This window comes from Pseudomonas sp. B6001, from assembly GCF_013386015.1.
In the GTDB taxonomy this organism is placed as follows: Bacteria; Pseudomonadota; Gammaproteobacteria; order Pseudomonadales; family Pseudomonadaceae; genus Aquipseudomonas.
Window position 1 is genome coordinate 55556 of sequence record NZ_JACAOX010000020.1, and the last position, 115343, is coordinate 170898.

At 61.9% G+C, this 115343-nt stretch carries 95 protein-coding genes and 1 pseudogene (1 of these 96 cut by a window edge); 56 read left to right on the forward strand and 40 right to left on the reverse strand.

The annotated features are described in order from the left end of the window. The first annotated feature begins 143 nt into the window (after positions 1–143). From HX821_RS22270 to HX821_RS22330, 13 genes and pseudogenes are all read left to right on the forward strand, one after another. Positions 144–1814: a PleD family two-component system response regulator gene (locus HX821_RS22270; RefSeq protein ID WP_008439016.1), complete on the forward strand. Its 1671-nt coding sequence runs from the start codon at positions 144–146 to the stop codon at positions 1812–1814. 1519 nt (positions 1815–3333) lie between these two features. Next, positions 3334–3828: pseudogene (locus HX821_RS32055) on the forward strand (methyl-accepting chemotaxis protein); the annotation flags it as partial. A gap of 264 nt (positions 3829–4092) precedes the next feature. After that, positions 4093–4548: a type II 3-dehydroquinate dehydratase gene (gene aroQ / locus HX821_RS22280; protein ID WP_003217307.1), complete on the forward strand. Its 456-nt coding sequence runs from the start codon at positions 4093–4095 to the stop codon at positions 4546–4548. Positions 4549–4573: 25 nt separating this feature from the next. After that, positions 4574–5035, forward strand: coding sequence for an acetyl-CoA carboxylase biotin carboxyl carrier protein (gene accB / locus HX821_RS22285; protein ID WP_003217309.1), 462 nt, complete (start codon positions 4574–4576; stop codon positions 5033–5035). Positions 5036–5052: 17 nt separating this feature from the next. Then, positions 5053–6414: an acetyl-CoA carboxylase biotin carboxylase subunit gene (gene accC / locus HX821_RS22290; protein ID WP_003217312.1), complete on the forward strand. Its 1362-nt coding sequence runs from the start codon at positions 5053–5055 to the stop codon at positions 6412–6414. Positions 6415–6702: 288 nt separating this feature from the next. Continuing rightward, a complete protein-coding gene (prmA, locus tag HX821_RS22295; protein WP_003217316.1) occupies positions 6703–7581 on the forward strand; it encodes a 50S ribosomal protein L11 methyltransferase in 879 nt (292 codons plus the stop codon). 30 nt (positions 7582–7611) lie between these two features. After that, positions 7612–8874: a DUF3426 domain-containing protein gene (locus HX821_RS22300; RefSeq protein ID WP_177028628.1), complete on the forward strand. Its 1263-nt coding sequence runs from the start codon at positions 7612–7614 to the stop codon at positions 8872–8874. Between the two features lie 185 nt (positions 8875–9059). Further along, entirely contained in the window at positions 9060–10073 is a 1014-nt protein-coding gene (dusB, locus tag HX821_RS22305; protein ID WP_003217321.1) for a tRNA dihydrouridine synthase DusB, read from the forward strand. Continuing rightward, positions 10070–10390 carry a DNA-binding transcriptional regulator Fis gene (fis, locus tag HX821_RS22310; protein ID WP_003186237.1) on the forward strand — a complete coding sequence of 107 codons (321 nt, stop codon included), beginning with the start codon at positions 10070–10072 and terminating at the stop codon, positions 10388–10390. Before dusB ends, fis begins: the two co-directional genes overlap by 4 nt. 81 nt (positions 10391–10471) lie before the next feature. After that, positions 10472–12079, forward strand: coding sequence for a bifunctional phosphoribosylaminoimidazolecarboxamide formyltransferase/IMP cyclohydrolase (gene purH / locus HX821_RS22315; protein ID WP_003217323.1), 1608 nt, complete (start codon positions 10472–10474; stop codon positions 12077–12079). A 138-nt stretch (positions 12080–12217) separates the two neighbouring features. Continuing rightward, a complete protein-coding gene (gene purD, locus HX821_RS22320; RefSeq protein WP_003217326.1) occupies positions 12218–13510 on the forward strand; it encodes a phosphoribosylamine--glycine ligase in 1293 nt (430 codons plus the stop codon). Between the two features lie 102 nt (positions 13511–13612). Next, positions 13613–16387, forward strand: a complete 2775-nt coding sequence (locus HX821_RS22325; protein WP_003217328.1) for a hybrid sensor histidine kinase/response regulator — start codon at positions 13613–13615, stop codon at positions 16385–16387. Positions 16388–16590: 203 nt separating this feature from the next. Further along, positions 16591–17187, forward strand: coding sequence for a MarC family protein (locus tag HX821_RS22330; RefSeq protein ID WP_003217330.1), 597 nt, complete (start codon positions 16591–16593; stop codon positions 17185–17187). 1 nt (position 17188) lies between these two features. On the opposite strand, the gene HX821_RS22335 is transcribed toward HX821_RS22330, so the two are convergent. The 5 genes from HX821_RS22335 to cobG form a co-directional block, all read right to left on the reverse strand. Further along, entirely contained in the window at positions 17189–17980 is a 792-nt protein-coding gene (locus HX821_RS22335; RefSeq protein WP_102606174.1) for a hypothetical protein, read from the reverse strand. Between the two features lie 302 nt (positions 17981–18282). Further along, positions 18283–19923, reverse strand: coding sequence for a precorrin-3B C(17)-methyltransferase (gene cobJ, locus HX821_RS22340; RefSeq protein WP_177036410.1), 1641 nt, complete (start codon positions 19921–19923; stop codon positions 18283–18285). Continuing rightward, entirely contained in the window at positions 19923–20654 is a 732-nt protein-coding gene (locus HX821_RS22345) for a precorrin-2 C(20)-methyltransferase (protein WP_003217336.1), read from the reverse strand. Before HX821_RS22345 ends, cobJ begins: the two co-directional genes overlap by 1 nt. Next, on the reverse strand, positions 20654–21280 hold the full coding sequence (locus tag HX821_RS22350; protein WP_003217338.1) for a precorrin-8X methylmutase: 627 nt from the start codon (positions 21278–21280) through the stop codon (positions 20654–20656). Before HX821_RS22350 ends, HX821_RS22345 begins: the two co-directional genes overlap by 1 nt. After that, positions 21273–22574: a precorrin-3B synthase gene (gene cobG, locus HX821_RS22355; RefSeq protein WP_371316173.1), complete on the reverse strand. Its 1302-nt coding sequence runs from the start codon at positions 22572–22574 to the stop codon at positions 21273–21275. The genes HX821_RS22350 and cobG overlap by 8 nt, the downstream gene beginning before the upstream one ends. 95 nt (positions 22575–22669) lie before the next feature. Here cobG and cbiE point away from each other — a divergent pair, with 95 nt between their 5' ends. From cbiE to HX821_RS22375, 4 genes are all read left to right on the forward strand, one after another. Further along, positions 22670–23875: a precorrin-6y C5,15-methyltransferase (decarboxylating) subunit CbiE gene (gene cbiE / locus HX821_RS22360; RefSeq protein ID WP_177022473.1), complete on the forward strand. Its 1206-nt coding sequence runs from the start codon at positions 22670–22672 to the stop codon at positions 23873–23875. Continuing rightward, entirely contained in the window at positions 23872–24597 is a 726-nt protein-coding gene (locus HX821_RS22365) for a cobalt-precorrin-6A reductase (protein WP_177022474.1), read from the forward strand. Before cbiE ends, HX821_RS22365 begins: the two co-directional genes overlap by 4 nt. A gap of 125 nt (positions 24598–24722) precedes the next feature. Beyond that, positions 24723–25001: a hypothetical protein gene (locus HX821_RS22370; RefSeq protein ID WP_177036411.1), complete on the forward strand. Its 279-nt coding sequence runs from the start codon at positions 24723–24725 to the stop codon at positions 24999–25001. Then, entirely contained in the window at positions 24998–25486 is a 489-nt protein-coding gene (locus tag HX821_RS22375) for a PIN domain-containing protein (RefSeq protein ID WP_003217347.1), read from the forward strand. The genes HX821_RS22370 and HX821_RS22375 overlap by 4 nt, the downstream gene beginning before the upstream one ends. 58 nt (positions 25487–25544) lie before the next feature. Here the strand turns inward: HX821_RS22375 and HX821_RS22380 are convergent, their stop codons facing one another. Beyond that, entirely contained in the window at positions 25545–25784 is a 240-nt protein-coding gene (locus HX821_RS22380) for a DUF6124 family protein (RefSeq protein WP_003217349.1), read from the reverse strand. A gap of 644 nt (positions 25785–26428) precedes the next feature. Between HX821_RS22380 and HX821_RS22390 the strand changes: the two genes are divergently transcribed. The 11 genes from HX821_RS22390 (at position 26429) to HX821_RS22440 (ending at position 37282) form a co-directional block, all read left to right on the forward strand. Continuing rightward, a complete protein-coding gene (locus HX821_RS22390; protein ID WP_008439032.1) occupies positions 26429–26731 on the forward strand; it encodes a type II toxin-antitoxin system RelE/ParE family toxin in 303 nt (100 codons plus the stop codon). Positions 26732–26734: 3 nt separating this feature from the next. After that, complete coding sequence (locus tag HX821_RS22395) at positions 26735–27022, forward strand: addiction module antidote protein (protein WP_008439033.1); 288 nt, start codon at positions 26735–26737, stop codon at positions 27020–27022. 97 nt (positions 27023–27119) lie between these two features. Further along, positions 27120–27515 (forward strand): DUF2946 domain-containing protein, encoded by a 396-nt coding sequence (locus HX821_RS22400; RefSeq protein WP_177036412.1) that lies wholly within the window; start codon positions 27120–27122, stop codon positions 27513–27515. Positions 27516–27561: 46 nt separating this feature from the next. Continuing rightward, positions 27562–28044 (forward strand): copper chaperone PCu(A)C, encoded by a 483-nt coding sequence (locus tag HX821_RS22405; RefSeq protein ID WP_177036413.1) that lies wholly within the window; start codon positions 27562–27564, stop codon positions 28042–28044. A gap of 64 nt (positions 28045–28108) precedes the next feature. Next, positions 28109–28480, forward strand: coding sequence for a DUF2946 domain-containing protein (locus tag HX821_RS22410; protein ID WP_003217356.1), 372 nt, complete (start codon positions 28109–28111; stop codon positions 28478–28480). Positions 28481–28573: 93 nt separating this feature from the next. Continuing rightward, on the forward strand, positions 28574–30646 hold the full coding sequence (locus HX821_RS22415) for a TonB-dependent copper receptor (RefSeq protein ID WP_177036414.1): 2073 nt from the start codon (positions 28574–28576) through the stop codon (positions 30644–30646). Between the two features lie 116 nt (positions 30647–30762). Then, positions 30763–32145: a PepSY domain-containing protein gene (locus HX821_RS22420; RefSeq protein ID WP_177036415.1), complete on the forward strand. Its 1383-nt coding sequence runs from the start codon at positions 30763–30765 to the stop codon at positions 32143–32145. 152 nt (positions 32146–32297) lie between these two features. Then, positions 32298–34403, forward strand: a complete 2106-nt coding sequence (locus HX821_RS22425) for a TonB-dependent siderophore receptor (protein WP_177036416.1) — start codon at positions 32298–32300, stop codon at positions 34401–34403. A gap of 139 nt (positions 34404–34542) precedes the next feature. Beyond that, positions 34543–35331 carry an ABC transporter ATP-binding protein gene (locus HX821_RS22430; RefSeq protein WP_003217364.1) on the forward strand — a complete coding sequence of 263 codons (789 nt, stop codon included), beginning with the start codon at positions 34543–34545 and terminating at the stop codon, positions 35329–35331. Further along, the gene (locus HX821_RS22435) at positions 35328–36275 is read left to right on the forward strand and encodes an ABC transporter substrate-binding protein (RefSeq protein ID WP_008439045.1); all 948 of its coding nucleotides are present in this window, start codon (positions 35328–35330) and stop codon (positions 36273–36275) included. The genes HX821_RS22430 and HX821_RS22435 overlap by 4 nt, the downstream gene beginning before the upstream one ends. Then, positions 36272–37282 (forward strand): iron ABC transporter permease, encoded by a 1011-nt coding sequence (locus HX821_RS22440; RefSeq protein ID WP_003217368.1) that lies wholly within the window; start codon positions 36272–36274, stop codon positions 37280–37282. Before HX821_RS22435 ends, HX821_RS22440 begins: the two co-directional genes overlap by 4 nt. Here the strand turns inward: HX821_RS22440 and HX821_RS22445 are convergent. Then, positions 37279–43200: a hypothetical protein gene (locus tag HX821_RS22445; RefSeq protein ID WP_177036417.1), complete on the reverse strand. Its 5922-nt coding sequence runs from the start codon at positions 43198–43200 to the stop codon at positions 37279–37281. The genes HX821_RS22440 and HX821_RS22445 overlap by 4 nt on opposite strands. A 297-nt stretch (positions 43201–43497) precedes the next feature. Here HX821_RS22445 and urtA point away from each other — a divergent pair, with 297 nt between their 5' ends. From urtA to ureC, 11 genes are all read left to right on the forward strand, one after another. After that, positions 43498–44763, forward strand: coding sequence for an urea ABC transporter substrate-binding protein (gene urtA / locus HX821_RS22450; protein ID WP_003217372.1), 1266 nt, complete (start codon positions 43498–43500; stop codon positions 44761–44763). Positions 44764–44897: 134 nt separating this feature from the next. Next, positions 44898–46400 (forward strand): urea ABC transporter permease subunit UrtB, encoded by a 1503-nt coding sequence (gene urtB / locus HX821_RS22455; RefSeq protein WP_003217374.1) that lies wholly within the window; start codon positions 44898–44900, stop codon positions 46398–46400. Then, positions 46400–47479 carry an urea ABC transporter permease subunit UrtC gene (urtC, locus tag HX821_RS22460; RefSeq protein WP_008439056.1) on the forward strand — a complete coding sequence of 360 codons (1080 nt, stop codon included), beginning with the start codon at positions 46400–46402 and terminating at the stop codon, positions 47477–47479. The genes urtB and urtC overlap by 1 nt, the downstream gene beginning before the upstream one ends. Further along, positions 47476–48336 carry an urea ABC transporter ATP-binding protein UrtD gene (gene urtD / locus HX821_RS22465; protein ID WP_003217378.1) on the forward strand — a complete coding sequence of 287 codons (861 nt, stop codon included), beginning with the start codon at positions 47476–47478 and terminating at the stop codon, positions 48334–48336. Before urtC ends, urtD begins: the two co-directional genes overlap by 4 nt. A gap of 52 nt (positions 48337–48388) precedes the next feature. Further along, a complete protein-coding gene (urtE, locus tag HX821_RS22470; protein ID WP_003217380.1) occupies positions 48389–49087 on the forward strand; it encodes an urea ABC transporter ATP-binding subunit UrtE in 699 nt (232 codons plus the stop codon). Between the two features lie 30 nt (positions 49088–49117). Then, complete coding sequence (locus HX821_RS22475) at positions 49118–49957, forward strand: urease accessory protein UreD (RefSeq protein ID WP_177036418.1); 840 nt, start codon at positions 49118–49120, stop codon at positions 49955–49957. Between the two features lie 148 nt (positions 49958–50105). Then, on the forward strand, positions 50106–50408 hold the full coding sequence (ureA, locus tag HX821_RS22480) for an urease subunit gamma (RefSeq protein WP_003217383.1): 303 nt from the start codon (positions 50106–50108) through the stop codon (positions 50406–50408). 9 nt (positions 50409–50417) lie between these two features. After that, positions 50418–50939: a GNAT family N-acetyltransferase gene (locus HX821_RS22485; RefSeq protein ID WP_177022484.1), complete on the forward strand. Its 522-nt coding sequence runs from the start codon at positions 50418–50420 to the stop codon at positions 50937–50939. Positions 50940–50944: 5 nt separating this feature from the next. Then, positions 50945–51475: a GNAT family N-acetyltransferase gene (locus HX821_RS22490; protein WP_177036419.1), complete on the forward strand. Its 531-nt coding sequence runs from the start codon at positions 50945–50947 to the stop codon at positions 51473–51475. Beyond that, complete coding sequence (locus HX821_RS22495) at positions 51472–51780, forward strand: urease subunit beta (RefSeq protein ID WP_003217389.1); 309 nt, start codon at positions 51472–51474, stop codon at positions 51778–51780. The genes HX821_RS22490 and HX821_RS22495 overlap by 4 nt, the downstream gene beginning before the upstream one ends. 128 nt (positions 51781–51908) lie before the next feature. Further along, on the forward strand, positions 51909–53609 hold the full coding sequence (ureC, locus tag HX821_RS22500; RefSeq protein ID WP_003217391.1) for an urease subunit alpha: 1701 nt from the start codon (positions 51909–51911) through the stop codon (positions 53607–53609). Here the strand turns inward: ureC and HX821_RS22505 are convergent. Then, positions 53606–58765: a dermonecrotic toxin domain-containing protein gene (locus HX821_RS22505; RefSeq protein WP_177036420.1), complete on the reverse strand. Its 5160-nt coding sequence runs from the start codon at positions 58763–58765 to the stop codon at positions 53606–53608. The genes ureC and HX821_RS22505 overlap by 4 nt on opposite strands. 284 nt (positions 58766–59049) lie before the next feature. Here HX821_RS22505 and HX821_RS22510 point away from each other — a divergent pair, with 284 nt between their 5' ends. Then, the gene (locus tag HX821_RS22510) at positions 59050–64965 is read left to right on the forward strand and encodes an NEL-type E3 ubiquitin ligase domain-containing protein (RefSeq protein WP_177036421.1); all 5916 of its coding nucleotides are present in this window, start codon (positions 59050–59052) and stop codon (positions 64963–64965) included. Between the two features lie 5 nt (positions 64966–64970). Here the strand turns inward: HX821_RS22510 and HX821_RS22515 are convergent, their stop codons facing one another. Together HX821_RS22515 and HX821_RS22520 are read right to left on the reverse strand one after the other, a co-directional pair. Continuing rightward, on the reverse strand, positions 64971–65279 hold the full coding sequence (locus HX821_RS22515) for a chaperone modulator CbpM (protein WP_003217397.1): 309 nt from the start codon (positions 65277–65279) through the stop codon (positions 64971–64973). Between the two features lie 2 nt (positions 65280–65281). Further along, positions 65282–66229, reverse strand: a complete 948-nt coding sequence (locus HX821_RS22520; protein ID WP_008439071.1) for a DnaJ C-terminal domain-containing protein — start codon at positions 66227–66229, stop codon at positions 65282–65284. 288 nt (positions 66230–66517) lie between these two features. Here HX821_RS22520 and HX821_RS22525 point away from each other — a divergent pair, with 288 nt between their 5' ends. Beyond that, positions 66518–67786 (forward strand): Hsp70 family protein, encoded by a 1269-nt coding sequence (locus tag HX821_RS22525; protein WP_102605727.1) that lies wholly within the window; start codon positions 66518–66520, stop codon positions 67784–67786. A 135-nt stretch (positions 67787–67921) separates the two neighbouring features. Here the strand turns inward: HX821_RS22525 and HX821_RS22530 are convergent, their stop codons facing one another. The 3 genes from HX821_RS22530 to HX821_RS22540 all read right to left on the reverse strand — a co-directional run bounded on the left by HX821_RS22530 (position 67922) and on the right by HX821_RS22540 (position 70294). After that, the gene (locus HX821_RS22530) at positions 67922–68935 is read right to left on the reverse strand and encodes an AI-2E family transporter (protein ID WP_003217402.1); all 1014 of its coding nucleotides are present in this window, start codon (positions 68933–68935) and stop codon (positions 67922–67924) included. Between the two features lie 186 nt (positions 68936–69121). Then, entirely contained in the window at positions 69122–69436 is a 315-nt protein-coding gene (locus HX821_RS22535) for a PsiF family protein (protein ID WP_003217404.1), read from the reverse strand. 63 nt (positions 69437–69499) lie between these two features. Then, positions 69500–70294, reverse strand: a complete 795-nt coding sequence (locus tag HX821_RS22540) for a helix-turn-helix transcriptional regulator (RefSeq protein WP_003217407.1) — start codon at positions 70292–70294, stop codon at positions 69500–69502. Between the two features lie 97 nt (positions 70295–70391). Here HX821_RS22540 and HX821_RS22545 point away from each other — a divergent pair, with 97 nt between their 5' ends. Next, the gene (locus HX821_RS22545; RefSeq protein ID WP_177028640.1) at positions 70392–71288 is read left to right on the forward strand and encodes a DMT family transporter; all 897 of its coding nucleotides are present in this window, start codon (positions 70392–70394) and stop codon (positions 71286–71288) included. Here HX821_RS22545 and HX821_RS22550 read toward each other — a convergent pair. Then, a complete protein-coding gene (locus HX821_RS22550; RefSeq protein ID WP_102367994.1) occupies positions 71281–71586 on the reverse strand; it encodes a multidrug efflux SMR transporter in 306 nt (101 codons plus the stop codon). The genes HX821_RS22545 and HX821_RS22550 overlap by 8 nt on opposite strands. Before the next feature lies 1 nt (position 71587). Further along, entirely contained in the window at positions 71588–72229 is a 642-nt protein-coding gene (locus HX821_RS22555) for an FMN-dependent NADH-azoreductase (RefSeq protein WP_087693121.1), read from the reverse strand. 124 nt (positions 72230–72353) lie between these two features. Here HX821_RS22555 and HX821_RS22560 point away from each other — a divergent pair, with 124 nt between their 5' ends. Both HX821_RS22560 and HX821_RS22565 read left to right on the forward strand, forming a co-directional pair. Beyond that, positions 72354–73265, forward strand: coding sequence for a LysR substrate-binding domain-containing protein (locus tag HX821_RS22560; RefSeq protein ID WP_085984661.1), 912 nt, complete (start codon positions 72354–72356; stop codon positions 73263–73265). A 98-nt stretch (positions 73266–73363) separates the two neighbouring features. Next, complete coding sequence (locus tag HX821_RS22565) at positions 73364–73894, forward strand: bacterioferritin (protein WP_003217418.1); 531 nt, start codon at positions 73364–73366, stop codon at positions 73892–73894. A 137-nt stretch (positions 73895–74031) separates the two neighbouring features. On the opposite strand, the gene HX821_RS22570 is transcribed toward HX821_RS22565, so the two are convergent. After that, a complete protein-coding gene (locus HX821_RS22570; RefSeq protein WP_003217419.1) occupies positions 74032–76101 on the reverse strand; it encodes an AsmA family protein in 2070 nt (689 codons plus the stop codon). 368 nt (positions 76102–76469) lie between these two features. Between HX821_RS22570 and HX821_RS22575 the strand changes: the two genes are divergently transcribed. Further along, positions 76470–76919, forward strand: coding sequence for a hypothetical protein (locus tag HX821_RS22575; protein ID WP_003217421.1), 450 nt, complete (start codon positions 76470–76472; stop codon positions 76917–76919). A gap of 151 nt (positions 76920–77070) precedes the next feature. Further along, positions 77071–77703, forward strand: coding sequence for a TetR family transcriptional regulator (locus HX821_RS22580; RefSeq protein WP_003217423.1), 633 nt, complete (start codon positions 77071–77073; stop codon positions 77701–77703). A 1-nt stretch (position 77704) separates the two neighbouring features. On the opposite strand, the gene HX821_RS22585 is transcribed toward HX821_RS22580, so the two are convergent. Further along, the gene (locus tag HX821_RS22585) at positions 77705–78193 is read right to left on the reverse strand and encodes a C40 family peptidase (RefSeq protein ID WP_003217425.1); all 489 of its coding nucleotides are present in this window, start codon (positions 78191–78193) and stop codon (positions 77705–77707) included. 337 nt (positions 78194–78530) lie between these two features. On the opposite strand from HX821_RS22585, the gene ureE reads away from it, so the two are divergent. The 5 genes from ureE to HX821_RS22610 all read left to right on the forward strand — a co-directional run bounded on the left by ureE (position 78531) and on the right by HX821_RS22610 (position 82250). After that, positions 78531–79031: an urease accessory protein UreE gene (gene ureE / locus HX821_RS22590; RefSeq protein ID WP_177036422.1), complete on the forward strand. Its 501-nt coding sequence runs from the start codon at positions 78531–78533 to the stop codon at positions 79029–79031. After that, on the forward strand, positions 79028–79702 hold the full coding sequence (locus HX821_RS22595) for an urease accessory protein UreF (RefSeq protein ID WP_177036423.1): 675 nt from the start codon (positions 79028–79030) through the stop codon (positions 79700–79702). The genes ureE and HX821_RS22595 overlap by 4 nt, the downstream gene beginning before the upstream one ends. Before the next feature lie 23 nt (positions 79703–79725). After that, complete coding sequence (gene ureG / locus HX821_RS22600; protein WP_003217431.1) at positions 79726–80340, forward strand: urease accessory protein UreG; 615 nt, start codon at positions 79726–79728, stop codon at positions 80338–80340. A 24-nt stretch (positions 80341–80364) separates the two neighbouring features. Continuing rightward, positions 80365–80937 carry a HupE/UreJ family protein gene (locus HX821_RS22605; RefSeq protein WP_087692463.1) on the forward strand — a complete coding sequence of 191 codons (573 nt, stop codon included), beginning with the start codon at positions 80365–80367 and terminating at the stop codon, positions 80935–80937. Between the two features lie 182 nt (positions 80938–81119). Then, positions 81120–82250, forward strand: coding sequence for an AGE family epimerase/isomerase (locus HX821_RS22610; protein WP_177036424.1), 1131 nt, complete (start codon positions 81120–81122; stop codon positions 82248–82250). Here HX821_RS22610 and HX821_RS22615 read toward each other — a convergent pair. The 9 genes from HX821_RS22615 to HX821_RS22655 all read right to left on the reverse strand — a co-directional run bounded on the left by HX821_RS22615 (position 82222) and on the right by HX821_RS22655 (position 93334). After that, complete coding sequence (locus HX821_RS22615) at positions 82222–83127, reverse strand: cation transporter (protein WP_177036425.1); 906 nt, start codon at positions 83125–83127, stop codon at positions 82222–82224. The genes HX821_RS22610 and HX821_RS22615 overlap by 29 nt on opposite strands. A gap of 158 nt (positions 83128–83285) precedes the next feature. Then, positions 83286–84053, reverse strand: a complete 768-nt coding sequence (locus tag HX821_RS22620) for an SDR family oxidoreductase (protein ID WP_003217437.1) — start codon at positions 84051–84053, stop codon at positions 83286–83288. A 790-nt stretch (positions 84054–84843) separates the two neighbouring features. Next, on the reverse strand, positions 84844–85560 hold the full coding sequence (locus tag HX821_RS22625) for an ABC transporter ATP-binding protein (protein ID WP_003217439.1): 717 nt from the start codon (positions 85558–85560) through the stop codon (positions 84844–84846). After that, positions 85557–86432, reverse strand: a complete 876-nt coding sequence (locus HX821_RS22630; protein ID WP_003217442.1) for an ABC transporter ATP-binding protein — start codon at positions 86430–86432, stop codon at positions 85557–85559. Before HX821_RS22630 ends, HX821_RS22625 begins: the two co-directional genes overlap by 4 nt. Continuing rightward, positions 86429–87706 (reverse strand): high-affinity branched-chain amino acid ABC transporter permease LivM, encoded by a 1278-nt coding sequence (gene livM / locus HX821_RS22635; protein WP_003217445.1) that lies wholly within the window; start codon positions 87704–87706, stop codon positions 86429–86431. The genes HX821_RS22630 and livM overlap by 4 nt, the downstream gene beginning before the upstream one ends. Positions 87707–87708: 2 nt before the next feature. Beyond that, positions 87709–88623: a branched-chain amino acid ABC transporter permease gene (locus tag HX821_RS22640; RefSeq protein ID WP_003217447.1), complete on the reverse strand. Its 915-nt coding sequence runs from the start codon at positions 88621–88623 to the stop codon at positions 87709–87711. 253 nt (positions 88624–88876) lie between these two features. Further along, a complete protein-coding gene (locus HX821_RS22645; protein ID WP_003217449.1) occupies positions 88877–90013 on the reverse strand; it encodes a branched-chain amino acid ABC transporter substrate-binding protein in 1137 nt (378 codons plus the stop codon). Positions 90014–90389: 376 nt separating this feature from the next. After that, positions 90390–91673, reverse strand: coding sequence for an FAD-binding oxidoreductase (locus HX821_RS22650; protein WP_177036426.1), 1284 nt, complete (start codon positions 91671–91673; stop codon positions 90390–90392). A gap of 170 nt (positions 91674–91843) precedes the next feature. Next, positions 91844–93334 carry an aldehyde dehydrogenase family protein gene (locus tag HX821_RS22655; protein ID WP_003217452.1) on the reverse strand — a complete coding sequence of 497 codons (1491 nt, stop codon included), beginning with the start codon at positions 93332–93334 and terminating at the stop codon, positions 91844–91846. A 154-nt stretch (positions 93335–93488) separates the two neighbouring features. Between HX821_RS22655 and HX821_RS22660 the strand changes: the two genes are divergently transcribed. From HX821_RS22660 to nadE, 3 genes are all read left to right on the forward strand, one after another. After that, entirely contained in the window at positions 93489–94385 is an 897-nt protein-coding gene (locus HX821_RS22660) for a LysR family transcriptional regulator (protein WP_003217454.1), read from the forward strand. Positions 94386–94599: 214 nt separating this feature from the next. Then, the gene (gene pncB, locus HX821_RS22665) at positions 94600–95814 is read left to right on the forward strand and encodes a nicotinate phosphoribosyltransferase (RefSeq protein WP_003217456.1); all 1215 of its coding nucleotides are present in this window, start codon (positions 94600–94602) and stop codon (positions 95812–95814) included. 3 nt (positions 95815–95817) lie between these two features. Continuing rightward, positions 95818–96645 (forward strand): ammonia-dependent NAD(+) synthetase, encoded by an 828-nt coding sequence (nadE, locus tag HX821_RS22670; RefSeq protein WP_003217462.1) that lies wholly within the window; start codon positions 95818–95820, stop codon positions 96643–96645. 232 nt (positions 96646–96877) lie between these two features. On the opposite strand, the gene azu is transcribed toward nadE, so the two are convergent. Beyond that, on the reverse strand, positions 96878–97324 hold the full coding sequence (gene azu / locus HX821_RS22675; RefSeq protein ID WP_008439083.1) for an azurin: 447 nt from the start codon (positions 97322–97324) through the stop codon (positions 96878–96880). 337 nt (positions 97325–97661) lie between these two features. On the opposite strand from azu, the gene HX821_RS22680 reads away from it, so the two are divergent. Together HX821_RS22680 and HX821_RS22685 are read left to right on the forward strand one after the other, a co-directional pair. Beyond that, complete coding sequence (locus tag HX821_RS22680) at positions 97662–98249, forward strand: TIGR00730 family Rossman fold protein (RefSeq protein WP_003217468.1); 588 nt, start codon at positions 97662–97664, stop codon at positions 98247–98249. A 68-nt stretch (positions 98250–98317) separates the two neighbouring features. After that, on the forward strand, positions 98318–98497 hold the full coding sequence (locus HX821_RS22685; RefSeq protein ID WP_017478355.1) for a hypothetical protein: 180 nt from the start codon (positions 98318–98320) through the stop codon (positions 98495–98497). Positions 98498–98627: 130 nt separating this feature from the next. On the opposite strand, the gene HX821_RS22690 is transcribed toward HX821_RS22685, so the two are convergent. From HX821_RS22690 to rnr, 13 genes are all read right to left on the reverse strand, one after another. Next, the gene (locus HX821_RS22690) at positions 98628–99518 is read right to left on the reverse strand and encodes a transglutaminase family protein (protein WP_003217471.1); all 891 of its coding nucleotides are present in this window, start codon (positions 99516–99518) and stop codon (positions 98628–98630) included. Then, positions 99518–102004, reverse strand: coding sequence for a circularly permuted type 2 ATP-grasp protein (locus HX821_RS22695; protein ID WP_177036427.1), 2487 nt, complete (start codon positions 102002–102004; stop codon positions 99518–99520). Before HX821_RS22695 ends, HX821_RS22690 begins: the two co-directional genes overlap by 1 nt. 175 nt (positions 102005–102179) lie before the next feature. After that, positions 102180–105470, reverse strand: a complete 3291-nt coding sequence (locus tag HX821_RS22700) for a DUF2126 domain-containing protein (RefSeq protein WP_102367984.1) — start codon at positions 105468–105470, stop codon at positions 102180–102182. Positions 105471–105657: 187 nt separating this feature from the next. Then, positions 105658–106107, reverse strand: coding sequence for a hypothetical protein (locus HX821_RS22705; RefSeq protein ID WP_177036428.1), 450 nt, complete (start codon positions 106105–106107; stop codon positions 105658–105660). Beyond that, positions 106104–107024, reverse strand: coding sequence for an NAD synthetase (locus tag HX821_RS22710; RefSeq protein WP_102604267.1), 921 nt, complete (start codon positions 107022–107024; stop codon positions 106104–106106). Before HX821_RS22710 ends, HX821_RS22705 begins: the two co-directional genes overlap by 4 nt. A 221-nt stretch (positions 107025–107245) precedes the next feature. Continuing rightward, on the reverse strand, positions 107246–109549 hold the full coding sequence (locus HX821_RS22715) for a YgiQ family radical SAM protein (RefSeq protein ID WP_008439091.1): 2304 nt from the start codon (positions 109547–109549) through the stop codon (positions 107246–107248). Between the two features lie 99 nt (positions 109550–109648). Continuing rightward, the gene (dnaB, locus tag HX821_RS22720) at positions 109649–111043 is read right to left on the reverse strand and encodes a replicative DNA helicase (protein WP_003217484.1); all 1395 of its coding nucleotides are present in this window, start codon (positions 111041–111043) and stop codon (positions 109649–109651) included. A 120-nt stretch (positions 111044–111163) separates the two neighbouring features. Next, complete coding sequence (gene rplI / locus HX821_RS22725) at positions 111164–111610, reverse strand: 50S ribosomal protein L9 (RefSeq protein WP_003171376.1); 447 nt, start codon at positions 111608–111610, stop codon at positions 111164–111166. Between the two features lie 18 nt (positions 111611–111628). Next, entirely contained in the window at positions 111629–112516 is an 888-nt protein-coding gene (locus HX821_RS22730) for a hypothetical protein (RefSeq protein ID WP_003217488.1), read from the reverse strand. A 36-nt stretch (positions 112517–112552) separates the two neighbouring features. Continuing rightward, positions 112553–112783 (reverse strand): 30S ribosomal protein S18, encoded by a 231-nt coding sequence (gene rpsR / locus HX821_RS22735; RefSeq protein WP_002551829.1) that lies wholly within the window; start codon positions 112781–112783, stop codon positions 112553–112555. A 28-nt stretch (positions 112784–112811) separates the two neighbouring features. Next, positions 112812–113234 carry a 30S ribosomal protein S6 gene (gene rpsF, locus HX821_RS22740; RefSeq protein ID WP_003217491.1) on the reverse strand — a complete coding sequence of 141 codons (423 nt, stop codon included), beginning with the start codon at positions 113232–113234 and terminating at the stop codon, positions 112812–112814. A gap of 307 nt (positions 113235–113541) precedes the next feature. Then, positions 113542–114297 (reverse strand): 23S rRNA (guanosine(2251)-2'-O)-methyltransferase RlmB, encoded by a 756-nt coding sequence (gene rlmB, locus HX821_RS22745; protein ID WP_003217493.1) that lies wholly within the window; start codon positions 114295–114297, stop codon positions 113542–113544. After that, positions 114294–115343 carry the final stretch of a ribonuclease R gene (gene rnr, locus HX821_RS22750; protein ID WP_003217496.1) on the reverse strand. 1584 nt of this gene lie beyond the right edge of the window, so only the last 1050 of its 2634 coding nucleotides appear in the window; its start codon lies beyond the right edge, outside the window; it ends in the stop codon at positions 114294–114296. Before rnr ends, rlmB begins: the two co-directional genes overlap by 4 nt.

Sequence of the window (115343 nt, forward strand, 5' to 3'; positions counted from 1 at the left end):
ACGCCCGCGCGACTGCATGGTCGATAAATGAATCTCTGCGACCTTGCAGTTAATTGACGTATGACACTCGTGCAACGGAAAAGAGGTGCTAGCATAGAGCCATCAGTTCGACCTCAGCATGCAGCCTAACTAGTAGTCAGGATATGACCGAGCCAGAAGACCCCAGCCGTGAGCGTCTCAAGCACCATTTTGCCCAGCGGGTAATTCATCAGGCACGTCAAATTCTTGAGATCTGGCAGCGCCTGCAACGCAGCGAATGGTCGACCACTGACTTGTCCGAGCTCAGTGAGGCCAACCTGCGCCTGCTGCGCTTTGCCGAGCGCTTCGAGCAGCCGGAACACGGCCAGTTGGCGCACCAGATCGGCGCATCACTCAAGGCGGTGGACGACAACCGCGGCCGCCTGAGCAGCCACCTGATCACCGAACTCAACCGTTTGATGCAGCGCCTGTCGCGCACCGGGCTGCGCCAGGGCGACCAGCTGGAACAAACCCTGCTGCCGCCGATGCGCAAGCCGATCTACGTGATGTTGGCCGATCACGACCGCGCCGACCGCCTGGCCAAGCAGCTGGAATTTTTCGGCTTGAGCGCCCAGTCCCTCGACAGCGTGGCGGCGTTTCGCTCATCCATGGCCGAGCGCTTGCCGGCGGCCATTGTGATGGATGTGGATTTCTGCGGCGCCGGCCTCGGCCTGAAGCTCGCCGCCGAAGCCCAGGAAGGCCTGGAGCAAAAGCTGCCACTGCTGTTTTTCAGCCTGCACGAAACCGACACCCCAACCCGCCTGGCCGCCGTGCGCGCCGGCGGCCAGGAGTTCCTCACCGGCACCCTGGAGGCGTCGAGCCTGCTGGAAAAAATCGAAGTGCTGACCTGCGTCGCCCAGTACGAACCTTATAAAGTGTTGATCATCGACGACTCGCGGGCCCAGGCCATGCACACCGAGCGCCTGCTCAACAGTGCCGGTATCGTTACCCGCACCCTGATCGAACCGATCCAGGCCATGGCCGAGCTGGCGGACTTCCAGCCCGACCTGATTATCCTCGACATGTATATGCCGGCCTGCACCGGTACCGAGCTGGCCAAGGTGATCCGTCACAATGACCGCTACGTCAGCGTGCCGATCATCTACCTCTCGGCCGAAGACGACCTGGACAAGCAACTGGACGCCATGAGCGAAGGCGGCGACGACTTCCTCACCAAGCCGATCAAGCCCCGGCACCTGATCACCACCGTACGCAACCGCGCCGCGCGGGCACGCAACCTCAAGGCGCGGATGGTGCGCGACAGCCTCACCGGGCTGTACAACCACACCCACATCCTGCAACTGCTCGAAGACTGCAGCTTCCGCGCGCGACGCGAGAGCAAGCCACTGAGCTTTGCGATGCTCGACATCGACCACTTCAAGCGGGTCAACGACAGCCACGGCCACCCCATGGGCGACCGGGTGATCAAGAGCCTCGCGCTGTTTCTCAAGCAGCGCCTGCGCAAGACCGACTATATAGGCCGTTACGGCGGCGAAGAATTTGCCATCGTGATGCCCGACACCGACCTCGACAGGGCTTGCCAAGTACTTGACGAGATTCGCGGGCGCTTTGCCGAGATTCACTATCCCGCCCAGCCCCAGGATTTGTGGTGCACCTTCAGTGCCGGCGTGGTGGAGCTCTGCGACGGCTCCGACAGCCTGATGATGGCGGCCCAGGCCGACGAGGCGCTGTACCGCGCCAAGGATGCCGGGCGTAACCGGGTGATGTCGGCGCGCGCATCAAAGCAAAGTGCCACCTTTTCACCGGAATCCACCGAATCCGTCATAACTCTGTAATGGAAACGCAATAACTTCAGGCACTTACTTCTGCTGTCGGTTGAAACCACGCATGCGCCTGAAGCTGCTGACGAATCTGAACACCCTCCTTCTGGTCGCCGTTTGCCTGGCCCTGGGCGCTACGCTCTGGTGGTCGCAACGTGCCCTGGAACGGCCTTACCTGCTGATGGAGCGCTACCTTGGCCTGTCGCAGACATTCCAGAACCAGGCCGCGCGCAATATCGACGATTACCTCGCCAGCGGCGACGCCCTGCGCCTGAGCGGCGCCAGCCAGAGCCTGGAAAACCTGTTGCAGCAGCTGGATGAGTTACCCGCAGAGCTGGCGCAAAACCTGCGTCCCAGCCTTGCCGACCTGGACACCTTCGGCAAGACCGACCTGCTGGCCGCCGGTAAGCTGGCCGGCGACCCGCAAGCCCTGTTGCTGCAAGCCGAACGCGAACTCGGTGCCAACCTGGAGCAACTGAACCAGTACGCCAGCGGCGTCAGTACGCCCGAGGCGGCGCGCTATCTGCCGCCGTTGCTCGCTGCGTCCCAGCACCTGGCGAAACTCTCCCTGACCCGGGACAAGCTGGTGAGCAGCGGGCGCAGCGAACTGGCTGACGATGTGGAGCGCGAAGTCAGTAATATCCGCAGCCAGGCTGACGTGCTGGGGCAGCTGCCATTACTGGGAGTGACCGCCAGCAGCGAGTCCAGTACCGACGATTTCTCGGCCATGATGGGCCTGGAAAACACTGAAAAAACCGTGGCCCAGGACACCGGCGTCGACCTCAAGCGCGAACTCAACAGCCTGCTGACCCGCTACCCCGCCGAGCTGAAACGCACCCGCGAGCAAATCCAGCAACGCACCGAACTGGCCACCGCCACCCACCTGAAAATCAACGCCGTGCAGCAAGCCATCGCCGGGCTGGAGCCCGTGGTGCGCGCCCAGCACGCGCAGATCCAGGGCGAAGTGCGGCTGATGCAAGGCGTGATGATCGGCCTGATTCTGCTGATCGCCCTCTTGATCGACACCTTGCAGCGGCGCCTGGCGCGGGTACTGACCAACCTGGCGCCGGCTTTGTCCACCTGGGCCGAAGGTGACTTCAGCCAACACATTGCCCTGGGCAAGACCAACCGCGAACTGCACGATATCGAAGAGTCCCTGAACCGCCTGCGCGCCTACCTGGTGGACCTGGTGGGCACCATCAGAGGCAACGCCGAGCAAGTGGCCGGCAGCAGCAGCGCGCTGGCGGAGTTGAGCAGCGGCATGCACGACGGGGCCGAGCGCCAGGCCGGTGATACCGCGCAGATTCGCGATTCCCTGGGCGAACTGGAAGCGACTATCCAGCAGGTTGCCGGAGACGCCAGCCAGGCTGCCGAGGCCAGCCGCAGCGCGGGCCAGGCCGTCGAGCAGGGCCAACGGGTGATCGGCCTGAGCCTGACCGGGTTGCACGCATTGGTCGGCGAAGTGCAGATAAATGCGCAGATGATCGAGAAACTCGCCGAAGAGTCCGCGACCATCGGCGGCGTACTCACGGTGATTCGCTCGATTGCCGACCAGACCAACCTGCTGGCGCTGAACGCCGCCATCGAAGCCGCCCGGGCCGGTGAAGCCGGGCGCGGGTTCGCCGTGGTGGCCGATGAGGTGCGCTCCCTGGCCCAGCGCACCGCTGGCGCCACCGCCGAAATCCAGCACCTGATCGCCGGCCTGCAAACCGCCGCCCGGCAATCGGTGGAAGGCATGCGTGCCCAGGTCGAACACGCCGAGGCCACTGCCGAACAAGCCCAGGCGGCTGACGGCGCGCTGGATGAAATCGTCGGGGCGATCCAGACCATTTCCGACACCGCCGTGCGGATCGCCGATGTGACGGCCCAGCAAAGTGGCGCCGTGAGTGAAATCCGCGATAACAGCGAGCGGATTCACCAGCTGGGCGAGGACAACTTGCTGCGAATTGGCCAGGGACGCCGCCAGGGCGAGCACTTATTGGTACTAGGCGGGCAACTCAACACCGCCGTGCAGGCATTCCGCGTCTGACCGGCTCTCCCGTCTTGTGAAGATCAAAATGTGGGAGCGGGCTTGCTCGCGAAGGCGGCGCACCCGTCAACGCATGTGGCGGCTGAACCACCGCCATCGCAGGCAAGCCAGCTCCCACACTGACCGGATTCAGCCTTGCGGTCACATATTTTGCGCAATCCTCGCTAATCGTGCTGCCTACTGCATAGAACTGGACAGTCACAAAGGCTTTGCGGCATAGTCGCCGGGCTCTACCGTGCCCACATCAATAACAAGGAACAGCCGATGGCGACCTTACTGGTTCTTCACGGACCCAACCTGAACCTGCTCGGCACCCGCGAACCGGGCGTCTACGGGGCAGTGACCCTCGAACAGATCAACCTCGATCTGGAACGACGGGCACGTGATGCCGGCCACCATTTGCTCTACCTGCAAAGCAATGCCGAGTACGAACTGATTGATCGCATCCATGCCGCGCGCAGCGAAGGCGTGGACTTTATCCTGATCAATCCCGCCGCTTTTACGCACACAAGCGTTGCATTACGTGACGCGCTGCTGGCGGTGAGCATCCCATTCATCGAAGTGCATTTATCGAACGTGCACAAACGCGAACCTTTCCGCCATCACTCTTACTTCTCCGACGTTGCGGTAGGAGTGATCTGCGGCCTTGGCGCCAGCGGTTACCGACTGGCCCTGGAGGCCGCCCTGGAACAGCTTGAAGACACGGCCAAGCGCCCCTGACCGACCCTTTGGGAGTTGATGATTCATGGATATCCGTAAAGTTAAGAAACTGATCGAACTGCTGGAAGAATCCGGTATCGACGAGCTGGAGATCAAGGAAGGCGAGGAATCCGTACGGATCAGCCGTCACAGCAAGACCCCGGCCCAACAGTTCTACGCACCACAGATGCAAGCGCCGGCTCCGGCCGCTGCACCCGTGGCGGCTGCTCCGGTCGCGGCTGCTGCCGAAGCTCCGGCTGCTCCAAAACTGAACGGTTTCGTGGTCAAGTCGCCAATGGTCGGTACCTTCTACCGCACCCCGGCACCGACCTCGCCAGCCTTCGTTGAAGTCGGCGCAACCGTGAAAGTGGGCGACACCATCTGCATCGTTGAAGCGATGAAGATGATGAACCACATCACGGCGGAAAAAGCCGGCGTCATCGAATCCATCCTGGTAGAAAACGGTCAGCCGGTTGAGTACGACCAGCCGCTGTTCACCATCGTTTGAACCGCGGAGCGCCTTCGATGTTGAAACCTGCGAAGAAACTGCAAAAAGTCCTGATCGCCAACCGCGGCGAGATCGCGCTGCGTATCCTGCGCGCCTGTAAGGAAGAGGGCATCAAGACCGTCGCTGTTTACTCGACGGCCGATACCGAATTGATGCACGTGAAACTGGCGGACGAAAGCATCTGCATCGGCCCGCCACTGGCCACGAACTCGTACCTGAAAGTCTCGAACATCATCGCCGCCGCTGAAGTGACCGGCGCTGATGGCATCCACCCCGGCTACGGCTTCCTCGCGGAAAACGCCGATTTCGCCGAACAGGTGGAGAAATCCGGGTTTGCCTTCATCGGCCCGAAAGCCGAAACCATTCGCCTGATGGGCGACAAGGTATCGGCCAAGGACGCCATGATCGCGGCCGGCGTACCTACCGTTCCAGGTTCCGACGGCCCGCTGCCTGAAGACGAGGCAACCGCCCTGCGCATTGGTCGCGAAGTCGGTTACCCGGTGATCATCAAGGCCGCCGGTGGCGGTGGTGGTCGCGGCATGCGCGTGGTGCACAAGGAAGAAGAACTGATCGAAGCCGCCAAGCAGACTCGCTCGGAAGCTGCCGCCTGGTTCGGCAACCCGATGGTCTACCTGGAAAAGTACCTGACCAACCCACGTCACGTGGAAGTGCAGGTACTGTCCGACGGCCAGGGCCACGCCATCCATCTGGGCGACCGCGATTGCTCGCTGCAACGCCGTCACCAGAAGGTACTGGAAGAGGCGCCGGCACCGGGCCTGGACGAAACAGCTCGCCAGGAAGTACTGGCTCGCTGCGTCAAGGCGTGCATCGACATCAACTACCGTGGCGCGGGCACTTTCGAGTTCCTGTACGAGAACGGCCGTTTCTACTTCATCGAGATGAATACTCGTGTGCAGGTAGAGCATCCGGTTTCGGAGATGGTCACCGGTATCGACATCGTCAAGGAGATGCTGAGCATCGCCGCTGGCAACAAGCTGTCGTTTACCCAGGATGATGTGAAGATCCACGGCCACTCCCTGGAGTGCCGGATCAACGCCGAAGACCCGAAAACCTTTATCCCAAGCCCTGGCCTGGTCAAGCATTTCCACGCGCCCGGCGGCAACGGCGTACGTGTGGATTCGCACCTGTACAGCGGCTACAAGGTTCCGTCCAACTACGACTCGCTGATCGGCAAGCTGATCACCTGGGGCGCCACCCGCGACGAGGCCATGGCCCGTATGCGTAATGCCCTGGACGAAATCGTGGTAGACGGCATCAAGACCAACATCCCGCTGCATCGGGACCTGGTTCGCGATGAAGGCTTCTGCGAAGGTGGTGTGAACATTCACTACCTGGAACACAAGCTGGCTAATCAGTAAGCGAAGTGCTCCACCCAACAAAGCCGCCTTCGGGCGGTTTTGTTGTTTCTGCCCACCCGATTTTTCTGGATGGATACATTCCCCTTGTGGGAGCGGGCTTGCTCGCGAATGCGGTGTGCCAGTCAACACATCCATTACTGACACACCGCATTCGCGAGCAAGCCCGCTCCCACATTTTGTTCTGTGTACACCAGCAGTACAGTCGTCTTCTGCTGTTCGCTCGCGTAAACTTGCGCGTCTTTCGCAGCCCTACCCCGCTGCACACTCATTTTTTCAAAGGTGCCCGCCATGCCTTGGCTGCAAGTCCGTCTCGCCATCAGCCCAGAACAAGCCGAAACCTACGAAGACGCGTTCCTCGAAGTGGGCGCCGTGTCGGTGACCTTCATGGACGCCGAAGACCAGCCGATCTTCGAACCCGAGCTCAACACCACCCCGCTGTGGTCCCACACCCATCTGCTGGCCCTGTTCGAAGACGGCACCGATGCCGCCAGCGTCCTGGCCCACATGGAACTGCTCACCGGCGGCCCGCTGCCGGAGCATCACAGCGAAATCATCGAAGACCAGGACTGGGAACGCAGCTGGATGGACAACTTCCAGCCAATGCGTTTTGGCCAGCGCCTGTGGATCGTGCCGAGCTGGCACGCCGCCCCCGAGCCTGACGCCGTGAACCTGCTGCTGGACCCGGGCCTGGCGTTCGGCACCGGCACCCACCCCACCACCGCGCTGTGCCTGGAATGGCTCGATGGCCAGGACCTGAAAGACTGCAACGTGCTGGACTTCGGCTGTGGCTCGGGGATCCTGGCGATCGCTGCCCTGCTGCTGGGCGCCAAGGAAGCGGTCGGTACCGATATCGACGTGCAAGCCCTGGAAGCCTCCCGCGATAACGCCGGGCGCAATAACATCGCTGAAGAGAAATTCCCGCTGTACCTGCCGGAGCAATTGCCCCAGGTGCAAGCCGACGTGCTGGTGGCCAATATCCTTGCCGGGCCGCTGGTTTCCCTGGCGCCGCAGCTGTCGAGCCTGGTCAAGCCGGGCGGCCGCCTGGCGCTGTCGGGCATCCTCGCCGAACAGGGCGAAGACGTTGCCGCCGCCTACGCCCAGGATTTTGAGCTGGATCCGATCGCCAACCGCGATGGCTGGGTACGCATCAGTGGTCGTCGGCGCTAGAATGAGCGCCTGCATGAATCGGATGGCCGCATGACCGACAGTTTCGTCACCCAGTGCCCACACTGCCAAGCACGCTTTCGCGTCAACCACGCTCAATTGAGCGTGGCCCGTGGCGTGGTGCGCTGTGGGTCGTGCCTGCAAGTGTTCAATGCCGCTCGCCAACTGCTGGAGCAGCGCGCCAATGCGCCCGCGCCCCAGGCACCACCTGCGGCAGAGCCGCCGGCAGCCGTAGAACCGCCACCCCAAGCGCCGCGAGCCATCAGTCAGAAGCAATGGACCGCCGAAGAGCTGGACCTGGATAACCTGGACCTCGACGTAGAACTGGCCAAGCTGGAACGCCGCGAGATCCAGCACACCCAACCCGTGGGTGCCGACCGTCGCCAGCCCGGCGCCGATCGTCGGCAAAAGGAAGATGCCCTCAGCGCCAGCCGTGATACGGCCAAGGCCGAGGAAGAGCAATGGGCCTCCAGCCTGTTCAGCGAACCCCGGGATGAACGGGCCCAAGCCCCGCAAACGGTCGACGAGGAACCGCAACCGGCCAAGGCAAGCCCAGGCAAACCCAAGCGCACCGAACCGTCGATGTCGTTTGAAGCGGTCGAGCCGGACGACGAACCACCGCTGCACACAAGCCCCACCGATGACGAACTCGACCCACCGGTAACCGCCGTAGCAGACGAGCCGGAACCCGAACAACCGGAACGCCCGCAGCCCAAACGCAAGCGCCCTCGCCCCGAGGCTGGCGCCCACGACGACCTGCTTTCGGACCTGGAAGACGACCCGCTGCACCTGTATTCCCAGAAGCGTTCCTCCGGCTGGGGCCGCCGCCTGTTCTGGGGCTTGCTGGTGCTGCTGGCCGCCGCCGGCCTGGCGGGACAATACGTCGCCTACCAATTCGACGACCTGGCACGCCAGGACGCCTACCGCCCATGGTTCCAGGAACTGTGCCCGAAACTGGGCTGCACCGTGCCATCCCGGGTCGATATCGCCCACATCAAGAGCAGCAACCTGGTGGTGCGCAGCCACCCGGAGTTTGCCGGTGCCCTGGTGGTGGACGCGATCATCTATAACCGCGCGACATTCTCCCAACCGTTCCCGCTGCTGGAGCTACGCTTTGCCGACATGAACGGGAATATGATCGCCAGTCGTCGCTTCAAACCCGCCGAATACCTCAGCGGCGAGTTGGCAGGCGTGACCGAGATGCCCTCCCAGACGCCGATCCACATTGCCCTGGACATCCTCGACCCGGGCAACAAAGCGGTGAATTACAGCCTGAGCTTCCACTCCCCCGAGTGAAACGGCTGCCTGGCCGGTGCTTGACGGCAGATTATTGACTGCATCGCCTTTGACCAAACCTGCGGCGATAAGAAAATAACTGCTCAGATTTTATCCAATTCAGCCTTTATCCAGTCATCGAGAGCGGGTATCATGCCAACCCTTTTTCGAACTCTAATGATCCGGCCCCACAACAGGGAAGTCCTATGTCGGCGGTACGCATCGGCCCATACACATTGCACAACGGCTTGATCCTCGCCCCGATGGCGGGCGTCACCGACCAGCCCTTTCGTCAGCTTTGCAAGCGTTTGGGCGCAGGGCTTGTAGTCTCGGAAATGGTCACCAGCGACATGAGCCTTTGGAACACCCGCAAATCGCGGATGCGCATGATCCACGAAGGTGATCCCGAGCCCCGCTCGGTACAGATCGCCGGCGGTGATGCGCAGATGCTGGCGGATGCGGCCCGGGCCAACGTGGAGTTGGGGGCGCAGATTATTGATATCAACATGGGTTGCCCGGCCAAGAAGGTCTGCAACAAGGCCGCAGGTTCTGCCCTGTTGAAGGATGAGCAGTTGGTGAGCGAGATCCTGCATGCCGTTGTCGCTGCAGTGGATGTGCCGGTCACCCTGAAGATCCGCACCGGTTGGGACCGGGACAACAAGAATGGCCTGACGGTGGCGAAGATCGCCGAGCAGGCGGGCATTACAGCGCTGGCGGTGCATGGCCGCACCCGCGCCGACCTTTACACCGGTGAAGCCGAGTACGACACCATTGCCGCGATCAAGCAGGCGGTGTCGATTCCCGTCTTTGCCAACGGCGACATCGACTCAGCCGAGAAAGCCCGGCGCGTGCTGCACGCGACCGGCGCCGATGGCCTGTTGATTGGCCGGGCTGCCCAGGGGCGGCCGTGGATTTTTCGTGAGATCGAGCATTTTCTGCGTACCGGCGAAACCTTGCCGGCACCGGAGCTGATCGAGGTGGAACGTATTCTGCTAGAGCATCTGGCCGCCCTGCACGCCTTCTACGGAGACGTGATGGGAGTACGCATTGCTCGCAAGCATGTGGGCTGGTATCTCGCAACCTTGCCGGGCGCCAGGGAGTTTCGCGCCCACTTCAATCGTTTGGATGATACGGAAGCACAGTGCGCCAACGTTCGTGAGTTCTTCTCCGAGCGTTACAAGAGCCTGGTGACAGGGGACGGAGAAGGGGTGGCCGCATGACGATGATGACCGAGACTTTAGTGAGTGGAACAACACCCGTGAGCGACAACGTCAATTTGAAACAGCACCTCAACACGCCGAGCGAAGAAGGCCAGACCCTTCGCGGGAGTGTCGAGAAGGCGCTGCACAATTATTTCGCCCACCTTGAGGGCGCTGCCGTCACGGACGTGTACAACCTGGTGCTCTCCGAAGTCGAAGCGCCGTTGCTCGAAAGCGTGATGAACTACGTCAAGGGCAACCAGACCAAGGCCAGTGAGCTGCTCGGTCTGAACCGTGGCACGCTGCGCAAGAAACTCAAGCAGTACGATTTGCTGTAAGCATTCAATCAAACCAGAAAGGCGCCCGCGTAAAAACGGACGCCTTTTTTGCTGACTCCTTTGCTTTTGATGGAAATTGAAATGACCGACCAGACTACCCGCCTGCCGATCCGCCGTGCCTTGATCAGTGTCTCCGACAAGACCGGGATCCTCGAATTTGCCCGGGAGCTGGAAGCCCTGGGCGTGGAGATTCTCTCCACCGGCGGGACCTTCAAACTGCTGCAGGACAACGGCGTGGCCGCAGTGGAAGTGGCGGACTACACCGGTTTCGCAGAAATGATGGACGGTCGGGTCAAGACCCTGCACCCGAAAATCCACGGCGGGATCCTCGGTCGTCGCGGTATCGACGACGCCATCATGAGCGAGCACGGCATCAAGCCGATCGACCTGGTGGCCGTTAACCTGTACCCGTTCGAAGCCACCATCAACAAGCCAGGCTGCGACCTGCCGACCGCCATCGAAAACATCGATATCGGCGGCCCGACCATGGTTCGCTCGGCAGCCAAGAACCACAAAGACGTGGCCATCGTGGTGAACGCCAGCGACTACGCCAACGTACTGGAAAGCCTGAAAGCCGGCGGCCTGACCTACGCCCAGCGCTTCGACCTGATGCTCAAGGCCTTCGAACACACCGCTGCCTACGACGGCATGATCGCCAACTACATGGGCACCGTGAACCAGGCCGCTGAAACCCTCAGCACAGAAGGTCGCAGCCAGTTTCCGCGCACCTTCAACAGCCAGTTCATCAAGGCCCAGGAAATGCGCTACGGCGAGAACCCGCACCAGAGCGCGGCGTTCTACGTTGAGGCCAAGCCTGCTGAAGTCGGCATCGCCACCGCGACCCAACTGCAAGGCAAAGAGCTGTCGTACAACAACGTGGCCGACACCGACGCCGCGCTGGAATGTGTGAAGAGCTTCGTCAAGCCAGCCTGCGTGATCGTCAAGCATGCCAACCCGTGCGGCGTGGCCGTGAGCCCGGACGCTGAAGGCGGTATCCGCCAGGCCTACGAACTGGCCTACGCCACCGACACCGAGTCGGCCTTCGGCGGCATCATCGCCTTCAACCGTGAGCTGGACGCCGAGACCGCCAAGGCGATCGTCGAGCGTCAGTTCGTTGAAGTGATCATCGCGCCATCCGTCAGTGAAGAGGCTCGCGCCATCGTTGCCGCCAAGGCCAATGTGCGCCTGCTGGCGTGCGGCGAGTGGTCGGCCGAGCGTGCCGCTGCCTGGGACTACAAGCGCGTCAACGGCGGCTTGCTGGTACAGAGCCGCGACATCGGCATGATCGGCAGCGCCGATTTGAAAGTGGTGACCAAGCGCGCCCCGACCGAACAGGAAATCAACGACCTGATCTTCGCCTGGAAAGTCGCCAAGTACGTTAAATCCAACGCCATCGTCTACGCCAAGAACCGCCAGACCATCGGTGTCGGCGCCGGCCAGATGAGCCGCGTGAATTCGGCACGCATCGCTGCGATCAAGGCGGAACATGCCGGCTTGCAGGTGCAGGGTTCGGTGATGGCGTCCGACGCATTCTTCCCGTTCCGTGATGGCCTGGACAACGCCGCGAAAGCCGGTGTTACCGCCGTGATCCAACCGGGCGGCTCGATGCGTGACGCAGAAGTGATTGCAGCGGCTGATGAAGCCGGCATTGCCATGGTCTTCACCGGCATGCGCCACTTCCGTCACTGATTGCTCGTTCCCACGCTCTGCGTGGGAATGCAGCCCGGGACGCTCCGCGTCCCAAAGCGTGACGCAGAGCGTCACAAGAGGCATTCCCACGCAGAGCGTGGGAACGGTCAGAATTCAGCGTCATCCGAGGTTTTTGAAATGAATGTTTTGATCATTGGCAGCGGTGGCCGTGAACACGCCCTGGCCTGGAAAGTTGCCCAGGACCCACGTGTCCAGAAAGTTTTCGTCGCCCCCGGCAACGCCGGTACCGCCATTGAAGCCAAGTGCGAAAACGTCGCCATCGACGTGTTGGCCCTTGAGCAACTGGCGGACTTTGCCGAGAAAAACGTTTCCCTGACCATCGTCGGCCCGGAAGTGCCCTTGGTAGCTGGCGTTGTGGACCTGTTCCGCAGCCGCGGCCTGGACTGCTTCGGCCCAACCGCCGGCGCTGCCCAACTGGAAGGCTCGAAAGCCTTCACCAAGGATTTCCTGGCGCGCCACAAGATCCCGACCGCCGACTACCAGAACTTCACCGAGATCGAGCCGGCCCTGGCCTACCTGCGTGAAGTCGGTGCACCGATCGTGATCAAGGCCGACGGCCTGGCCGCCGGTAAAGGCGTGATCGTCGCAATGACCCTGGCTGAAGCCGAAGACGCCGTGCGCGACATGCTCGCCGGCAACGCTTTCGGTGAAGCCGGTTCGCGCGTGGTGATCGAAGAGTTCCTCGACGGCGAAGAAGCCAGCTTCATCGTGATGGTCGACGGCAAGAACGTACTGCCGATGGCCACCAGCCAGGACCACAAACGTGTGGGTGACGGCGACAGCGGCCCGAACACCGGCGGCATGGGCGCTTACTCCCCTGCTCCGGTAGTGACTGCCGAAGTGCACAAGCGCGTGATGGACCTGGTCATCTGGCCAACCGTGCGCGGCATGGCCGACGAAGGCAATGTGTACACCGGTTTCCTGTACGCCGGCTTGATGATCGACAAGGCCGGCAATCCGAAAGTCATCGAGTTCAACTGCCGCTTCGGCGACCCGGAAACCCAACCGGTGATGCTGCGCCTGCAATCGAGCCTGGTGCTGTTGGTTGAAGCTGCGCTGGCCCAGGCCCTGGACAAGGTCGAAGCCCAGTGGGACCCGCGCCCGAGCGTCGGCATCGTGCTGGCCGCCGGCGGCTACCCGGCCGACTACGCCAAGGGCGATGTGATTGAAGGTCTGGACGCGGCTGCTACGCTGGAAGGCAAGGTGTTCCACGCGGGCACCGCGCTCAAGGATGGCAAGGTCGTCACCGCCGGTGGTCGCGTACTGTGCGCAACCGCCATGGGTAGCAGCGTAGATGCCGCCCAGCAACAGGCTTACAAGCTGGCGGCGAAGATCGACTGGAAAGGCTGCTTCTACCGCACCGACATTGGCTACCGCGCCATTGCCCGTGAGCGTGGCGAAAGTCAGTAAACAGCTATCCGTTCGGTTAGGCAGGGGCCTCTGGCCCTTGCCCTACGCTTGTGGCCCCGCGCATAGTTATACCCATGCATCAACCTACGAAGGGATTTCGCCGTGCGCTGGCTCAGGATCGCCATAGGTTTCACTGTCAGTCTGCTGACCTTGCTCTGCTTGCTCCCGGCCCAGGCCGCCGCACAAGGCAGTGGCTGGGCAGTATTGCTTGACGAACAGGCCGATCTGCAACTGAGCGACATCCGCTCGCCCCGCTACATCAATCAATTCAGCCCCATCGAACTGGACCGGATTACCGCCGCGCAACCGGACGGTGCGTTGTGGGTACGCTTCAGGCTGCAACCCGGCAAACACGAGCAAGTGCTGCGGGTATTCGCCCCTGACCTGTCACACCTGAACCTGTATGTACTCGACGGCGACACCCTGGTGGAGCAGGAAGCTACCGGCACCCGCCAGCCCCAGGCCGAGCGCCCGCTGCCCAGCAGCGACTTCATGCTGCCGATGCCGCAAAGCCAGAAGCCGCTGGACGTGTACCTGCGCATGGTCTCGGAACACGAGCTGCGCCCCTACATCACCCTTGAGCCGGCCGTGCTGGCTGCGGCCAACCAGAACCAGACGCTGATCTACGGGCTGCTGTTCGGTTGCCTGGTGATGCTGATCCTGCACAACCTCACCCGCTACGCCTACCATCGCTCCCGCAGCAGCCTGTGGCTCGCCGCCTGCGAATTGCTGTTGCTGCTCAGCCTTGCGCTGCTGCTCAACGTGCTGGGCCCGTGGTTGCCGAACTGGCACGCGGTACAAACCCCCGGTGCCTACCTCGCCCTGCTGCTGACCGCGCCGTGCGGGCTGATGTTTGCCTACCGCTTCTTTGCGCCACTGGGCCCGCATCCGCTGAACAAGCTGTTGATGGCCGACATCCTGCTGATCGTCCTGACCGGCCTGTTGCTGCTGTTCGTCAACACCTTGCCCCTGAACATCATCACCTACGCCCTGGTGGCGCTGGCCGGCCTGAGCATGTTGTTCGTCTCGGCCTATCACTGGCAAAAGGGCTACCGCCCGGCGCGCCTGTTCATGCTGGCGATGGTGATCTTCAACATCGGCACGCTGATTATTCTCCCGGCCTTGCTGGGCCTGACGCTGGTGCCGCCACAAGGCTTGATCATCACCCTGCTCGGCTTTATCTGCCTCAGTGGCCTGTTGATGAGCCTGGCCCTGGGCGAACGCCAGCGCGCCATCACCGAAGACAACTTCAGCCTCAGCCGCGACCTGGCGGCCAGCAACGCCGAAATCGCCGCCAAGGCCGAATTCCTGGCGAAGATCAGCCACGAAATCCGCACCCCCATGAACGGCGTGCTGGGCATGACCGAACTGCTGCTGGGCACCCCGCTTTCAGTCAAGCAACGCGACTACGTGCAAACCATCCACAGCGCCGGCAACGAACTGCTCACCCTGATCAACGAGATTCTCGACATCTCCAAGCTGGAATCCGGGCAGATCGAATTGGACGATGTGCAGTTCGACCTCAACGCGCTGATCGAAGACTGCCTGAGTATTTTCCGCGCCAAGGCCGAGCAGCAGAACGTCGAGCTGATCAGCTTTATCCAGCCCCAGGTACCCCGGGTGATCAGCGGCGACCCGACGCGGCTGCGCCAGGCACTGTTGAGCCTGCTGGAAAATGCCCTGCAAAAAACCGATGAAGGCGAAGTACTGATCGTCGTCGCACTGGACGAGCGCAGCAGCAAACCGCGCCTGCGCATTGCCGTGCAAGACAGCGGCCTGCCGATGGAACCCGCCGAGCGCGACGCCCTGCTGCACAGCGAGTTGCACAGCAAAAACTTCCTCTCTGCCACCCGCCTGAGCGGCCATCTGGGCCTGGTCATTGCCCGCCAGCTGATCCTGTTGATGAACGGCGAATTCGGCATCAAAAGTGGCAGCCAGCAAGGCAGCACCCTGTGGCTGACCTTGCCGCTGGACCCGGAACGCCTGGAGCACCCGACCTCCGACCTCGACGGCCCGCTCAAGGGCGCGCGCGTGCTGGTGGTGGACGACAACGACACTTGCCGCAAAGTGCTGGTGCAGCAATGCACGGCCTGGGGCCTGAACGTGAGTGCCGTGCCTTCGGGCAAGGAAGCCCTGGCGCTGCTGCGCACCAAGGCGCACCTGCGGGACTATTTCGACGTGGTGCTGCTGGACCAGAACATGCCCGGCATGACCGGCATGCAACTGGCGGCGAAGATCAAGGAAGACCCGAGCCTGAACCACGACATCCTGCTGATCATGCTCACCGGCATCAGCAATGCGCCGAGCAAGATCATCGCGCGCAACTGCGGGATCAAGCGCATCCTCGCCAAACCCGTGGCCGGCTATACCCTCAAGACCACCCTTGCCGATGAATTGACCCAGCGCAGCAAGGGCTCCGTGCAACCACGCCAGCCGGCGATCAGCGCGCCGGCCCCGGTGACCGTGCCGAGTGATTTCCGGATCCTGGTGGCGGAGGACAACAGCATCTCCACCAAGGTGATTCGCGGCATGCTCGGCAAGCTCAACCTGCAGCCGGACACCGCCAGCAACGGCGAAGAAGCCCTGCAGGCAATGAAGGCCCAGCGCTACGACCTGGTGTTGATGGACTGTGAAATGCCGATCCTCGACGGCTTCTCCGCGACCCAGCAACTGCGCGCGTGGGAGGTCAGCAACCAGCGGATTCGTACGCCAATCGTGGCACTCACCGCGCACATTCTTTCGGAACATAAAGAGCGTGCACGCCAGGCCGGGATGGACGGGCACATGGCCAAGCCGGTGGAGTTGTCGCAATTGCGCGAGCTGGTGGAGTACTGGGTGGCACAGCGCCAACAGCGCCCTGAGCACGCTCCCACCTGACCCATGCATGACGCAAATCAAAATGTGGGAGCGGCGGTGCGACTTGCTCGCGAAAGCGGTGTGTCAGTCAAACATGTATTGGCTGACACACCGCTTTCGCGAGCAAGCCCGCTCCCACATTGGATTGTTGTCGCTTCACAGATAGCGCTCAGCCACAGGCCTGATAAACTCCCGCTCGCCCTCCTTCGCTGCGAGCTCCCACCATGCTCCACGTGCTATTCAGCGTTTACCTGAAGATGCTGGTGCTCTACAGCCCCTTCTTCGTGCTCTCCTGCTTTATCAGCCTGACTCGCGGTTACTCCAGCAAGGAGCGGCGGCGCCTGGCCTGGAAAGTGGCCCTCGCCACCCTGGTATCGAGCGTGTTGCTCTACCTGTTCGGCCGGGTGATTTTCAGTGTGTTCGGCATCACCGTCGACGCCTTCCGCATCGGCGCAGGCAGTGTGCTGTTCATCTCGGCCCTGGGCATGGCCCAGGGCAAGTCAGCGGTGCAGACCGACAACGTGCAGCAGGACGTGACCATCGTGCCGCTGACCATTCCCCTGACCGTCGGCCCCGGCACCATCGGTGCGCTGCTGGTGATGGGCGTCAGCCAGCCGCACTGGGACGACAAGATCACCGCGATCCTCAGTATCGCCCTGGCCAGCCTGACGGTGGGCGTGGTGCTGTACCTGTCCAACCGTATCGAACGCATCCTCGGCGACCAGGGCTTGCAGATTGTCAGCCGGTTGATGGGGCTGTTCGTGTGCGCCCTGGCCGCACAAATCATCTTCACCGGTGTACGCGGTTACCTGGTGCCGTAGATCAAATCCTGTAGTTGGCGATAGCCAGGCGGACCTTGTCCCCTGCGCTGTCCCGCAGCAGTTGAATCGTGTCTTCGTTGACCACCGAGCTGTTCAGCACCAGGCACGTGCGGCCACTGAAGGCCTCGACGGATGCACTGTCCCACTCCAGAAACGGTATGCCCAGTTGCTTGCTGACGCCGTGGGAGCTGTACGTCACCAGCACCATCGAAACTTCCCCGGCGATTTCCGAGCAGGACGCCAAGCCGAAATCGCCACCGTCACGCGTGGTGGTATTTCGCTTGAATAACTCAAATGAGGCCGGGAGCTGCTTCAAGGCTTCAACCGCCTCCGCCACCCGTTTGGGCAATACACTGATCAGCGGCCCCGATAGAAACGTCGAGGCCACGGTGGCCGCCATCAGGTTCAGCGCCGCCAGCTGTACCGACAGCCCCTTGCGAGAGGTGTACACCCGCTCGAAACTGCTCCTGACCGGCATCCAGCCGAGGCTGCTCATGACCTTGATGAATTCGTTGTACCAGGCCTCTGTGCCCCGGGCGACCCGCAGCACATCGCTGACGTAGCTGCTCGCCAGCAAATAGCTTTTGCGGGTGTACTCCTTGTTGAGGCTGGTCATGCCTTGCACAAACGACATGACGCTGTTGTTCACCACCGCCGCGTCCAGCTCATCATCCGCCTCGGGCTTCACCGGCGCGCTCAACCCCGACGCCAGGCCGGGCGCGCCCGGAAGCCGGTAAGCGGCAATCAGCTTCCTCCTTTTTGCGCTGTTGATCCGTTTGTTGTTTCGCTCCATAGCCATTTCTCCATAACCCCCAACATGGGGCTCAACGCCAACACTAGTCGACTTGCCGGGGATTTTGAGCTGCTGGAAATTGACCACGGGACGCGCCACGACCCGCAGGAAAAATCACTGCAGGCGGCGCAGCTGAGTAAACGCTGGGGATGAGGCGGCGGCACACAAAAGCGCCGTGCTTTTCTTCAAGCCGTAGAGAAAGGTATGACTTGAGCCGATGCAAAAAAACCTCGGCAAGCAGACCTTTCCGGCATCAATGACTGACGTTTCAAGGCGGCCCCATGGCGGGGCCGCCGTTGTTTTCAGGAGGCGGGTTTCTCGCCGTACCAACGTGGCGTGTAGACCCACTCGCCACCACCTGCCCGCGCAAAGACGCAGGTGGTGGACGAACCGATCAGCACCATGGTGCGCATGTCCACCTGCTCCGGCGTCAGTTGCCCCAGGGTGGTGACTCGCAGGGTCTGGCCCGGGCGACCGATGTCACGGCCCAATACCACCGGTGTTTCAGGCGTGCGGTGCTGCGCGACGATTTCCAGGGCGCGTCCCAACTGCCAGGGCCGCGCACGGGAAATCGGGTTATAGAACGCCAGCGCCAGGTCGGCCTGGGACGCCAGGTCCAGGCGCTTCTCGATGATCGACCAGGGTTTGAGGTTGTCCGACAGTGACATCACACAGAAGTCATGCCCCAGCGGTGCACCTGCCTGGGCCGCCGTGGCGAGGGATGCCGACACGCCCGGCAAAATCTCCAGGTCGACCTGATGCCAGGCCGGGTCGCCGGACTCGTGCAAGGCTTCGATCACCGCAGCGGCCATGGCAAATACACCGGGGTCACCCGAAGACACCACCACCACCGAACGCCCCTGCGCCGCCAGCTCAAAGGCATGACGCGCGCGCTGCATCTCTTCGCGATTGTCGGTGCAATGCTGGATCTGGTCCGCGCGGAACGGCCCGGCCATGCGCACATAGGTTTCGTAACCCAGCACGTCGGTGCAGCGGGCCAGCTCGGCTTTTACTGCCGGTACCATCAGTTCGGCAGCGCCGGGGCCCAGACCGATCACCGCGAGGCGGCCACGGGGACGACCGATCAGGGACGGGTCCAGAGGAGCCTCGGCCACCGTGATCGCGATGTCCGCCTGAGGCGCCAGATCGGCGAAGCGCAATGGCACGCCCAGCTCCAACGCCGCTTCGTGCAATGACGAATCGGCCATCTCCGTTTCAGCCGCCAGCAGGCAAGCCAGGGACTGCACGGCGAGCCCGGCATCCTGCAACGCCGCACGAATTCGCCCGGCCAGTTGCGGCCCCGGCTGGCAGGTAACCAGCACCGTCTTCGGATAAATCAGCAACTCATTGGCCGCAGGTGTGCGCTCGGCACTGCCGACGTGAATCGCCAGGCGCGCCTGTTGATCCTGGGGCAAGTTGGCCTGATCCAGCCACGGCGCCGCGCCTTCAATGCGTACTGATTCGCCAGCCAGCAAATCCGAGACAAAGCGTTTGCCCAGTTCCAGATCCCCCAGCTGATAACCATGGGGCGGGTTAAGCAGGCAGGTACCAAAACGCAGCTCGCCACTGGTGGTGATCGCGGCGGCAACGTCCAGGGCAGCGGCGATTTCCCGCGCCATCACGTTTACACCACCGAGGCCACCGAGCAACGGCACCACCGCGCTGCCGTCTTCGGCAACCGCCAGCACAGCAGGCTCGACGCCCTTCTCCAGCAGCAGCGGCGCCAGGGTGCGGATCACAATCCCGGCGGCGCACAGCGCGATGATCGGCGTGCCCTGTTGATACAACTGGCGCACGCTGGCGCCGAATTCGTTATAGGCCTGATCTGCGCCCTCGACCCGCCCGGCCAGGCCGTGGATCAGTGCGTCGGGATACACCTGCTGGATAGCGCGGGCCGTGGCGAGGCTGCCCTGCCCCAGGATGACAATCGCGGGAGCCGTCATCAGCCTTGCCACCTTTCACCGGGAACGATGATCAACGAGAAATACGGCGAGGACGTCGGATCGACCTGATCCAGGGCGACGATTTTCTGATTGGCCATGGTCGCGCGCTCGACGTACAACGCCCGGCTCGCCAATCCCAATTCTTCCAGTACCTGACGCACCTTGGTGAAGTTGCGCCCCAGCTTCATGATCACCGCCGCGTCGGCATCCGCCAGGCGACGCTTGAGTTCGTCATGGGGCAGCACGCCGGAAAGCACCGACAGGCTCTGGTTGCGATACACCAACGGTGCGCCCAGTACAGAGGCGCCACCGAGCATCGAGCACACACCCGGGATCACCTGGGCTTCGTAGCGCTCGGCCAGGCGGTCGTGCAAATACATGTAGGAGCCGTAGAAGAACGGGTCGCCTTCACAGATCACCGCCACATCGCGCCCCGCGTCCAGGTGTGCCGCAACGTCGACACTGGCGGTGTCGTAGAAATCGCTGATCACTTGCTCGTAGGACAGCGGCGCCGGCAACACTTCAGTGGTGACCGGGTACACCAGCGGCATCAGGGTTTGCTGGGGCACCAAATGGTCTTCGATGATGCCGAAAGCGTTGCCCTTCTTGCCCTTGGCCACGAAGTACGCCACCACCGGCGATTCGCGCAGCAGGCGCAGAGCTTTGAGGGTAATCAGTTCCGGATCGCCGGGGCCTACGCCCAGGCCGATCAAACGTCCGCGTGCCGGCATTATTCGACCTCCGTGGCCAAGGCGTTGACCGCGGCGGCGGCCATCGCACTGCCGCCCAGGCGGCCCTGCATGATCACGAACGGTACGCCGCGGCTGTCTGCCGCCAGCATCGCCTTGGATTCGGCGGCGCCGACAAAACCCACCGGGAACCCGAGGATCAGTGCAGGTTTTGGCGCGCCGGCGTCGAGCATTTCCAGCAGGTAAAACAGCGCTGTCGGCGCATTGCCGATCACCACCACACTGCCTTCCAGGTGCGGGCGCCACAGCTCCAGGGCGGCGGCGGAACGGGTGTTGCCCAGCTCGCGGGCCAACTCCGGCACGCTGTCGTCGCGCAGGGTGCAGATCACCTGATTGTTGGCCGGCAGGCGCGTACGGGTCACGCCTTCGGAGACCATCCGCGCATCACACAGGATCGGCGCGCCAGCGGCCAGGGCTTCGCGCCCGGCCTTGCCGGCACCTTCGGAAAATTGCAGGCCGTCGATGGCGTCGACCATGCCGCAGGCATGAATCACCCGCACCGCGAGTTTTTCCAGGTCGGCAGGGATGCGATCAAGCCGGGCTTCTGCGCGAATGATCGCGAAGGAGTTGCGATAGATCTCCTGACCGTCGCGGATGTAATCAATCATCGGTGTTGCTCCGTGGGTGAGCGCGCAACAAGGCGCCCGCCGCTTCAATAGAAAGAGTGCGCGCGTGCAGGCGGCCGAAACCGGGTAGGCCTGCGTCGCGAAAATAGAGGTCGTAGTGGCCGGGACTTACCGCCAGCAGGGTGACCGGCGCGGTGTGTGCGGCCGCGCAGGAACGCGGGCAGCCGGACAGGTGCACGCTGTGGCCGGGCGCAAGCGCGGCCAGTTGCACGGCGTCGGCCTTGGTGTCGGACAGGCCTTTGGCGCAACCGCCGGCGCCGGTGCAGGCGATCATCCGTGCGAGGGGTTGGTCCACCGAACACAAAAAGCCAAGCTGTTCGAGGCGTTCGGTGACAGCCGCCGCGTCACGGATATTGGGCAGCAGCAGGCCCTGCCATGGCGTGACACGCAGGGTGGCGTCGCCATGGTCAACGGCCAGTTGCGCGGCGCCCCTGAGCATCGCCGAATCCAGGCGGCCCAAGGGTGCGACGGCGGCGACGTAGACCTGGTTTTTTTTGCGCTGTGGATAACTTCCCAGGTGCAGCGGCGCGGGGTTGGAATGGCGTGAAAAGCCGTCAACCGGCTGCAAGGGCAGGTTTAGCCGCCCGAGAAAGTTATCCACAGCCGTTTCAACCAGCAGGTGGCGCATGCGGGTTTGATCGGGCCGGGCCAGTTCAAGGAACAGCTCCAGAACCGCCACCACCAGTGCATGCCCTTGCGCCAGAGGCACGGCGGCCAATGGCGCGTCCTGCGCCGGGCAACCTGCCAGGCCGAACGCCAACAGCGTCTCGCCGTTGGCGTCGAATGCCGACAGCCACAGGTCGTGATGATGCTCGAGCATCGCCAGCCCTTCACCGCCGTCCAGTTGCACGGCGAACTTGGCCGACAGTTCATGGAAGCGCGGGTGGGTTTCCAGGGTGGCGAGGATTTCGTCAGCCAGCGGCCGTGTGTCGAACAGCATCTCGCGGTCGATGCCCGCGCTGGGGCTGAGCATCAGGTTGCGCACATCGTCACCGGCGGCGCTCCTGGGGCCTAGGTCAGCCGCCAGCAAGGCAGCGATCAATCCATCCTGTTCGGCACCTATCCCGCGAATTTGCAGGTTGGCGCGGTTGGTTGCCTCGATCACCCCGCCGGCATGGGCCTGAGCGGCGTCGGCCACGGCAAACGCCTGCTCGGCACGGATCGAACCGCCCGCCAGTTTGATCCGGCAAATCCCGCCATCCAACGCCTGGACAATACGCAGCAACCCCGGACAGGCCGAGGGGCGCAAGGTATTGGACGGTGGTATTGGTTTCACGGGGCTACCGGTTCACGGGTAAAGGCGCGGTATTATGCCTGCTTTGTCCGGCGGCATGAAAAGCCTGCCCGTCGGATGTCGTTCAAGGAATTCATATGTCGCCCTGGCTGACGGTAGTAGGCATCGGTGAAGACGGCTTCAAGGGCCTGGGCAGAAACGCCCGGCACGCCCTGTTGCGCGCCTCGCGCATTATTGGCGGGCAACGCCAGCTGGACTTGTTGCCGGTGTGCATCCGTGGCGAACGCCAGGTGTGGCCCAGCCCGTTTTCCCTGGAGCCGGTGCTGGCCAGGCGTGGTGAAGCGGTGTGCGTGCTGGCCAGCGGCGACCCGATGTTCTATGGCGTGGGTGCGAGCCTGGCGCGGCAGGTGCCCGCCAATGAGCTGCTGATCCTGCCGGCGCCCTCTTCCGTGTCCCTGGCGGCGGCGCGTCTGGGCTGGCCGTTGCAAGAGGTAGTGACGCTATCGGTGGTTGCCCGGCCGATGGCGGCGCTGAATGCGCATCTGGCCAGCGGCGTGCGTTTGCTGGTGCTGAGCAATGACGGCCAGAGCCCGGCGGCGATTGCCACACAATTGGCCGAGCGCGGGTTTGGCGCAAGTCGCCTGAGTGTGTTTGAACACCTCGGCGGGCCGGATGAGCGGCGCATCGACGGCATCGCCCGGGATTGGCCTGGCGAACCGATTGCCGCGTTGAATCTGCTGGCCATCGACTGCGTGGCCGACGCCAACACAGCGCGCCTGTCACGCCTGGCAGGGCTGCCGGACTCGGCCTTCAGGCACGACGGCCAACTGACCAAGCGCGACGTGCGCGCCATGACCCTCGCCCGCCTCGCGCCGATGCCCGGTGAACTGCTGTGGGACGTGGGCGCGGGCAGCGGCTCCATCGGGATCGAATGGATGCGCGCCCACCCCAGCTGCCGCGCCCTGGCCATCGAGGCCGATGAAGGCCGGCAACTGTTGATCGAACATAACCGTGATGCCCTTGGCGTCCCCGGCCTGCAACTGATTCGCGGCACCGCGCCCCACGCCCTGAACGGGCTGGAAGCGCCGGACGCCATCTTCATCGGCGGCGGCGTCACCCGCGACGGCGTGCTCGACACTTGCTGGCAACACCTGCGCCCGGGCGGCCGGCTGGTGGCCAACGCCGTGACCCTGCAAAGTGAAATGACCCTGATGGCCTGGCGCGAACAACACGGCGGCGAGCTGACCCGCATTCATGTGGCCCAGGCCCAGCCACTGGGGGGCTTTGATACCTGGCGCCAGGCGCTGCCGATCACCCTGCTGGAAGTGATCAAGCCGCTATGAAACGCATCCTGCTGTTGGGCGGCGTGACGGAAGCCCTGGCCATCGCCCGCACACTGGGGCCCGAACATATCTACAGCCTGGCGGGTGTTGGCCGCGTTCCCACCGACCTTACGTGCCAGGTGCGCGTCGGTGGCTATGGCGGCGCGGAAGGTTTGGCGCAGTTCATTCGCGATGAAGGTATCGAGCTGGTGCTGGACGCGACCCATCCGTATGCCGCACAGATCAGCGCCAACGCCGCCCGTGCTGCGGGTGTGTGTGGCATTCCCTGCTGGGCCCTGCGCCGCCCGGCGTGGCAGCCACAGGCGGGTGATGACTGGCGCGAAGTCGGTGACTGGGCGGAGTTGATTGAAGCTCTGAAACCCTTCAAGCGACCACTGTTCACGCTGGGCCGTGAACCGTTACAACACCTCGACGAAATCCCCGCCGAGCAGTTCTGGACACTGCGCGCACTGGATGTGTACCCCGGCAATGAACGCTGCGAAGTGATTGGCGCCCGTGGGCCGTTTTTGATCGAGGATGAACGGGCGCTGTTTGAGCGGCGGCAGATTGATGTGCTGATCAGCAAGAACAGCGGCAGCACGGCTACCGAGCCGAAGCTGGAAGTGGCACGGGAGCGGGGGGTGCCGGTGTTGGTGTTGAGGCGGCCGGTGTTGGTGGCGGTGGATCAGGAGCTTTTGTCGCCCGCAGAAACAATCGAGTTATTGGCAGATTTCATTCGATAGATCAGGATCATCGCCCACCTCTATCAACTCTATTTGTGACTAAAGGGACGGCGATGAATCCACAACATGAAGTGCTACACTCCAGAAACAGTTCAAGCCAGACTCAATTCTATTCAGGAGCTGACATGATAGACGTCAAAGAAGCCGTGCAAGTTGCCAAGGCAGCAGCCAATGACTTTCTCGGCCAGGAAACAGTGCTTCAGGACTTGATGCTTGAGGAAGTCGAGTTAAACCCAGGCGACAAAACGTGGGCAATAACACTTGGCTTCAATGTTCCAGCCCCTGATAACTATCAACGATTAGGCGCATCTTTAGCGGGACAAATGTACGCAAGAAAATATAAAACATTCTTCATTGACTCGGAGACTGGCGAGTTCCGCTCCATGAAGATCCGCGAAGTATGATCGAAACATATATCCGGCAATATCGAAGAAAAGGAATCATAGTCGACACTAACCTGCTGCTCTTGGCACTGATCGGAGGCACACCCAGTATTGCAGGCTTCAAAAGAACAAGCGGGTACACCGCCAAAGATTACAAACTTCTGCTTAACGTGATTGATCAATTCGAAAAGCTTATTTCAACTCCTCATATACTTGCGGAAGTCAGCAACCTTACAAACGGGCTTTATGGGAGCAAGCTACACGACTTCTACGCAACATTAAAAAAATCATTATCGACAGTCATTGAGATTCACTGCCCTGCTCTTGATATAAGTTGCGATTATGAGCTGTCGCCCTACGGACTTACCGACGTCGGTATTATCTGTGCAGCCAAAGATAATTATCTAGTTTTGACAGATGACCTAAGAGTCGCTGGATTTGCTCATCAGCACAGCGTAGATGTCGTGAACTTTAATCACATACGGGAAGCAAGCTGGGACGTTTAAAGGCGTCTCACGGGATCATTCCCACACATCAGCGCAGGAACGATCGATCATCGAAGTGTTAAATGCGTTTTCCGCCACCTTCGTGCACCCGATCAGCCAGTAACTCCGCCAGCTCGATCAACTGAGCGACGCCCAACAACTCCTCTCGCTTCGATCCTTCCAGGCTAAACGCCAAGTCGCAACTCAGCGCATTGGCCGAGGCGAGTGTTTCAATGAGGTTGACCAACAGGTCTTCGGTGCTGATTCCGTCGGCTACGGTGAACAGCCGAAAAGGGGGATTGGGGGTAGGTTTAATCATTGTGAAGCTCCGGAGAAGTACAAAGGAGCTACCACTGATCGCCGCGATGCGATGGGGGTGGTAGCTGAACGCGGGTTCGCGGACCGGCTCTCCAGAACACCGGCATACCCGAAGGTATCCCGCGCACAGCCACCATAGCGCCGCACAGTAGACGATAAAAAAGCGCCAACTGAAAGGACACGATGACGCTTTTGCGTCTGAAGAAATCCGGGCCGCGACGCCCGACCACTGAGTTAGCAGTGGTGTTCGGAGACTAGAGATTGAGTTTCCTAGAGACAACCGCCAATCACTGTCGGAAATTTCTGTGGAGGGCCTCCACATTCGAATCGAACACAATCCAAACTGTGGGAGCTGGCTTGCCTGCGATAGCATCACCTCGTTCCAGCAGGAAGACCGAGTCGCCTGTATCGCAAGGTGCAATGACCTCGTAGGAAAGCGCCTCAATCATCGACATCCTTTTGACAACCTCGCTTTAAAAACTGATTCGCCTTACACCCCCCTCCGAACCAGCCGGCTGGTTCAGCCAAAAGCCCTCGCCCTAAGCTCCCCTCCCGCAGTTTTGCACCAGAGTCTGCGATGGGGATGCACTGCTTTTGCGGAGCATCGTGACTTGTCATTCTGTATCCCAAGGAATACGATCCAAGATGATTCACTTCAAGAAATCCAAGCATTTCCTGGAGTGGCTTGATTCGTTAAACAATAAACCGGCCCGTGCACGCGTACTGGCAAGGTTGAATAACGCACAATCAGGCAACTTCGGAGACTGTGAGACAGTAGGAAATGGCGTTTCGGAAATGCGCATCCACTACGGTCCTGGATACCGGGTTTATTTCACTCGTAGAGAGGAGGTGGTTTACCTGTTGTTGATAGGCGGCGATAAATCAACGCAGAAACGCGATATCCAGCGCGCTAAGCAAATTGCAGCAGACTTTGAAAAAAAGGAGTAAGCCATGACTGAATTTACAGACTTCGACATAGCGGAACACCTCAAGACTCCTGAAGATATGGCCGAGTATCTTGAAGCGTGCTTCGAGGAGGATGCCGGTGACGGACTGCTTATTCGTTCAGCCCTCAACAACATCGCCCGCGCCCAAGGCATGACTCAAGTAGCCCGCGACGCAGGCCTCGGACGCGAAAGTTTATATAAAGCCCTCTCCAGCACTGGCAATCCCGAGTTCGCGACTATCATGAAGGTCATGAAAGCGCTCGGCCTGAAGCTGCACGCCACAGCTGGTTGATAGCACTGCGACACCAAACCACACCGCCCCTTTTTACTTATCCTCCCCGATCAGGCTAAATACCCACCTGATCGCTTAACCCTACGGATTGTCCGCCATGGCCCGTCAACGCTTTGCAATTGCCTGGATCGCCTGCCTTGCAGTGCTGTTCAACGCCTTTGCCATGCCGCTGGCGAGTGCGATGCAGCAGGCGGATGACCCGGTCAAGCAACTGCTGTGGGGCAGTTTCTGCTCCTCCAATGCCAACAAGCTGACGGCCATTGCCCTGGGCAAGCTGGAGATTCCGGCGCCGCAGCAAGACGATCACTCCACCATGCAGCATTGCTGGTGCTGCTCGGGCTCGGCGCCATTAGTGGCGCTGCCGGGGCATTCACCAACACTGTATTTCGCAAGATTCGACGCGGTGCAAGACCTGCCGCCGCCGTCATTGCAATCCCCCACCCCGCGCCAGCAATGGCCGAGCCTTAACCCCCGCGCCTCTCCAACGGTCTGATTTCTTCGCAAGTGAACTGCGTTTAGAACCGTTCTGGAGAACTGCCATGCTCAAATCTTCCCTGCTTCTGGCTGCGTTGTTGCTGCCGGTGTGTGCTGCTGCCAATGCCGAAGACTTCAAGGTCGGCGAACTGGTGGTCAGCGAACCCTGGTCTCAGGAACTGCCGCCCAATGCGCCGACCGTCGCGGCGTATTTCGTGATTCATAACCAGGGCGAGCAAGCGGATCGCTTGCTCAGCGTCGACACGCCCGTGGCCGCCAAGGCCGAACTGCATGAGCATGTGATGCAGGGCGATCTGATGAAGATGCAGCAGGTGACCAGCGTCGCGGTGCCGGCCAAAGGTGACCTGACGTTCGCGCCCATGGCCTACCACGTGATGCTGCTGGACCTGAAGGACCGCAGCGTTTTGCGCGACGGCCAGCATTTTCCGCTGACCCTGAACTTTGAAAAGGCCGGGCCAGTGAAGGTGGAAGTGTCAGTGCAGAAGCAGCCGCCCATGGCCGGCCACGAACACATGCACGCCCAATAGATAAACCTCGATGGGCGCCCCACGCGCCAGGTTGTCCCCGCACCGCCGTAAGCCTGTAGGCCTTATGCGCGGCAGCTGGATCAGCCTGTTCGCCATGCTGATGATCTTTATCGGTCCGCTGATTTCCCAAGCGATGCCGATGGATCATCACGCCGGCATGTCGATGGAAATGTCCATGGACGCGCCGAGCTGCCATGGCGCCGCCAAGCCTGCGACCGATCACCACAAAGCACCCGACGAACACCACGTGCTCTGGGAAAAGTGCGGCTATTGCAGCCTGCTCTTCAGTTGCCCGGCGCTGCCTGGCAGCGTGTCGTTTGTCACCCTCGGCAGCCCGCCGCCCGCCAACGCCCTGACCCCCGCCCCACGCCTGGGCCATGCCCGGCAAACCGTGTTCCCCGGCGCCCGCAGCCGCGCCCCGCCCATCATCGCGTAAGCACTTCACACCGTTACTTCACCCCGGCCGACTTTAGACAGACAGCCGCAGGCTGCTGGCCGTGTTGTTTACGAATGAATGATGGAATTTTTCATGTCCAGGTTTTCTGCTGACACCCGTTTGGGATGTACTCCCGTTTTCGCCGTTCTGTGTGGCGCGCTGCTGGTTCCTCAGGTCCACGCCGACGAGCCTGCCGACCAGAACGAACTGAGCCCGACGGTGATCACCGCCATTGCCCCCAGCTCACCACTGACCGTCGTCACCAACCCGAAAGACCCGCGCCAACCGGTGCCCGCCAGCGATGGCGGCGACTACCTCAAGACCATCCCCGGCTTCGCCCTGGTGCGCAACGGCGGCACCAACGGCGACCCGGTGCTGCGGGGCATGTTCGGTTCGCGCCTGAACATCCTCACCAACGGCAGCATGATGCTCGGCGCCTGCCCCGGCCGGATGGACGCGCCCACCTCCTATATCTCACCGGAAACCTACGACAAGCTCACCGTGATCAAAGGCCCGCAAACCGTGCTCTGGGGCCCGGGCGCTTCAGCCGGCACGGTCCTGTTCGAGCGCGAGCCCGAGCAATTCGGCGAGCTGGGCACGCGGGTCAACGCCAGCATCCTGGCGGGCTCCAACGGGCGTTTCGACAAAGTCGTCGACGCAGCAGCCGGCGGGCCGCTGGGTTATGTGCGGGTGATCGGCAACCAGGCCCACGCCGATGACTACAAGGACGGCAACAACGACACCGTCGCCTCGCGCTACGACAAGTGGAACGGCGACGTGGCCGTGGGCTGGACCCCGGACGCCGACACCCTGCTGGAACTCACCGCCGGCCGTGGCGATGGCGAAGCCCGCTACGCCGGGCGTGGCATGGACGGTTCGCAGTTTTTGCGCGAGAGCCTCGGATTGCGCGTCGAGAAATCGAACATCGGCGAGGTGCTGGATAAGGTCGAAGCGCAGGTCTACTACAACTACGCCGACCACGTGATGGACAACTACACCCTGCGCGTCCCGTCGGGCACCGGGATGATGGCCGGTCCCATGGCGGCCAACGTCGACCGCCGCACCCTCGGCGCCCGTATCAAGGCCACGTGGCGCTGGGCCGATGTGCAGTTGATCAGCGGCATTGATGCACAAACCAACGAACACCGCGAACGCAGCGCCATGGGCGTCGACACCTACAAGGACCTGCCCCGCAGCAAGGACGCCAACTTCCACAACTACGGGGTGTTCGGCGAACTGACCTGGTATGCCGCCGACCGCGACCGCCTGATCACCGGCGCCCGCGTCGACCGCGCCTCGGCCAAGGATTTCCGGCAAACCATCATCTCCGGGATGATGAGCAGCCCCAACCCCACCGCCGGTAAAACCCGCGCCGATACGCTGCCGTCGGGCTTTGTGCGCTACGAGCACGATCTGGCGGACAGCCCTGCCACCCTGTACGCAGGGCTTGGGCATTCGGAGCGTTTCCCTGATTACTGGGAGCTGTTTTCTCCCGACACCGGGTCGGTCGGTTCCGTGAATGCCTTCGACGGTGTGAAGCCTGAAAAAACCACCCAGCTGGATTTTGGCCTGCAATACAAATCCGCCGATCTCGATGCCTGGGCCTCGGGCTACGTCGGCCAGGTGCGTGATTTCATCCTGTTCGACTACCAGCCGGGAATGATGGGCACCACCTCCCAGGCGCGCAATGTGGACGCGCGGATCATGGGCGGTGAATTGGGCGCAGCCTACAAGCTGACCGCCAACTGGAAGGCCGATGCCACCTTCGCCTACGCCTGGGGCAAGAACACCAGCGACGGCAAACCGCTGCCGCAGATCCCGCCGCTGGATGCGCGCTTCGGGCTCACCTACAGCCAGGACGACTGGAGCGCCGGCGCCTTGTGGCGGGTGGTCGCGGCGCAAAACCGCATCGACCAGAACAAGGGCAACGTGGTGGGCAAGGACTTCGACAAAAGCTCGGGGTTTGGCGTGTTCTCGCTGAACGCGGCGTATCGCATCAACAAGAATTTCAAGGTCAGCACCGGCGTCGACAACCTGTTCGGCAAGGCGTACGCCGAGCACCTGAACCTGGCCGGCAACGCCGGGTTCGGCTACCCGGCCAATGACCCGCAAGCCATCAAGGAACCGGGGCGCACGCTCTGGACCAAGGTGGACATGAGTTTCTAAGCGCATCGCAGGCAAGCCAGCTCCCACAGTTGCAATGCATTCCCCTGTGGGAGCGGGCTTGCCCGCGATGGCGTCCTCGATAACACAAAAAATCCAAGCCTTTGCGGAGCACCCTGATGAACCCACCGAAGATTTCCTTCTACAACCTGGCCTGGCGCTGGCATTTCTACGCCGGGCTGTTTGTCGCGCCATTCATGGTGCTGCTGGCCCTGACCGGCATCATCTACCTGTTCAAACCTCAACTCGACCCGCTGATGTACGGCAACCTGCTGACCGTGCAAAGCGCCGAACACGCGCTGAGTGCCGACGAGCAACTGCAACGTGCCCAGGCTGCCTATCCACAAGGCAAGATCAGCAAGTACCTGCCACCTGCCGACGCCACCAGCAGCGCGCAATTCGTGATGCACAACGACGGGCGCGAAGTGACTGTATTCGTCGACCCGTATCGCGGCACCGTGCTCGGCGAACAGGACGCCAAGTACAACCTGCAAGCCATCGCCCGCGCGCTGCATGGCGAGTTGATGATCGGCACCGTCGGTGATCGCCTGGTGGAACTGGCCGCCGGCTGGGGCGTGATGCTGGTGATTTCGGGCGTGTATCTGTGGTGGCCGCGAGGCAAGTCGGCGGCGGGCATTCTGTGGCCGCGGCTGGGCAGTCGCGGCCGCTTGTTCTGGCGCGATTTGCACGCGGTTGCCGGTTTCTGGGGCGCGGCGTTCCTGCTGGTGATGCTGCTCAGCGGCATGACCTGGACCGGCTTCTGGGGCAAGCAATACGCCGAGCTGTGGAATAAATTCCCGGCGGCCATGTGGAACAACGTGCCGCAGTCCGACCAGCAGGCCCGCAGCCTCAACACCGCGAGCCAACAAACCGTGCCGTGGGCCATGGAAAACACGCCGATGCCGATGTCTGGCGAGCATGCCGAGCACATGAACCACGCCGGCATGAGCCATGGCCCCGCCGCCCCGGTCATCCGCCTGCAACAGGTGGTCGACCTCGCCAACTCACGCAAGGTCGAGCCCGGCTACAGCATCACCTTCCCCACCACTGCCGAAGGCGTGTTCACCATCGCGGTGTTCGCCAACGACCCGCGCAATGACGCCACCCTGCATGTGGACCAATACTCCGGCAAGGTCCTGGCCGATGTGCGCTGGGAGCACTACAACAGCGTGGCGCGGGTTACCGAATCGGGCGTGATGCTGCACGAAGGCAAGATGTTTGGCGTGGTCAATCAGATCATCGTGCTGCTGATTTGCCTGATGATCCTGCTCAGCGCCGTCAGCGGTGTGGTGATCTGGTGGAAGCGTCGGCCACAGGGCAGCCTGGGGGTTCCACCGTTGCGCCATGACCTGCCGAAATGGAAAACCGCGATGGTGATCATGCTCGGGCTGGCGATTGTCTTTCCGCTGGTGGGCGCCTCGCTGATCGTGGTCTGGGCACTGGATCGCCTGGTGCTTTCACGGTGGTTTGGCCAACGTGAATCTGCCTCAGGTTCAGCGTGAAACAGACGAGATGCCCTACCTAGAGGCGTTATGTAGTCTTACGCGGGCTTTCGCCCACGCCGCACAAAGTGTTATGTTGTAACACTTAATGTGTTCTCCCACTCGCCGCGCCCTGCGGCGAGTACCGTCTCGAAGAAGCGATTTATCGTCCGATGAACAAGTACCTTGCGTCCGGCCTGTGCCTGCTCGCCCTGCAAAACACTGCCCAGGCCCTGACGCTTCCCGCCAGTGCCGTCTCAGCCCCCGCCGTCGACGACGAGCGCGTCGACCTGCAAACCCCGACCACCGCAGGTTCACGCCTGAACCTCACGGCCCTGCAAACCCCGGGCAGCGTTGAAAGCCAGACCGGCGAGCAGATTCGCGCCCGGGGCGATGCCACGGTGCAGGACGCGATTTCCCGGGCCACCGGCATCAGCCGCACCGGCACGCCGGGCGACGGTGGTACCTCGTTGTCGGCACGCGGGTTCACCGGCCAGAGCTCGGTGCTGCAGTTGTACGACGGCGCGCGCATGTTCGATGGCGCGGGCACTTCCACCTTCCCGGTGGACACCTGGTCCGTTGAGCGGGTGGACGTACTGCGCGGCCCGGCCTCGGTGATGTACGGCCAGGGCGCCACCGGCGCGGTGATCAACACAATCCCGAAGAAACCCTTCGAGGGCGAGGTCGAAAACCATATCCGCCTGGGCTACGGTTCTTATGACCGCCAGCAGCAGGCCCTCGACAGCGGCGGCTCGCTGACCGACACCCTGAGCTATCGCCTGAACATCAACCGCCTGCGCAGCAACGGTTTCATCGACCGCGGCGAGTCCGGCAGCGACTTCGTCAGCGGTGCCCTGCGCTGGCAGGCGGCGGATAACCTGAGCTTCACCCTGGCCTCCGACTACGGCGACCAGACCCCGCAAAACGACTACGGCACACCGCTGATCAACGGCCAGTTGCACAAGGGCCTGCGGGACAAGAACTACAACGTCAGCAACGATATCCAGCACTACAACGACCAGTGGACGCGCCTGACCAGCGAGTGGCAGATCAACGACAACGTCACCGCCACCAATGAACTGTCCTACCTGAAAAACCAGCGGCGCTGGCAGAACGCCGAGAGCTACAACTACGTCGACGGCGGCCTGGTGCGCCAGAGCTACCTGGGCATCAAGCACAACCAGGAACAGGTGGGCGACCGCCAGACCTTCACTTTCAAGCACACGCTGTTCGGCCTCGACAGCCAGACGGTGACGGGGGTGGAGTACAACCGCATTCGCTTTCGCCTGGCCAGCAACTCGCCGTTCGATGACCTGACGAACGCCGGCCAACCGGTGGACATCAACCACCCGGTACCGCAGCCGTTTGAAAGCGCCAGCCCCTTCATTCCGCAGTCCGTCAGCACCACCAAACAGCTGGCTGCGTTCGCCGAAAACCGCCTGCAACTGAACGATAAACTGTCGCTGATCACCGGCGTGCGCCGCGATTACCTGCACATCGACAGTGACTCCCTGGTGGATGGCAGCGACTCCAACAAGACCTTTACCGGCAACAACTGGAAAGCCGGCCTGGTCTACGCGATCACCCCGGACACCTCGGTCTACGGCCAATACGCCACCAGCACTGACGGCGTTGGCAGCCTGATCACCCTGAGCCCGAGCCAGCAGCAGTTCGGCCTGTCCACCGCCAAGCAAACCGAGATCGGCCTCAAGCAGGCGTTCTGGGATTCCCGTGGTGAATGGACCCTGGCGGCCTACCACATCGTCAAAAAGAAACTGTTGGTGAGCGTTCCAGGCACCACCCTCAAGGAACAAGTCGGCCAGCAATCCTCCAACGGCCTGGAAGCCAGCCTCGACCTGCAACTGCCCAATGCCTGGCAACTGCAAGCCAACGCTGCGATCGTGCGGGCGCAGTACGACGACTTCTCCGAAGTGGTCAACGGCCAGACCGTGTCCCGCGACGGCAACCGCCCCACCGACGTGCCGCGTCGCACCGCCAACCTGTGGCTGAGCAAGGCCATCACTGACGACGTGCGTGCCGGTGCGGGTGTGCGTTATGTAGACTCGCGTTTCGCCAACACCGCCAACACCAGCGAAGTGCCGAGCTACACCGTGGTCGACGCCAGCGTTTCATGGAAAGCCATGCGCAACACGACATTGGGCCTGCAATTGAATAACCTGTTCGACCGCACTTACGCCGTCAGCCAATACAACGACGGCCAGCAATGGATCCTGGGCGAGCCGCGCTCGTTCTTCGTGACGGCGGACTACACCTTCTAACTGAACGCAACACTGTCCAAATGTGGGAGCGGGCTTGCTCGCGAATGCGGTGTGTCAGGCACTGTATCTGTTACTGATCCACCGCTTTCGCGAGCAAGCCCGCTCCCACATTTGTCCTGTGTTGGACCTGAGAGTAAAGATGACCTCACTCAACCTCACCGCCCTCGCCTGGACCCCACCAGGCCACGAGCACTGTCATCACCAGTTCCAACTGCGTGACGCCAGCCTGCACGTGAACGCCGGTGAGTTCGTCGGGCTGATCGGGCCCAACGGCAGCGGCAAGACCAGCCTGCTGCGCTGCGCCTATCGGTTCAGCAAACCGGCTGACGGTGAGGTGCTGCTGGAACACCAGAACGTCTGGAAGCAATCCTCGAAGTGGTGCGCGCAACGCATTGCCGTGGTGCTCCAGGAGTTTCCCGACGCCTTCGGCCTGCGGGTGGATGAAGTGGTCGCCATGGGCCGCACACCGCACAAGGGCCTGTTCGACAGCGATACGCTTGAAGACCAGAACCTGATCCGCCAGGCCCTCGATAACGTCGGCCTGCTGGGCTTTGAAGACCACGCCTTCGCCACCCTCTCGGGCGGAGAAAAACAGCGGGTGATCCTCGCCCGCGCCCTGGCCCAGCAACCGCAACTGCTGATCCTCGACGAGCCGACCAACCACCTCGACCCACGCTACCAGCTGCAATTGCTGCAACTGGTCAAGCGCCTGAACATCGGCACCCTGGCCAGCATTCACGACCTGAACCTGGCCGCCGCGTTCTGTGATCGGCTGTACGTGATCAACCACGGGCGCATCGTCGCCAGCGGCACACCTCACGAAGTGCTGACCGCCGAATTGCTGCGCGAGGTGTTCGGCGTTGAAGCATTGATCGACACTCACCCCTTGTCCGGCTACCCCCGAATCACCTGGATAACCCAACCATGATCCTGCGCTCCCTGCTGTCTCTCGCGTTGCTGCTCGGCACTTCCCAGGCGTTCGCCGAAGCGACCCATTACCCGCTGAAAATCCAGAGCTGCAACCGCGAAGTGACCTTCGCCGAGGCGCCGAAACACGCTGTCAGCCACGACATCAACATGACCCAGATGATGCTCGCCCTGGGCCTCAAGTCGCACATGGCCGGCTACAGCGGCGTGACCGGCTGGAAGTCGGTCACCCCGGAAATGGCGCAGATTCTCGACGGCCTGCCGGAACTGGCGAGCAAATACCCGTCGGTGGAAACCCTGCTCAACGCCAACGTCGACTTCTTCTTCGCCGGCTGGGACTACGGCATGCGCGTCGGTGGCGACCTCACCCCGCAAACCCTGCAACCGTTGGGCATCAACGTCTACGAGCTGACCGAGTCCTGTGCCTTCGTGATGAAGCGCCCGGCGGCCACCCTGGAAGACACCTATAACGACCTGCGCAACCTGGGCAAGATCTTCGATGTGCAGGACCGCGCCAATGCACTGATCGCGCAGATGCAGGCACAGGTCGCCCAAGTGCAGGAAAACCTGCCGGCCGACAAGCCTCGCGTGTTCCTCTACGACAGCGGCGAAGACCGCGCCATGACCTCCGGCCGCCTGGGCATGCCCCAGGCGCTGATCGACGCCGCCGGTGGGCGCAACATTCTCGATGACGTGGACGCCAGCTGGACCCGGGTCAACTGGGAAACCGTGGTGGAGCGCAACCCGCAGGTCATCGTGATCGTCGACTACAGCGAAATCACCGCCGAGCAAAAAGAGCAGTTCCTGCTGAACAACCCGGCGCTGCAATCGGTGGACGCGATCAAGAACCAGCGCTTTATCGTGATCCCCTACGTGCAAGCCACGCCGGGCATCGACAACGTGCTGGCGGTTGAAACCCTGGCCAAGGGGTTCCACGGCGAATGATCACCCGTCGCTATGCCCTGCTGCTGAGTGCCCTCGGCGCGTTGTTGCTGATCTCGTGCGTGGTCTCGCTGGGATTCGGCTCGGCGCGGGTACCGGTGGACGTGGTGTGGCGGATCCTGCTGCATAAAGCCTTCGGCGTTGGCGAGGTGGACTGGAGCGCGGGGCAGGAACATATCGTGTGGCTGATCCGCGTGCCGCGCATGCTGCTCGGTGCCCTGGTGGGCGCAGGGCTGGCGTTGATCGGTGCGGTGTTGCAGGCCGTCACACGCAACCCGCTGGCGGATCCGCACCTGCTGGGCGTGACTTCCGGCGCCACCCTCGGTGCGGTGATCGTGGTGCTGCATGTGGGTGAAGTGATCGGCTTGCTGACCCTGCCCATCGCGGCGTTCATCGGTGCGTTGCTGAGCATGATCGTGGTGCTGGCGGTGGCCAGTCGCAACGGTCGGCTGGAGAGCGACCGCCTGCTGCTGTGCGGGGTGGCGGTGTCGTTCGTGATGATGGCGGTGGCGAATTTGCTGCTGTTCATGGGCGACCATCGCGCCGCCTCGGCGGTGATGTTCTGGATGCTCGGCGGCCTCGGGTTGGCGCGCTGGGAACTGCTGGCCATTCCCTTCGCCACCGTGTTGCTGGGGCTGGTGTTGCTGCTGGGGATGGCTCGCCCGTTGAACGCGCTGATGGCCGGCGAACAGACCGCCGTGACCCTGGGCCTGAACGCGCGCAATGTGCGGCTCAAGGTGTTCCTGATCGCCTCGCTGATGACCGGCGTGCTGGTGTCCATCAGCGGCTCCATCGGCTTTGTCGGGCTGATGGTGCCGCACATTGCCCGGCGCCTTGTAGGTGCCGAACACCGGCGTTTGCTGCCGGTGTGCGTGCTGTTGGGCAGTGTGTTCCTGGTGTGGGTGGATGTGGCGGCCCGCACGATGATTGCCCCCGAAGACCTGCCCATCGGCGTGGCCACGGCGGCCATTGGCGGGTTGTTTTTTATCGGGCTGATGCGGCGGCGTTAAACCCCCTGGTCGGCCTGCTTGAATGCATGCAACAAGCGCCGCGCCACCTGGCTGCGGGGTTGCCAGAAGCGATCGGTTTCCAGGATGGTCAGCTTGCCCGAGGTCGCCAACCGGCGGATCACCTCGCTGGGCTTGACCTTCACCACACCCGTGTCTTCGTCGATCCAGTCATCGCGCAGCAACTGGCTTTCGTCTGCGTGATAGCTGGGCTCATAGACAATCAACGCGCCGTGCACCGGGGTGAAGTAGTAACGCGCCCCCGCGATCTTGTCCTGGCGCAGCATCTCGATGAACCCGCGGATTTCCTTCTGGGCAATGAAGTTGTGGGCCAGGCCATCTTCGTAGCGATCCGCCAGATGCTGGCGCTCGGTGTCGAGCTTGAACAACTGCTGGACGCCCATCACCTTGTAGCCCTCCGGGTAGCGGGTCGATGTGCCGGGGTAGCCGAGGTTCATGATGCCTTCGAACAATGCCTTGTAGGCCGGTGTGTCCGGCCGCAGTCCCACGGCCACCGAGGGGCCCGGGTCTGCCACCGGTTGCACGGCGATGAAGGTGTCGCTGTCGCCGTTGCCCAGCACCGCTCCCAGCCGCGCCTGGTGCTCCAGCGGCACAACCTGTTGCCATACCTGGCGCGCGGCATCGTCCGGGTGGGCGCACAACGGGCCCAGGGCCATGCGGGTATCGCGCACTGCCAGTGTCGTGGCCAGGCGCTTTATCCGGGGCAACAAGGCATCCCAGAACGGGCTGCTGTCGAGTACCCGCAGCTCGCCGGACTCCACCAGTTTCAACACATGGCTGTCGATGCTGCCACGACTGTTGAGGTGTTTCAGATACGCCGCCTGCCGGCGGCTGGAATCCCAGTCCGGGTCGATCCTCACCGCCTGGTACCGAAACAGTGAGCCGTCGGCACACGACACATGCAACGCCAGGAACCGCTCACTCTGTGCCACCCGCAAAAAGCTCAGCGCCGCCAGCACCACGGCCGGAGCCATCAGTTGCGCGTAGCCTTCGGCCTGGGGCAACTCGGGCGCAGCACGCTGCGGCAGTCTCAGATACAGGCCTTGCAGGCTGTACCCGCTCGGCAACTGCCCGCGCAGGAACGCCCGGTCGAGGGCAAAGCCTAGGTCGTCGCCCTTGACCGGTGCGCAGGCGACAAAATGCCCATTGTCGGAGGACTTGAGAATCACCCCGAAGCTCAGTTCAGTGCGCGCCTGGGCGTATTGATGACCATGGCGTGCCGCGTCGTCGGCATGCTTGAACACCGGGCCCAGCTGCCGATCCGCCACGGCATGGACCGCCGCCAGCGGCGCAACGTAGGCCAGGCCGGGCATCCAGCCCGGCAGCACACGCTGGGCAGAGCCCCACAACGGGCCGCCCTCCAGTACCTGCAAAGTCCCCACCCGCGCCAGCTGATTGACCAGCTCGGTGGGGCTCTTGCGGCCGCTGCGCATCTGCTGCTCGACGGCATTGCTGTAAGGGTCGTGCAACGCCAGGCTGTTGGGGGCCAGGGAGGTTTCCAGGTGGCTGAGCAACTGCGTCGCTTCGTTGCGCTGGGCCGAATCCAGCAAGCTGCGCTCGGCGTCCTGGGTACTGAAACCGATGAGTGAGCCGTCGGGCGTCAGCAGGTATTCGTGGGTCCACAGGTGACCCGACTTCAGGGCGGTCTCCAGTACTTTGGTGGAGAACAGGTTTTGATACACCGCGTTTTCTTCAGAGGGTAACCAGAACTCCAGCACCCGGGCGACACGTGACCGGTAGCGCGCGACCATTTTCCAACCAGGGGCCAGCAGCGCCTGGCTGACGTCCAGGCCCGGCAGGATGACGTTCGGGTCGAAGTCTTCACTCAACACCGGCACCGCCAGGGTCGCGACAAACTTGCCGTTGCGCTGCAACACCAGCCCGCCTTGCAGCGTGTCGCGCTGTGTGCCCAACTGTTGGTGGGCGTAACGCACCGCATCGGCCTGGTTGCTGAACAGCGGGCTCAATGGGCGACGCATAAAGTTGGCGAAGGCGGTCCATGGGGCCTGGCTGACATCCAGCTTACCCGCCAACGCCCAGCATTCGCTCGGCACCAAAACGCTCAACCAGCTCAACTTCGCCACTTCGTTGACAAACCCGACCGCCGAGAGCTGCCCGCTGGCCATCAAGGTCTGCACGTCTTCAAAGACCCCCGACGGCTGGCGGACCGGGTTGAACAGCGTCGATGCCACCGGCGTTTGTACCTGCAGCAGCGCCTGGTCCAGTGTCGAGATAAACACCGGCAAGCCCGTCAGTGCGCCTGTCTCTCGTTGGCGCTTGGCCTCGACGGTGGCACTGGCCAGATCCCCGGCCGAAATAAAATGCTGCGCCAGCCAGTGTTCGGCGGTGGTCAGCCCCTGTGGCATCCAGTTGCGCCGGTAAACCAAGGCGTGCAGTTGATAACCCGCGGGGTAGATGAACTCGCCTTCGTCATCCACGGCAAACACGGCGCTCAAGGCGAACAGCCCGGCCCTATCCCAGGCGGGTACAAGCTCGGAGCAGACAAAGGCGTCCTGATCGCGATGCTTGAGCATGAAACCGAAACCGGTTTGCGTCGGTGCTTCATGGTCCAGGCGCGTGTGCAGTGCCCGAGCCGCGTCAGCGGCACTGGCGCAGACCGGGCCATAGGCAATCTGCTCCGGACGTTCGCGCCGGGGTATCGGCAGGCGTGGCCGCCAGTGTTCGGCGATCAGCCCCGGCGCGCCCCACAACGGGTTGGCCTGCACCACCCGCACGCTGCCGGCCGCCGCCACCTGGCTGATCCACTCCCGCGCCGTCAGCGTGCCGCTGGCCAGGTTGAGGGCCGTTGGGCTGCGATGGGGCAAGGGGTCGAGCGCCTTGAACAGGTTCGCCTGGGCGGCAGAGTCGATCAGGTCATACGCCAGCAAACAATCTTCGGCGCCCGACAGGTAGGCCACGGACACCTGTTGGCGATTGCGGATCAGCGTGTGCACGTCCAGGGCGCTGAACATCTGCGCCTCCAGGCAGGCATCGTCCCGCGACCAGCCCGGGCGCTGCAGGCGCTCGGGTTCCAGCAACGAAACACCGCGGCTGGAACCGTACACGGCCTTCAGCATGTGACCGGGCGGGAGCAGTGAGCGGCCCTTGACGTCCTGGGGGTAGACAACGCCCAGGGCAAAGCGCCCGGCGTCGCTGGCCGGCAATGGCTCAGTGGCCACGTAGAGACCGTCCGGGCGCTGCAGGATATAGCCGCAGTATTCGCCCTCACGCCATCTGCCGATTTGCCCGTGGGCGTAGCGTGCCGCGTCTTCTACCTGGAGAAACCCGCGGCTCAGTTGCGGGCGGGGTGCCAGTGCGTAAGGTCGCCAGGTGTCGGCGACCAGCCCCGCCACATCCCACAACGTGCCCGGTTGCAACACCGACAGCGCCCCGGCAGCGGCGACCTTTTGGATCATCTCGTGGGGCGTCACGGTGGCGGCCCACAGTTCATCCCCCAGCCCGTTGTCCGTCACCCGGCCATCGGGCAGCACCTGGTAGAGCTGGCTTTCCTCGGCCGAGCCGGATGCGTCATAGGCCAGTTGAGCGCCGTCCGCCGTGCTGAGGTAGAAGGCCAGATTGCTCTCGGGGTGGATGCGCAGCGCGGCAATCCCCTGGGCAAAATCCGTGGTGTCGATAAAGCCCTCGTACAACCAGGGTTCGGCGCCGATGCCGGTGGCGTCCGGTGCGCTGCGGCAGTACCAGCCACGCAGGGCGAAGCCTGGCGGCAGGCTGGCATTGCCAAAAACATTCGCCAACACGAAAAGGGTTTCGCCGGCGGGTATCGGTGCGCAAGGCTCGCTGACCACATACTGCTCTGCACTCGAGTGCTTGAGGATGCAACCGACTCGCCGGCCATCCGCCGTTGCCTGCATACGGTCATGGGCATAACGGGCGGCGGTTGCCAGGTCAGTGAAAACCCAGCTCAGCGGCGTATCAATGGGGGCTGCGGCGGCGAAAGGCGTTTCGGGTTCCCAGGTGGCCGGGACCCGGCCCTGGACGTTGTACCAGGTCTCATCCGCCAGCAGCACCGTCAACTCACCGAGTTTTACCAGCTCTTTGATCAGCCCTTCACGCGTGCCGTCAAACCCTTGTACGCGGGCCACACCCTGGCCATCGCGTTCAACTTGTGCCAGGTACTCGCCGAATTCACGCTCGGCCCGAGAGCCCCTGACAGCGTATTTGATCAACGTACCGTTCGTTCCGCTGGTGTAAAGCACCTTGATCTGATCGGAAAAAACCAGCGTCATGTCGATCGCTTGAGTCGACGGTGTACTGATCAGGAACGCCAGCTGTCGCGAGGTTTTTTGAGGATAGTTGGCACGCACCTCGGCCAGGTCGTAGACAGGTCGATTGAACTCGCCAACCATTTGGTGCCCTTCAAGCTCGACCCGCGTCAGAGCGTTGTCGGTGGGCAATGCCCCGCCCCACAACGACAGCCACCTGTCAGGGTCTGACAGCCTGGAGGCCACAAACAGCCCATCGCTGCGCTTGAAGATGTAAGCCTGGAGAAAAGAGCCGTGGGGTGAACCCACCTTGTAATGCAGGTAGCGTGCGACATCATCGGCAGTGACGAAGGCAGGGCTCAGCGACGCATGGACTTTCGCGAAGGCCCTCCATTGCGCTCCTACCACTCCGGCCTTGTCCCATATCCGTCCGGGCTCAACCACCGTCAGCGTGCCCACGGCAGCCACTTGCCGGACAAACTCGGAAGGGCTCAAGGTAGCGTCCTTCAAGCGTCCGTCGAGATCCGCGCCGCGATTGGCGAACAGCTGGGACTGCGCCTGCGAGCCGGTGCAGTGGTACATCAGCAGCGCGCCGTCGTTGGCGCGCAAGTAAAAGTGCACGCCCAGGTCGTCGGTCCCCGCCATCATCACCACGGCAGCCAACGCGGAAGCCGTGAAGAAGTTTTCCGCCAGCCACGACTCTTTCGCCACGGTCGGTTTCGCTTGCGGTGATAGGGAGCAGTAAATACCGAAGGTCAAAAACTCACTGTCCGCCTTGTGCACTTTTGGCAGTGACAACTTGCCACTGGTCAGCGCAAACGCCGCCTTGAGTTCATCCGACGGAAATTCGGCCACGTACTGGTTCGACGCGCTTTTGTACAGGTAGCCAAAGAGACTCTCCTGCCGTGCAAACCCCAGCGGCGGCAAGACTGATCGCACCGCGTCCTGCCACCGGCGGCTGACTTGGCTGGCGAGAGGCGCCAGTGCGTCCTGCCCGATTTGCGACAGGGTTTGATTGAGGGTCCACGGCGCCAGCAGTTGGCCAGGCTTTCCACCCAGCTCGGCGTTGGCAACGATGACCCGCAGGTAGCCGGCCCTGGCCGTCTCATTGATAAAGGCGATGTAGTCGTCGAAATCGGCCGCAGGCTTGGCCGCCATCAACGTGTTCAAGAAGCTGGCCTCAGTCGCAGAGCCGCTGCTTTCATACTGGATGAGCGAGCCATAGAACCCGGACAGGTAGTAACGGGTGCACAGCATGCGCACCTTGATGATGATGCGCAGGATATTGATGGGGAAAAAGCTGCGATCCAGGCGGCGCTGCGCGCCTGTCCAGTGCTGTATCTGCGCGGAGCGTCGGGTGCCATCCTCGCCGCGCGAACTGTACAGGGCGTGAACGCTGTGGCCCTCGTACGCCAGGAAATTCCTGTTGGCATCGACCTTGAGCAGGTCGCTCTGGAAATCGAATGCAGTGGCGGTGCCGGCCACCGGCACGCTTGGCAGGTACATCCCGTCATCACGCTTGAAAACCAGCCCGCCAAATACCGTCTCGCGCCGGTTGCCGATCTGTTGATGCGCCCAATGGGCGGCATCGTGATCGGTAACGAACGCCGGCCCCAGATGGGGAACCGGCCTGCGCGTGCTCGCCGCTTGATCGTCTTGAATGTGAGTACTGTCCATGTTCATCGTCACTTGAGTGAAGTTAAGAAAACTGGCGTTGCCCCTGGGTTGCCGGGGGCACCAGGCAGGCTTCACTTTCAAGGGTTTGGCCGGACGCAGGCATTAGATAGTTAAGGCTCGGGGCGCCAGGCACCATCAGGGTGCGCCTGCACGCACAGCCCGCGCTGATTGGCGCCGCATTGGTGCATCGCCCACCCCCACAGCCCGGTCACGGCTCGCGCGCACCACGATTGCGCGCCCCGGCACAGCCTTTGCAATCACTCCCTCATCACATCATTGAGTCATGGAGATTGCACAATGAAGCGTCGCAGCTTGATCAAGGCTTTCACACTGTCGGCATCCATCGCCGCGATGGGCATGACCTGGACGGTACAGGCCGCCGAGACCATCAAGGTCGGCATCCTGCACTCGCTGTCCGGGACCATGGCGATCTCCGAGACCTCGCTCAAAGACATGGCGCTGATGACCATCGACGAGATCAACGCCAAGGGCGGCGTGAACGGCAAGATGCTCGAACCGGTAGTGGTGGACCCGGCTTCCAACTGGCCGCTGTTCGCTGAAAAGGGCCGCCAGTTGCTGACCCAGGACAAGGTCGCCGTGGTGTTCGGTTGCTGGACCTCGGTGTCGCGCAAATCGGTATTGCCGGTGTTCGAAGAACTCAATGGCCTGCTGTTCTACCCGGTGCAATACGAAGGCGAAGAGATGTCGCCGAACGTGTTCTATACCGGTGCGGCGCCGAACCAGCAGGCGATCCCGGCGGTGGAATACCTGATGAGCGAAGAAGGCGGCGGCGCCAAGCGCTTCTTCCTGCTGGGCACCGACTACGTGTACCCGCGCACCACCAACAAGATTCTGCGTTCGTTCCTGCACTCCAAAGGCGTAGCGGATAAAGACATCGAAGAGGTCTACACCCCGTTCGGCCACAGCGATTACCAGACCATCGTGGCCAACATCAAAAAATTCTCCGCCGGTGGCAAGACCGCAGTGATCTCCACCGTGAACGGCGACTCCAACGTGCCGTTCTACAAAGAGCTGGCCAACCAGGGCCTGAAGGCTACCGACGTACCGGTCGTCGCCTTCTCCGTGGGTGAAGAAGAGCTGCGCGGCATCGACACCAAGCCGCTGGTGGGCAACCTCGCCGCCTGGAACTACTTCCAGTCGGTGGAGAACCCGGTGAACAAGAAATTCGTCGCTGACTGGAAAGCCTACGCCAAGGCCCACAACCTGCCGGGCGCGGATAAAGCCGTGACCAACGACCCGATGGAAGCCACCTACGTGGGCATCCACATGTGGGCGCAGGCGGTGGAGAAAGCCAAGTCCACCGACGTCGACAAAGTACGTGAAGCCATGGCCGGGCAGACCTTTGCCGCGCCGTCCGGCTTCACCCTGACCATGGACAAGACCAACCACCACCTGCACAAGCCGGTGATGATCGGCGAGATCCAGTCTGACGGGCAGTTCTCGGTGGTGTGGCAGACCCAGGAGCCGATTCGTGCCCAGCCGTGGAGCCCGTATATCCCTGGCAATGACAAGAAGCCGGATTACGCCGTCAAGAGCAACTAAGACCGACTCGGTCTAAATGTGGGAGCGGGCTTGCTCGCGAAAGCGGTGTGTCAGTCGACGCATCCGAAACTGAGCCAGCGCTTTCGCGAGCAAGCCCGCTCCCACATTGTCCGTGCATGATCAGGACATTTTGTATGCCCACTGCCCTATACCGCTTCATCCTCGCCGCCCTGCTGTTGCTGCCCCTCGCCGCACACGCCAGCGACGCCGAAGACTTCATCAACGCCAACCCGATGCAACAGGCCAAGCTGCTCCAGGACTGGGCCGCCCAGCCCGACCCGGCGCGCATCGAGCTGGTGGACGCCCTGCAACAAGGCCAGATCAGCGTCAACGGGGAAACCAAGACCGTACGCCTGAACAACCGCCTGCGCGGCCTGATCGACAACGTGCAAGCCAGCCAGGAATTGCTCGCTGCCGACCCCAAGGTGCGCCTTGCCGCCGCCCAGACTCTGCAAAAAAGTGCACAACCTGCGCAGCTGAAATTCCTCGACCAGCAACTCGCCGGCGAAACCAATGATGACGTACACACAGCCCTCAGTCTCGCCCTGGCCAACCTGCAACTGGTAGACCCTGACCCGGCCGTGCGCCTGGCCGCCGTGCGCTTGCTCGGCGGCACCGGCGACCCGCTGGCCCGCACTCGCCTGGAAGCCCTGCTCGCTCCCGGCGTCGAAGCCGACGCCACCGTGCACACCGCCGCCGAGACCAGCCTGGCCCAGGTCAAACGCAAACTGATGGTGGGCGAGATTCTCGGCCAGGCCTTCAGCGGCATGTCCCTGGGCTCGATCCTGCTGCTGGCGGCGCTCGGCCTGGCGATCACCTTCGGCCTGCTCGGGGTGATCAACATGGCCCACGGCGAGATGCTGATGCTCGGCGCCTACTCCACCTATGTGGTGCAGTTGCTGATGCAGCGCTACGTGCCCCAGGCCATCGAGTTCTACCCGCTGATCGCGCTGCCGGTGGCGTTTTTTGTCACCGCCGCCATCGGCATGGCCCTGGAGCGCACGGTGATTCGTCACCTCTACGGCCGCCCGCTGGAAACCCTGCTCGCCACCTGGGGCATCAGCCTGATGCTGATCCAACTGGTGCGCCTGGTGTTCGGTGCGCAGAACGTTGAAGTGGCCAACCCCGAGTGGCTGTCCGGGGGAATCCAGGTGCTGCCCAACCTGGTGCTGCCGTACAACCGCATCGTGATCATCGCCTTCGCGCTGTTCGTGGTGGTGCTGACCTGGCTGCTGCTGAACAAGACGCGCCTGGGCCTCAACGTGCGGGCCGTCACCCAGAACCGCAACATGGCCGCCTGCTGCGGCGTGCCCACCGGACGCGTGGACATGCTCGCCTTTGGCCTCGGCTCCGGCATAGCGGGCCTCGGTGGCGTGGCCCTGAGCCAGATCGGCAACGTCGGCCCGGACCTCGGCCAGAGCTACATCATCGACTCGTTCCTGGTGGTGGTACTCGGCGGTGTCGGCCAGTTGGCCGGTAGCGTCATGGCCGCCTTCGGCCTGGGGATAGCCAACAAGATTCTTGAACCGCAGATCGGTGCCGTGCTCGGCAAGATCCTGATCCTCGCGCTGATCATTCTGTTCATCCAGAAACGCCCGCAAGGACTCTTCGCACTGAAAGGACGGGTGATCGACTGATGAACCAGCCATTGATGCTTACGGCCGCGCAAAAGGCCGGCCCCAAGGTGACCGTCGCGGTCGGTGCAGTGGTGCTGATCCTGCTGCTGGCGCTGCCGTTGTTCTCGCTGTTGTCACCGGAAAATCCGCTGCACGTTTCCGCCTATACCCTGACGTTGGTGGGCAAGATTCTGTGCTACGCCATCGTCGCCCTGGCGCTGGATCTGGTGTGGGGTTATGCCGGGATGTTGTCCCTCGGCCACGGCCTGTTCTTTGCGCTGGGCGGTTATGCCATGGGCATGTACCTGATGCGCCAGGCGTCCGGCGATGAGCTGCCGGCGTTCATGACCTTTTTGTCGTGGACCGAGTTGCCGTGGTACTGGACCGGCACCAGCCACTTCCTCTGGGCGATGTGCCTGGTGGTGTTGGCACCGGGCTTGCTCGCGTTGGTGTTCGGGTTCTTCGCCTTCCGCTCGCGGATCAAGGGCGTGTACTTCTCGATCATGACCCAGGCCCTGACGTTCGCCGGGATGCTGTTGTTCTTCCGCAACGAGACCGGGTTCGGCGGCAATAACGGCTTTACCAATTTCCGCAGCATCCTCGGGTTTGGCATCACCGAGCCGGGCACGCGAGCGGCGCTGTTTGTGGCCACCGTGGTGTTGTTGGTGGCGAGCCTGTTCATCGGCTGGCGCCTGGCCCAGAGCAAGTTCGGCCGGGTGCTGACGGCACTTCGGGATGCGGAAAATCGCCTGATGTTCTGCGGCTACGACCCGCGTGGCTTCAAGCTGTTCGTGTGGGTGTTGAGCGCGGTGCTGTGTGGTTTGGCGGGCGCGTTGTATGTGCCGCAAGTGGGCATCATCAACCCCAGCGAAATGTCGCCGACCAACTCCATCGAGGCCGCTGTGTGGGTGGCCCTCGGCGGGCGTGGAACCTTGATCGGCCCGCTGCTGGGCGCCGGTGTGGTCAACGGCATGAAGAGCTGGTTCACCGTGGCGTTTCCTGAGTATTGGCTGTTCTTCCTCGGTGCGCTGTTCATCATCGTCACCCTGTATTTGCCCAAGGGTGTGATTGGCCTGCTGAAGAAGAGGGGCGACCAATGAGGATCACAGCGACGGCCGAATTTATGCTCGAACCTATCCTTGAACCCAATAAAGACCAAGGCAGCGCCCGCGATGCCATTGGCCTCGGCCAGGCGGCCGGCAAAGGCCTGAACACCCGCCACGGCACGATCCTGACCCTGGAAGACATCAGCGTCAGCTTCGACGGCTTCAAGGCGTTGAACGACTTGAACCTGTACATCGGCGTCGGCGAATTGCGCTGCATCATCGGCCCCAACGGCGCGGGCAAGACCACGCTGATGGACGTGATCACCGGCAAGACCCGGCCCAGCCACGGCAAGGCCTGGTTCGGCGAAACCCTCGACCTGACGAGCATGAGCGAAGTGCAGATCGCCCAGGCCGGCATCGGTCGCAAGTTCCAGAAGCCCACGGTATTCGAAGCCCTCAGCGTGTTTGAAAACCTGGAGCTGGCGCAGAAGACCGACAAATCGGTGTGGGCCAGCCTGCGGGCACGCTTGAGTGGTGAGCAGAAAGATCGCATCAGCGAAGTGCTCGACACAATCCGCCTCACCGCTTCAGTCAATCGCCCGGCCGGCTTGCTGTCCCACGGCCAGAAACAGTTCCTGGAAATCGGCATGTTGCTGATGCAGGACCCGCAACTGTTGCTGCTGGATGAACCGGTGGCGGGCATGACCGATGCCGAAACCGAGTTCACCGCCGAGCTGTTCAAGCGCCTGGCGGGCAAGCATTCGCTGATGGTGGTGGAACACGACATGGGCTTTGTCGGCTCGATTGCCGACCACGTGACGGTGTTGCACCAGGGCAGCGTGCTGGCCGAAGGGTCGCTGGAACAGGTGCAGGAAAATGAGCGGGTGATCGAGGTTTACCTCGGCCGCTGAACCTGATCGTTCCCACGCTCCGCGTGGGAACGATCATTAAGGGGAACTGAACATGCTGCAAGTCGACAAGCTGCACCAGTACTACGGCGGTAGCCACATCCTGCGCGGGCTTTCCTTTGAGGTAAAAGTCGGCGAAGTCACCTGCCTGCTGGGCCGCAACGGCGTGGGCAAGACTACCCTGCTCAAGTGCCTGATGGGTTTACTGCCGGCCAAGGAAGGTGCGGTGAACTGGGAAGGCCGCGCCATTACCGGCTTCAAGCCGCACCAGCGGGTGCACGCCGGTATCGCTTACGTGCCCCAGGGCCGGGAGATTTTTGGCCGCCTGACAGTGGAAGAAAACCTGCTGATGGGCCTGTCACGCTTCCCCGGCTCCGAAGCCAAGGAAGTGCCCGCCTTCATCTACGAGCTGTTCCCGGTGCTGCTGCAAATGAAGCAACGCCGGGGTGGTGACTTGTCCGGCGGCCAGCAACAGCAGCTGGCTATCGGCCGGGCCCTGGCCAGCCGCCCGCGCCTGTTGATCCTCGATGAACCCACCGAAGGCATCCAGCCGTCGGTGATCAAGGAGATCGGCGCGGTGATCAAGAAGCTCGCGGCACGCGGCGACATGGCGATTCTGCTGGTGGAGCAGTTCTATGACTTTGCCGCGGAACTGGCCGACCAGTACCTGGTGATGTCCCGGGGCGAAATCGTCCAGCAGGGGCGTGGAGAAAATATGGAAAGCGAGGGTGTGCGCGGGCTCGTTACGATCTAATCTGTAGCGTCCTAACGATAAGCACTGACCATGACCCTACCTGCCCCCACCGCGCTGTTCACCCCAAGCTGGCACGCCGAGCTGGAACTCGGCTACGCGCGTTTCGGCGACACCACGCGCCCAGTGATGCGCCGCCACCTCGGCCCACTGCGGGTGCAAAAGCATCTGTACGCCGAAGGCCCCGAGGTGTGCCAGCACATCATCGTGCACCCGCCGGGCGGGATTGCCGGCGGTGATCGTCTCGATATCAGCGCCCATGTCGCCGAAGGTGCCTGGGCGCAACTGACCAGCCCCGGCGCGGCCAAGTGGTACCGCGCCGGCGGGCCGGCGTATCAGAAACTGGAGCTGACGATTGAAGCGGGCGCGACGCTGGAATGGCTGCCGCAGGAGACCATCGTGTTCAGCGCCGCCCAGGCCGAACTCACCACCCGCATCGACCTGCAAGGCGATGCCCGGCTGTTTTATTGGGACGTGGTCGCCCTCGGGCGCCCCGCCAGCGGCGAGCGTTTCGACCTCGGGCACTTCCAGTCGCACCTGGATATCCGCCGCGACGGCCAGTTGATTTGGCATGAGCGCCAGCGCATTGTGGGCGCCGACGGTTTGCTCGACTCACCCATCGGGCTGGACGGGCAACCGGTGTTTGCGACCTTGCTGGTGACCGGCGAAATCGACCCTGAACTGCTCGAACAATGTCGCTCCCTGCCCCACCCGGTACGCGGCGACCTGACCCAATTGCCCGGCCTGCTGGTGGCCCGCTGCCTGGCCAGTGAAGCGCTGCTGGCGCGAGCCTGGCTGATCGCACTGTGGCGCCTGCTGCGCCCGGCCGTACTGGGCCGAGAAGCGGTATCACCGAGAATCTGGAGCACATGAAGATTAAAAATGTGGGAGCGGGCTTGCTCGCGAATGCAGTGGGTCAGGCAAAGATGCATTCACTGACACACCGCATTCGCGAGCAAGCCCGCTCCCACATTGGATCTCCGGTGTTTTTACGAATGTATTTCATAGTGGACCTTGAACGATGGACCTGACCCCACGGGAAAAAGACAAACTGCTGATCTTCACCGCCGGCCTGGTAGCCGAGCGACGGTTGGCGCGCGGTGTGAAGCTCAACTACCCGGAAACCATCGCCTACATCTCCGCCGCGTTGATGGAAGGCGCCCGCGATGGCCGCACCGTGGCCGAGCTGATGCACTTCGGCACCACCCTGCTCACCCGCGAACAGGTGATGGAAGGCATCCCGGAAATGATCCCGGACATCCAGGTGGAAGCCACCTTCCCCGACGGCACCAAGCTGGTCACCGTCCACCAACCCATCGCCTGAGGCCCGACCATGTCCTTTTTGATTCGTGATGCGGTGCACGCCGATTTGCCAGGGATTCGCGATATCTACAACGACGCGGTGCTCAACACCACGGCGATCTGGAACGAACAACCGGTAGACCTGGGCAACCGCCAGGCCTGGTTCAGCGCTCGTCAGTCACAGTTTTACCCGGTCCTGGTTGCCGTCGAAGACGAGCAGGTCATCGGCTATGCCTCGTTCGGCGACTGGCGGCCCTTTGAGGGCTTTCGCCACACCGTCGAACACTCGGTGTACGTGCGCAACGACCAGCGCGGCAAAGGCCTCGGCCCACAGTTGATGCAGGTGCTGATCGAGCGGGCGAAAACCTGCGACAAACACGTGATGGTCGCCGCCATCGAAAGCGGCAACCAGGCCTCGATCCGCCTGCATGAGCGCCTGGGTTTCATCACCACCGGGCAGATGCCCCAGGTCGGCACCAAGTTCGGCCGCTGGCTGGACCTGACCTTCATGCAACTGACGCTCAACCCGGGCGCTATGCCGCCCAAGGAGTGACACCGATGAACGCCCAACTGCGTCGAGTCAATGCCGAAAGTTTTGCCCATTACCGCCCGGGTTTGATTGAGCTGTTGCTGGACGCCGTGAAGCACGGCGCATCGGTGGGTTTCATGGCCGACTTCGATGAAGCCCAGGCCGGCACTTATCTCAACGGCGTGCAGGCCAGTCTTAACGATGGCAGCCTGCTGCTGTGGGTGGTGGTGCGTGATGAACACGTCATCGCCAGCGTGCAATTGGCGCTGTGCATGAAAGCCAACGGCCTGAACCGCGCCGAAGTGCAGAAGCTGCTGGTGCACAGCGAGGCCCGGCGCCGTGGCCTTGGCCAGCAACTGATGAACGCCCTGGAACTGAGCGCCCGCCAGTACAAACGCGGGCTGCTGTACCTGGACACCGAAGCCGGCTCCGGCGCCGAAGCCTTCTACCAGTCGCTGCGTTATACCAAGATCGGTGAATTGCCCAACTACTGCCAAAGCCCGGACGGGCGCTACACCCCGACCGCCATCTACTTCAAGACCCTGGGGCAACCTGCATGATTCCTGGCGAATTTCAGATCCAGCCTGGCGACATCGAACTCAACGTGGGCCGGCGCACCGCCACCCTGAGCGTAGCCAACAGCGGCGACCGGCCGATCCAGGTTGGTTCCCACTATCACTTTTTCGAGACCAACGACGCACTGACGTTCGACCGTGCCGCCAGCCGTGGCATGCGCCTGAACATCCCGGCCGGCACCGCCGTGCGCTTTGAGCCGGGGCAGAGTCGTGAAGTGGAACTGGTTGAGCTGAGTGGCAAACGCCGGGTGTTCGGGTTTGCCGGGCGCATCATGGGCGACCTGGATTAATGATCGTTCCCACGCTCTGCGTGGGCATGCATCCTGTGACGCTCCGCGTCACGACCTTCAAGAGCGGACGCAGAGCGTCCAGGGCGACATTCCCACGCAGAGCGTGGGAACGATCAGGAACTAAACACATGAAGATTTCCAGACAAGCCTACGCCGACATGTACGGCCCCACCGTTGGTGACAAGGTCCGCCTGGCCGACACCGAGCTGTTCGTCGAAGTCGAACAGGACTTCACCGTCTACGGCGAAGAAGTGAAATTCGGCGGCGGCAAGGTGATCCGTGATGGCCAGGGCCAGAGCCAATTGCTCGCCCATGAGGTGGTCGACACCCTGATCACCAACGCGCTGATCATCGACCACTGGGGCATCGTCAAGGCTGACGTCGGCCTGAAAAACGGCCGCATCGCCGCCATCGGCAAGGCCGGCAACCCGGACATCCAGCCCGGCGTGACCATCTGTGTCGGCGCCAGCACCGAAGTGATTGCCGGTGAGGGCATGATCCTCACCGCCGGCGGCATCGACACCCACATCCACTTCATTTGCCCGCAGCAAATCGAAGAAGCACTGACCAGCGGCGTCACCACCATGATCGGCGGCGGCACCGGGCCGGCCACCGGCACCAACGCCACCACCTGCACCTCCGGCCCATGGCACCTGGCGCGCATGCTCCAGGCCTCCGACTCGTTCCCGATGAACATCGGCTTCACCGGCAAGGGCAACGCCAGCCTGCCGGAGCCGTTGATCGAACAAGTGAAGGCCGGTGCCATTGGCTTGAAGCTGCACGAGGACTGGGGCACCACGCCGGCGAGCATCGACAACTGCCTGAGCGTCGCCGACGAGTACGACGTGCAGGTGGCGATCCACAGCGACACCCTCAACGAATCCGGCTTTGTCGAAACCACCCTCGCCGCCTTCAAGGGCCGCACCATCCACACCTACCACACCGAAGGTGCCGGTGGCGGTCACGCGCCAGACATCATCAAGGCCTGTGGCTTCCCCAACGTGCTGCCCAGCTCCACCAACCCGACCCGGCCGTTCACCCGCAACACCATCGACGAACACCTGGACATGTTGATGGTCTGCCATCACCTGGACCCGAGCATTGCCGAAGACGTGGCCTTTGCCGAAAGCCGCATCCGCCGCGAAACGATTGCCGCCGAAGACATCCTTCACGACCTCGGCGCGTTCTCGATGATCAGCTCCGACAGCCAGGCCATGGGGCGGGTTGGCGAGGTGATCACACGCACCTGGCAGACCGCCGACAAGATGAAAAAACAGCGCGGGCGATTGCCTGGCGACGGCGAAGGCAATGACAACTTCCGCGCCAAACGCTACATCGCCAAGTACACTATCAACCCGGCGATTACCCACGGCATCAGCCACGAAGTGGGCTCGATTGAAGTGGGCAAGTGGGCCGACCTGGTGCTGTGGCGCCCGGCGTTTTTCGGGATCAAGCCGACGCTGATTCTCAAGGGCGGCGCGATTGCCTCAAGCCTCATGGGCGACGCCAACGCCTCGATCCCGACGCCGCAACCGGTGCACTACCGCCCGATGTTCGCCAGCTTCGGCAGCTCGCTGCACGCCACCAGCCTGACCTTTATCAGCCAGGCGGCGTTGGCGGCAGGCCTGCCGGAGCAGTTGGGGTTGAAGAAGCAGATCGCCGTGGTCAAGGGTTGCCGCGCGGTGCAGAAAACCGACTTGATCCACAACGATTACCTGCCGGATATCGAGGTTGACCCGCAGACCTACCAGGTCAAGGCCGATGGAGTATTGCTGTGGTGTGAGCCTGCGGATGTGTTGCCGATGGCGCAGCGGTACTTCTTGTTCTAAGCCCCAAATACGGCACTGATCGCCTGGTCGGTCAGTGTCGTGTTCAATGAGTTGAGTTCGCTGGTGATGCTGGCAAGCGAAGTGTCGTATTCAGCCCGACTCATGACGGTTCCCGGCAGGCTGTTACCGCGCGGCCGACCGAGGATATCGGCGGTCCTGGCGATGGTGTCGCTCAGGTCCTTCTTGGCCTCGGCAGACAAGCCGCCATCCCTGGCCCATTGCGCTTGCGCGTCCTCGTAGTCGAGCAACGCGTCAGATTTCCGGAAGATTCTCAAGTATTCCACCTTGTGGGCCCGCTCCAGAAACTCCCTCCACATCGGCTGCTCGATCAGGTTGGCGCGCAACTGATCCCCCTGGTCCAGCGCTGTCACCTGCTCGTACGCCGCCTCTACCATGGCCGGCGTCACATACTCTTCGCGGTACAGCATGGTTCTGGCCTGCCACGGCAAGTCCAGGCGGGCGGAAAGCTGCGAGGTGTAGGCCAGGTAGATCTCGACCTCATCAATAGGCGGGATCTCATTGCCTGCGTTGTCGTAATGAGAGACCAACATGCCCTCCTGGTCATACTCCGTATACCTGGCGCCTTGACTGATCAATTCTGCCACGCGCGCATGAGCGATCCGCCCCAACTCCTCCAATCGCCACTTGCCCCTGGCCAACTTGAGCACGCTGCTTCTCACCGCATTCGCGTCTTCATTGGCATAGGCCGAGCGCAACAACACTTCAACCCCCATGGCATTGAACAACTGCGCCCCCGCATCCACGCAAGCCGTGGGGAACTGTGCCATGCGGAACAGCTCCTCTCGCAACTCGGCGTCTTCGCCCATGGCCTCCAGCATGCGCCATACTTTCGCAGTCAGCTCCGGCAGGTAGCGCTTGCCCTCGACTACGGCATCCCCTGATTTGGACAGGTAGCGAATTTCGTTGAAAAAAGCTTCAGAACCGAAGGCATCCTCCAGCCTTTGCCACAATTGCTGCTTGGATTCCCATTCCTCGTCGGTCAATCCCGTTTTCCAGAGTTTGCTATCGGCCCGGCCTTTGGGTGGAAGCTGACGATCCGGATCATTACCGGCTGCCTCGATATATAACCTGAAATCGCTCACGGCTTTAGTACTCAGTAGCTCTCGGGAGAGCGTCGTGCGCGCGATGATCCGGGCGTTATCAGAACCCGGCGCAAATACCGGTACACGGATAAGCGCGTTCTCACGCAAATCCAGAATGAAATGCCGTGGGCGCGGCAGGCGAAACACGCTGGCAGGCCACTCCTCCAAATCTGTTTCAGCCAGCCACAGCTGGCGCAAATCAGGCATGCGACTCACGTCCGGCGCCAGACCCAATGGATTGCTTTCAAGCGACAGCTCCTTGAGCTGTTTCAGTTTGCCCAAGACCATGACGCTCTCCTGACTCAGGACTATTTCATTGCCTCCCAGATACAACTCGGTCAGGTGCGGCATGGCGGCAATGGCCGGCGGCAGCCGCGTCAACCGGCAGGCTTGCACGGACAAGCTGCGCAGGCTGCGAAAGTTGGAAACAAACCCGTCGACGTCGTCACTGGTCAAGGCCATGCTGCGCAGGGTCAGCTTACTGACGTGATCAAAGTCGGCCGGCAATGGCGGCAGGGTGCGCAACTGCTGGCGCAATTCGACCCCATCCCACTTGATGGCCTGGCCGAGGTATCGACCATTGCCGTCGATATCCCGCAGCCCGGTTCTGCGCCAGGCCGCCTCAATGGCCTTGACGATCCGGCCCCTGGCCCGATAAATCCGATCTGCCGCCTGGCCACTGGTCGACGCGCCTGCGCGAGCGCTAATCTGCCAGGTTCGCAACGTCTGAGTCAGGTTGCTGAATTCGCTTTCGAGTTCCTGTACCCAGGTGAGATCGAGTGGGTCGCCAAGAGGTCTCAACTCGGCAATTTCGTTGGCGGTGATGTCCGGGTACAAGTTGCGAATGCGTGCCTGCAGGCTCCGCTCAAACGCCCACCCGCCGCGCCCGCTCAAGGGGTACCCACGCCTGCCGCCCGACAACTGCGATAGCGGTTTGAAGAACGGTTGGGCGGGCTGCATCTGCAGCACCTTGCGCAAGGCACCGCGCGACAGGGCATGTTCCTGGATTTTGCCTCTTAACTCCGGCCCCTGCCCAATGCCTGGCAATCCCAGAGACTGGCGGTGGGTGTCTGGCAGGGCATGTTGCAAGGCGCCGTACAGATTGTCGACGACATGCAGGCTTTGCCCTCGTGCGTCAAACGCCTCGTAGCGTCCATCGCCCCTGTGCACCAATACCTTGCGGTGCGCGGACTCGGGTGGGCCATAGCCGGCACGCAGGCTTCCGGCCAGGGAGCCTTCGCGAACCTCAATGCGCAAGTCGTTTCGCCAGCCAGGAAGGCGCTCCAGCGTGTTGAGCGCCAGCGCTTCGGTGTCGACATTGGCCAACTCGTCCAGATAAAGCCCTTCGTACGCCCGGGCCAGACGCAGATGCCCAAGTTGCCGGCGCGCTTGCTGCGCCAGCTCCAGGGGAATCTTGCGATTGTTGACCAGGCTCGCCCGCTGCGAGGGGCTGGCACCTTCCAGCAGTTCCTCGACCATGACCGGTGGCAGGCTTTTGAAGTCGCGCGCGAACAGTTGCAGTTCGGCGCTGCCAGGCGATGACCGCCCGAGGTAAAGGCTGTCGAACACCCGCCGCAGGGACTGTGTTGCATAGATTCCCAGCCGTTCCTGCAACGCCTGGCTACGCAGCGCGGCCCCGTAGGGCATATGCTGGCCGAGCAGGTTTTTAAGCTGCTCCTCGGGCAAACTCTCGACGATCAACGCCGGCAGCTTGCCACCGAACAGGTCTATGCGGCTGATGCTGATCAGTTCCGTCCCGGGCGCATGAGGTTGGCCATACAGGGCAGCCGTCCTGCTGGTGCCCTGGCCGTCAAATACTTCGATGGTCCTGCCGGGCGGCCAGCCGGTCATTTCCACCATCAACGACGCGGCGTAGCTACCCAGGTCCATCGACATCGACCCCGCAAGGATCTGCCCACTCAAGCTTTCGGCACGCCCGTAAGCCCGCATGCGCACCGCCGTGTCGAGTGTGATGGCCGGAGTGGGCTCGCTTTCCACGTACAGCCGGCGCAGCACGCTTTCATCGGTGTCACTGATCTTGCGCACCTGCTCCAACTGCGTATCGCTCAGGCCTTCCATTACATGGCTCAGTCGCCGCATCAGCGGAGCACCTTGCCACGTCAGGGGCTCATCGGCCTCATGGGTCCAGGCGCCAGAACCGTTGTTGACGATCTGAGGCTCATACGCCTCGGGCCTGCTGGGGTGCTGGACCCGGTACACGCCCGGTTCGTCTTGCGCGGTCACGGCGTAGCGATTGCCGTCCACCGACACGACCTGGCGCCCATTGACGGTATGTAGTCCCGCCTGGTCGGGAACCGAGCCTGCCGGCAGTCGGATGTCCTGCGCATAGGGCGCAAGGTCCGGCTTCCACAAGCGGGCCTTGCCCGACGGCAGCCTGACCGCCTTGAGTCCTTCGATAAACGGCGACAGGCTGATATGCAACGCAGCGCCGCCCACCGCCAGTTGCGCGAGATTTTCCAGCACGTCAGCGATATGCGCCCAGCCGGCCTCGCGGTCACCCTGGCCGAGTTCAACCACGCCCTCCAGTACTTCGTACAGCAGTTGCCCGGCCGTGACCACCGCCATCAGTGCACCCAAGGGCGGAATGAACATCGACACCAGGTTCAAGGTGAACAGGCCGATGTTCATCAGATGCGCCATCCGCCGGTCGTGGCCAGCCGCGTCGGTGTGAGCGGTGGGTATCGCCATGCTCAACCCATCGTCGAGTGCGCGCTTGCGCATGTCGGCGTACAGCTCGTCCCAAGGGTCGACGTCGATCCACAGCCCCTTGATCGGGTGGGCGTTGAGGTTCAGGTTTGGCTGGTCCTGCGGCGTGCGGCTGATATGTCGCGGGGACTTTATGACGGCGTTGATCGCCTGGAGTTCGGTAAGGGATTTTCTTGCGTAGTACTGTCGCCACGCTGGATCAGGGCCCAGGGCCACGCGCCTTTGCGGTTCATCGACGCGTTTCTCGGTGAACCGCCCGTAGTAGTAAGCCAGGTATTTTTTCCCGATGAACCGTGAGAAAAACTGTTGGTGGGCCGTGACCTGAACCCCCCTGCTGTCCCAATAGTCCTCTGGCCTGTAAGCGGTCAGCTCACGGGTCGTTTCCTCTGCATAGTCGGCAAAGGTTTTGTAGCGCTTGATGGGGTGCTCGGGGTGGTCGGGGATGTAGACGATAAGCCAGGTGCCATACCCATGCTCCACGCTCGGGTCGATCATGAGGCAGCCGTGCATTTGCAGTTCCATGATACTGGGCCAGCGGTGCCAGACCTGCTTGCCTTCGTGCTTGATGCGTCGCTCGCCATTGGCGATGCGCAGCAGTAGCGCGTAGTCGTCGCTGCGAATATCACCTTTGAGCAACGCCACGTAGGCGGCGGCTCTGAAGGCGTCCTTTTGCCGGGTGATAAAGCGTTCACGCAGCAGGTTCCTGGACACGGTTTGCACGGGCAGCAGGTAGGTGGTGAGGTGTTCCTGGTACAGCCTGCCCAGGTCCAGGTCGCGGCATAACCGGGCGAAGGTCTCGATCGTCAGGGTCGTGGTATGGCGCTCGAAACGGCCATCCGCGCCGGGAGCGGTGATAAAGCCTGAAGCACTGTCGAAGAACCCGGCGCGGGTCTCGCGCGCTTCAAAATTGTTCAAGGCCGCTTGCAACAGGGACAAAGTCTTGGTCCGGTAGCCTGTCGCTAGACCTTCGACCGGTACATAGAGGCGCAGATGCACCTGGTTGACGTCCAGCTCAAACCCGGCGGCCTTCAACGCGGCTTCAAGCAATGGCCGGGCGAAGGCGTTGACCTCTTGCACCTTGCCGGTCGCTTGCTCCAGTGCAGTGTGAGACTTGATGCTCGCCTCCAACAGGTTTTGCAGCGCAGCCTTCTGTGCCGGGGTGGTGGCCGCATACCAGGCGGGGATCTCTGGCTTGGCCTGCGTGATGGCTGCACGCAGGGCAGGAGATGCGCTGACCAGGCTTTCGGGGATGGCGGCTTTGATCTGTGCATAGTGACGCCCTTCGCCGCCCGGCAGGAGCGAGGTGGAGGCTTGAGGTGCTGGCATAAACGAGTACCGATAGGGAAATTAAGGCAATGACCTTAATCAGTCGCCCCCGGCACTCGGCGGTAGCTATTTGAACGGATTGCCCCCCATGGTCGAACACTCAAAAAGCGCTGGCAGGCTTGATGCACACGGGGGGATTTCCATGGGGTAATTAAGTCGTCGATCCATAGGTAATCCGGGGCCGATGCGTTAACTATTGCGTGCTATCCAGCGGCTTTTCGACTTATTAATCCACAGCGGTTTTCAGTAGCCTTTTTCCTTTGCTTACCCAAAGGAATGCCCCCATGCAGGATGCCCCCTCCGTTACTCCCCTCTCATCTTCCGACGACAACAGTGCGTTCATTCGCCAGGCCATTCCGGACTGGCTGGTACAGGCGCCGGCCCACCGCATAGAAGCGTTGAAACAGGCCAGGCTCGAACAGGTGCACTGGATGGACAGCTTGTCGCCGCTGCAGCGAAGAACCTTGAAGGCGTTCAATGAAACCAGTTTCAAATCCCAACACGCGGTGGATAAACACCTGGCCAACGTCCAGGCACTCAAGCCCTTCGCCATAGGCCTGCTCAACGGCGCGCTGAAAGAACAATTCAACCTCACCGTGGATGTCGAAGGCACCTCTCTTCGTTTGTATGAGCCGCTGAGGCTCGGCACCCTGGGGATCAAGGCCGGCGAATACAAAGTACTGGAGGTGTCGCTGGTGCAGGCTGCCCTGCATAACTTTGAAGCCAGTGAAGGTGAAGACGGCGCATTCGATCCTGCCTCCGGGTTCACCCAATACCCGGACCGGGAAGGCGCCTCTCCCAGGATCAGCCCGGCGCTGACCGTACCCGCCTTTATCAGGCTGTGCCGTACGCTGGACGTGGGTGCCCGCTACCAGGCGCACCTCAAGGAAACATTACTGCCCACCGACGAGACGGCCGCCACCCGGTTGCGCGACGCCGTGATCACCAGCCAGAAGGATGCCCTCAGGGCTGCGGCGTACCTGGCGCTGCTCAAGCAGGACATTCTCCCGGATGACTTCACCATGGTGCTCAAGGTGGTCGACGGCGAACGCAACCCGACGCTGGGCGGCAAGCCGGTGTGGTTCAGTTGCCTGAGCGTGATGGACCGCGCGCTCATGGGGAGCGTGGTGTTTACACCGGTGGAAAAATATCGCTATGCCACCGACTTCATCGTCTACCTGCCCCACGATCCGGAGCACCCGCTCAAGCGCTACAACAGCCTTGATGCGCTGAAAACCGAACTGAACCGCCAGTGGGTGGCGCGCGACAAAGCGCCAAGCGAATCCGGCAATAACAACCGCCCGACGCCCACGAGCTACCAGCATTTTTTCAGCCAGTTTCTCAATGAGCATGACAAGCCGGCGTTCTTCAACCGGTTTACCGAACCCGCTGCGGACTCCACCGCCGCCGTCGACGCAGTAGCGCGTTCGCCGGTGACCCAGACAATGCTGCAACTGGCCTTCCCGGTATTGACTACGACGGTCATGCCCCAGTCGCTTCCGCCCCCGAAAGCCGGCTGCAGGGTGGTGAAGACGGGCGCTCCCGACCTGTACCTGATGGTGGTCTCAAGACAGGGCCTGTGGGCTGACAACGTCGACCTGTGGGCCAACCTGTTTGAGCATGGCCGCGACAAGGCCCTCGGCGATGCGCGCGACCAGGCAGTGCCCACCGCCGATGTCGACGCCCGGGTGCGCGGGCAAAAAATCGCCCGTTGGCTGGAGGCCGGCGCTACCGTGCTCGGCCTGGGACTGGCGTTCGTCCCGGTGCTCGGCGAAATCATGCTGGCCGCCATGGCGGGCCAATTGCTCTACGAAACCTTCGAAGGCGTGATCGACTGGGGCGAAGGCGACCGTGACACGGCCAAGGCTCACTGGTTCGACGTCGCGCAAAACCTGGCCGCCATGGCGCTGCTGGCCGGCGCGGGGAAAGGCCTGCAAAAGCTCGCTGCGCCGCCTACACCCGCGTTGGTACAAGGGCTCAAGCCGGTGCGTTTGCCAGGTGGCGAGCAGCGGCTGTGGAAGCCGGACCTTACGCCTTATCGCAGCCCCGTCGTATTGCCCAAGGACGCCACGTTTGATGACCTGGGCTTGCACAGCCACGACCAGCAGCCGCTGCTGCCCCTCGACGATCAACTGTATGCCGTCAAACCCGAGCCCGACGGCGACACCTATCGCATACAACACCCCACACGCTCCGACGCTTATGCCCCGCAGGTGGCGCATAACGGCGCGGGCGCCTGGCTGCATGAAGGCGAAGAACCACTGACCTGGGACGGCCCGGCGCTGATGCGCCGCCTGGGTTATCGCACACGGGGCTTGAGCGACGCACAACTGGAACAGGCACGCCTGGCCAGTGGCACTCGCGCCGATCAACTGCGCCAACTGCATGTGGACCTGCAACCGCCGCCCGTCCTGTTGAGCGACAGCCTGGCGCGCTTTGGCATCCATCAGCGGATCGAGACGTTTATCGAGAAGATGGGCAGTGACGACCCGCTGGATTATGCGCTGGCCGACCCGGCGATCACCGAGCGCGTGGTGGCGCACCGAGGCTTGACCTATCCGGCGGTCCTCGACCCGACTCCCCGGGTGCTGGACGAACAGACGATGCTGTGGCGCCGCGAAGTTGCCCAGGCTGCCCGGGACAGTCGGACCTCGCTGTTCGACGCGGATTACCGCGCCCATAACCTGACTCGCTCGCCCCCGGTACAGCAGCTCATGGACAGGTTTTCCGGCCTGCCGGCGGAGGTTGCCAGGCAGTTGCTGGAAACCGCCACGGACGCGGATTTAACTGCGCTGAGTGGCCATCAGCAGTTGTCACCAAGGCTCACCGCCCTGGCGCGCGAAAGCCAGCAGCAAGTGCGCATGGCACGGGCCTATGAAGGCTTGTTCCTCGACACCCTGCAGAGCCAGGACAGCCTGCGCTTGGCCCTGCATACCCTGCCCAGCTTGCCGGGTTGGGACCCGAGCCTGCGGGTGGAAATCCGCTTGGGCAGCGAACAGGGGCCACTGATCGACGCCGTCGGTCCAGAGGCCGACGCACCGCCGCTGATGCTGGCGATGGGTGAAGACGGAGCGTTCGGCGCCACCGACCTGTATGGCGCCGTTCTGGCACGCCTTGAACAGGGCCAGCGTCGAGCACTAGGCGAAGCCGCACGGGACGCCGGCACCCTGAAGCAGCGGGTGCGACAAACGCCATTGGCCCGGGACGAGCTGCGCTCGGTACTGCTGGAATACCCGATGCTGCGCAAACCCTTGGCAGGAGACCTGCGCCTGCGGGGCGGCTCCCCGCTGCACAAACTTACTCAATTGCGCAGCACCCATACGCGGGTGCGCAAGCTGTATCCGGGGTTCAGCGACGAGCAGGCCACAGCCTTCATCGAGACCCTCGGGAGCGATGCGCGCACTGAGTTGACGCGCCGGGAAGACCAATACGCCGCCCTCAAACGCGCACTCAAGGACTGGGTGAAACGCAGTGCCCGAGAAGATACGAGCCGGCGTCCATTTGAGGTGAACCCGGGAGGCCGGGAGCAGTCAGTGGCCGATGCGTTAAGAGATTGCTGGCGCCGACAGACCGTGGATCGTGCCGGGGGATACACCGGGCGCCGACTGGAAATCAGCGCCCAGGTGAACCTGCCCAAACTCAACGCCGATTTTGCCCATGTCGAGGAGTTGGTTCTCGACTACGTGAGCTTCACCGACGGCCCCGGGCAGTTCCTTGGCAACTTCCCCAATCTGAAACGTTTGACCCTCAAACAAGTCGGCGGTATCGGACGCCATACGCTGACCGAACTGCCCGAAGCAATCACGGCCATAAAGGCGCTGACGCACCTGGACCTGTCGAAAAATGCCATCCGCCTGAGCGAAATCAGCGCCGGCCAACTGGCCGGCCTGAGCCGCCTGGAAGAACTGTGCCTGAACGACAACCCCTTGGGCACCCTGCCGGATTTCAGCCCGCTGCTACGACTGCGCAAGCTGGAGCTGCGTGACACCCGGATCAATCAGTGGCCCACAGGCCTGCTGGAACTGCCGGAGCTGAGAGAAGTCGACCTGTCCGGCAATCACCTGAGCGCGGTGCCCGACAGCCTGCTCAACCCAGCCCCCGAAAACGTGGAAGCCAGCATCCGTCTCAACCGCATGACCCGCCTGCGTGACAACCCATTCACCCCGCAAGCCAATCAGCAGATGCGGGCGTACATCGCTCGCCTGGCACAAACTCGCCCGGGCTGGCGCAACGGCGGCCAGCCTGGCGCCTTCGAAGTACCCTTGAGCCACACCGACGAAATGCGGCGGATAAGGGACCTGTTTCCCGGCTACAGCGAGGAGGAAAACGAGCAATTCGTATTGCACGCAGGCGACGGGGCGCCGGCTGAACTGACGCGCCTGGAAGGCGAGTGGCAAACCTTGAGCACCCAACTGAACGCCTGGGCCACACAACGGTTCCTGGTGGCTGCCGACAGCGAAAACCTGCGTGCAGGGGATGCCAACCATCGCCAGCAATTCGCTCGAGACCTCAAGGCGTGCTGGCGGCGCATGACTCCCAAAGTGCTGGCCCAAGATGGTTCTCCCGCCGGCTACACCCTTGAAGCACTCGGCTTGAGAGTCGGCGACTTGCCTGCGCTGGAAGCAGATTTCAGCCACGTTGGGTCAATCAAGCTTCAGGACATGCAATCCGTATACGGCCTGGATGAGTTTCTCGGCCACTTCAGTCACACCCGTTGGCTCGACCTGTCGTACGGAGAGTTGCGTTCAATCCCGCCCAGCGTTGCCCGGATGACTCGGCTTACCCGCCTGGACCTCAGGAGCAACCAACTTTCCCTGAGCGAGGCCGACGTGGATCTGCTGGAGGGGCTCACCTCACTCAAGATCATCAATCTGAGCCGCAACCCCCTGGCGCGTACCCCCAACTTCGCAACCCTGCCGAACCTGCGTAGGGTGAATTTGAAAAACACCGGGATCACCGAGTGGCCGCAGGGCTTGGGGCCACATCAGGCGTTGGACATCGTTAACCTGGCGCAGAACCGCATCACGCAGTTGCCCGAGTCCCTGGTCAACCCGCTGCCCGAGGAGGCCGAGGCATTCATCTACGTCAACAACGTCACCTTTATCGACGGCAACCCGCTGAGCACCGAAGCCCGCAGGCAGTTGGTCGAGTATTGGAGCAATGCAACCTTGCTCCACCGCGAGGCAGCAGCGGGCCGGCAGCCCGGCGCGATGCGTTATCGGGCGCCACAGCCCGCTACAGTCGAGGTTCACGCCCCTCAAGAACAGATCGTGGACGACACACCGGAGCCGGCATACCAGCACTGGATGGATGGTCTGTCACCCGAGGAAATCGACGTACGACGCAGCCTGTGGGAGTCGATTGCCGAGAAACCCGGTTCGCAGATCTTCCTCGACATCCTCGACAACCTCAAAGAATCGGCGGAGTACCGCAGCCGCTATACCGACCTGCAATCGCGCCTGTGGCAATTGCTCTATGCGGCCCGGGACGATGGCTTGCGTGAAGAGCTGTTCAACCTGGCGGGTGACCCGCGCTGCGGCGATCGGTCGGCCCTGGTGTTCAGTGACATGGAGACCAAGGTGCTGACGTGGCAAGCCACGCGCTATGCCGCCGATGGCGAGGCGGGACCGGCACTCTACACCTTGGCCAAAGGTCTTTTTCGCCTGGACGAGGTGGAAAAATTAGCCAGCGCAGACATTCGGGTTCGAGAAGGCATGATTCGCACGTCGACCATGACCCCTGAACAAAAAGTCGCCGCCCTGGAAAAACTGGAAGATATTGAAATTCGCCTGGCCTATCGCATGGGCCTGGCCCGCCGCCTCGGCCTGCCCGGTCAGCCCAACGATGCCCGCTACCTCGCAACGGGACAGGTAGCGCCGCAGATCCTGAATAATGCCGCCATCACAATCGAAAAACTGGACAACTCCAAGAAGCTCGTACAGTCGCTGCTGGGCCGCGAATTCTGGCAGGCCTTTATTCGCAACCATTATGACGATGAGTTCAGAGTCCTGAGGGGGCCCCATGACGTGCGCTTGAATGCGTTATCCGAGGAACACGATGCGGGCGCCCTCAGTGATGAGGCATACGCAACCCAGGCTGAAAATGTGCAACTGCAACTGGCCGTGGACGAGGCGCAACTGATTCGCTCGCTGACCCTGCGCGACTGGGTGCCGTGCAAGGCGCGCTGCAGCATCACCTGATGGATTCAGGGCGTTTGCACCAACCGCCCCAGCCGTTGCTTGAGCATCTGGTTCTCGGCCCGCAGTTGCTGGACTTCCTCCAGCAGGTCGAGCGCCAGGGCGACGCCTTCCCATTCCAGCTCCAGGTCCTTTTGCAGCGCCGAGGCGCGCTTGGCCAGGGCCAGTTCGTAATCGGTGAAGCGCCAGGACTCGGGACTGGTCCCCACCGGTTCAACGATGCCGTGCTCGACGATTTCGATCACGTAGGCCACCGACAGGTCGGTGGCCTCACAGAATTCTGCCATGTTCACTTGAACCAAACGGGGACTGCTCATTGTTAGCTACTCCATGATTCTCTTGGATCGAAGGCGGCTTTTTGTGCCAGTTCCTGCCACAACGCCTTGACCTCGTCGTCGGTGTTTTTCGGCATCACCGCCTTGAGTTGCACAAACAGGTAACCGCGCTGCCCGGCCTTGTTCAACAAGCCATGGCCCTTGGCGCGCATGCGCTGGCCGTTCTGGCTGCCGGCCGGCACCTTGAGGTTGATCTTGCCGGTGAGGGTCGGCACCGCCACTTCCGTGCCCAACGCCAGCTCCCACGGGGCCAGTGGCAGGGTGATGATCAGGTTCTCACCTTCCACATCGAATTTAGGGTGTGGCGCGAACTTGATGATCAAGTACAGATCACCATTGGCACCACCGCCAATCCCAGGCGCGCCCTGGCCCTTGAGGCGGATGCGCTCGCCGTCGGCCACACCGGCCGGGATCTTCACGTTCAGGCTCTTGGTGGTGTTGCTGACGTGCTGGCCGGCCGCGTTGTATTGCGGCACCTGGAAGTTGACCTGCTTGGACTCGTTGGACAGGGTCTCTTCGAGGAAGACCGGCAGTTCCATTTCCACATCTTGCCCTCGACGCCCGGCACTGCGGCCCTGGGCACCACCAAAACCATTGCCGCGCGAACCGAAGATCGAGCTGAAGAAGTCCGAGAAGTCGCCGGTGTCCTGGCCACCGCCGCCATAGCCACCACGGCTCTGCCAGCCTGGCGGGCCCTGGAACGGCTGGCCATGCTGGCCGTATTTGCGCAGATCGTCGTATTCGGCGCGCTTGTCGGCACTTTTCAGCGCTTCATAGGCTTCGGACGCGTCCTTGAACTTGGCTTCAGCGTCCTTTTCCTTGCTCACGTCCGGGTGATATTTGCGCGCCAGCTTGCGATAGGCGGCCTTGATCGCCTTGTCGTCAGCGGTGGGTTCTACACCGAGAATCTTGTAATAGTCTTTGAAGTCCATCGGGGGCATCACCATCCATTATCGATATCGCACTGCCAGCGTCACAGCATGCGCCTGTTTGCGGCGTCTGGATTGACCGATCTCAATCTTGTGACCGAAGGGTGCGTCAGAAGTTTATCGGCGCTGCGGGCAGAATCCTGCAGCCACCAACCGTATGGGGAGGATTTGGGGGCAAAGGCCGGGCTTTCAAGGTAACAAGTGCGTTGTATTTAGCGGATAGTCGGCCTACGCATCTGCACGCGGGTGGCATACACTGCGCGGCCGTTTTTCAACCGGAACCCGATTGACATGAAAAACCCATCCCCAGCCCGTGCCTGCGGTATCGACTTCGGCACGTCCAACTCCACCGTCGGCTGGATTCGTCCCGGCATGGAAACGCTTATCGCGCTGGAGGACGACAAGATCACGCTGCCGTCGGTGGTGTTCTTCAACTTCGAAGAGCGCCGCCCGGTGTACGGTCGCCTGGCCCTGCACGAGTACCTGGAAAACTACGAAGGCCGGCTGATGCGCTCGCTCAAGAGCCTGCTGGGTTCCAAGCTGATCAAGCACGACACCAGTGTATTGGGCACGGCCATGCCGTTCACCGACCTGCTGGCGCTGTTTATCGGCCAACTCAAGAGCCGCGCCGAGACCACCGCCGGGCGTGAGTTCGAAGAAGTGGTGCTGGGCCGTCCGGTATTTTTCGTCGACGACGACCCGATGGCCGACCAGGAAGCCGAGAACACCCTGGTGGACGTGGCCCGCAAGATCGGCTTCAAGGACATCTCGTTCCAGTACGAACCGATTGCCGCGGCCTTCGACTACGAGTCCACCATCGAGAAAGAAGAGCTGGTGCTGATTGTCGACATCGGCGGGGGTACCTCCGACTTCTCCCTGGTGCGCCTGTCGCCCGAGCGCCGCCAGATCGACAACCGCCACGACGACATCCTCGCCACCGGCGGTGTGCACATCGGCGGTACCGACTTCGACAAGCAGCTCTCGCTGGCCGGCATGATGCCGCTGTTCGGCTACGGCAGCCGCATGAAGAGCGGCGCCTATATGCCCACCAGCCACCACATGAACCTGGCGACCTGGCACACCATCAACTCGGTGTACTCGCAGAAATCCAAGCTGGCGCTGGGCAGCATGCGCTACGACATCGAGGACACGGGTGGCATCGACCGCCTGTTCAACCTGATCGAGCAGCGCGCCGGGCACTGGTTGGCGATGGAAGTGGAAGAAACCAAGATCCAACTGACCCAACAGGACAGCCGCCATGTGCTGCTGGACCGAGTCGAGCCTGGGTTGAGCGTGGAGTTGAGCCGGGCGTTGTTCGAGTCGGCCATCGATGGCTTGCTGGAGCGGGTGCGCAATGCGGTGACGCAACTGCTCAACGACGCCTCGGTGGACGTGGCCCAGGTGGACACGGTGTTCTTTACCGGGGGTTCCAGCGGGATTCCGGCGCTGCGCCACAGCATCTCGGCGATGCTGCCGAATGCGCAGCATGTGGAAGGGAACATCTTTGGCAGTATTGGCAGTGGTCTGGCGATTGAGGCCAGCAAGCGCTACGGCTACTGAGTTTTAGCTGAAAACCGTGGCGCGCCCTTCGCGAGCAAGCCCGCTCCCACATTCGGCTGCATTCCAAAGTTGGAACTCGGTCAAATGTGGGAGCGGGCTTGCTCGCGAAGGGGCCAGTCCAGGCAACATCAATGCCTAAACCATCCCCGCCAGCTTCAACTCACTCTTCAAGTACGCATAATAAATCGGCCCCGCCACCACCCCCGGCAGGCCGAACGCGGCTTCGAACACCAGCATCGCCAACAACAATTCCCACGACTTGGCACTGATCTGTCCGCCGACGATCCGCGCGTTGAGGAAGTACTCGACCTTGTGGATCACGATCAGGTAGCCCAACGCCGCCACCGCCACCCAGATCGACAGCGACAAGGCCACGATGGTGATCAGGGTGTTGGACATCAGGTTGCCGATCACCGGTAGCAGGCCCAGCAGGAACGTCAGCACGATCAACGTCTTGGTCAACGGCAGGTGGATCCCGCACAACGGCAGCACCACCGCGAGGAAAATCGCGGTGAACGCGGTGTTCAGCGCGGCGATCTTGATCTGCGCGAAAACGATGTTGCGAAAGGCCTGGACCAGCAGGTGCAGGCGATCAAACAGCGCGGCCGCCAGGGGTTTGCGCTTGGTCAGGTCCGGCACCCGTTGCAGGGCGATGATCGCCCCCAGCACCATGCCGATCAACAAGGTCACGAACATGTGCGCGGCGTCTTTGCCCACCAGTTGCAGTTCGCTGAGGTGTTTGCTCAGCCATTCGCCGATGGCCACGCGGAACTCGGCGGCGCTGGCCGGCAGGTAGGCGTCGAGGAACGGCGGCAACTGGCCGCGGGCACGGTCGACCACGCCCATGAACTTATCGAGGGAGGCCCCCGGGTTTTCCGCTTCGTGCAGCAGGAAGCTGATGGCCCCGGCAAAGATCAGGGTCAGGATGCTGACGATCAAGGTTCCCAGCAAGGCTACCGCCAACCAGCGCGCACGCCGGCCTTCGATCAGCCGCTGCAACTGCGGGGTGAGCATGTTGACCAGCTCGTACACCAGCAGCCCGGCCAGCAGGCTCGGCAGCAACTTCAATGGCAAAACCAGCAGCAGCCCGCCAAAAATCAGCACGCAACTGACCAACAACAACACGTGACGCTGAGAAAACGTTGGCATACAGCCTCAAAACGAACGGCGTTAAAGGATGGGCAGTCTGCCAGCGTTGGGTGAATCAAGCGAGAAGTCTAAACGCGGTCCAATGTGGGAGCTGGCTTGCCTGCGATGGCGGTGGGTCAGCCAACAAAGGCATCGACTGTCAGGTCGCAATCTTAGGCAAGCCAGCGCCCACAGAGTTCTGCATCATTATTTCTTCAGGCAGGTGCTCATAAAGGTTTTACGCGCATCGCCGGTCAGCGCCTGGGTTTTCGCGGTGGCGTTGCAATCTTTCATCTTCTGTTGCTGGGGGGTCAGGGTCTTGGCGTCGTTGGCCGCCGGGGCCGCCTTGAGGCAGTTGCTCATGAACGCCTTGCGATCATCACCGGTCTTGCCACTGGTCTTGGCTTCGGCGTTGCAAGTAGTCATTTTTTGTTGCTGAGCCGTCTGTGCGGCAGTCGCGGCAAAGCCTTGGGAACACAGCAGCAGGCCCATCATCAACAGCGGAATACGCAGCATCTTCATGGAGTTTTCTCCCTGTTACCGTGCCGAGGGGCACGGCCTCCCCAGCAGTGTAGTCAAACCCTGTTACACCTTCCTGCCGCGTATATGGGTCCGGCGATACTGCTCCGGCGTGCAGCCGGCCTGGCGCTGGAACATCGCGATAAACGCCGAGGCCGTGCTGTAGCCCAGGTCAAACGCAACTTCCTGGACGCTGCGCGCGCTGTCCAGCGCTTCGATCGACGCCAGGAACCGCAGGCGTTGGCGCCATTCGCCGAAGCTCATCCCCAGCTCACGCACAAATTGCCGCGCCAGGGTGCGCTCACTGACATGCACCTGCTGCGCCCACTGGGCCAGCGCGCGGTTATCGCCAGGGTCGGCCTGCATGCCCTCCAGCACACTGAGCAACCCGGGATGGCTGGCATACGGCAGGAAACAATCGTGCACCGGCGCCTGCCTGAGCTGGTCTACCAGCACCTGGGCCAGGCGCACGTCGGCTTCGTTCTCGGGAATGTTGACATCACGCTCGGCGAAATCACTGAGGATCGCCTTGAGGATATCGCTGATGGTCAGGGTGCACGGCTGCGCCGGCAATTGCTCGCACAAGGCGGGCGCCAGATATACGGAGCGGTAGACGATCGCCTGGGCGTTGTAGGAACTGTGCTGGGTGTTGGGTGGGATCCATACCGCATATTGCGGCGGCGACATAAAGCGACTGCCGGCCACTTCAAAGCGCATCACGCCACGGGCCGAGTAGTCCAGGGAACCCCAGGCATGCTGGTGCGCACTGGCATGGGTGTCAGCCTCGAATTCCGAATAACGGAAATACACCGGGGCCGGCAACTGGTCAAAATCGGGAAGGTTGATGTACTTCTTGAGCATGTTGTCTGGATACAAAGGTCGGATGGCTGGATCGAAGTATAGGCTTCGATCCAGACAAAGGATAATCACCGCTCATAGACGCAATTGGTTCTTTTCGATGCAATACGCTTATCCGTTACTGGCCATTTTTATCTGGGCCGGCAATACCGTGGTCAACAAACTCGCGGTGGGGACGATTTTCCCTGCCGAGATCGGTTTTTACCGCTGGCTGCTGGCCGGCCTGCTGTTTACCCCGTTCATGCTCAAACCCGTCATCGCCAACTGGCCGCTGATTCGTCCCAACCTGGGCAAGGTCTTCATCCTCGGCGTGCTGGGCATGGCGGTGTACCAGAGCCTGGCGTATTACGCCGCGAACCTGACCTCGGCCACCAACATGGGCATCATCCTCTCGCTGATGCCGCTGATGGCCCTCACCGCCGCCATCATCAGCCTTGGCCAACGCCTGACCTTCGGCGCCCTGACCGGTGCCGTGCTGTCGTTCGCCGGCGTGGTAGTGGTGGTTTCCGCCGGCAGTCTCAGCGCCCTGCTGCAACACGGGCTGAATATGGGTGACGCGATGATGCTGGTGGCCACCCTCGCCTACGCGGTCTACAGCACCCTGCTGAAAAAATGGCAGCTGCGCTTGCCGCCACTGGTTTTGCTGTACCTGCAGGTGCTGGTGGCGGTGGTGGTGTTGTTTCCGCTGTTCCTGCTCTCCGACAAGGCCGGCCTTGGCTGGTCGAATATCCCGCTGGTGCTGTACGCCTGCCTGCTGGCCTCGATGCTCGCGCCGCTGGCCTGGATGCATTCGGTGAAGACCCTCGGCCCAAGCCGCACCACGCTGTTTTTCAACCTGCTGCCGCTGATCACCGCGTTGATTGCCGCAGTGGTGTTGAAGGAGCAACTGGCGCTGTATCACCTGGTGGGCGGCTTGCTGACCCTGGGCGGGGTGATTTTGTCGGAGCGCTGGACGACGCCGGTTCGCAGCAATGTCAGCGCGCAGGAAGCTACTTGAGCCCCACCACTCCGGCGACGATCAAGCCCACCGACACCAGCTTGATCAGCGTCAGGCTCTCCCCCAGCAACGCGAACCCGAGAAACACCGTGCCCAGTGAGCCAATGGCGGTCCAGATCGGGTAGGCCACGCTCACCGGCAACTCACGCATGGCCAGGGTCAGGAAGTAGATCCCGCCCACGGCCGCGATGACGGTGACCAGCGACGGCCACAGCCGGGTGAAGCCGTCGGCGTACTTCATGCCCATGGCGAAGGTCACCTCAAAGCCGGCGGCGATCAGCAGGAAAAGCCACGACACTTCAGAAGCTCCCGGCCAGGTCGCGCAGTTGCCCCTCGACTGCATCGCAGGAACGGCGGAAAACGCTCGGGTCGGACTCTTCGCCTTCTGCGGCGATCACCGTGACGTCTTCAATGCCGATGAACCCCAACGCGGTCCGCAGGTGCGGATCGGCGTGGTTCATCGCCTCGTTTTCCCCGCCCGGGCCAAAGCCGCTGCCGCCGCGACTGGTGATGATCAAGGCCTTTTTGCCCAACAATAACGGCTGGTACTGGGCGATACCCTGGCTGTCCTGGGTGATATCCACGGTGTGGCCCATGCGTACGATCTGGTCGATCCAGGCCTTGAGGCCGCTGGGAATCCCGAAGTTGTACATCGGTACGGAAATCACCAGCAGTTCGTGCTCGACCAGCTCGGCTACCAGCTCATTGCTCAGTTGCAAATCGGCGTGCATGGACAACGGCATCGCCTGCGGCTCCGGGTGGAAGCTGGCGGCAATGAACGCCTCGCTGACGTGGGGGATAGACGCCCGGCCCACTTCGCGACGGGTCAACTGCGCGTCGGGATTGGCGGTGTGCCAGGCGGCCAGGAACACCTCGGCAAGGCGCCGGGAGTGGGAACGTTCGCCGCGGGGGCTGGAATGGATCGCAAGCATTTTTTTCATCTGTAGGCCTTCACACGCTAGACTCAGGCAACCTGAATGGCTGCCTCTGTTGCGCATAAATCTAGAGCCGAGCGGCCACCCTCACAAATGAGCAATAGTTGTTTTGGATGAACTGAATTCATTCATGGAGCCTCACATGTTTGCTTCGCTGCCCCTGACCGCCCTGCGCGCCTTTGAATCGGCCTCGCGCCTGTTGAGCTTCAAGGCCGCCGCCCAGGAGTTGTCGGTCACGCCGACGGCGGTATCCCACCAGATTCGCTCCCTGGAAACCTGGCTCGGCGTGCCACTGTTCGAGCGCCTTCCGCGCCAGGTGCGCCTGACGGAACGCGGCGAGCGCCTGTTCCACAGCCTGCACGGCGCCTTGCTGGACGTCGCGCAAAGCGTCGACACCCTGCGCCCGCAACGCAGCGCCGGCAATCTCACGCTCTCCACTACGCCGGCGTTTGCCGCTCTGTGGCTGGTGCCGCGACTCGGGCGCTTCTATGCCGCCCATCCGGATATCAGCCTGCGCCTGGACACCAACTGCGCCGTCGTCGATTTACAGCAGGATGCCAGCGTCGACCTGGTGATCCGCTACAGCATCGACGACTACACGAACCTCTACGGTTTGTGCCTGTTCGACGAATGTTTCGCCGTGTATGGCTCCCCCGAACAAGTCGCCCTGGCGCGCGAGCGCACCCCGACCCTGATCAGCGTGCGCTGGCACAACTCCAGGCTGTACGCCCTGGGCTGGCAGGCCTGGTGCGAAAAGGCCGGGGAAGACTGGTTGCAATCCGCTTCGCCGCTGCGCGAATACGACGAAGAACACTACGCCCTGCAAGCGGCCATCGCCGGCCAGGGCCTGGTGCTGGCGAGCAATATCCTGGTCTCGGAAAGCGTCGCCAGCGGGTTGCTGGTGCCTTACCGGCCACAGGTCCGCGTCAACGGCGCCGGCTACAGCGCCCTGTGCGTACCGGGACGGGAACGGCACCCGCCGGTCCGGGCGTTTTTTGAGTGGTTGCAGGAGGAAGCGCGGCTGTCGGGGCACGCTCTGTAAAATCCGATAAAACTTTTTGCGTTGCCTGGGACTCACAACTTGGAGCGATCACGCCGGCAGAGCGTGGCGCAAAACCGGATTAGTACCAGGAGAATGAGATGACTGACTCACATTTGTCTGACGTAGCCACTTTACGTGACCGCGCCCGCAAGAACGTCGAAAACGGTGCCGTGACCGAAGGTTATGACGCCGACCGCCAGGAAATCCTGCGTCTGCTCAACGAATCGCTGGCCACCGAACTGGTGTGCGTGCTGCGCTACAAGCGCCACTACTTCATGGCCAATGGCGTCAAGGCGCATGTCGCCGCCGAGGAGTTCCTCGAGCACGCCACCCAGGAAGCCGAACACGCCGACAAGTTGGCCGAGCGTATCGTGCAGTTGGGTGGCGAGCCGGAGTTCAACCCCGACCTGCTGTCGAAGAATTCCCACGCGCAGTACGTGGCCGGCAATACGCTGAAGGAGATGGTCTACGAAGACCTGGTGGCCGAGCGCATCGCGGTAGACAGCTATCGCGAAATCATCCAGTACATCGGTGACAAAGACCCGACCACTCGCCGGATCTTCGAAGACATCCTGGCCCAGGAAGAAGAACACGCCGACGACATGGCGGATATTCTGAAGGACCTGTAACTAACACAGCTAACACCGCAAAACCCATGTGGGAGCGGGCTTGCTCGCGAAGGCGGTGGGTCAGTCGGAACATTCTTGACTGATCCACCGCCTTCGCGAGCAAGCCCGCTCCCACATTTGGCTCACGGTTTTGTCAGCTAGCCTTTCACTGTTTTAGGTGCCTTGCCTTCCTTCATCTGTTGCAGCAGCGGCGCACACTGGTTCGGCTCATCGCCGCTCGGTGCCACCAGCGCCAGCAAACCCGCCGCCGGGCCGGCAATCACACCCAAGGCAACCATGCCCGCACCACGCAGCATCAGCGGCACCGCCTTCACGCCAGCATTCGGTTTGATAAACGGCCCGTTGACGTACAACGGCGAGCGCAGGGAGAACAGGCGGAAGCCTTTGGACTCCGGGGTAATGGTCAGGTCAAGCTGCTCGCTGGCCATGTTCGCGGTGCCATCGATGTAGATGATCGCGTTCTCGGTATCGAACACAAACAGGCGAGTCGTCGCCAGGCCCGACTTGATGCCGAAGTCTGCGGCCGCACAGTTTATCTTCACTTCCTTGTCGCCAAACAGGCGGCCGACCACGTAGTTGCCAACGTTGAGCCCGGCGATTTCCATCAGTCCGCGGCTGATGGCGCCGTCGTTGATCAACATCTTCAGATCGCCATTCGACGTGCCAAGCAATGCCGCGACGGAGTTGCCGCGTCCGGAAATGTCCGCGTCGCCGTTGAGCTCACCGAAGCTGGTTTTCATCGGCTCGAAGGTCGGGAACAACTGCTTGAGCTTGAAGTTGCGCGCGGTGAGTCTGGCCTGGCCTTCCATCGGCGTGGTGCGCCCGTTGAGACGAATCTGCGCGTCGAGCTTGCCACCGGCCACGCCGAAACGCAGGGGCTCCAGGCTCAACTGCCCGTCGTTCAGCACCAGGTGAGTGTAGAGATCGGTGAACGGCAATTCGGCACTGTGGACGATGCGTTTGCCGGTGAATTCGACGTCGGCATCCATGTCGCGCCAGCGCTCGGTGCGGAACTCTTCCACCGGCAGCACCTTGGTCGCCGGCTGCTTGCTTTCGCCGCCACGGGCTTTTTGCTTGGCGTTGGAGTCGGCACCGATCAGCGGCGCCAGGTCGGTCATCAACAGCTGGTTGGAGACCAGCGCCCCGGTGAGCTTGGGCCGCGGCTGGCTGGCGACGTAGCCGAGGTTGCCGTGGATGTCGCTGTTGCCGATCTTGCCGTTGAAGTTTTCATACTGGAACGACGCGCCACTGGCCTCATGCAACTTGGCGATCAGGTGGCCGTCGGTGGAATAGGCCGGCGAATCCGGCAAGGTCACGCCGGTCAGCGGGTACAGGTTGCCCAGGCTGCTGCCGGAGAGTTTGAGGCGCAGGTCGAGGGCGCCAAGGTTCATCGGGTCGGTCAGGGTGCCGGCCAGCGCGATGCTGGTGTCGCCGATCCTGGCCTGGGCTTGCAGCGGGAAAGGCTTGGCCGCGTCCTGCAAGGCCAGCAGGCCACCGATCTTGCCGGTGCCATCGAGTTTCTGGCCGTGGTATTGGCCCTTGACCTTGAGGCCGAACGCGTAATCCTGCGGCGCCGAGCCTTTTTCCAGGGCTTTCCTGGCGTCGGCATCGCCGACGATCTCGCCGAAGGGGATCGGCTTGCCGAGCAGGTCGATCACGACGTCGAGCTGGGTCTTGAGAGTCTGGTCGTCGAGGGTCACATGGCCTTTGTCGAAGCCGATGGCGCCGATGTCCACCACCCAGTTGGACGGTTCGGCATTCGGGTCCTTGGGGTCGAACTTGAAGGTCCAGTTGGCGCGGCCATCGGCCAGGCGCTGCAACTGCGCACTCGGTTCGGTGAGGTCGATACGCGGGATCACCACGCGCTGGGCCAGCAACGCCAGGGGCGAGATACGCAACTCCACGCGCTTGAGGGTGACCATCTGCGGGGCTTTCGACCAGTCGGGATTGCCCAGGGTCAGGTCTTCGGCAATCACATGGGGCCACGGAATCCAGGCGCGCCAGCCACCCTCATCGGGCTCGCGCTGCCACACCACTGCCAGGTTGCCATTGATGGCAAACGGTCGATGCAGCTCTTCGGAGACCTTGGCGTTGAGGGGCGGCTTGATCCGGTTCCAGTCAAAGAACACCAGGACCAACACCACAATGGCGATTAACAAAACGAAGCTGGCGCAGCTCCAGGCGAGAATTTTACGAGTGCGCGTCATTGCACAGGACTCCAGGTTACGACTGAGCGGGCGCTTTGCGGCGCGCGTTTTGACTACAGCTTATATGGCTACGACTGACAAACGGCGCGGGGGTTTAACCCCATTGATGAATTCCTCATAAAAACCGCCTTTCCTGACCAACCAGACAGTTTCAATCATCAACGACGCACCGTTGTTACCCACGTTCGTGTCGAAAATACCCACCTCGGTGCAAAAGCGCGGGCTTGAGACCTGCGAGATAGAGCCTTCGCAGGGAACAATCAATTCTGTTGATTATTACCATTGTGTTTATGAACTTTTATATCGACTTATCAAGAGTAGCATTAGCCCTGTACCCAATTTATCGCCCTCCCAAGGAGCAACCCATCATGAAACGCCAAATACTCGCAAGCTTTGCACTTTCCCTCCTGGCCACCAGCGCATTTGCCCTGCCAGCTGCTGAACAGGCAACCCCACAAGTGAAAGCCGACGCTTCCCACTTCAGCCAAACCCTGGCTCGCAGCGGCGCTTCGGACAAGAACAACACCGACTACAACGGCAGCATCACTGAAAACGGTTCTGAACAAGCCAACAAACGTGCCTACACCGAAGGCGTTGCTGAAGGTGGCCGTGACCGTCTGGAACAGAAAGGCCTGGTTGAAGGTGGCGCTGATCGCCTGATGGAACGCAACGCTGTTGCCGAAGGTGGCCGTGATCGCCTGGAACAGAAAGGCCTGGTTGAAGATGGTTCGAGCCGCGCCAACAAACGCGCTTATGCTGACGGCGTAGTGGAAGGCGGTGCTGACCGTCTGGCAGAACTGCATCAAGCACAGAGCTAAGCCCGTGCTGGCCCTGGAAAAAAGCCCGATCAGCCGATCGGGCTTTGACTTTGTGTGAACCGCAACGCCCTTCTCCCTTTTGAAGTTCGACGCTGGCAAAGCTGATTTGCTAGAGTGCGTCGCTGTCCTTGTCCACAAAGCCCGCCTGCCAATGCTGCCCCGCGCCGAACAGAAGCAACAGACCCGACTCGCCCTGATGGACGCAGCCCGCCATCTGATGGAGTGTGGCCGTGGGTTCGGCAGCCTCAGCCTGCGTGAAGTGGCCAAGACCGCCGGCATCGTGCCCACCGGTTTCTACCGTCACTTTGCCGATATGGATCAGTTGGGCCTGGTATTGGTCAGTGAAGTCGGCCAGACCTTTCGCGCGACGATTCGCCTGGTGCGCCACAACGAATTCGTGATGGGCGGCATCATTGATGCCTCGGTACGGATTTTCCTGGATGTGGTCGCCGCCAACCGTTCGCAATTCCTGTTCCTGGCCCGCGAGCAATACGGTGGCAGCCTCGCCGTTCGCCAAGCCATTGGTGCCCTGCGTGAAGACATCGCCAGCGACCTCGCCGCCGACCTGACCCTGATGCCCAAGCTCCAGCACCTGGATGCCGACGGCCTGCACGTGATGGCCGACCTGATCGTCAAGAGCGTGTTCGCCACCCTGCCCGACATTATCGACCCGCCCGCCGAAGCGCTGCCTGCGCACCTCACGCCACAAGCCAAGATCACCCAGCAGCTGCGTTTCATCTTTATCGGCCTCAAGCATTGGCAAGGCCTGGGCAGCACCGAATAACTCAGCGCACGGTGTGAAAACGCTTGGCGGTGGTGTAGTTCCGGTTCCAATAGCTGTTGGCCAGTGAGTCGATGCGCACGCTTTTGCCCGTGCGTGGCGAGTGGATGAACTTGCCCTCTCCTATATAGAGACCAACGTGGCTGACCTGGCCGCGCCCATTGCCCCTGAAAAACACCGCATCACCCGGTTGCAACGCATTGCGCTTGACCGTGGCCGCGGTTGAGCGGTGCATCGCCGAGGTGGTGCGAGGCAGATGAATGTTGGCTTCGGTCTTGAACAGGTACACCAGGAAGCTGCTGCAATCGAAGCCCTGCTTCACCGAAGCGCCGCCCAATTTATAGGGCGTGCCCAACAGCTCGTGGGCGCGGTCGATCACGTTGTCGATAGTAGGTGGCGGGGCGAATGCCGGAGCACGCTGAAGGTTGGCCGAAGCAGATGAAATGGCGAGCGACAAACTGACAATGAGTAAACAGAAAAATGACTTGTACATGGTGGAAACCGCTGAAGATTAAATACGGAGCGGAATCCTAATGAAACAGCGCGTAACGCAACGCACGGCAAATCCTGCAAGTGCGTAGGAAAAGTCCCAAGCAATCAAAACTCATAAAAGATGAAAGAAATTTCATGCACCAAGCAATGGAATTCAACGCCGAGCGCCCGGATCCGGTGCTATAAATCCAACCACGCACCAAAATGAAACATTTTGGAATAATTTCCTGCGCCATCAGGTGGCACAAGTCGCCTGCCTACAGGGAATTCCTACTCCCCGCGTGGTTGGCAAGACCCTTGCTCTAGCTTGCTTATCGCTCATAGCTGGAAGCTTTCTGATGCTGGTGATCCACCGCCGAATCGCCCCCCAACCCGTCTGGGCCGCAGAGTTGCTGCTGAATTTCGAAGCCCGCAGCAAAAGCCGCCTGCGCTGTATCAGTGCCGACGGAGAAGACGTCGGCCTGTTTCTGGAGCGCGGCCAACCGCCGCTGCACGATGGCGAATTCCTACAGGCTGAAGACGGACGTGTCGTACGCGTGTGCGCCCGGCCTGAACAACTGCTGCACGTCACCTGCGGCAATGCCTTTGAACTGACCCGCGCCGCCTATCACCTGGGCAACCGCCACGTGGCGCTGCAAGTGGGTGACGGTTGGCTGCGCCTGCTCGATGACTACGTGCTCAAGGCCATGCTCGATCAGTTGGGCGCGACGACCGAGACCATCGAGGCCCCCTTCCAGCCGGAACACGGCGCCTATGGCGGCGGCCACCACCATTCCCGCCATGGCGACGAAGACTTCAACTACCCGCCCAAGCTGCACCAGTTCGGCGTACGTCTATGAACCCAGCCTGGGCGCTGTTGCGTCTGGCCAGTCCGCAGCTGCCGATTGGTGGCTACAGCTATTCCCAGGGCCTGGAAATGGCCGTGGAGCAAGCCCGCGTGACCGACCCGGCAAGTGCCGGGCGCTGGATCAGCGATCAACTGTTGCTCAACCTGGCGCGCTTCGAAGCGCCGCTGCTGCTCGCCCACTGCCAGGCCGCCGCCGAACAGGACTGGTCGCGCCTCGCGCAGTTGTGTGAGGAACACCGCGCCAGCCGTGAAACCCGCGAGCTGTATCAGGAAAGCCGGCAGATGGGCTATTCCCTGCACCAGCTATTGAACGGTTTACCGGAGCTGGATGACGCCGCCCGAGAATTTCTGGCACAGCGCTCCGAACCGCACCTGGCCCTGGGCTGGGCCCTGGCCGCCCGCGCCTGGCAGATCAGCCCGGATGACGCCCTGGCCGCCTGGCTGTGGAGTTGGCTGGAAAACCAATTGACGGTGCTGATGAAGACGCTGCCTCTGGGCCAACAAGCCGCCCAGCGCCTGACCAGCGAACTGCTGCCGCTGCTGCAACAAGCCCAGCAGGACGCCAGCCAGCTTGACCCCAATCACTACGGCAGCGCCGCGTTTGGCCTGTCCCTGGCGTGCATGGCCCATGAGCGCCAGTACAGCCGCCTGTTCCGTTCCTAGGGCACTTTATCTTGGAGAATCACATGAACACCCAACCCCTGCGCGTCGGCATCGGCGGCCCGGTCGGCTCCGGCAAGACCGCCCTGACCCTGGCCCTGTGCCTGGCCCTGCGTGATCGCTACAACCTGGCGGTGGTCACCAACGATATCTACACCCGCGAAGACGCCGACTTCCTGGTGCGCAACCAGGCCCTGGCGCCCGAGCGCATCATCGGTGTGGAAACCGGCGGCTGCCCCCACACCGCGATTCGCGAAGACGCCTCCATCAACCTCGAAGCAGTAGACCAGTTGAACCGTCGCTTTCCCGGCCTGGACCTGATCCTGGTGGAATCCGGCGGCGACAACCTGTCGGCCACCTTCAGCCCGGAACTGTCGGACCTGACCATCTACGTGATCGATGTGTCGGCCGGCGACAAGCTGCCGCGCAAAGGCGGGCCGGGAATCTGCAAATCCGACCTGCTGGTGATCAACAAGATCGACCTGGCGCCGTTGGTAGGCGCATCCCTGGAGCTGATGAACAGCGATACCCAGCGCATGCGCGGCGGTAAACCTTTCGTCTTCAGCAATCAGAAAACCGGCGTCGGCCTGGAAGAAATCGTCGCCTTCATCGAACGCCAGGGCTTGCTGACCGCAGCCTGATCAACCCCCACAAGGAGCCTGTCCATGCGCCTCAATACACTTCTCGCTGCCGCAGCCTTGCTGCTCACTCCCGCCCTCGCCTTCGCCCACCCCGGCCATGGCGACAACGGCCTGGTGGCCGGTATCAGCCACCCGCTGGGCGGCATCGACCACTTGCTGGCAATGGTCGCCGTGGGCCTGTGGGCCGCTCAACAAAAAGGCTCGGCGCGCTGGGCGCTGCCGTGCACGTTTGTCGGCACCATGCTGATCGGCGGGATGCTGGGCTTTGAAGGGCTGGAACTGCCGGCGCTGGAAAGCGGGATTGCCGCGTCGGTGCTGGCGCTGGGCCTGGCGGTAGCGCTGGCGGTGCGGCCGCCGTTGTTCGTGGCGGTGGCGGCGACGGCGCTGTTTGCACTGTTCCATGGCGTGGCCCATGGTTTGGAGCTGCCGGACATGTCCAGCCCGTGGGCGTATGCCATAGGGTTTGTGGGTGCGACGGCGGTTTTGCATGCTGCCGGTTATGCCGTGGTGCGTTTCCTGCCGGCGGCGGCTGCGCCGTTGGTGCGGGTGGCGGGTGCGGCTTCGGCGGCGACCGGGGTTTGGTTGCTCGCTGCCTGATTTTCGGTGCTCCTGAGGGCCTCTTCGCGAGCAAGCCCGCTCCCACAGTCGACTGCATTCCAACAATGGAACTCGATCGAATGTGGGAGCGGGCTTGCTCGCGAAGGCGGCAGTAAAGACAACACCGATCCCAAGCCTGATACCATGTCGCGCAAACACCCCTGCCGTGACGACGCCAGCCGATGCCCATCGCTCCAAGCTCCGCCCTCAAGCCTCAATTGACCGCCGTGTTGACGCACTTCCACGACCTGATCGTGCCGCTCTGGCAAGGCCCGGGCTGGAATGCCGACCTGGCGCTGCCCTATGAGGCCCTGGACGCCGATCATCGGCCTTTGCCCCCGCAACGCTATCGCGCCATGGCCTGCGCACGGCAGTTGTACCTGTTTGCCAGCCTGATCGGTGAACCCGGCGCAGCCTTTGCCGAGGAGCGCGCCGCCGCGTTGTTCCGTTCCCTGCAACGGCACTTCCACGACGCCGAGCACGGCGGCTGGTTCTACAGCATCGACGCCCACGGCAAGCCGCTGGATAAACGCAAGGACCTCTACACCCACGCCTTCATCATCTTCGCCTGCGCCCACTATTGGGCCAAGGTGCGTGAATCGCTGGTCGAGTCGGTGCTCGATGCCGCCCTGGAAGTGGTCGCCGAACGCTTCGCCACCGGCGACGGCCTGTACGAAGCGGTGCTGGAACGTAACTGGTCATCCCTCAAGTCTGGCCCTCTGCAAAACCCGCTGATGCACCTTGCCGAAGGTTTCCTCGCCACGCTGGCCGTGCGGGAGGACGCCGTCACCCAAGACGCGTTGCTGGACCTGGCCAACGCCATGCAGAAGCGCTTCATCGACCGCCAACACGGGGTGATGATGGAAAAACCGCTGGGCGCTGTGGATAACTGGTTTGAACCGGGGCATCAGTTCGAATGGTTCTTCCTGCTGGAATCTTCGGATTTGCTGCGGGGCACACCGTTGCACACATCACTGAGCAAAGCGTTCACCTATGCCGAGCAAAAGGGTGTGGACAACGTGACCGGTGCGGTCAGCGGCATGCTCGCCCTGGACGGCAGCGTGCGCGACGGCACCCAGCGCATCTGGGCCCAGGCCGAATACCTGCGGGCGCTGACCTTGCGGCCCGACAGTGAAGCCGTGCTGCAACGCCAATTGCTGGCGCTGCAACAACGCTTCCTGCACGACAAAGGCTGGAATGAGTGCCTGGATGCCAAGGGGCACGTGAGCCGGCGGGACATGCCGTCGACCACGCCTTACCACTTGGCGACGTGCTACCTGGGCCTTACGCAATCCATTTGCGGTCCCCGGTAAAACTGATCGTCAGCCAGCGGGCCGCGTCGGGCGTGCCCAACCCTGTGGATATTTCTTCGCGCAGCCCGTCCAGGGTGGCGACGTTATCCACCGGGTAATCCGCCGGCAGCACCACATGAATCTCGATAAACCGCGCCCGCCCGTGCTTCTGCACATAGGACACGTAATCATCGAAACCATGCCTGGCCACGACCGCCTCCATCACTTCGCGCACTTTTCCGTCCAGTTGGTCCGGCACAATCCCCAACACGTCGCGTAGCGCCGGGCGCAGGATCTTGAAGGCCGGCGCCAGCATGCTCAACGCCAGCAGGATCAGGATCAACGGGTCCACATACACCGCCCACTGCCCATAGCCCTGGGACTTGAGCAACAGCGCCGCCAGGAAGCTCACCAGCAGCCCCACCGACAGCATCGCGTCCACCAACCAACTGATGTTGTCAAACTGGATCAGCGACGACTTGAGCGTGCAATTGCGGTAACGCACGTAGAAAAAATAGGCAAACTCGACGACGGTAAACACCGCCGCATAGATGATCACCAGGCCCAACTCGATATCGCGCCCGCCATTGATAATGCCGAACACGCCGTTGAGAAACGCGTAGATGGCGATCAACAGCAAAAAGCTGCCCTCGATCAGCAGCACCATGGGTTCCAGGTGCCAGTAGCCGAACTGGAAACGTTCGTTGCTTTTCTTGGCGATCAGCTTGGCCGTGATCAGCATCAGCACCTTGATGGCGGTGGCGATCAGCGAGAAAAAGCCGTCGAATAAAATTGATTGGGCGCCCGACACCACCCCTGTGACAATCCCGGCGATCGCCACGGCGAACATCAGGATGGTCGATTGTTTGAGCAGCGACTGCTCACCTCGGTTACTCACATATCCTCCTGTCAAAACCTTTGAACCGCACAGCGCGGCGGGGTTTTCAGGGGTGGAGTGTACCTTATGTCCTGTTTTGGCCGATTTGCCGCATATTCAAGCCTGACAAAACCCTGTGGCGAGGGAGCTTGCTCCCTCGCCACAACAGCTCGACGAACTTAGGCCTTGGCGCCGCGCTCAATCGCAAACCCGGCCCAGGTCTGGCTCACTGGCATCAGCTCCAGGCGGTTGATGTTCACGTGTGCCGGGGTGTTAAGCACCCAGAAGATCGTATCCGCAATGTCCTGCGGCTGGATCGGCTCGGCACCGGCATAAGTCGCGTCATAACGCGCCTGGTCACCGGCAAAGCGCACCAGCGAGAACTCACTCTCACACAGGCCCGGCTCGATGTTGGTCACGCGCACGCCGGTGCCCTGCAGGTCGCAACGCAGGTTCAGCGAGAACTGTTTGACGAAGGCCTTGGTGCCGCCATACACGTGGCTGCCCGGGTACGGGTAGCTGCCGGCAATGGAACCGAGGTTGATGATGCCGGCGCCACGGCCATGGGCGATCAGGCGCGGCAACAGCAGGCTGGTGGTGGTCAGCAGACCCTTGATGTTGGTGTCGACCATGGTTTCCCAATCGTCGAGGCTGCACTTCGGCGCAGGGTCGGTGCCCACCGCCAGGCCGGCGTTGTTGATCAGCCCGCGCAGCGTGGCAAAGGACGGCGGCAGGTTGGCGATCGCCTCTTCCATGGCCTTGCGGTCACGCACGTCCACCACCAGGCCGAGCACTTCGGTCTGCTTGGAAAGCTCGGCGCACAGGGCGTTCAAGCGCTCTGCGCGGCGGCCGGTGAGCACCAGTTTCCAGCCGGCTTCGGCAAAACGGCGGGCACAGGCTTCGCCAAAACCGGAGGTCGCGCCAGTAATAAACAGCGTATTGGACATGGTGTTCTCCTTGCGGGGCTACGAGGTAAAAAATCAGCCAGCAGAATGCCCGGCTGCCGGGCTGGCGGCAACTGATACACGCTGTGGACACAGGTGAATGCCGCTCATGCTGTACGAAATTCAACCAATCGCCCGAAAGCCATACAGGCCGTGGCGTGCAGCCATGTGCGCGCACCTTATCCACAGCCCCGTCCACAGTCTTTGGGGGCAAGTACAAAAGCTGAAAGCCGCGCTACACAAGGCTTTCAGCGCGATTCAAAAAGTTTTTTGCTTGACCTTGCGTAGTCCGTATGTAGCCCGGTTCAAAACGGTGCAACCAGGACGATGGCTCCAGGCCAGTCATTCCGGCCTCTGCGGCACTCTTTCCAGAGTTTAGTCACAGACTTATCCACAGGCCGTAATGACATATTCCGGTCATATACCTGTGTCTTTAAACAGGTTGACAAACCCCTCGGGTGGTCACGAAAAATTCACTGATCAATAAACAACCACCACGCTGCAAGCCACGAAAACAAAGGCCTCCAGCCAGCTACTCCCACGTTACCCACAGCCGGTTCCACAGTGCTTGGGGACAAGTCAAAACTGTGACAAAACAGGGATTTGCGGCGGCTATATGTCGCGCTTTGGCAGGTGCCCGGATTTGTTGTCCACAATTTCAGGAAAGCACTGTGGATGATCGTTCCCACGCTCTGCGTGGGAATGCAGGCCGGGACGCTCCGCGTCCCAAAGCGTGACGCAGAGCGTCACAAGAGGCGTTCCCACGCGGAGCGTGGGAACGATCAGAGTTACATCAGTGCCCGCCGAGGTAGGCGTTACGCACCTCCTCATTCACCAGCAGCTCCTTGCCGGTGCCGGTAAGGCGAATCTCGCCGTTGACCATCACGTACGCCCGGTCCGACAAGCGCAACGCATGGTTGGCGTTCTGCTCCACCAGGAAGATGGTCATGCCGGTAGACGCCAGCTCCCGCAGCGTGGAAAAGATCTGCTTCACCACGATCGGCGCCAGCCCCAGGCTCGGCTCGTCCAGCAGCAACAGCTTGGGCCGGCTCATCAGTGCGCGGGCGATGGCAAGCATCTGCTGTTCACCACCGGACATGGTCATCGCCCGCTGGTTGCGCCGCTCCTTGAGCCGCGGGAACAGCTCGAACATGCGCTGCATGTCTTCGGTGGCGAACTTGTCGCCAATCGGGATGGTGCCCATCAGCAGGTTTTCCTCGACGGTCATGTCGGGGAACACCCGCCGCCCTTCCGGCGACTGCGCAATGCCGTTGGAGGCGATGTAGTGGGACGACTTGTGGGTAATGTCGACGCCGCGGTAGATGATCTGCCCGGACTCGGCCCGTGGCTGGCCAAAGATCGACATCAGCAGCGTGGATTTACCCGCGCCGTTGGAGCCGATCAGGCTCACGGTTTCGCCTTCGTTGATGTGCAGCGAAACTTTCTTCAGGGCCTGGATCGGGCCGTAGAACACGTCCAGGTCTTTCAGTTCGAGGATTGGCTCACTCATACCAGTTCCTCTTCGTCAGCGCCCAGATAAGCCGCGATCACCTTCGGATCATTGCGGATCGCTTCCGGCCCGCCCTCGGCAATCACGTTGCCGTGGTCCAGCACCACGATGTGGTCGGAAATACTCATCACCATGCCCATGTCGTGTTCGATCAGCACCACCGTCAGGTCGTGCTCGTCCCGCAGCAGGCGAATCATCGCGCTGAGGGCTTCGGTTTCCTGGGGGTTGAGGCCGGCGGCCGGTTCGTCGAGGCAAATAATCTGCGGTCGGGTGCACATGGCACGGGCGATTTCCAGGCGGCGCTGCTGGCCGTAGGACAGCTCGCCGGCCAGGCGGTTGGCGCAGTCCACCAGGTCCACCACTTCCAGCCAGTAGAACGCATGGTCGAGGGCGTCGCTTTCAGCCTTGCGGTAGCCCTTGGTATTGAGGATGCCCGCGAGCATGTTGCGGTTAACCCACATGTGCTGGGCCACCAGCAGGTTCTCCACCACCGACATTTCCTTGAACAGGCGAATGTTCTGGAAGGTGCGCGCCAAACCCGCCCGGTTCACCAGGTGAGTGCCGCCGAACATCTTGTAGAACACCCGGCTGACGAAGCTTTTCGGCGAGACAAAGTCGGTGGCCTTGAAGCGCTCGCCCAGCAGTTGGATCACGTTGGTCTGCTTGCCGCGCACATTGAGTTCGATCTTGCCGCCGGAGGCTTTGTAGAAACCGGTCAGGCAGTTGAACACGGTGGTCTTGCCGGCACCGTTGGGACCGATCAGGGCGAAGATCGAGTTGCGCTTGACCTTGAGACTTACGTCGCTCAAGGCCTTGATGCCACCAAAGTGCATCATCAGGTGTTCCACGGAAAGAACGACTTCCTTGCTCATGGCGCCACTCCTTTACGTGGGACAACACCGGTACGGCTGATACGAATCAGGCCTCGTGGTCGCCAGATCATCATCACCACCATCAACACGCCGAAGAGCAGCACGCGGTACTCGGAGAAGCTGCGCAGCAGCTCCGGCGCCACCGTCAGCACGAACGCGGCAATCACCACGCCGACGGTCGAGCCCATGCCGCCCAATACCACGATGGCGAGGATCAGCGCCGACTCGAAGAAGGTGAACGACGACGGGTTGACGAAGCCCTGGTAGCTGGCGAAAAACACCCCGGCCAGACCGGCAGTGGACGCGCCGATGGTGAACGCCGAGAGCTTCACCAGCACGTGGTTGAGGCCCATGGAACGGCAGGCGATTTCGTCTTCGCGCAAGGCTTCCCACGCGCGGCCCACCGGCATGCGGGTCAGGCGGTGCTTGATGTACAGCACCAGCAGCACCACCAGGAACAGCACGATGTAGATGAACAGGAATTTGATGTTGGGGTTGTAGTCGATGCCGAAGAACTCGTGGAAAGGCACCCCGCCATCCTTCGCCTTGCGCACGAACTCCAGGCCGAAAAACGTTGGCGACGGCACCGGCATGCCGTTCGGGCCACCGGTAAACGACAGCCAGTTATTCAGCACCAGGCGGATGATTTCACCGAAGCCCAGGGTCACGATCGCCAGGTAATCGCCGTGCATTCGCAGCACCGGAAACCCGAGTATGCACCCCGCCAGCGCCGCACAAATCGCCGCCAGCGGCAGCACCGACCAGAAGCCCAGGCCGAGGTACTGGTAACCCAGCGCCAGGCCATAGGCGCCGATGGCGTAGAACGCCACGTAACCCAGGTCGAGCAGCCCGGCCAGGCCGACCACGATGTTCAGGCCAAGGCCCAGCAACACGTAGATCAACCCGAGGATCACCACGGTCAGCAGGTATTTGTTGGCAAAGAACGGAAATACGATGGCAATCACGATCAACGCCGGGATGATCCAGCGCAGGCGCGACTTGTAGTCCGGCTTGAGCACATGCACACCGGAGCCGGTGCTTTCAAACCCTTGCAGAATCCGCAGGCCCCTTGGGGTTTGCAGGAACAGGCTCATGGCGAACCGGCCGACCATCACGATGGCCACCAGGATGCCGACACGCGCCGGTTGCAGGTTGAAGCTGTAGCCGTCGAGGACCACGCCGACGATCGGACCGAACACGATCAGCGAAATCAGCCCGGCGAGTACCGCATCGACGACACTTTTCTTGATATCGATAGAGTAGGCAGCAGACATAGTTATACCTTCGCCACGAGTGGGCGACCGAGCAGGCCCTGGGGACGGAAAATCAGGATCACCACCAGCAGGGAGAAACTGAACACGTCTTTGTAGTCAGAGTTGATCAACCCCGAGAACAGCGACTCGGAAATACCCAGGATGATCCCCCCCAGCATGGCCCCAGGCAGGGAGCCGATGCCGCCGAGTACCGCTGCGGTAAATGCCTTGATGCCGATGATGAAGCCGGCATAGAAGTCGAACGTGCCGTAGTTCAGGGTGATCAGCACACCGGCCAGCGCGGCCATGGCGGCACCAATCACGAATACGTAGGAGATGACCCGGTCGGTGTTGATACCGAGGATCGACGCCATTTTGCGGTCTTGCTGGGTAGCGCGGCACATGCGGCCGAGCTTGGTGTACTTGATGATGTAGGTCAGCAGGCCCATGCCGACGAACGCGGCCACCAGGATGAACACCTTGGTGTAGGTCAATTGCACGAAGCCGGTGCCGATATCGACTCTCCAGGCGCCGGCCAGCAGCGTCGGGATGCCTTGTTGCTTGGCGCCCTGGGCGATCTGCGCGTAGTTCTGCAGGATCAGCGAAATACCGATGGCGCTGATCAGCGGTGCCAGTCGGGTGGAGTTGCGCAGCGGTTTGTAGGCGACACGCTCGATGACCCAGCCGTAGACGCCGGTGACGACGACGGTGAAGATCAGGGTGCCAAGGATGAGCAGCGGGAAGGATTCGATGCCGAAGTAAGCCAGCAGTGCCAGACTGATCGCCGCGAGGTAAGCGGAAATCATATAAACCTCGCCATGGGCGAAGTTGATCATGCCAATGATGCCATAGACCATTGTGTAGCCGATGGCGATCAAGCCATAGACCGACCCGAGGGTCAGCCCATTGACCAGTTGCTGCAGGAAAATACCATCCATAACGCAATCTCACGCAGTGAGAGCCTGCACACCTGTGGGTGTGCGGATCTTCTAGGAGGAAAAGACAGACACAAAAGGGGCTGGCAACCAAGTCCCCGTGTAGGAGCTGGCGTGTGTGGGCGCCGGGCTTGCCCGCGATAGCGACACCTCGGAATGTCAGTCAACCCGAGGTGACGCTATCGCAGGCAAGCCAGCCCCCACAAAAGCCCGGTTCCCACAGGGTCAAGTGGCGTCTAACCCATCGCGCTAACTATTACTTCTGCTTTTCCAGCTGGTGATACTTGCCGTCCTTGTCCCACTGGTAAACCACATAGTCGGAGATTTTCAGGTCGCCCTTGGCGTCCCAGTTCTTCTCGCCCATGACGGTTTTGACCGGGTGGGATTTCAGCCATTTGGCTGCGTCTTCGCCCTTGTCGGACTTGGCGCCATTGAAACCGGCGGCCAGGGCCTGGATCGAGGCGTAGGCGTACAGGGTGTAGCCTTCAGGCTCGGTGCCATTTTTGCGGAACTCTTCCACCACGGTCTTGCTGTCTGGCAGCAGGCGTGGGTCGGCGCCGAAGGTCATGTACACGCCATCCACATACTGTGCACCACCGGCAGTGGCCACCAGTTCGTCGGTCACCACGCCGTCATCGGACATGAACTTGACGTCTTTCAGGCCGGCTTCACGAATCTGCCGAACCAGTGGGCCGGCTTCCGGGTGCAGGCCGCCGAAGTACACGACGTCAGCACCGGTGGAGCGGATCTTGGTAACCAAGGCGCTGAAATCTTTCTCGCCACGGGTCAGGCCTTCTTCCAGCACCGGCTTCACGCCGCGCTTGGTCAACTGCGCCGCAGTGGCGTCGGCCAGGCCTTTGCCGTAGGTGTCCTTGTCGTTGATAACGGCAACTTTCTTGCCCTTGAGCACGTCGACGATGTAGTCGCCGGCCACGATGCCTTGCTGATCGTCACGACCACACATGCGGAACACGGCCGACAGGCCACGCTCGGTAACCTGCGGGTTGGTTGAGCCCGGGGTGATCATGATCACGCCCGCATCGGCATACACCTCGGAGGCTGGGATAGTGTTCGACGAGCAGAAGTGCCCGACCACGCCAATCACTTTGTCCTGGTCAACCAAGCGGTTGGCCACGGCCACGGCCTGCTTGGGTTCGCAGGCGTCATCGCCGGCCACCAGCTTGATCTGCTCGCCGTTGATGCCGCCGGCCTTGTTGATGACATCGGCTGCCGCCTGGGCACCTTTCATGTACTGCTCACCAAATGCCGCGTTGGCGCCGGTCATCGGCCCCGCTACGCCAATCTTCACATCAGCTTGAGCAAACGCAGAAACACCCAGCGCCGCAGCAACGGCGAGGGCTAGAAAACCTTTCTTGTAAAACGTCTGGGACATGAGTGGTGCTCCGAGGTTTTTGTTGAATTGGCACTGCAGCTTCACTTCAAAAACTTTCGGAGAAAGCCCAGAGCAAGCGTCGTGCCATTACGTTTTTATTATTCAAAAAGACACGGTGTCATTGTTATTGCAGGTTTTTGGGCGCCTTTTGATTGGACGTGCAACCGTCTATCTCAACCAGGTGCAACCATTGGACCTATAAAGTGCAACCCGACCAATCAAGCACTGCAACCCGGCCACTAAACGGCCACCCTTAAACATGTAACAGCGTGCGTAACGGAAGTGCACATTTACAGTGCGTTACTGCTACGACTCGCACCAATACAGATTAGTAGCCGGCTAAGAAAATGCAGGCTTCTGAGGGGTATTTCGTTGATCAGATCACGATCCGCAGGCATTGGCCCGCGTGATACAGCGAGAATCCCGCCTCGTACAAACAGCTGCGCAGGCCCACACCGGCCAACGGCTGCATCGGCGCAAAGGGGATCGGCAGTGCCTGTGGATCCTGGTGACACAGATAATCCGCGAAGGCTTTGCCCACGACACTGCCGGTCGTCACCCCGCGCCCGTTGTAACCGGTGACCGCCACCAACCCGGGCGCCGGCTCGAACAGGCGCATCAAGTGGTCCGGGGTGAACGCGATGCAGCCGGTCCAGGTGCACTCCCACTGCACCGGTTTGAGGTACGGGAAGTAGTGCTGTTGCACCCGATCGGCCCAGGCCTTGAGGAACCACGCGGGTTTCTGGTTGCCGTTGCCCAGGCTGCCGAGCAGCAGGCGGCCTTCGGCGTCGCGGCGGATGCTGCTGAGTACCTGGCGAGTGTCCCAGGAGCCTTGGCCGCCCGGAAGGATTTGTTGGGCGGCGTCGTCGGTCAGAGGGGCCGACGCCACCTGATAGTAATAACCGGGGAAAAAGTTGCGGCGCAGCTCGGTCCACTCGCCTTCGGTGTAGGCGTTCGAAGCGATCACCACCTGTTCGGCCTGCACCGAGCCTTGGGCAGTCTGCACAGACCAGTGCTGGCCCTGGCGTTCCAGTTGGGTGACTGGGGAGTGATCGAACAACTGTCCGCCGAGCCCGACGGCGGCATTGGCCAAACCACTGGTGTAGGCCATCGGGTTCAAGGTGCCGGCCCGCCGGTCGAGCAAGGCGGCAGCAATCTTTTTGGTACCGGTGGCTTGTTCGCATGCAGCGCCGGTCAACAGCTCCACCGGTGCACCGCGACGCTTCCACTGTTCTTCACGACTGCGCAAATCCGCCTCGCCACGGGCGTTGTGCGCCATGTGCAAGGTGCCCTCGCGACGCAGTTGGCAGTCGATGTTGTATTTGTCGATCAGGCTGAACACCAGGGACGGTGCCGCGCCGAGCATGCGGTTGAGCTGGCTGCCCACCGCGGTACCAAAACCGGCTTCGATCTCGTCCGGGGGAATCCACATCCCTGCATTGACCAACCCTACGTTGCGCCCCGAACCACCGTGGCCGGTGCGATGGGCCTCGAGTACGGCGACACTTTTTCCTTGCTCCAGCAAGTGAATGGCTGCCGACAAACCGGTGATGCCGGCGCCGATCACGCACACATCCACTTTTGCCTCGCCCTTGAGCGCGGCACGATCCGGCCGGCCAGGAGTGAGTTGTTCCCACAAACATGCTTCGCGTAATGCCATTGCCAGACTCCGATGAGACCTAACAAACCACTTTTCCGAATTGTAAATACGGTCAAATGTGGGAGCGGGCTTGCTCGCGAAAGCGGTGGATCAGATAAGCATTCGTTGACTGACACACCGCTTTCGCGAGCAAGCCCGCTCCCACATTGACCTCACTCCGACTTGAGGTATCAGTCGAAGGTAATGCCCTGGGCCAGCGGCAGTTCCAGCGAGTAGTTCACGGTGTTGGTCTGGCGACGCATGTACCCGCGCCATGCATCCGAGCCCGACTCACGCCCGCCACCGGTCTCTTTCTCACCGCCAAACGCGCCACCAATCTCCGCGCCGCTCGGGCCGATGTTGACGTTGGCAATCCCGCAGTCACTGCCCACCGCCGACATGAACTGCTCGGCCTCGCGCACGTCAGTGGTAAAGATGCACGAAGACAGGCCTTGTGGCACCGCATTGTTCAGGCGCAGCGCTTCAGCGAAATCGGTATAGCCGACCACATACAGAATCGGCGCGAACGTCTCGGTGCACACCACATCACTCTGCTCCGGCATTTCCACGATGGCCGGCGACACGTAGTAAGCGTTGGGGAACGTGTCTTCCAACTGACGCTTGCCGCCAAACACCCGGCCGCCTTCGCTCAAGGCTTGCTCCAGGGCATCCTGCATGTTTTCGAAGCTGTGCTTGTCGATCAGCGGGCCGATCAGGTTGCCTTCCAGCGGATGGCCGATGCGCACTTTGGAATACGCAGCCTTGAGGCGGGTGACGATTTCCTCTTTTACCGACTCATGGGCGATCAGCCGACGCAGGCTGGTGCAGCGCTGGCCGGCGGTACCGACGGCGCTGAACAGGATGGCGCGCACGGCCATGTCCAGGTCGGCGCTTGGGCCGAGGATCATCGCGTTGTTGCCGCCCAGTTCGAGAATGCTGCGGGCAAAACGTGCAGCGACTTTCGGCGCTACTTCGCGGCCCATGCGGGTGCTGCCGGTGGCGCTGATCAGCGCAACACGCGGGTCATCCACCAGTGCGGCGCCGGCATCGCGGCCACCGATGATCACCTGGCTGAGGTACGGCGGCGCATCGCTGAAGTTCTTCAGTACGCGCTCGAACAGTGCCTGGCAGGCCAGGGCGGTAAGCGGGGTTTTTTCCGACGGTTTCCAGATCACTGCGTTGCCGCACACCAGCGCCAGCGCGGTGTTCCACGCCCATACGGCGACCGGGAAGTTGAAGGCGCTGATCACGCCAACCACGCCCAGCGGGTGCCAGGTTTCACGCATGTGGTGGCCCGGACGCTCGGAGGCGATGGTCAAGCCGTACAACTGGCGCGACAGGCCGACGGCGAAGTCGCAGATGTCGATCATTTCCTGCACTTCACCCAAACCTTCCTGGGTGATCTTGCCGGCTTCCCACGACACCAGCTCGCCGAGGTCGGCCTTGTACTCGCGCAACACGTCGCCGAACTGGCGCACCAGCTCACCACGACGCGGGGCCGGCACCTTGCGCCAGGCCTCGAATGCATGCTCGGCGCGACTGACCTGTTGCTCCACCTCGGCGGCGCCTTCCCAGTGCACACTGGCAATCCGGCTGCCATCAATGGGCGAATGCACGGGTTGTTTACCCGACTGGTACAGCGCCGGGTTTACCCCCAGACGATCAAGCAATGCGGCAACCATGGGTCACTCCTTCAATCTACAAACAGAAATTTGCGCCGCCAGCGGTCGCGGCGATCCAGACCTTATTTGTAGCTGGCCCAAGACTTGCCAACAAACGACGATTAGGCGAGATATCATTCCGTTTATTCATGCTAAGAACAAAAAGAGGCGTGCCGTGCTGAATAAAAGACATTTGCCCTCGATCACCGCCCTGCAGTGCTTCGAAGCGGTCACCCGCCACCTGAGTTTTACCCGCGCCGCCGAAGAGCTGAACCTCACCCAGAGCGCTGTCAGCAAACAGGTCGCGCAGCTGGAAGAACTGTTGCAGCACCTGCTGTTTCGCCGGGTGCGCCGCCGCTTGCAGATGACCCCGGCGGGCGATCTGTACCTGGTGGAAGTGCGCAAGATCCTCACCCAGGTGGAGATGTCCACCCATTACCTGCGCTCCTACGGCGGCGAGACTGAAGTGCTGCGGGTGTCCACGCCCTACACCTTCGGCGCCCGCTGGCTGGTGCCGCGCCTCAAGGGCTGGCGACTGCGCCATCCGCAGATTCACCTGGACCTGTGCAACGAACAGGAGCCCGACGAGCTGCTGCAAGGCAAGGCCGACCTGGCCTTCTACTTTGGCCAGGGCTCACGGCCCGGCACCGAGAGCCTCAAGCTGTTCAGCGAAGAACTGGTGCCCGTGTGCTCACCCGACAGCCTGCCCGCCCAAGCATTTACCGACCCCACGCAACTGAGCGAACTGGTGTTGCTGCAAAACGCCTCGCGCCCGCAAGGCTGGCATGACTGGTTCGCCGCCCAGGGTCATCACACCGAGCACAGCTACCATGGGCCGCGCTTCGAGACCTTTTATATGTGCATTCGCGCCGCACAGGTTGGCTGCGGTGTGGCGCTGCTGCCCAGGTTTCTGGTGGAAGAAGAGCTCGCCGAAGGCAAGCTGGTGATCCCCTGGCAGCATGCGATGCCGAGCCAGGATGCGTATTACCTGGCCTACCCCGAGCACTCGGCGGAAGTGCCCAAGGTGCGAGATTTTGTGAAGTGGATGATGGAGCAGGTTGAGTCTGATTGAGGCGCGTTGCCTGCAATACCGCTATCGCAGGCAGGCCAGCTCCCACATTTTGGAATGCATTCACCTGTGGGAGCTGGCTTGCCTGCGATGGCGCCAGTAGTCATCCCCAAAAAAATCACTGGCAAAACAGCACGGGTCTATGCGCCACTAGCGCCATTCCTTAATTGTGCGTAAAGGTCGGCGCCCATCGCCGACCCGTCTGGAGATTCCCGTTATGAGCGAGAGTGTGTTTGCCGATCGCATCGTGCAGAACCTGCTCGACACCGACTTCTACAAGCTGACCATGATGCAGGCGGTGCTGCACAACTACCCGAACGTGGAAGTTGAATGGGAGTTTCGTTGCCGCAACAGTGAAGACCTGCGCCCGTACCTGGCGGAGATCCGCTACCAGATCGAGCGCCTCGCCGAGCTGAGCCTGAGCCCCGACCAACTGGGCTTCCTGGAACGCATCAGCTTCATGAAGCCGGATTTCCTGCGTTTCCTCGGGCTGTTTCGCTTCAACCTGCGCTACGTGCACACCGGTATCGAAAACGGTGAGCTGTTTATCCGCCTGCGCGGGCCATGGCTGCACGTGATCCTGTTTGAAGTGCCGATGCTGGCCATCGTCAGCGAAGTGCGTAACCGCTATCGCTACCAGAGCGTGATCCTCGAACAGGCCCGCGAGCAGCTGTATCGCAAGTTCGACTGGCTGACGGCCAACGCCAGCGTCGAAGAACTGTCCGAACTGCAGGTCGCGGATTTCGGCACGCGTCGACGCTTCTCCTACCGCGTGCAGGAAGAAGTGGTGAACGTGCTCAAGCACGACTTCCCCGGGCGTTTTGTCGGCACCAGCAACGTGCACCTGGCCCGCGAGCTGAACATGAAGCCGCTGGGCACCATGGCCCACGAATGGATCATGGCCCACCAGCAACTCGGCCCGCGCCTGATCGACAGCCAGATCGCCGCCCTCGACTGCTGGGTGCGCGAGTACCGTGGCCTGCTGGGCATCGCCCTGACCGATTGCATCACCACCGATGCGTTTCTCAGCGATTTCGACCTGTACTTCGCCAAGCTCTTCGACGGCCTGCGCCACGACTCCGGTGACCCGGTGCAATGGGCCGAAAAGGCGATCGCCCACTATCACAAGCTGGGGATCGAGCCCATGAGCAAGACCCTGGTGTTCTCCGACAGCCTGTCGCTGCCCAAGGCGCTGGAGATTTTCCGCGCGCTGCGTGGTCGGATCAATGTGAGCTTCGGCATCGGCACCAACCTGACCTGTGATATTCCAGGTGTGGAACCGATGAGCATCGTGCTTAAAATGACTGCCTGTAATGGCCAGCCCGTCGCGAAGATTTCCGATGAAGCGGGCAAGACCCACTGCACCGATCCGAACTTTGTCGCCTATTTGCGCCACGTTTTCAAAGTACCTGCCCTACCCAGCAAGGAGTGAATCATGCAAGCCGTACAGCGCGAGATTGCTGAACAGCTCAAGGTCCAACCACCGTTCAAGGACCAGGCCGCCCTTGAGGCGGAGGTCGCCCGGCGCGTTACCTTTATCCAGGATTGCCTGCTCAATTCAGGCCTCAAGACGTTGGTGCTGGGCATCAGCGGCGGCGTCGACTCCCTGACCGCCGGCCTGCTGGCCCAGCGTGCAATGCAAGAGTTGCGGGCTGCCAAGGGTGACGATGCGTACCGCTTTATCGCGGTGCGCCTGCCCTACGAAACCCAGTTCGACGAACACGACGCCCAGGCGTCCGTGGACTTTATCGAGCCCGACGAACGCCACACAGTGAACATCGGCCCGGCGGTGAAATCCCTGGCCAATGAAGTGGCGGCGTTTGAAGGCAAGGCCGCAGTCTCCCGGGACTTCGTGCTGGGCAACACCAAGGCGCGCATGCGCATGGTGGCGCAGTACACCATCGCCGGCGCGGCCGGTGGTTTGGTGATCGGTACCGACCATGCGGCGGAAGCGGTGATGGGCTTTTTCACCAAGTTCGGTGATGGCGCCTGCGACCTGGCGCCGCTGAGCGGGCTGGTGAAGAACCAGGTGCGCGCGATTGCCCGGCACTTTGGTGCTCCGGAATCGCTGGTAGAGAAGATCCCGACGGCCGACCTGGAAGACCTGTCGCCGGGCAAGCCGGACGAAGCGTCCCATGGCGTGACCTATGCCGAGATCGACGCGTTCCTGCACGGCGAGCCGGTGCGCGAGGAAGCCTTCAAGATCATCTGCGACACCTATCGCAAGACCGAGCACAAGCGAGTGATGCCGTTTGCACCCTGATCTGACGTAGCGGCTCATTCTGGCAAAAAGGCTTGCTGTGGCGAGGGAGCTTGCTCCCGCTGGGGCGCGAAGCGGCCCCTGAAACCTGCTTACTGCTTTTTCTGATGCTACGCGGTGAGCTTATTGGGGCTGCTCCGCAGCCCAGCGGGAGCAAGCTCCCTCGCCACAAGAGCAGCCTGCCTACAGGCAAAAAAAGCGCCCCGAAGGGCGCTTTTTTTTGCCTGAAGATTGCTTACTTCAGGGTCACAGTGCCTTTCATCATCGAGATGTGGCCTGGGAACGAGCAGAAGAACGCGTAGTCAGTGCCTGCCGCCAGCTTCGACACATCGAAGGTCACGGAGTCTTTCTCGCCGGCACCGATGATCTTGGTGTGGGCGATGATGCGGGTGTCGCCGTCTTTCAGGTAGTTCTTGTCGATACCGGCGGCCATGCCGTCGCTGGCGATGCCAGGCATGTCGGCGGCGGAACTCAGCACCCAGTTATGGCCCATGACGTTTTTCGGCAAGCTGCCGGAGTGGGTCAACTCAACGGTGAACGTCTTGCAGCTCTTGTCGATTTCGATGGCCTTGGTGTTGAAGGACATCTGGTCAGTGGAGTCGACAGTGACCTTGCACTCTGCAGCAAGCAACTGGCCGCTAGCCAGAGTCAGCAGGGAAACAGCAACGAGTTTGGCAAACATGTGAATCTCCAGGGCAGGGTTTAAAAAACGCATATTGCGACAAGGGTGCCTGAGTCAGGCAGGACTTCATATGATCTGTATCAACAGATTGTATACAACTTTAGGCTATCAGACTCATCGACACAATCTACCGGCCAAAGTGCGGGTGCCGGCCTATGATCGGTCCATCACTCATCCGGAGTTCCAGCCATGCACCTCAATAGCCTGTTCCGCAGCCTGCTTGCCGCCTATGCCTGTGGTGCCAGCGGCACCTGCGAAACACCTCAACGCGAGGTTTAATCCTTTGAGAGACGCAAGCCAGCCTTTACTCTTTAGCCACAACTGAGTGGAGTCAGGTATGTCCTTGAAGTCTGTCTGTGTGTTTTGCGGTGCCAGCAGCGGCACCAACCCGGCCTACCGTGAAGCAGCCGTGGCCCTCGGGCGCGCGCTGGCCGAGCGCAAGCTGACCCTGGTGTACGGCGGCGGCGCCGTGGGCCTGATGGGTATCGTCGCCGATGCGGCGCTGGAAGCCGGCGGCGAGGTGATCGGAATTATTCCCGAAAGTCTGAAAAACCTCGAAATCGGCCACAAAGGCCTGACCCGCCTGGAGGTGGTCGACGGCATGCACGCCCGCAAGGCGCGCATGGCCGAACTGAGCGACGCCTTTATTGCGCTGCCGGGCGGCCTGGGCACCCTGGAAGAACTGTTCGAAGTCTGGACCTGGGGCCAGCTCGGCTACCACGGCAAACCGCTGGGTTTGCTCGAAGTGAACGGTTTTTACCGCAAGTTGACCGATTTTCTTGATCATATCGTCGGCGAAGGCTTCGTCCGGGCACCGCATCGTGCCATGCTGCAAATGAGCGAATCGCCGGCTGAGCTGCTTGACGTACTGGATGCCTGGCAACCGCTGGTCCTGCCCAAATGGGTGGACCAAAAACCCGATTAACCCTTGGGACGCGATTAAAGGCAGAATACGCGCCGCTCAACCTCACCTTCGACCCCAGAGGATCGCCCATGGCAAAACCTAATTACTCCTTCGCCAAACGTCAGAGAGACTTGGCCAAAGAGCAGAAGAAAGAGGAAAAGCTGCAGCGCAAGAAAATTGCAGCCGACGAAGAAGCCGGTGCACTGAACCCGGATGCTGAAGGTACAGTGGCTACAGACGACACCGAAGCACCGAAAGACGCTGAATAGGTGATCGTTCCCACGCTCCGCGTGGGAATGCATCCTGGGGCGCTCCGCGTCCCGATTTGAGATATGTGCAGGGTGACGCAGAGCGTCACAACAGGCATTCCCACGCGGAGCGTGGGAACGATCTTGTGCATTACTCCAGCGGCATCACCGTCACCCGCACTTCCGGGTCATGGCTCCCTCCCCCCAGAATCACCCCCCGCAACGGCGAAACATCGGAAAAGTCCCGGCCCCAGGCCAGGGTGATGTGTTCCAGTGCCGGCTGCACATTGTTGGTCGGGTCAAAATCCACCCAACCCGACACCGGGCAAAACACCGACACCCACGCGTGGGACGCATCCGCGCCGATCAACCGTGGTTGGCCGGGCGGTGGCTGGGTCAGCAGGTAACCACTGATATACCGCGCCGCCAGGCCCCGGGAACGCAGGCATGCGAGCATCAGGTGGGCGAAGTCCTGGCACACGCCGCGCCGGCGCTCCAGCACTTCCACCAACGGCGTGGCGACCTGTGTGGCTTCGGCATCGAAAGTAAATTCGCTGAAGATCTTCTGCATCAGCGCCTGCACACCCAACAGCAACGGACGACCAGCCGGGAAACAGTCTTCGGAGAACTCGACGAAGCTTTTCTTCAAATGCACATAGGGCGATTCGAACCGATAGCGGCACGCCTCGATCACTTCGGCCGACAGCGGCTGGCTGCTGTAGGTCAGGCCGTTGCGGGTCTGGTCCCAGGCCGGCGACAGGCTGAAATCCAGCAGCGGCCGCGCCAACACCTCCACTGTCAGCCCGGCGTTCACCAGCAGTTCATCATGGGGCCGCTCGAATGCCAGCCGGGTGATCGGGTTGCCGAACACATCCAGTTCATCCCGGCGCGAGGTCGGTTCTGGGCTGATCTCCAGTTGCTGCGAGCTGCAGCGCTGCCAGGCGCAAGGCCGCGGCCACAGGTGCGCCAGCTGCTGGGCCAGGGACACCGGGCTGTCGTAGTGGTAATGGGTATCGTGGAAAATCTGGTAGCGGGCACTCATCACACAGACACCGTTTGCTGGCTGACATCGTCCACATGGGCAAAATGGCGCAAGGCCAGGCGGTCGGAGACTTGCCCACTTTCATCGGCCACCGCTTGCAGCAGGTCGGCCAGGCCATCCAGCGCGGCACGCACACTGGACTCGCCGAACAGCGGGTTCTCCAGGCAGCCCAGGTCAAAGCGCGCCAGGCGCTCCACCAACGGCGCCAGCCCGGTTTCCCGGGGCACGCCGAAATCGTCATTCAAGCGACGCAAGGTGCGGCTCACCAGTTTCAGCTGGAACAGCACTGCGTGGGGGTTTTGCTCATCCAGCAGCAACAGGTCCAGCACCGGAATCAGCTGCGGCACCGCAAGGTAGCGCGAACGATAGGTGATGCTGCTGTTGCCCAGCTCCAGCAACCACTCCAGCCCGGCCTGATCGAACACCGCCACGCCGCGCAGGAACGCCGCCAGGCTGCTGCTGAGAAACTGCAGGCGCTCGATGCGCCGACCCATCATCAGGAAGCGCCAGCCCTCGTCGCGGGTCATGTCGTCAAGGGCAAAGCCCGACAGCGCGGCCAGGGACATCACCAGGCGGTTGAGGAAATCCAGCAGTTCGCCGAAGTCCGGCTCTTCGCTTTCCAGTTCCAGGGCTTCGCGCTGCAACTCCACCAGCGCCTGCCAGTTTTCCCGGGACAGCTTGCCGCGCACCTGGGACGCCGCCCACTGCAAGCGCTGCAAGTTGGCCCGCAGGCTCGAGGGCCAGTCATCACCGAGCAACGCCGCCTGAAGCCGCTCAGGCAACTCGCCCTCCTCCGGCAACAGTCGCAGGTTCTCACCCAGTTCAACCGCCGCCTGCAGCGCCAGCGGGTCGTCTCCGTCGACATAGCGGGCGAGGACGATCCGCAACCAGCGCGCACTGTCATCACAGCGCTCGCAATAACGGCCAAACCAGAACAGGTTTTCCACCACCCGCGACGGCAGGTACGGATCACGTCGCACCAGGTCATGGGCGCCGATGGCCCGCTGGGCGCGCCATTGCTCGGTGCCATGGGCGCGTTCGCCGAGCACCCAGGTGTCCTTGCTCGCACCGCCGCGCTGCATCGACACCACTTCGGCATCGGCATCGGCGGCCACACGGGTCAGGCCACCGGGCAGTACCCGATAACCGTCGGCGCTGGCTACGGCGTACACACGCATGCCGATGGCGCGGTGCTGAAGGTGATCGTCAACGGTGTGCCAGACCGGCGCCTGGGACAACTGCGCAAGTTCCTGGGCGACATAGGCGTAAGGCCGCGCGCGCATGCGCTCAGCCAGGGCCTCGCGTTGTTCGTCGTTCAAGTCGCGGCCAAATACCGGGGTAAAGCTTTGCGACGGAAACGCCGGCTTGATCAGCAGCTCCGGCAGTTTCTCCAGGGCTTCGGCCAGCACCGGCGGCTCACCGCACCACCAGGTCGCGATGGACGGCAGGATCAGCTCTTCGCCAAACAGGAATTGATTGATCTTCGGCAGAAATCCCAACAGGCCAGGGGATTCCAGCACGCCACTGCCCAGGGCGTTGGCCACCAGCACATTGCCCTGGCGCACGGCATCCAGCAGGCCGGGCACGCCGAGGGCCGAGTCGGTGCGCAGTTCCAGCGGGTCGCAGAAATCGTCGTCCAGGCGGCGCATGATCGCGTGCACCCGGCGCAGGCCGCTGAGGGTCTTGAGGTACACCGTGGCGTCGCGCACGGTCAGGTCGCCGCCTTCCACCAGCGGGTAGCCAAGCTGGCGGGCGAGGTACAGATGCTCGAAATAGCTTTCGTTGAAACGGCCCGGGGTCAGCAGCACGATCAGCGGTGGCTGGTCGTCGCTCGGCGCCTGGCGGGCCAGGGTTTCCTGCAGGGTGCGGAAGAACCCGGTGAGGTGCTGCACCTGCAAGTCGCGGTACAGGTCCGGGAAGGCGCGGGACACGATGGTGCGGTTTTCCAAAGCATAACCGGCGCCGGACGGGGCCTGGGTCCGGTCGGCGGTGACCCACCAGCGGCCATCCGGCGTACGCGCCAGGTCCACGGCGTACAGGTGCAGGAACGCGCCGTCGGGCGGCTGGATGCCCTGGCACGGCCACAGGAAATTGTTATGGCCGAACACCAGTTCTGCCGGTAGCAAGCCTTCGGCGATCAGGCGTTGCGGGCCGTAGAGGTCGGCCAGTACTGCATTCAGCAGGCGCGCACGCTGGGCGATGCCGGCGGCAAGTTGCTTCCACTCATCGGCGGCCAGCACGTGGGGCAGCAGGTCCAGCTCCCAGGGGCGATCGGCGCCCTTGGGGTCGGCGTAGACGTTGTAGGTCACGCCGTTTTCCTGGATCTGCCGAGTCAGCAAGGCTTGGCGCTGGGCCAGTTGCGCCGGGGTGCTGCGTTGCAAGTGATCGAGCAGCCGCTGCCAATGGGCGCGAACCGCGCCGCTGTCGTCCAGCAGTTCGTGATAAGTGCCCGCGGTCAGCGGGTAACGGTCGAGCAAGTCGGGCATGGAACGCTCGGCAGAGGCAAGGGAAGTCGAATTAACTCACAAACCACGCGATCCAACTGTGGGAGCGGGCTTGTGTGGGAGCGGGCTTGCTCGCGAAAGCGGAGTGTCAGTCACTTAATGTGTTTCTGATACACCGTATTCGCGAGCAAGCCCGCTCCCACATTTTGAATCGCATTTAGTCATTCTTATTGGGGAAGCGCCGCAAATCCAGGGTCATCGGCAATTCATCATTGATCACCACACTCGGCACCGGCAATTTCCCGGGGCTGTGTCCCAAGCGGAAAAACCGCGCCATCCGCCGGCTTTCAGCTTCATTGGCATTCACCGGCAGGCTGTCGTAATTGCGCCCGCCCGGATGGGCGACATGGTACTGGCAACCGCCCAGCGAGCGCTGCATCCATGTGTCCAAAAGATCGAACACCAGTGGCGCATGCACCGGGATCGTTGGCTGCAAACAGTTGGCCGGTTGCCAGGCGCGATAACGCACGCCAGCCACAAACTCGCCGACGCGCCCGGTGGGTTGCAGCGGCACCGGGATGCCATTGCAGGTCAGCAGGTAACGCTGGGGCGGCAGGCCACTCAACTTGACCTGCAGGCGCTCCAGGGACGAATCCACGTAACGCACCGTACCGCCCACCGCACCCTCTTCGCCCAGCACATGCCAGGGCTCAAGGGCCTGGCGCAATTCCAGTTCGATGCCGCTGACGGCGTAGTCACCGACCTTGGGAAAGCGGAACTCCAGGTGCGCGGCAAACCATTCGGCCCGCAGCGGATAACCGGCAGCGTTCAACTCGACGATCACGTCGGCAAAATCCTGCTCGATAAAGTGCGGCAGCAGGAAGCGGTCATGCAGCTCTGTGCCCCAGCGCGCCAGCTTCGGCGGCGCATAGGGTTCACGCCAGAACCGCGCGACCAGTGCCCGCAGCAGCAATTGTTGGGTCAGGCTCATGCGGGCGTGGGGCGGCATTTCAAAGGCACGCAATTCCAGCAGGCCCAGGCGGCCGGTGGCACCGTCCGGCGAGTAGAGCTTGTCGATGCAGAACTCGGCGCGGTGGGTATTGCCAGTGACATCGATCAGCAGGTTGCGCAGCAGGCGGTCCACCAACCATGGCGGGCATTCTTCGCCCGCTTCGGGCATCTGCGCGAAGGCGATTTCCAGCTCATACAGCGCATCGTTGCGCGCTTCGTCGACCCGTGGCGCCTGGGAAGTCGGGCCGATGAACAGGCCGGAAAACAGGTAGGACAATGACGGATGGTTATGCCAATAGCTGATCAGGCTGCGCAGCAGATCGGGACGCCGCAGGAACGGCGAATCCTTGGGCGTAGCGCCACCGAGCACAAAGTGGTTACCGCCGCCGGTGCCGGTGTGGCGCCCGTCGATCATGAATTTTTCTGTGGTGAGGCGGGTTTGCCGGGCTTCTTCGTAGAGAAACTCGGTGCGTTCCACCAACTCGTCCCAGGTGGCGGACGGCTGCACGTTGACCTCGATCACACCCGGATCCGGCGTCACCCGGAAGTTGCTCAGGCGTGGGTCGCTCGGCGGCTCATAACCTTCCAGCAACACCGGGCAATGCAGTTCTTCGGCGGTGGCTTCGATGGCGGCCACCAGTTCCAGGTAATCCTCGACCCGTTCCAGCGGCGGCATGAACAGGTACAAGCGGCCGTCCCGTGCCTCGGCGCACAGGGCGGTGCGGGTCAGCCAGTCGGCAGACTCGTCGATCTTCGGGATACGGTCTTGGCTGGCAGCTGCCTCGCCATGGCTTTGCAGTTGTGAGGTGGTCGGCAGGTCTGCCAGGTCCTGATTGGGATCGGTGGGGTGCACGAACGGATAGTCCGCCGCCGTTACCCACGGTTGCGAGGCCAGTGGCAGGCGATAACCCAACGGTGAATCGCCCGGCACCAGGCGGCAATGGTTGTCCCGCAGGTACCAGCGCCCGCTCTGCCAGCGGTCATTGGCCGCCGTGCGTGCCAGCGGCAGCACCTGGCCGATGACTTTATCCAGGCCCTGGCTGAAGACCTTGCGCAGGCGTTCGCGCTCAAGCTTGTCCTCCAGGCGCGGATCTTCGGCGCTGACGTTTTGCGGCAAGGCGCCTTCGCGCCACAGGTAATAGAAATTGTCTTCGTAGGCCGGGAATACAAACTGCGCGGGCAGTTTCAGGCGCTCGGCAACGCTGGCCAGAAAACGCCCGGCCATCATGCCATCGGCGCCGTAGCTTTGCTGCTCATCGGCGATCAGCGCGCTGTTGTGCCAGATCGGCACGCCGTCGCGGCGCCAGTAGCAGTTGAGGGACCAGCGCGGCAGTTGCTCGCCGGGGTACCACTTGCCCTGGCCGAAATGCACCAGGCCCTTGGGTGCGTAGTGCTTGCGCATGCGCTGGAACAGCTCGGCGGACAGCCGGCGTTTGTCCGGGCCCAGGGCGGCGGTGTTCCATTCGGCGCCGTCGGGGTCGTCGATGGAAACGAAGGTGGGTTCGCCGCCCATGGTCAGGCGTACGTCGTCCTTGTGCAGGTCACCGTCGATCTGCCGGCCCAGGGCCTGGATCGCCAGCCACTGCTCTTCGGTGTAGGGCTTGGTAACCCTGGGGGCTTCCCAAATCCGCTCCACGGACATCTCGTGGGTAAATTCGCACTCGCAGGGTTCCACCAGGCCACTGATGGGCGCCGCGGAAGAAGGATCAGGACTACAGGCCAACGGGATATGACCTTCACCGGCGAACAAACCGGAGGTGGCATCGAGGCCGATCCAGCCGGCGCCGGGCAAATACACTTCGCACCAGGCGTGCAGGTCGGTGAAATCCACCTCGGTGCCGGACGGGCCGTCGAGGGCTTTGACGTCGGCGGTCAGCTGGATCAGATAACCGGACACAAATCGTGCCGCCAACCCAAGGTTGCGCAGCAGTTGCACCAGCAACCACGCCGAATCCCGGCAGGAACCGGAGGCGTTTTCCAGGGTGAATTCCGGAGTTTGTACCCCCGGCTCCATGCGGATCAGGTAGCCGATGTCGGCGGCCAGACGCTGATTCAGGCCCACCAGGAAATCCACCGCCGGCAACGGCGTGCGGTCGATACCCGCCAGATACGCGGCGAATCGCGGGGTCAGCGGCAATGTTTCCAGGTACGGCGCCAGCTCGCGCTGCTCATCGGCGGCGTAGCTGAACGGGATTTTTTCGGCGTAGGGTTCCAGGAAGAAATCGAACGGATTGAATACCGCCATCTCCGCGACCAGGTCGACTTCGATGCGCAGCTCGTCAGTTTTTTCCGGGAACACCAGACGCGCCAGGTAATTGCCCTGGGGATCTTGTTGCCAATTGATGAAGTGCTGTTCCGGCAGCACCTTCAGCGCGTAGGAAAGAATCCGCGTGCGGCTATGGGCCGCCGGACGCAGACGAACAATCTGTGGGCCGAGTTCGACCGCGCGGTCGTAGCGGTAATGCGTAACGTGGTGCAACGCGACATGAATCGACACGGCGGCCTCCTGCGAGCCAGGGCATGGAAACAAAGCGCGCAAGACTTATGCCAGAGCAGTGGTCATTGCGCTTTATCGTGGGACCCGGTGCAGTACAGCACCAAAACGGCGCGATGGCTGCCGTCGTGGTGCGAGGGTTGCACATATTTGTGGCGGGAGTGTGAGGGTGGGTGGTGAATCTACCCAGTCAACGGGCTTTGTGCGTGGCGATCACGGCTTCACGCAGGTGGCGAACTTCGACCAGTTTCTGGCGCATTTCGCGGTGGCGCTTGCTGTTAAGCACCAGCAGCGCCAGCAACGGCAACAGCACGCTCATGCCATAAATAAATGGATGCGGTCGGTACTCGATCGTGGGCAGCACACACACTAGACAAAGCCCCAGCAACACCACCAGCGGCCACACCCATTGCGGGCGTCCGCGGGCGATCATGAAGTTGCAGTGCACGATGACCAACGTCAGAGCGATTCCGCCGAGAAAGGAGTACTTGGCGTTATCCGCCAGGGGAAGGTCCCGGAAATAGCTGTCAAAAAACAAAGGCACCGCGAAGACCAGGGAAAATACCGCTGCAAATATCGCCCCCATGAAAACCGGAAAGTACCGGGATAGAAAGGCACGAATGCTCGGTGCTTGGTTCATTGCTCAATCTCCTCGTATAGACCTACGGCAATGGTTCGGACATTCCCGGAGAGCGCACTGCCCGTGAAGCCAATCGAGGCGCCCAACGCATCCTGTATTTGCGTGACCGTTGCGTGCTTGACCTGTGTGGGCGTGAAGCGCTTGGGCAGCTCACCTGACAACTGTCGCAACTTGAGCATCTTCGAGCTCAAGCGAGGGTCGTTAATGCTCAGCAACTCCTTGGTCAGTTTGGCGCGCTCTTGTCGATTCAAGCCTTTCAGTACCTCCCGAACACTTTTGCCGGTGGTCGCCCTATTCAGCCGGACCAGCTTGAGGGTGGTGAGTGACGATGCACCGACTCCGACCAACGATGCGGCGTCCAACGCGATCATCGTGTATTGATACCATTCCTCGCCGTCGAGCTCGTCGTTGCGCGACGGATTTCTTATTTCGTTGACGGTCCGGTAGCCACCGGCAAAACACTGAACGGTACTGGCTGCCGCAGCGGTGTAGCCGAGGGCTGCGACCACCGTACTGGCACCCGCCGAAAACGGTATCGCGACAGAGCCGCTGAGCACCACTACCCAGCCGATGACTGCACCGGCACACGACAGCGTGGTGTTGATCGCTTCACCCACCAGCCGCGATTCACGGGGATTGTCTTGCACCTGCTGGGCGAACTGCGCCGGCGCTATGTACCGCTGCGCTTCCCGCAGGATCACGCGTTTGGGCGCAATGCTGCAGATGGGTTGGAATTCGCGCAGGGTGACGACGTTGAAGTCGGCATCGATATACACCACACCCGCCCCCACGATGCCGGGGTCGGCGTCGATGGCGGCAAACAGGCGTGGCAGGTTGATCTGGCTTTCGATGCGCTGGCGGGCCATGAACTGGGAGCGGTTGGAGTCCATGCCGATGCCAAGCAGGGGGCTGCTCATGGGGGTGTTCTTCCTTGAAATGGGTGGTGTCTGAACTGGCGCTTTCGCGAGCAAGCCCGCTCCCACATTCGACCGCATTCTCATGCTGAAACCCGGTCACATGTGGGAGCTGGCTTGCCTGCGATGGCGCTCGAATGGGCGCCACCTTAACAAACAGGCTACCCACCCGCTAGAAAGCAAAACGCCAGCACGAGGCTGGCGTTTTGCGTTTCAGGCGGCGATCAACGCGGCACGACCGGCTTGCGGGCTGGCTTCTTGCCTTTGCCCTTGGCGGCGTCGGTGCGCTCCTTGGCGGCCTGCTTGTTGCGCGCCATGGCCGCGGCCTTGGCTTGCTCGCGCTTGTCCCAAGGGTTGCTGCCATCACTGCCACGCGGCGGCAGGCCGGTGTGCTGGGTGAGGATCCTGGTGGTGGTTTCCTTCGCAACCTTGTGGCTGCCAGCCGGCGTCGAGTTTTTGCGACGGGCGCTCTGGTAGCTGTCGGTGGACGGTTGGTGCAACGGGATCAGTTGCTCCTTGCCCGGCCCGATCAGGTCTGCACGGCCCATGCGAGTCAATGCTTCACGCAGCATCGGCCAGCCCTTCGGGTCGTGGTAGCGCAGGAAGGCCTTGTGCAGGCGGCGCTGTTCTTCGCTCTTGACGATGGTCACCGCGTCGCTCTTGTAGGTGACCTTGCGCAGCGGGTTCTTGCCCGAGTGGTACATCGCCGTGGCGGTGGCCATTGGCGACGGGTAGAACGCCTGCACCTGGTCGGCGCGGAAGCCGTTGCCCTTGAGCCACAGGGCCAGGTTCATCATGTCTTCATCGGTGGTGCCCGGGTGGGCGGCGATGAAGTAAGGAATCAGGTACTGCTCCTTGCCCGCTTCCTTGGTGTACTTCTCGAACATGCGCTTGAACTTGTCATAGCTGCCGATGCCCGGTTTCATCATCTGGTTGAGCGGACCTTCCTCGGTGTGTTCCGGGGCGATCTTCAGGTAACCACCGACGTGGTGGGTCACCAGCTCCTTCACGTACTCCGGCGACTCGACAGCGAGGTCGTAGCGCAGGCCGGAAGCGATCAGGATCTTCTTCACACCCGGCAACGCACGGGCGCTGCGGTACAGCTGGATCAACGACGAGTGGTCGGTGTTCAGGTTCGGGCAGATGCCAGGGAACACGCAGGATGGCTTGCGGCACGCGGATTCGATTTCCGGGCTCTTGCAGGCGATGCGGTACATGTTCGCGGTCGGGCCGCCGAGGTCGGAAATGACGCCGGTGAAGCCTGGCACCTTGTCGCGGATCTCTTCGATTTCGCGAATGATCGACTCTTCGGAACGGTTCTGGATGATCCGGCCTTCGTGCTCGGTGATCGAGCAGAAGGTGCAGCCGCCGAAGCAGCCACGCATGATGTTCACCGAGAAGCGGATCATGTCGTAGGCCGGGATCTTTTCCTTGCCGTACGCCGGGTGTGGAACACGGGCGTAAGGCATGCCGAACACGTAGTCCATTTCTTCGGTAGTCATGGGAATGGGCGGCGGGTTGAACCACACATCCACTTCGCCGTGCTTCTGTACCAGCGCGCGGGCGTTGCCCGGGTTGGTTTCCAGGTGGAGCACGCGGTTGGCGTGGGCATACAGCACCGAGTCGCCACGGACTTTTTCCACGGACGGCAGACGGATCACGGTCTTGTCACGGGTCATGCGTGGGCTGGCCAGGATCTGTACCACCTTGGCCTCTTCCGGGTCTTCCACCGGGCCCTTTTCCTGCTCGATGGCGCAGGCCTGGGTGTCCTGGGTGTTCACGTACGGGTTGATGATCTTGTCGATCTTGCCCGGACGGTCGATACGGGTGGAGTCCACCTCGTACCAGCCTTCGGGCGTGTCACGGCGAATGAACGCAGTGCCGCGCACGTCGGTGATGTCTTCGATCTTGTGGCCCCACGACAGGCGCTGGGCGACTTCGACGATGGCCCGCTCGGCGTTGCCGTACAGCAGGATATCGGCGCAGGCGTCGATCAGGATCGAGTTGCGTACACGGTCCTGCCAGTAGTCGTAGTGGGCGATGCGGCGCAGGGAGGCTTCGATGCCGCCGAGCACGATCGGCACGTGCTTGTAGGCTTCCTTGCAGCGCTGGCTGTAGACCAGGCTCGCGCGGTCCGGACGTTTGCCGGCCATGCCGCCTGGGGTGTAGGCGTCATCGGAGCGGATTTTCTTGTCGGCGGTGTAGCGGTTGATCATCGAGTCCATGTTGCCGGCCGCGACGCCGAAGAACAGGTTCGGCTCGCCGAGCTTCATGAAGTCGTCTTTGGACTGCCAGTTGGGCTGGGCAATGATCCCGACGCGAAAGCCCTGGGACTCCAGCAGCCGGCCGATGATTGCCATGCCGAACGACGGATGGTCCACGTACGCGTCACCGGTGACGATGATGATGTCGCATGAATCCCAGCCAAGCTGATCCATCTCCTCCCTGCTCATCGGCAGGAATGGCGCAGGACCGAAACATTCGGCCCAGTACTTGGGATAGTCAAATAACGGCTTGGCTGTTTGCATGACGGTGACCGGTGTTGAGATGAAAAATCGCGGGCGCGGAATATAGCACAAAATTTGACCAATTCCGACCTTTGCAGTCGGAATTGGCGGGCAGCGCTTTTACTCGTCTTCGAAGTTATAGCTGCCCGGCGCCAGGTTTTCGAAGCGGGTGTATTTACCGATGAAGGCCAGGCGCGTGGTGCCGATTGGCCCGTTACGCTGTTTACCGATAATGATTTCAGCGATGCCTTTATGCTCGGTTTCCGGGTGATACACCTCGTCCCGGTATACGAACATGATCACGTCAGCATCCTGCTCGATCGCTCCGGATTCCCGCAAGTCGGAGTTGATCGGGCGTTTGTTCGGACGCTGCTCAAGAGATCGGTTGAGCTGCGACAGGGCAACCACCGGGCAGTTGAATTCCTTGGCCAGGGCTTTCAACGAGCGGGAAATCTCGGAAATCTCGTTGGTCCGGCTGTCACCGCTGGAGCCCGGGATCTGCATCAACTGCAGGTAGTCGATCATGATCAGGGCGATGTCGCCGTGCTCACGCACCAGGCGTCGGGTACGCGCGCGCATTTCCGACGGGCTGATGCCCGCGGTGTCATCGATAAACAGCTTGCGATCGTTGAGCAGGTTGACCGCCGAGGTCAGGCGCGGCCAATCGTCGTCTTCCAGGCGACCGGCACGCACCTTGGTCTGGTCGATGCGGCCCAGGGACGACAACATACGCATGATCAGCGATTCGCCTGGCATCTCCAGGGAATAAACCAGTACGGCCTTGTCGCTGCGCAACACGGCGTTTTCCACCAGGTTCATGGCGAAGGTGGTTTTACCCATGGACGGACGGCCAGCGACGATGATCAAGTCGGCTGGCTGCAGGCCGCTCGTCATGCCGTCGAGGTCGGTGTAGCCGGTGGACAGGCCGGTGATGGCGTTGTCGGTGTTGAACAAGGTGTCGATACGGTCGATGGCCTTGGTCAGCAAGTCGTTGACGCTGACCGGGCCGCCGGTTTTAGGCCGGGCCTCGGCGATCTGGAAGATCTGCCGTTCGGCTTCGTCGAGAATCTCTTCGGCAGTGCGGCCTTCCGGGTTGAACGCGCTGTCGGCGATCTCGGTGGCGATGCCGATCAACTGGCGCAACGTGGCCCGCGCACGGACGATCTGCGCATACGCCTTGATGTTGGCGACCGATGGCGTGTTTTTCGCCAGCTCGCCCAGGTAACCCAGGCCGCCCACTTGGGACGTCTGGCCTTCCTTGTCCAACTGCTCGGCCAGGGTCACCACGTCGATCGGTGAGTTCTGGTCGGCCAGCTTGGCAATGGCGCGGAAGATCAGGCGGTGGTCATGACGGTAGAAATCGCCGTCCGAGACTTGATCCAGCACGCGTTCCCAGGCGTTGTTGTCCAGCATCAAGCCACCGAGCACGGCCTGTTCGGCCTCGATGGAATGCGGCGGCACCTTCAGGGCAGCGGTTTGCAGGTCATATTGCTCAGGAGCGGAGATATCGTTCATGGCCACTTGGAATAGTTGGAGAATCAGGAGCTACAGAAAAACAAAAGGCACGACCTGTGAACAGGATCGTGCCCGATGTTAACTGCCTGGCACGCGAGGTGCCAGTCAGTTAGGTGTTGCTTAAGCTGCTACCACAACAACGCGTACGGTTGCTTCGACTTCAGCGTGCAGGTGCACGGCTACATCGAATTCGCCAACGTTGCGGATGGTGCCGTTCGGCAGACGAACTTCGCTCTTCTGCACTTCAACGCCGGAGGCGGTCAGTGCATCAGCGATGTCGTGGGTGCCGATCGAACCGAACAGCTTGCCTTCGTCACCGGCGGTGGCAGTGATAGTCACTTCCAGCTCAGCCAGTTGGGCAGCGCGAGTTTCGGCCGAAGCTTTTTTGTCTGCTGCTGCTTTTTCCAGCTCGGCACGACGCTCTTCAAACGCAGCCAGGTTGGCAGCGGTTGCAGCGGTGGCTTTGCCGTATGGCAGCAGGTAGTTACGACCGTAGCCGGCCTTAACGTTCACTTTGTCGCCCAGGTTGCCCAGGTTGGCGACTTTTTCCAGAAGGATCAGTTGCATGTGAAAATCCTCTAACTTTTAACCTTCACCGTTCGCGTTATCGGCGTCTTTCGGCGCCAGACGACCGCGAAAATCAATCAGGCCGTCGACAATGGCCAAGACCACGAGTAACGGATAGATCAGCTGCATGAACAGCAACAGCGTCACGTACAACCCCACCAGCCAGAATCTGCCCAGTCGCTTTTGCGCCACCAGCCCATGAATCAGGGACAGGCCGGCGAATACCAGCGGTACGCTGCACAACGGCACCAACAGCGCCAGGCCAAAAGTCGGCCCGACCACCATGAACGCCAGCAGCAACATCGCCGGTCCAGCGGGGATTCTGATACTGCGAAACTCGCGACCAAAACCACCCGGGTTATACAACAACGCCTGCCAGTAACGCCCAAGAATCAGGCTCAGCAAGCTGACAATCTGCAACAGTGCCGCTATCAGGCCGGTAAGCATCGGTGCAACCACTGACGCAAAGCGCGCTCGCTCCTCTACCGATAACTGCTGGTAGAGATCCCCGAGGGCCAGCGGCAGGATCTTTATGATCTCCTGCGCCAGCGCCTCGATTTGCGGGCGGAAAGCCGCGCCAAGCGCCAGTGAATACACCAACCCCAATGCCACGCTGACCAGCAGCGTACGGACCCAGGACTCACTTGCGCGCAAAACCAACGCAAGGGTCGATGAACCGAGCAGTACCAGAAGTACCCGTGGATCATCGAATTTCAACCACCAGACCAAGGCCGGCAGTATTCCCAGGGCAAGAACGCCAAGGGCGTCCTTCAAACCGCGCCGCAGAAGCACAAGGCAACCCGCGGCAGCACCCAACCAATACAACAACGGCAATGCTGCACATCCAGCCACTACCAGAGTGGCCTGCACACGACCGCGCATGATGAACTCAGCTAAGGCGCGCATGCATTCAATCCCTTACTACTTGTCGACTGCCCGGTCTCAGCGGCCGTGGCTGTCGGTGTAGGCCAGCAGGGCCAGGAAGCGGGCGCGCTTGATAGCGGTGGCCAGCTGACGCTGATAACGAGCTTTGGTACCGGTGATGCGGCTTGGAACAATTTTGCCGGTCTCGGATACGTAGGCTTTCAGAGTGTTGAGATCTTTGTAATCGATCTCCTTCACGTCTTCAGCGGTGAAGCGGCAGAATTTACGACGACGGAAGAAACGTGCCATTTGATAGGCTCCTTAAAAGGTCCGTGGATTACTCGTCAGCGTTATCGCTGTTGTCGCTGTCATCACTATCAGCGCTTTCAGCGCCTTCGTGCTCAGGACGGTCGCGACGCTCACGGCGCTCACTGCGGTTTTCTTCAGCCTTGAGCATCTCGGATTGGCCGGTAACGGCTTCTTCGCGACGGATGACCAGGTTACGGATCACTGCATCGTTGTAGCGGAAGTTGTCTTCCAGCTCGGCCAGGGCCTTGCCAGTGCACTCAACGTTCAGCATCACGTAGTGAGCCTTGTGAACATTGTTGATTGCGTAGGCCAGTTGACGACGGCCCCAATCTTCCAGACGGTGGATTTTGCCGCCGTCTTCTTCGATCAGCTTGGTGTAACGCTCTACCATGCCGCCGACTTGCTCGCTTTGATCCGGGTGGACCAAAAAGATGATTTCGTAATGACGCATGAATGCTCCTTACGGGTTGTAGCCTGCCGCTCAAAAACGGTCAGACAAGGAGTGAATGACACTTATGGATCTTGCCGAAGGGAGGCACATGCGTGCCTGCCATGAAGGCAAGGGGCGCAATTGTAGAGAAGGGGGAGAAAGGGTGCAAGGTGATTGGTGATTATTTGAACAGCCCCCATACACCACAAAAACAAATGTGGGAGGGGGCTTGCTCCCGAAAGCGATGTGCCAGTCACCAAATGCACTGACTGATACACCGTATTCGGGAGCAAGCCCCCTCCCACATTTTGACCTGCGCCAGACTTGGTTATTTCTTGGCTTTAGCCTTGGCGCCACGCTGGCGCTGGGCTTCGAACAGGCAGACGCCCGTTGCGACTGAAACGTTGAGGCTGCTGACGCTACCGGCCATCGGCAGGTGCACCAGGTAATCGCAATGCTCGCGGGTCAGGCGGCGCATGCCCTTGCCTTCGGCCCCCATGATCAGGATGGTCGGGCCGGTGAGGTCCTGGTCATAAATGCTGACCTCAGCCTCCCCCGCCGTACCCACAACCCACAGGCCGCGCTGCTGGAGTTTCTCCAGGGTACGCGCCAGGTTGGTCACGGCCACCAACGGAATCACTTCCGCCGCACCGCAGGCGACTTTACGCACTACAGGCGTCAAGGTTGCCGACTTGTCTTTAGGCACGATCACCGCCAACGCACCGGCAGCATCCGCCGAACGCAGGCAGGCGCCGAGGTTGTGCGGATCGGTCACGCCGTCGAGCACCAGCAACAGCGGTGCGCCTTCGGTGCGGTCGAGCAGCTCGTCGAGCATCGCTTCGCCCCAGACCTGGCTTGGACTGACGTCGGCTACCACGCCCTGGTGAACGCCTTCGACCCAGACGTCCATCTCGCGCCGCTCGGCCTGGCCGATGGCAACTTTGTTCTGATTGGCCAGTTCGACCAGCGCTTGAACACGCGGCTCACTGCGGCCTTCTGCCAACCACACCTGCTTGACGCGTTTCGGGTGGTGACGCAGCAATGCTTCTACGGCGTGTACGCCGTAGATTTTTTCCAGACTCATGACTTGGCCTTAGGTTTGCGCGACCCGCCGCTTTTCGCGGGGGCCGAACCCGCTTTTGGCGGGCCTTTACGGTGTTTACTCGGCTTGCTCGACGGCTTTTCCGCCTCGCGGGACTTTCCCCCAGACGCCGCTTTACCACCGCTTTTGGCTTCGTTGAGCAACTGCTGCTTCAACTCGCGGCTCTTGCGCAGCTCCGCGTTTTTCGCCGCGGCATCGCTAGGGCGGTAGGCTTCGGGGGCCTTGTCCTTGGCAGACGAACGACGCGCAGGCTTGGCTGGCGCAGGCTCGGCGACCGCTGCTTTCGCAGGAGCACCTTTGCCTTTGCTGGCCGGGGCTGCAGTTTCGCTGCCACGTTTTTTACGGCCAGTCGGTTCAGCCGGCTTGTCAGGCATACCGAAATCGATCTTGCGCTCGTCGAGGTCGACGCGCATGACCTGCACTTCCACGGTATCGCCCAGACGGAAGCTGCGACCGGTACGCTCGCCCGCCAGGCGGTGATGCACAGGGTCGAAGTGGTAGTAGTCACCCGGCAAAGCGGTGACGTGTACCAGACCCTCGACGTAGATGTCGGTCAATTCGACGAACAGGCCAAAACCGGTCACGGCGGTGATCACACCCGGGAACGACTCGCCCACGCGGTCTTTCATGAACTCGCACTTGAGCCAGTTCACTACGTCGCGGGTCGCTTCGTCGGCACGGCGCTCGCTCATGGAGCACTGCTCGCCCAGCTGTTCCAGGGCCGCTTCGTCGTACGGATAGATCCGTGCCTTCGGAATGGTCATGGCACCGGCGCGCTTGACGTGCGGGGTGTTCTGCTTGGAATGGATCACGCTGCGGATCGCCCGGTGCGTGAGCAAGTCCGGGTAACGGCGAATCGGCGAGGTGAAGTGGGTGTACGCCTCGTAATTCAGGCCGAAGTGGCCCTGGTTATCAGCGCTGTACACCGCCTGGCTCAGGGAGCGCAGCATGACGGTCTGGATCACGTGGTAATCCGGACGGTCCTTGATGCTCGCAAGCAGAGCCTGGTAGTCCTTCGGCGTCGGGCC

Bases quoted from the DNA above. Each gene is read 5' to 3' on its own strand.
- HX821_RS22270 (WP_008439016.1), top strand. From the start codon at position 144: ATGACCGAGCCAGAAGACCCCAGCCGTGAGCGTCTCAAGCACCATTTT.
- aroQ (WP_003217307.1), top strand. From the start codon at position 4,093: ATGGCGACCTTACTGGTTCTTCACGGACCCAACCTGAACCTGCTCGGC.
- accB (WP_003217309.1), top strand. From the start codon at position 4,574: ATGGATATCCGTAAAGTTAAGAAACTGATCGAACTGCTGGAAGAATCC.
- accC (WP_003217312.1), top strand. From the start codon at position 5,053: ATGTTGAAACCTGCGAAGAAACTGCAAAAAGTCCTGATCGCCAACCGC.
- prmA (WP_003217316.1), top strand. From the start codon at position 6,703: ATGCCTTGGCTGCAAGTCCGTCTCGCCATCAGCCCAGAACAAGCCGAA.
- HX821_RS22300 (WP_177028628.1), top strand. From the start codon at position 7,612: ATGACCGACAGTTTCGTCACCCAGTGCCCACACTGCCAAGCACGCTTT.
- dusB (WP_003217321.1), top strand. From the start codon at position 9,060: ATGTCGGCGGTACGCATCGGCCCATACACATTGCACAACGGCTTGATC.
- fis (WP_003186237.1), top strand. From the start codon at position 10,070: ATGACGATGATGACCGAGACTTTAGTGAGTGGAACAACACCCGTGAGC.
- purH (WP_003217323.1), top strand. From the start codon at position 10,472: ATGACCGACCAGACTACCCGCCTGCCGATCCGCCGTGCCTTGATCAGT.
- purD (WP_003217326.1), top strand. From the start codon at position 12,218: ATGAATGTTTTGATCATTGGCAGCGGTGGCCGTGAACACGCCCTGGCC.
- HX821_RS22330 (WP_003217330.1), top strand. From the start codon at position 16,591: ATGCTCCACGTGCTATTCAGCGTTTACCTGAAGATGCTGGTGCTCTAC.
- HX821_RS22335 (WP_102606174.1), bottom strand. From the start codon at position 17,980: ATGGAGCGAAACAACAAACGGATCAACAGCGCAAAAAGGAGGAAGCTG.
- cobJ (WP_177036410.1), bottom strand. From the start codon at position 19,923: ATGACGGCTCCCGCGATTGTCATCCTGGGGCAGGGCAGCCTCGCCACG.
- HX821_RS22345 (WP_003217336.1), bottom strand. From the start codon at position 20,654: ATGCCGGCACGCGGACGTTTGATCGGCCTGGGCGTAGGCCCCGGCGAT.
- HX821_RS22350 (WP_003217338.1), bottom strand. From the start codon at position 21,280: ATGATTGATTACATCCGCGACGGTCAGGAGATCTATCGCAACTCCTTC.
- cbiE (WP_177022473.1), top strand. From the start codon at position 22,670: ATGTCGCCCTGGCTGACGGTAGTAGGCATCGGTGAAGACGGCTTCAAG.
- HX821_RS22365 (WP_177022474.1), top strand. From the start codon at position 23,872: ATGAAACGCATCCTGCTGTTGGGCGGCGTGACGGAAGCCCTGGCCATC.
- HX821_RS22370 (WP_177036411.1), top strand. From the start codon at position 24,723: ATGATAGACGTCAAAGAAGCCGTGCAAGTTGCCAAGGCAGCAGCCAAT.
- HX821_RS22375 (WP_003217347.1), top strand. From the start codon at position 24,998: ATGATCGAAACATATATCCGGCAATATCGAAGAAAAGGAATCATAGTC.
- HX821_RS22380 (WP_003217349.1), bottom strand. From the start codon at position 25,784: ATGATTAAACCTACCCCCAATCCCCCTTTTCGGCTGTTCACCGTAGCC.
- HX821_RS22390 (WP_008439032.1), top strand. From the start codon at position 26,429: ATGATTCACTTCAAGAAATCCAAGCATTTCCTGGAGTGGCTTGATTCG.
- HX821_RS22395 (WP_008439033.1), top strand. From the start codon at position 26,735: ATGACTGAATTTACAGACTTCGACATAGCGGAACACCTCAAGACTCCT.
- HX821_RS22400 (WP_177036412.1), top strand. From the start codon at position 27,120: ATGGCCCGTCAACGCTTTGCAATTGCCTGGATCGCCTGCCTTGCAGTG.
- HX821_RS22405 (WP_177036413.1), top strand. From the start codon at position 27,562: ATGCTCAAATCTTCCCTGCTTCTGGCTGCGTTGTTGCTGCCGGTGTGT.
- HX821_RS22410 (WP_003217356.1), top strand. From the start codon at position 28,109: ATGCGCGGCAGCTGGATCAGCCTGTTCGCCATGCTGATGATCTTTATC.
- HX821_RS22415 (WP_177036414.1), top strand. From the start codon at position 28,574: ATGTCCAGGTTTTCTGCTGACACCCGTTTGGGATGTACTCCCGTTTTC.
- HX821_RS22420 (WP_177036415.1), top strand. From the start codon at position 30,763: ATGAACCCACCGAAGATTTCCTTCTACAACCTGGCCTGGCGCTGGCAT.
- HX821_RS22425 (WP_177036416.1), top strand. From the start codon at position 32,298: ATGAACAAGTACCTTGCGTCCGGCCTGTGCCTGCTCGCCCTGCAAAAC.
- HX821_RS22430 (WP_003217364.1), top strand. From the start codon at position 34,543: ATGACCTCACTCAACCTCACCGCCCTCGCCTGGACCCCACCAGGCCAC.
- HX821_RS22435 (WP_008439045.1), top strand. From the start codon at position 35,328: ATGATCCTGCGCTCCCTGCTGTCTCTCGCGTTGCTGCTCGGCACTTCC.
- HX821_RS22440 (WP_003217368.1), top strand. From the start codon at position 36,272: ATGATCACCCGTCGCTATGCCCTGCTGCTGAGTGCCCTCGGCGCGTTG.
- HX821_RS22445 (WP_177036417.1), bottom strand. From the start codon at position 43,200: ATGGACAGTACTCACATTCAAGACGATCAAGCGGCGAGCACGCGCAGG.
- urtA (WP_003217372.1), top strand. From the start codon at position 43,498: ATGAAGCGTCGCAGCTTGATCAAGGCTTTCACACTGTCGGCATCCATC.
- urtB (WP_003217374.1), top strand. From the start codon at position 44,898: ATGCCCACTGCCCTATACCGCTTCATCCTCGCCGCCCTGCTGTTGCTG.
- urtC (WP_008439056.1), top strand. From the start codon at position 46,400: ATGAACCAGCCATTGATGCTTACGGCCGCGCAAAAGGCCGGCCCCAAG.
- urtD (WP_003217378.1), top strand. From the start codon at position 47,476: ATGAGGATCACAGCGACGGCCGAATTTATGCTCGAACCTATCCTTGAA.
- urtE (WP_003217380.1), top strand. From the start codon at position 48,389: ATGCTGCAAGTCGACAAGCTGCACCAGTACTACGGCGGTAGCCACATC.
- HX821_RS22475 (WP_177036418.1), top strand. From the start codon at position 49,118: ATGACCCTACCTGCCCCCACCGCGCTGTTCACCCCAAGCTGGCACGCC.
- ureA (WP_003217383.1), top strand. From the start codon at position 50,106: ATGGACCTGACCCCACGGGAAAAAGACAAACTGCTGATCTTCACCGCC.
- HX821_RS22485 (WP_177022484.1), top strand. From the start codon at position 50,418: ATGTCCTTTTTGATTCGTGATGCGGTGCACGCCGATTTGCCAGGGATT.
- HX821_RS22490 (WP_177036419.1), top strand. From the start codon at position 50,945: ATGAACGCCCAACTGCGTCGAGTCAATGCCGAAAGTTTTGCCCATTAC.
- HX821_RS22495 (WP_003217389.1), top strand. From the start codon at position 51,472: ATGATTCCTGGCGAATTTCAGATCCAGCCTGGCGACATCGAACTCAAC.
- ureC (WP_003217391.1), top strand. From the start codon at position 51,909: ATGAAGATTTCCAGACAAGCCTACGCCGACATGTACGGCCCCACCGTT.
- HX821_RS22505 (WP_177036420.1), bottom strand. From the start codon at position 58,765: ATGCCAGCACCTCAAGCCTCCACCTCGCTCCTGCCGGGCGGCGAAGGG.
- HX821_RS22510 (WP_177036421.1), top strand. From the start codon at position 59,050: ATGCAGGATGCCCCCTCCGTTACTCCCCTCTCATCTTCCGACGACAAC.
- HX821_RS22515 (WP_003217397.1), bottom strand. From the start codon at position 65,279: ATGAGCAGTCCCCGTTTGGTTCAAGTGAACATGGCAGAATTCTGTGAG.
- HX821_RS22520 (WP_008439071.1), bottom strand. From the start codon at position 66,229: ATGGACTTCAAAGACTATTACAAGATTCTCGGTGTAGAACCCACCGCT.
- HX821_RS22525 (WP_102605727.1), top strand. From the start codon at position 66,518: ATGAAAAACCCATCCCCAGCCCGTGCCTGCGGTATCGACTTCGGCACG.
- HX821_RS22530 (WP_003217402.1), bottom strand. From the start codon at position 68,935: ATGCCAACGTTTTCTCAGCGTCACGTGTTGTTGTTGGTCAGTTGCGTG.
- HX821_RS22535 (WP_003217404.1), bottom strand. From the start codon at position 69,436: ATGAAGATGCTGCGTATTCCGCTGTTGATGATGGGCCTGCTGCTGTGT.
- HX821_RS22540 (WP_003217407.1), bottom strand. From the start codon at position 70,294: ATGCTCAAGAAGTACATCAACCTTCCCGATTTTGACCAGTTGCCGGCC.
- HX821_RS22545 (WP_177028640.1), top strand. From the start codon at position 70,392: ATGCAATACGCTTATCCGTTACTGGCCATTTTTATCTGGGCCGGCAAT.
- HX821_RS22555 (WP_087693121.1), bottom strand. From the start codon at position 72,229: ATGAAAAAAATGCTTGCGATCCATTCCAGCCCCCGCGGCGAACGTTCC.
- HX821_RS22560 (WP_085984661.1), top strand. From the start codon at position 72,354: ATGGAGCCTCACATGTTTGCTTCGCTGCCCCTGACCGCCCTGCGCGCC.
- HX821_RS22565 (WP_003217418.1), top strand. From the start codon at position 73,364: ATGACTGACTCACATTTGTCTGACGTAGCCACTTTACGTGACCGCGCC.
- HX821_RS22570 (WP_003217419.1), bottom strand. From the start codon at position 76,101: ATGACGCGCACTCGTAAAATTCTCGCCTGGAGCTGCGCCAGCTTCGTT.
- HX821_RS22575 (WP_003217421.1), top strand. From the start codon at position 76,470: ATGAAACGCCAAATACTCGCAAGCTTTGCACTTTCCCTCCTGGCCACC.
- HX821_RS22580 (WP_003217423.1), top strand. From the start codon at position 77,071: ATGCTGCCCCGCGCCGAACAGAAGCAACAGACCCGACTCGCCCTGATG.
- HX821_RS22585 (WP_003217425.1), bottom strand. From the start codon at position 78,193: ATGTACAAGTCATTTTTCTGTTTACTCATTGTCAGTTTGTCGCTCGCC.
- ureE (WP_177036422.1), top strand. From the start codon at position 78,531: ATGCTGGTGATCCACCGCCGAATCGCCCCCCAACCCGTCTGGGCCGCA.
- HX821_RS22595 (WP_177036423.1), top strand. From the start codon at position 79,028: ATGAACCCAGCCTGGGCGCTGTTGCGTCTGGCCAGTCCGCAGCTGCCG.
- ureG (WP_003217431.1), top strand. From the start codon at position 79,726: ATGAACACCCAACCCCTGCGCGTCGGCATCGGCGGCCCGGTCGGCTCC.
- HX821_RS22605 (WP_087692463.1), top strand. From the start codon at position 80,365: ATGCGCCTCAATACACTTCTCGCTGCCGCAGCCTTGCTGCTCACTCCC.
- HX821_RS22610 (WP_177036424.1), top strand. From the start codon at position 81,120: ATGCCCATCGCTCCAAGCTCCGCCCTCAAGCCTCAATTGACCGCCGTG.
- HX821_RS22620 (WP_003217437.1), bottom strand. From the start codon at position 84,053: ATGTCCAATACGCTGTTTATTACTGGCGCGACCTCCGGTTTTGGCGAA.
- HX821_RS22625 (WP_003217439.1), bottom strand. From the start codon at position 85,560: ATGAGTGAGCCAATCCTCGAACTGAAAGACCTGGACGTGTTCTACGGC.
- HX821_RS22630 (WP_003217442.1), bottom strand. From the start codon at position 86,432: ATGAGCAAGGAAGTCGTTCTTTCCGTGGAACACCTGATGATGCACTTT.
- livM (WP_003217445.1), bottom strand. From the start codon at position 87,706: ATGTCTGCTGCCTACTCTATCGATATCAAGAAAAGTGTCGTCGATGCG.
- HX821_RS22640 (WP_003217447.1), bottom strand. From the start codon at position 88,623: ATGGATGGTATTTTCCTGCAGCAACTGGTCAATGGGCTGACCCTCGGG.
- HX821_RS22645 (WP_003217449.1), bottom strand. From the start codon at position 90,013: ATGTCCCAGACGTTTTACAAGAAAGGTTTTCTAGCCCTCGCCGTTGCT.
- HX821_RS22650 (WP_177036426.1), bottom strand. From the start codon at position 91,673: ATGGCATTACGCGAAGCATGTTTGTGGGAACAACTCACTCCTGGCCGG.
- HX821_RS22655 (WP_003217452.1), bottom strand. From the start codon at position 93,334: ATGGTTGCCGCATTGCTTGATCGTCTGGGGGTAAACCCGGCGCTGTAC.
- pncB (WP_003217456.1), top strand. From the start codon at position 94,600: ATGAGCGAGAGTGTGTTTGCCGATCGCATCGTGCAGAACCTGCTCGAC.
- nadE (WP_003217462.1), top strand. From the start codon at position 95,818: ATGCAAGCCGTACAGCGCGAGATTGCTGAACAGCTCAAGGTCCAACCA.
- azu (WP_008439083.1), bottom strand. From the start codon at position 97,324: ATGTTTGCCAAACTCGTTGCTGTTTCCCTGCTGACTCTGGCTAGCGGC.
- HX821_RS22680 (WP_003217468.1), top strand. From the start codon at position 97,662: ATGTCCTTGAAGTCTGTCTGTGTGTTTTGCGGTGCCAGCAGCGGCACC.
- HX821_RS22685 (WP_017478355.1), top strand. From the start codon at position 98,318: ATGGCAAAACCTAATTACTCCTTCGCCAAACGTCAGAGAGACTTGGCC.
- HX821_RS22690 (WP_003217471.1), bottom strand. From the start codon at position 99,518: ATGAGTGCCCGCTACCAGATTTTCCACGATACCCATTACCACTACGAC.
- HX821_RS22695 (WP_177036427.1), bottom strand. From the start codon at position 102,004: ATGCCCGACTTGCTCGACCGTTACCCGCTGACCGCGGGCACTTATCAC.
- HX821_RS22705 (WP_177036428.1), bottom strand. From the start codon at position 106,107: ATGAACCAAGCACCGAGCATTCGTGCCTTTCTATCCCGGTACTTTCCG.
- HX821_RS22710 (WP_102604267.1), bottom strand. From the start codon at position 107,024: ATGAGCAGCCCCCTGCTTGGCATCGGCATGGACTCCAACCGCTCCCAG.
- HX821_RS22715 (WP_008439091.1), bottom strand. From the start codon at position 109,549: ATGCAAACAGCCAAGCCGTTATTTGACTATCCCAAGTACTGGGCCGAA.
- dnaB (WP_003217484.1), bottom strand. From the start codon at position 111,043: ATGAACGATATCTCCGCTCCTGAGCAATATGACCTGCAAACCGCTGCC.
- rplI (WP_003171376.1), bottom strand. From the start codon at position 111,610: ATGCAACTGATCCTTCTGGAAAAAGTCGCCAACCTGGGCAACCTGGGC.
- HX821_RS22730 (WP_003217488.1), bottom strand. From the start codon at position 112,516: ATGCGCGCCTTAGCTGAGTTCATCATGCGCGGTCGTGTGCAGGCCACT.
- rpsR (WP_002551829.1), bottom strand. From the start codon at position 112,783: ATGGCACGTTTCTTCCGTCGTCGTAAATTCTGCCGCTTCACCGCTGAA.
- rpsF (WP_003217491.1), bottom strand. From the start codon at position 113,234: ATGCGTCATTACGAAATCATCTTTTTGGTCCACCCGGATCAAAGCGAG.
- rlmB (WP_003217493.1), bottom strand. From the start codon at position 114,297: ATGAGTCTGGAAAAAATCTACGGCGTACACGCCGTAGAAGCATTGCTG.